The sequence below is a fragment of the Wenyingzhuangia marina genome, assembly GCF_900130035.1.
GTDB lineage: Bacteria > Bacteroidota > Bacteroidia > Flavobacteriales > Flavobacteriaceae > Wenyingzhuangia > Wenyingzhuangia marina.
In genome coordinates, this window is record NZ_FQXQ01000003.1 from 346028 (window position 1) to 461370 (window position 115343).

The 115343-nt window shown below is 30.0% G+C and carries 96 protein-coding genes (2 of these 96 running past the window's edge); 40 read left to right on the forward strand and 56 right to left on the reverse strand.

From position 1 onward, the window contains the following. Positions 1-310: the final stretch of a carboxypeptidase-like regulatory domain-containing protein gene (locus BUB70_RS08440; protein WP_084730230.1), read on the forward strand. It extends 2048 nt beyond the left edge of the window; 310 of the gene's 2358 nt are visible here — the last part of the coding sequence; its start codon lies off the left edge, out of view; the stop codon is at positions 308-310. Then, positions 280-696, forward strand: a complete 417-nt coding sequence (locus tag BUB70_RS14310) for an outer membrane beta-barrel protein (RefSeq protein ID WP_229742985.1) — start codon at positions 280-282, stop codon at positions 694-696. The genes BUB70_RS08440 and BUB70_RS14310 overlap by 31 nt, the downstream gene beginning before the upstream one ends. On the opposite strand, the gene BUB70_RS08445 is transcribed toward BUB70_RS14310, so the two are convergent. Beyond that, positions 693-1118: a nucleoside-diphosphate kinase gene (locus tag BUB70_RS08445; RefSeq protein ID WP_073120492.1), complete on the reverse strand. Its 426-nt coding sequence runs from the start codon at positions 1116-1118 to the stop codon at positions 693-695. The two genes, BUB70_RS14310 and BUB70_RS08445, sit on opposite strands and share 4 nt — an antisense overlap. 88 nt (positions 1119-1206) lie before the next feature. Here BUB70_RS08445 and BUB70_RS08450 point away from each other — a divergent pair, with 88 nt between their 5' ends. The 6 genes from BUB70_RS08450 (at position 1207) to lgt (ending at position 6100) form a co-directional block, all read left to right on the forward strand. Continuing rightward, the gene (locus BUB70_RS08450) at positions 1207-2238 is read left to right on the forward strand and encodes a DHH family phosphoesterase (protein WP_073120494.1); all 1032 of its coding nucleotides are present in this window, start codon (positions 1207-1209) and stop codon (positions 2236-2238) included. Then, positions 2228-2752 (forward strand): FKBP-type peptidyl-prolyl cis-trans isomerase, encoded by a 525-nt coding sequence (locus BUB70_RS08455; RefSeq protein ID WP_073120496.1) that lies wholly within the window; start codon positions 2228-2230, stop codon positions 2750-2752. Before BUB70_RS08450 ends, BUB70_RS08455 begins: the two co-directional genes overlap by 11 nt. A gap of 7 nt (positions 2753-2759) precedes the next feature. Further along, positions 2760-3434 carry an FKBP-type peptidyl-prolyl cis-trans isomerase gene (locus BUB70_RS08460; protein WP_073120498.1) on the forward strand — a complete coding sequence of 225 codons (675 nt, stop codon included), beginning with the start codon at positions 2760-2762 and terminating at the stop codon, positions 3432-3434. Between the two features lie 116 nt (positions 3435-3550). Further along, positions 3551-5029, forward strand: coding sequence for a cysteine--tRNA ligase (cysS, locus tag BUB70_RS08465; protein WP_073120500.1), 1479 nt, complete (start codon positions 3551-3553; stop codon positions 5027-5029). Between the two features lie 7 nt (positions 5030-5036). Then, positions 5037-5285 carry a membrane protein insertion efficiency factor YidD gene (yidD, locus tag BUB70_RS08470; protein ID WP_073120503.1) on the forward strand — a complete coding sequence of 83 codons (249 nt, stop codon included), beginning with the start codon at positions 5037-5039 and terminating at the stop codon, positions 5283-5285. A gap of 2 nt (positions 5286-5287) precedes the next feature. Then, positions 5288-6100, forward strand: a complete 813-nt coding sequence (lgt, locus tag BUB70_RS08475) for a prolipoprotein diacylglyceryl transferase (protein ID WP_073120505.1) — start codon at positions 5288-5290, stop codon at positions 6098-6100. Positions 6101-6150: 50 nt separating this feature from the next. Here lgt and BUB70_RS08480 read toward each other — a convergent pair whose 3' ends face one another. Beyond that, positions 6151-8256, reverse strand: a complete 2106-nt coding sequence (locus BUB70_RS08480) for a TonB-dependent receptor family protein (RefSeq protein ID WP_073120507.1) — start codon at positions 8254-8256, stop codon at positions 6151-6153. A gap of 123 nt (positions 8257-8379) precedes the next feature. Between BUB70_RS08480 and pepE the strand changes: the two genes are divergently transcribed. Continuing rightward, the gene (gene pepE, locus BUB70_RS08485; RefSeq protein ID WP_073120510.1) at positions 8380-9078 is read left to right on the forward strand and encodes a dipeptidase PepE; all 699 of its coding nucleotides are present in this window, start codon (positions 8380-8382) and stop codon (positions 9076-9078) included. Between the two features lie 30 nt (positions 9079-9108). Here pepE and ribB read toward each other — a convergent pair whose 3' ends face one another. The 7 genes from ribB to BUB70_RS08520 all read right to left on the reverse strand — a co-directional run bounded on the left by ribB (position 9109) and on the right by BUB70_RS08520 (position 16139). Continuing rightward, positions 9109-10260, reverse strand: a complete 1152-nt coding sequence (gene ribB, locus BUB70_RS08490; RefSeq protein ID WP_073120512.1) for a 3,4-dihydroxy-2-butanone-4-phosphate synthase — start codon at positions 10258-10260, stop codon at positions 9109-9111. Beyond that, positions 10253-11695 (reverse strand): LptF/LptG family permease, encoded by a 1443-nt coding sequence (locus tag BUB70_RS08495; RefSeq protein ID WP_317039550.1) that lies wholly within the window; start codon positions 11693-11695, stop codon positions 10253-10255. Before BUB70_RS08495 ends, ribB begins: the two co-directional genes overlap by 8 nt. A 9-nt stretch (positions 11696-11704) precedes the next feature. Next, complete coding sequence (locus BUB70_RS08500) at positions 11705-12337, reverse strand: outer membrane lipoprotein periplasmic chaperone LolA1 (RefSeq protein WP_073120516.1); 633 nt, start codon at positions 12335-12337, stop codon at positions 11705-11707. Between the two features lies 1 nt (position 12338). Then, positions 12339-14795, reverse strand: a complete 2457-nt coding sequence (locus BUB70_RS08505) for a DNA translocase FtsK (protein ID WP_073120519.1) — start codon at positions 14793-14795, stop codon at positions 12339-12341. Positions 14796-14829: 34 nt separating this feature from the next. Next, positions 14830-15216: a diacylglycerol kinase gene (locus BUB70_RS08510; protein ID WP_073120521.1), complete on the reverse strand. Its 387-nt coding sequence runs from the start codon at positions 15214-15216 to the stop codon at positions 14830-14832. A 47-nt stretch (positions 15217-15263) separates the two neighbouring features. After that, positions 15264-15758: a thiol peroxidase gene (gene tpx, locus BUB70_RS08515; RefSeq protein ID WP_073120523.1), complete on the reverse strand. Its 495-nt coding sequence runs from the start codon at positions 15756-15758 to the stop codon at positions 15264-15266. Positions 15759-15842: 84 nt separating this feature from the next. After that, the gene (locus BUB70_RS08520; protein WP_073120525.1) at positions 15843-16139 is read right to left on the reverse strand and encodes an isoamylase early set domain-containing protein; all 297 of its coding nucleotides are present in this window, start codon (positions 16137-16139) and stop codon (positions 15843-15845) included. Between the two features lie 250 nt (positions 16140-16389). Between BUB70_RS08520 and BUB70_RS08525 the strand changes: the two genes are divergently transcribed. After that, positions 16390-16890 (forward strand): hypothetical protein, encoded by a 501-nt coding sequence (locus BUB70_RS08525; protein ID WP_073120527.1) that lies wholly within the window; start codon positions 16390-16392, stop codon positions 16888-16890. On the opposite strand, the gene BUB70_RS08530 is transcribed toward BUB70_RS08525, so the two are convergent. The 9 genes from BUB70_RS08530 to BUB70_RS08570 all read right to left on the reverse strand — a co-directional run bounded on the left by BUB70_RS08530 (position 16887) and on the right by BUB70_RS08570 (position 32291). Continuing rightward, positions 16887-17066 carry a DUF6095 family protein gene (locus tag BUB70_RS08530; protein WP_143155272.1) on the reverse strand — a complete coding sequence of 60 codons (180 nt, stop codon included), beginning with the start codon at positions 17064-17066 and terminating at the stop codon, positions 16887-16889. The genes BUB70_RS08525 and BUB70_RS08530 overlap by 4 nt on opposite strands. Positions 17067-17097: 31 nt before the next feature. Beyond that, the gene (murQ, locus tag BUB70_RS08535) at positions 17098-17916 is read right to left on the reverse strand and encodes an N-acetylmuramic acid 6-phosphate etherase (protein WP_073120532.1); all 819 of its coding nucleotides are present in this window, start codon (positions 17914-17916) and stop codon (positions 17098-17100) included. Positions 17917-17919: 3 nt separating this feature from the next. After that, on the reverse strand, positions 17920-20265 hold the full coding sequence (pbpC, locus tag BUB70_RS08540) for a penicillin-binding protein 1C (protein ID WP_073120534.1): 2346 nt from the start codon (positions 20263-20265) through the stop codon (positions 17920-17922). 3 nt (positions 20266-20268) lie between these two features. Then, positions 20269-25767 carry an alpha-2-macroglobulin family protein gene (locus tag BUB70_RS08545; protein WP_073120536.1) on the reverse strand — a complete coding sequence of 1833 codons (5499 nt, stop codon included), beginning with the start codon at positions 25765-25767 and terminating at the stop codon, positions 20269-20271. Between the two features lie 59 nt (positions 25768-25826). Further along, positions 25827-26684 carry a DUF4249 family protein gene (locus tag BUB70_RS08550; protein WP_073120538.1) on the reverse strand — a complete coding sequence of 286 codons (858 nt, stop codon included), beginning with the start codon at positions 26682-26684 and terminating at the stop codon, positions 25827-25829. A 4-nt stretch (positions 26685-26688) separates the two neighbouring features. Then, a complete protein-coding gene (locus tag BUB70_RS08555; RefSeq protein WP_229742975.1) occupies positions 26689-29010 on the reverse strand; it encodes a TonB-dependent receptor in 2322 nt (773 codons plus the stop codon). 182 nt (positions 29011-29192) lie between these two features. Further along, positions 29193-30401 (reverse strand): diaminopimelate decarboxylase, encoded by a 1209-nt coding sequence (gene lysA, locus BUB70_RS08560; protein ID WP_073120543.1) that lies wholly within the window; start codon positions 30399-30401, stop codon positions 29193-29195. A 3-nt stretch (positions 30402-30404) separates the two neighbouring features. Next, positions 30405-31637 carry a peptidase T gene (pepT, locus tag BUB70_RS08565; protein WP_073120545.1) on the reverse strand — a complete coding sequence of 411 codons (1233 nt, stop codon included), beginning with the start codon at positions 31635-31637 and terminating at the stop codon, positions 30405-30407. An 87-nt stretch (positions 31638-31724) separates the two neighbouring features. Then, on the reverse strand, positions 31725-32291 hold the full coding sequence (locus tag BUB70_RS08570; protein WP_143155273.1) for a hypothetical protein: 567 nt from the start codon (positions 32289-32291) through the stop codon (positions 31725-31727). A gap of 68 nt (positions 32292-32359) precedes the next feature. Between BUB70_RS08570 and BUB70_RS08575 the strand changes: the two genes are divergently transcribed. Then, positions 32360-33277 (forward strand): patatin-like phospholipase family protein, encoded by a 918-nt coding sequence (locus BUB70_RS08575; RefSeq protein WP_073120550.1) that lies wholly within the window; start codon positions 32360-32362, stop codon positions 33275-33277. 51 nt (positions 33278-33328) lie between these two features. Here the strand turns inward: BUB70_RS08575 and BUB70_RS08580 are convergent, their stop codons facing one another. Next, on the reverse strand, positions 33329-34453 hold the full coding sequence (locus BUB70_RS08580) for a lactonase family protein (protein ID WP_073120552.1): 1125 nt from the start codon (positions 34451-34453) through the stop codon (positions 33329-33331). Positions 34454-34582: 129 nt separating this feature from the next. On the opposite strand from BUB70_RS08580, the gene BUB70_RS08585 reads away from it, so the two are divergent. Genes BUB70_RS08585 through BUB70_RS08595 form a run of 3 tightly spaced genes read left to right on the forward strand, consistent with a single transcriptional unit; the run spans position 34583 to position 37874 of the window. Continuing rightward, positions 34583-35143, forward strand: a complete 561-nt coding sequence (locus BUB70_RS08585) for a hypothetical protein (RefSeq protein WP_073120555.1) — start codon at positions 34583-34585, stop codon at positions 35141-35143. Then, on the forward strand, positions 35133-37448 hold the full coding sequence (locus BUB70_RS08590) for a TonB-dependent receptor (protein WP_073120557.1): 2316 nt from the start codon (positions 35133-35135) through the stop codon (positions 37446-37448). Before BUB70_RS08585 ends, BUB70_RS08590 begins: the two co-directional genes overlap by 11 nt. A 15-nt stretch (positions 37449-37463) precedes the next feature. Then, positions 37464-37874 carry a Fur family transcriptional regulator gene (locus BUB70_RS08595; RefSeq protein ID WP_229742974.1) on the forward strand — a complete coding sequence of 137 codons (411 nt, stop codon included), beginning with the start codon at positions 37464-37466 and terminating at the stop codon, positions 37872-37874. Between the two features lie 79 nt (positions 37875-37953). On the opposite strand, the gene BUB70_RS08600 is transcribed toward BUB70_RS08595, so the two are convergent. The 8 genes from BUB70_RS08600 to BUB70_RS08635 form a co-directional block, all read right to left on the reverse strand. After that, on the reverse strand, positions 37954-38724 hold the full coding sequence (locus BUB70_RS08600) for a copper resistance protein NlpE N-terminal domain-containing protein (RefSeq protein ID WP_073120562.1): 771 nt from the start codon (positions 38722-38724) through the stop codon (positions 37954-37956). Beyond that, complete coding sequence (locus tag BUB70_RS08605; protein ID WP_073120564.1) at positions 38724-39605, reverse strand: cation diffusion facilitator family transporter; 882 nt, start codon at positions 39603-39605, stop codon at positions 38724-38726. The genes BUB70_RS08600 and BUB70_RS08605 overlap by 1 nt, the downstream gene beginning before the upstream one ends. 149 nt (positions 39606-39754) lie before the next feature. Next, positions 39755-40183 carry an FKBP-type peptidyl-prolyl cis-trans isomerase gene (locus BUB70_RS08610; RefSeq protein WP_073120566.1) on the reverse strand — a complete coding sequence of 143 codons (429 nt, stop codon included), beginning with the start codon at positions 40181-40183 and terminating at the stop codon, positions 39755-39757. A gap of 91 nt (positions 40184-40274) precedes the next feature. Further along, entirely contained in the window at positions 40275-42791 is a 2517-nt protein-coding gene (locus BUB70_RS08615; RefSeq protein WP_073120568.1) for a hypothetical protein, read from the reverse strand. 79 nt (positions 42792-42870) lie between these two features. Then, complete coding sequence (locus tag BUB70_RS08620; RefSeq protein WP_073120570.1) at positions 42871-45357, reverse strand: hypothetical protein; 2487 nt, start codon at positions 45355-45357, stop codon at positions 42871-42873. A gap of 122 nt (positions 45358-45479) precedes the next feature. Then, positions 45480-48215 carry a hypothetical protein gene (locus BUB70_RS08625; RefSeq protein WP_073120573.1) on the reverse strand — a complete coding sequence of 912 codons (2736 nt, stop codon included), beginning with the start codon at positions 48213-48215 and terminating at the stop codon, positions 45480-45482. A 118-nt stretch (positions 48216-48333) separates the two neighbouring features. After that, positions 48334-49722, reverse strand: coding sequence for a dihydrolipoyl dehydrogenase (gene lpdA, locus BUB70_RS08630; RefSeq protein WP_073120575.1), 1389 nt, complete (start codon positions 49720-49722; stop codon positions 48334-48336). Between the two features lie 132 nt (positions 49723-49854). Beyond that, on the reverse strand, positions 49855-50736 hold the full coding sequence (locus tag BUB70_RS08635) for a helix-turn-helix transcriptional regulator (RefSeq protein ID WP_073120577.1): 882 nt from the start codon (positions 50734-50736) through the stop codon (positions 49855-49857). Positions 50737-50848: 112 nt separating this feature from the next. Here BUB70_RS08635 and BUB70_RS08640 point away from each other — a divergent pair, with 112 nt between their 5' ends. Both BUB70_RS08640 and BUB70_RS08645 read left to right on the forward strand, forming a co-directional pair. Continuing rightward, positions 50849-51208 carry a DUF983 domain-containing protein gene (locus tag BUB70_RS08640; protein ID WP_073120581.1) on the forward strand — a complete coding sequence of 120 codons (360 nt, stop codon included), beginning with the start codon at positions 50849-50851 and terminating at the stop codon, positions 51206-51208. A 114-nt stretch (positions 51209-51322) separates the two neighbouring features. Next, positions 51323-51868: an RNA polymerase sigma factor gene (locus BUB70_RS08645; RefSeq protein ID WP_073120583.1), complete on the forward strand. Its 546-nt coding sequence runs from the start codon at positions 51323-51325 to the stop codon at positions 51866-51868. An 81-nt stretch (positions 51869-51949) separates the two neighbouring features. On the opposite strand, the gene BUB70_RS08650 is transcribed toward BUB70_RS08645, so the two are convergent. The 10 genes from BUB70_RS08650 to BUB70_RS08695 form a co-directional block, all read right to left on the reverse strand. After that, complete coding sequence (locus tag BUB70_RS08650; protein WP_073120928.1) at positions 51950-53371, reverse strand: purple acid phosphatase family protein; 1422 nt, start codon at positions 53369-53371, stop codon at positions 51950-51952. Between the two features lie 64 nt (positions 53372-53435). Further along, a complete protein-coding gene (locus tag BUB70_RS08655; protein ID WP_073120585.1) occupies positions 53436-55163 on the reverse strand; it encodes a SusD/RagB family nutrient-binding outer membrane lipoprotein in 1728 nt (575 codons plus the stop codon). A 19-nt stretch (positions 55164-55182) separates the two neighbouring features. Continuing rightward, on the reverse strand, positions 55183-58734 hold the full coding sequence (locus BUB70_RS08660) for a SusC/RagA family TonB-linked outer membrane protein (protein ID WP_084730232.1): 3552 nt from the start codon (positions 58732-58734) through the stop codon (positions 55183-55185). A gap of 125 nt (positions 58735-58859) precedes the next feature. Beyond that, complete coding sequence (locus BUB70_RS08665; RefSeq protein ID WP_073120587.1) at positions 58860-60008, reverse strand: FecR family protein; 1149 nt, start codon at positions 60006-60008, stop codon at positions 58860-58862. A 145-nt stretch (positions 60009-60153) separates the two neighbouring features. After that, positions 60154-61086 carry a magnesium transporter CorA family protein gene (locus BUB70_RS08670; RefSeq protein WP_073120590.1) on the reverse strand — a complete coding sequence of 311 codons (933 nt, stop codon included), beginning with the start codon at positions 61084-61086 and terminating at the stop codon, positions 60154-60156. Between the two features lie 113 nt (positions 61087-61199). Continuing rightward, a complete protein-coding gene (argS, locus tag BUB70_RS08675) occupies positions 61200-62972 on the reverse strand; it encodes an arginine--tRNA ligase (RefSeq protein WP_073120593.1) in 1773 nt (590 codons plus the stop codon). Positions 62973-63163: 191 nt separating this feature from the next. Beyond that, positions 63164-63388 carry a T9SS type A sorting domain-containing protein gene (locus BUB70_RS08680; RefSeq protein WP_073120594.1) on the reverse strand — a complete coding sequence of 75 codons (225 nt, stop codon included), beginning with the start codon at positions 63386-63388 and terminating at the stop codon, positions 63164-63166. Positions 63389-63398: 10 nt separating this feature from the next. Then, on the reverse strand, positions 63399-64082 hold the full coding sequence (locus BUB70_RS08685) for a leucine-rich repeat domain-containing protein (protein WP_073120597.1): 684 nt from the start codon (positions 64080-64082) through the stop codon (positions 63399-63401). Between the two features lie 258 nt (positions 64083-64340). After that, a complete protein-coding gene (locus BUB70_RS08690) occupies positions 64341-65417 on the reverse strand; it encodes a helix-turn-helix domain-containing protein (RefSeq protein ID WP_073120599.1) in 1077 nt (358 codons plus the stop codon). A gap of 265 nt (positions 65418-65682) precedes the next feature. Further along, a complete protein-coding gene (locus BUB70_RS08695) occupies positions 65683-66471 on the reverse strand; it encodes an AraC family transcriptional regulator (RefSeq protein ID WP_073120602.1) in 789 nt (262 codons plus the stop codon). 68 nt (positions 66472-66539) lie between these two features. Between BUB70_RS08695 and BUB70_RS08700 the strand changes: the two genes are divergently transcribed. Continuing rightward, a complete protein-coding gene (locus BUB70_RS08700) occupies positions 66540-67295 on the forward strand; it encodes a class I SAM-dependent methyltransferase (RefSeq protein ID WP_073120604.1) in 756 nt (251 codons plus the stop codon). Positions 67296-67494: 199 nt separating this feature from the next. Here the strand turns inward: BUB70_RS08700 and BUB70_RS08705 are convergent, their stop codons facing one another. Together BUB70_RS08705 and BUB70_RS08710 are read right to left on the reverse strand one after the other, a co-directional pair. After that, the gene (locus BUB70_RS08705) at positions 67495-67749 is read right to left on the reverse strand and encodes a hypothetical protein (RefSeq protein WP_073120606.1); all 255 of its coding nucleotides are present in this window, start codon (positions 67747-67749) and stop codon (positions 67495-67497) included. A gap of 1 nt (position 67750) precedes the next feature. Continuing rightward, positions 67751-68653: an NAD(P)/FAD-dependent oxidoreductase gene (locus tag BUB70_RS08710; RefSeq protein WP_073120608.1), complete on the reverse strand. Its 903-nt coding sequence runs from the start codon at positions 68651-68653 to the stop codon at positions 67751-67753. A gap of 95 nt (positions 68654-68748) precedes the next feature. Here BUB70_RS08710 and BUB70_RS08715 point away from each other — a divergent pair, with 95 nt between their 5' ends. Beyond that, a complete protein-coding gene (locus BUB70_RS08715; protein WP_073120610.1) occupies positions 68749-69126 on the forward strand; it encodes a Fur family transcriptional regulator in 378 nt (125 codons plus the stop codon). A gap of 157 nt (positions 69127-69283) precedes the next feature. On the opposite strand, the gene BUB70_RS08720 is transcribed toward BUB70_RS08715, so the two are convergent. The 6 genes from BUB70_RS08720 to BUB70_RS08745 all read right to left on the reverse strand — a co-directional run bounded on the left by BUB70_RS08720 (position 69284) and on the right by BUB70_RS08745 (position 74856). Further along, entirely contained in the window at positions 69284-70693 is a 1410-nt protein-coding gene (locus tag BUB70_RS08720) for an MltF family protein (RefSeq protein ID WP_229742972.1), read from the reverse strand. Between the two features lie 213 nt (positions 70694-70906). Beyond that, entirely contained in the window at positions 70907-71428 is a 522-nt protein-coding gene (locus BUB70_RS08725; protein WP_159431424.1) for a DUF4440 domain-containing protein, read from the reverse strand. A 4-nt stretch (positions 71429-71432) separates the two neighbouring features. Beyond that, positions 71433-71894, reverse strand: coding sequence for a phage tail protein (locus BUB70_RS08730; protein WP_073120617.1), 462 nt, complete (start codon positions 71892-71894; stop codon positions 71433-71435). 220 nt (positions 71895-72114) lie between these two features. After that, positions 72115-72891, reverse strand: coding sequence for a hypothetical protein (locus tag BUB70_RS08735; protein WP_073120620.1), 777 nt, complete (start codon positions 72889-72891; stop codon positions 72115-72117). Beyond that, complete coding sequence (locus BUB70_RS08740) at positions 72884-73876, reverse strand: SMODS domain-containing nucleotidyltransferase (RefSeq protein ID WP_073120622.1); 993 nt, start codon at positions 73874-73876, stop codon at positions 72884-72886. The genes BUB70_RS08735 and BUB70_RS08740 overlap by 8 nt, the downstream gene beginning before the upstream one ends. 266 nt (positions 73877-74142) lie before the next feature. Next, positions 74143-74856 carry a Crp/Fnr family transcriptional regulator gene (locus BUB70_RS08745; RefSeq protein WP_229742971.1) on the reverse strand — a complete coding sequence of 238 codons (714 nt, stop codon included), beginning with the start codon at positions 74854-74856 and terminating at the stop codon, positions 74143-74145. Positions 74857-74942: 86 nt separating this feature from the next. Here BUB70_RS08745 and BUB70_RS08750 point away from each other — a divergent pair, with 86 nt between their 5' ends. Beyond that, on the forward strand, positions 74943-77300 hold the full coding sequence (locus BUB70_RS08750) for a heavy metal translocating P-type ATPase (protein ID WP_073120625.1): 2358 nt from the start codon (positions 74943-74945) through the stop codon (positions 77298-77300). A 54-nt stretch (positions 77301-77354) separates the two neighbouring features. Here the strand turns inward: BUB70_RS08750 and BUB70_RS08755 are convergent, their stop codons facing one another. Continuing rightward, complete coding sequence (locus BUB70_RS08755; protein WP_073120627.1) at positions 77355-77957, reverse strand: MCP four helix bundle domain-containing protein; 603 nt, start codon at positions 77955-77957, stop codon at positions 77355-77357. Between the two features lie 182 nt (positions 77958-78139). On the opposite strand from BUB70_RS08755, the gene ccoS reads away from it, so the two are divergent. From ccoS to BUB70_RS08825, 14 genes are all read left to right on the forward strand, one after another. Beyond that, positions 78140-78298 (forward strand): cbb3-type cytochrome oxidase assembly protein CcoS, encoded by a 159-nt coding sequence (gene ccoS / locus BUB70_RS08760; protein ID WP_073120934.1) that lies wholly within the window; start codon positions 78140-78142, stop codon positions 78296-78298. A 35-nt stretch (positions 78299-78333) separates the two neighbouring features. Beyond that, positions 78334-80505 carry a cytochrome-c oxidase, cbb3-type subunit I gene (gene ccoN, locus BUB70_RS08765; protein ID WP_073120628.1) on the forward strand — a complete coding sequence of 724 codons (2172 nt, stop codon included), beginning with the start codon at positions 78334-78336 and terminating at the stop codon, positions 80503-80505. A gap of 1 nt (position 80506) precedes the next feature. Then, positions 80507-80671 (forward strand): cytochrome C oxidase subunit IV, encoded by a 165-nt coding sequence (locus tag BUB70_RS08770; RefSeq protein ID WP_073120631.1) that lies wholly within the window; start codon positions 80507-80509, stop codon positions 80669-80671. Positions 80672-80685: 14 nt separating this feature from the next. Next, positions 80686-81552: a cbb3-type cytochrome c oxidase N-terminal domain-containing protein gene (locus BUB70_RS08775; protein ID WP_073120633.1), complete on the forward strand. Its 867-nt coding sequence runs from the start codon at positions 80686-80688 to the stop codon at positions 81550-81552. A gap of 12 nt (positions 81553-81564) precedes the next feature. After that, positions 81565-82986 (forward strand): cytochrome c oxidase accessory protein CcoG, encoded by a 1422-nt coding sequence (gene ccoG / locus BUB70_RS08780; protein WP_073120635.1) that lies wholly within the window; start codon positions 81565-81567, stop codon positions 82984-82986. A 17-nt stretch (positions 82987-83003) separates the two neighbouring features. Continuing rightward, positions 83004-83459: a FixH family protein gene (locus tag BUB70_RS08785; RefSeq protein WP_073120638.1), complete on the forward strand. Its 456-nt coding sequence runs from the start codon at positions 83004-83006 to the stop codon at positions 83457-83459. Continuing rightward, entirely contained in the window at positions 83456-84157 is a 702-nt protein-coding gene (locus BUB70_RS08790) for a sulfite exporter TauE/SafE family protein (RefSeq protein ID WP_073120640.1), read from the forward strand. The genes BUB70_RS08785 and BUB70_RS08790 overlap by 4 nt, the downstream gene beginning before the upstream one ends. Positions 84158-84279: 122 nt before the next feature. Beyond that, positions 84280-85068 (forward strand): LytR/AlgR family response regulator transcription factor, encoded by a 789-nt coding sequence (locus tag BUB70_RS08795; protein WP_229742970.1) that lies wholly within the window; start codon positions 84280-84282, stop codon positions 85066-85068. 1 nt (position 85069) lies between these two features. Then, complete coding sequence (locus BUB70_RS08800; RefSeq protein ID WP_084730233.1) at positions 85070-86713, forward strand: histidine kinase; 1644 nt, start codon at positions 85070-85072, stop codon at positions 86711-86713. Between the two features lie 150 nt (positions 86714-86863). Then, positions 86864-89359, forward strand: coding sequence for a zinc-dependent metalloprotease (locus tag BUB70_RS08805; RefSeq protein ID WP_370456750.1), 2496 nt, complete (start codon positions 86864-86866; stop codon positions 89357-89359). Between the two features lie 3 nt (positions 89360-89362). Beyond that, on the forward strand, positions 89363-92653 hold the full coding sequence (locus tag BUB70_RS08810; protein WP_073120647.1) for a SusC/RagA family TonB-linked outer membrane protein: 3291 nt from the start codon (positions 89363-89365) through the stop codon (positions 92651-92653). 11 nt (positions 92654-92664) lie between these two features. Beyond that, complete coding sequence (locus BUB70_RS08815) at positions 92665-93981, forward strand: RagB/SusD family nutrient uptake outer membrane protein (RefSeq protein ID WP_073120649.1); 1317 nt, start codon at positions 92665-92667, stop codon at positions 93979-93981. Positions 93982-94068: 87 nt separating this feature from the next. Beyond that, positions 94069-95100, forward strand: a complete 1032-nt coding sequence (locus tag BUB70_RS08820; protein WP_143155274.1) for a hypothetical protein — start codon at positions 94069-94071, stop codon at positions 95098-95100. A gap of 77 nt (positions 95101-95177) precedes the next feature. Continuing rightward, the gene (locus BUB70_RS08825; protein WP_073120653.1) at positions 95178-95819 is read left to right on the forward strand and encodes a M48 family metalloprotease; all 642 of its coding nucleotides are present in this window, start codon (positions 95178-95180) and stop codon (positions 95817-95819) included. A 121-nt stretch (positions 95820-95940) separates the two neighbouring features. Here BUB70_RS08825 and BUB70_RS08830 read toward each other — a convergent pair whose 3' ends face one another. The 7 genes from BUB70_RS08830 to BUB70_RS08860 all read right to left on the reverse strand — a co-directional run bounded on the left by BUB70_RS08830 (position 95941) and on the right by BUB70_RS08860 (position 107015). Next, positions 95941-96477: a hypothetical protein gene (locus BUB70_RS08830; RefSeq protein WP_143155275.1), complete on the reverse strand. Its 537-nt coding sequence runs from the start codon at positions 96475-96477 to the stop codon at positions 95941-95943. A 564-nt stretch (positions 96478-97041) separates the two neighbouring features. Then, entirely contained in the window at positions 97042-97713 is a 672-nt protein-coding gene (locus tag BUB70_RS08835) for a lipid-binding protein (protein WP_073120657.1), read from the reverse strand. Between the two features lie 17 nt (positions 97714-97730). Next, positions 97731-98402, reverse strand: a complete 672-nt coding sequence (locus BUB70_RS08840) for an immunoglobulin-like domain-containing protein (RefSeq protein ID WP_159431425.1) — start codon at positions 98400-98402, stop codon at positions 97731-97733. Between the two features lie 23 nt (positions 98403-98425). Next, positions 98426-99949, reverse strand: coding sequence for a SusD/RagB family nutrient-binding outer membrane lipoprotein (locus BUB70_RS08845; RefSeq protein WP_073120659.1), 1524 nt, complete (start codon positions 99947-99949; stop codon positions 98426-98428). Positions 99950-99961: 12 nt separating this feature from the next. Continuing rightward, positions 99962-103153: a SusC/RagA family TonB-linked outer membrane protein gene (locus BUB70_RS08850; protein ID WP_084730235.1), complete on the reverse strand. Its 3192-nt coding sequence runs from the start codon at positions 103151-103153 to the stop codon at positions 99962-99964. A 724-nt stretch (positions 103154-103877) separates the two neighbouring features. Then, positions 103878-105227 carry an oxygen-independent coproporphyrinogen III oxidase gene (gene hemN, locus BUB70_RS08855; RefSeq protein ID WP_073120660.1) on the reverse strand — a complete coding sequence of 450 codons (1350 nt, stop codon included), beginning with the start codon at positions 105225-105227 and terminating at the stop codon, positions 103878-103880. A gap of 12 nt (positions 105228-105239) precedes the next feature. Further along, a complete protein-coding gene (locus BUB70_RS08860) occupies positions 105240-107015 on the reverse strand; it encodes a hypothetical protein (RefSeq protein WP_073120661.1) in 1776 nt (591 codons plus the stop codon). A gap of 140 nt (positions 107016-107155) precedes the next feature. On the opposite strand from BUB70_RS08860, the gene BUB70_RS08865 reads away from it, so the two are divergent. Together BUB70_RS08865 and BUB70_RS08870 are read left to right on the forward strand one after the other, a co-directional pair. Beyond that, positions 107156-107677 (forward strand): YkgJ family cysteine cluster protein, encoded by a 522-nt coding sequence (locus BUB70_RS08865; protein ID WP_073120663.1) that lies wholly within the window; start codon positions 107156-107158, stop codon positions 107675-107677. 4 nt (positions 107678-107681) lie between these two features. Further along, positions 107682-108023, forward strand: a complete 342-nt coding sequence (locus BUB70_RS08870; RefSeq protein WP_073120665.1) for a hypothetical protein — start codon at positions 107682-107684, stop codon at positions 108021-108023. A 61-nt stretch (positions 108024-108084) separates the two neighbouring features. On the opposite strand, the gene BUB70_RS08875 is transcribed toward BUB70_RS08870, so the two are convergent. Together BUB70_RS08875 and BUB70_RS08880 are read right to left on the reverse strand one after the other, a co-directional pair. After that, a complete protein-coding gene (locus BUB70_RS08875) occupies positions 108085-108672 on the reverse strand; it encodes a porin family protein (protein WP_073120668.1) in 588 nt (195 codons plus the stop codon). A gap of 29 nt (positions 108673-108701) precedes the next feature. Continuing rightward, the gene (locus BUB70_RS08880) at positions 108702-109202 is read right to left on the reverse strand and encodes a hypothetical protein (RefSeq protein ID WP_200777490.1); all 501 of its coding nucleotides are present in this window, start codon (positions 109200-109202) and stop codon (positions 108702-108704) included. A 160-nt stretch (positions 109203-109362) separates the two neighbouring features. Here BUB70_RS08880 and BUB70_RS08885 point away from each other — a divergent pair, with 160 nt between their 5' ends. The 5 genes from BUB70_RS08885 (at position 109363) to BUB70_RS08905 (ending at position 114423) form a co-directional block, all read left to right on the forward strand. Beyond that, a complete protein-coding gene (locus tag BUB70_RS08885; RefSeq protein WP_073120673.1) occupies positions 109363-110565 on the forward strand; it encodes a PAS domain-containing sensor histidine kinase in 1203 nt (400 codons plus the stop codon). Positions 110566-110567: 2 nt separating this feature from the next. Then, positions 110568-111605, forward strand: a complete 1038-nt coding sequence (locus tag BUB70_RS08890) for a response regulator (protein ID WP_073120675.1) — start codon at positions 110568-110570, stop codon at positions 111603-111605. Positions 111606-111713: 108 nt separating this feature from the next. After that, positions 111714-112427 carry a hypothetical protein gene (locus BUB70_RS08895; RefSeq protein WP_073120677.1) on the forward strand — a complete coding sequence of 238 codons (714 nt, stop codon included), beginning with the start codon at positions 111714-111716 and terminating at the stop codon, positions 112425-112427. 2 nt (positions 112428-112429) lie between these two features. Beyond that, positions 112430-113362, forward strand: coding sequence for a mechanosensitive ion channel family protein (locus tag BUB70_RS08900; RefSeq protein WP_073120679.1), 933 nt, complete (start codon positions 112430-112432; stop codon positions 113360-113362). 11 nt (positions 113363-113373) lie between these two features. Then, positions 113374-114423, forward strand: coding sequence for an AI-2E family transporter (locus BUB70_RS08905; RefSeq protein WP_073120681.1), 1050 nt, complete (start codon positions 113374-113376; stop codon positions 114421-114423). Here BUB70_RS08905 and BUB70_RS08910 read toward each other — a convergent pair. Further along, positions 114418-115343: the 3' portion of an exo-beta-N-acetylmuramidase NamZ family protein gene (locus tag BUB70_RS08910; protein ID WP_084730245.1), read on the reverse strand. The gene runs 274 nt beyond the window's last position; the window shows 926 of its 1200 coding nt (coding positions 275-1200); its start codon lies beyond the right edge, outside the window; its stop codon occupies positions 114418-114420. The two genes, BUB70_RS08905 and BUB70_RS08910, sit on opposite strands and share 6 nt — an antisense overlap.

A 115343-nucleotide genomic window follows, 5' to 3' on the forward strand; every position in this document is an offset into this window, starting at 1 on the left:
GCGAAGAACTGAAATTGATTCTCTTTCTGGACAAAGAAGAACTACTTATGCTAACGTAGATGGTAATTATAGCATTTCTGGAGGGATTGGAGCTAATAAAAAGTTTAAATTTACAGATATATCTTCTTTAGACATAAGACTAGGTGGTGGTTCAAGTTATAGAAAATCTGTAAACTATAATAACAACGTCTTATATGCAAGTAAGATCATTTCTTTGAATCCCAACATTGGTTTAAGGTATGAATTGAGAGATATTATGGACTTAGAATCAAGATATACCTGTCTTATTCAAATACAAAATACAATCTAACTAATTTACCAGAAAGAACTACCACAGCACATAACGTAAATATAAATACAACTACTATGGTTCCTAAGGGATTAGAATGGAGAAATTCTATCAATTATAATTACAACCCAAATGTAGCAGAGGATTTTCAAAAAAGTTCATGGTTTTGGAATATGACTTTATCTTATGCGGTGTTAAAAGACAAAGGATTGATTTCTTTAAAAGCGTATGATTTATTAAACCAAAACACAAATGCTTCAAGAACGGTAAACGCTGATTATGTTCAAGATTCACAAAGTACAGTGTTAAAACAATACTTTATGCTTGGGTTTAGTTGGAAGTTTAATACTTTAGGTGATAGAGGTCAATCTAGGGGAGGTAGAGGTTATAGAAGGTATAGATTTTAATACGCTATAATTTCATCATCTTTAAAATGGAATGCACTTTCAATAGCTGCATTTTCATCACTGTCAGAACCGTGAATGGCGTTGAAGGTTACATTGGTAGCAAATAAGTTTCTAATGGTGCCTTCAGCTGCCTCTTCAGGATTGGTGGATCCAATTAAAGCTCTAAAATCATCAACTGCATTTTTCTTTTCTAGAACAGCAGCAATAATAGGTCCGCTAGTCATAAACTCTATAAGTTTATCATAAAATGCTTTTTCTTTGTGAATTGCATAAAAATCACCAGCTTGTTCAGCAGAAAGTTTGGTTAGTTTTAAAGCCACAATTTTAAATCCAGAATTGGTTATTTTTTGAATAATAGCCCCGGTATTCCCTTTTGCAAAAGCATCAGGTTTAATCATAGTAAAGGTTCTGTTATTAGCCATGTTGATATGTTTTATAATGCTAAGATACTTTTTTCAAAAAAAAAATAGCTGCTTTGCATACTCATTTTTAATTGTATTTTAGCAGCTTATGAATACAAAAGATATAGACGTTTTAAAAGCGTATTTTAAAGAGCCTAAAAAAATAGTTTTTGTAGCACACAAAAACCCTGATGGTGATGCAGTTGGCTCTACTACAGCCATGGCCATGTTTTATAAAAAATTAGGTCATCAAGTACAAGTTGTTTTACCAAACGGAATTCCAGATTTTATATCATGGATACCGGGTGCAGATGAGGTTTATAGATATGATTTACAAAATATTCAATCTAAAAAAGCAATAGATGAAGCAGATGTTATCTTTTTATTAGATTTTAATGCTTTGCATAGAGTAGGTGATGATATGCAAAATGGATTGGAAGCTTTTAAAGGAGATTTTATCATGATAGACCATCATCAACAACCCGATGATATTGCCATGGTTACTTATTCTGATACTTCTATTTGTTCAACCTGTCAAATGGTTTACCATTATATTGATGCTTTAGGTCAAACAGATTTAATAGATGCTGATATTGCTACAAGTATTTATACGGGAATTATGACCGATACAGGCTCTTTTCGTTTTCCATCAACCACAAGTACCACACATAGAATTATTGCAGAGTTAATAGATAAAGGAGCTAAGAATGCTGATATTCATAACCAAGTATTTAGTAATAACTCTTATAGTAGATTACAGTTGCTAGGAAAAGCCTTAACTAATTTGGTTCTGTTAGAAGATTGTAAAACAGCTTATATTACTTTGTCTCAAGAAGAATTAAAGCAATACAATTATACAAAAGGAGATACAGAGGGAATTGTAAATTATGCATTGTCTTTAAAAGGAATTGTGTTGGCTGGGATTTTTATTGAAGACACGGATCAAGGAATAGTAAAAATGTCATTTAGATCTAAAGGGAAGTTTTCTGTAAATCAATTTGCAAGAAATCATTTTGATGGAGGTGGTCATGACAATGCTGCTGGAGGTAGATCTGTTGATAGTCTGCAAGAAACCGTTGATAAATTTGTATCAATAGTCCCTAATTATAAACAAGAATTATTGGTTTCTTATGAAATTTAAGTGGTTGTTTTTTTTAGGTATAATTTTTGTTTCTTGCAACAACACAAAAGCAAGAAGACCTATTAATAAAAATAATTCATCTTCTACATATGATTATTCTATCGCGTTAAATAAAACAATACAAGCTGAGGAAGAAAATGTTATTAAAAGATATATAGCAAAAGATACTTTGTTTAACTATACTTTTTCTCCTTATGGTTTTGCTTATGCAAGAGTAAAATCTTCAAGTTTATCAACTAACAAGGTACAGTTACATGATATTGTTACTTATGCTAAAACCATTTTTGATATAAAAAATAAGTTGATTTACAGTGAAATAGAAGAAACAATAAAGGTTGATAAATCAAATGAGATAAAAGGAATTGAGGAGGGACTTAAATTAATGCAAGAAGATGAGGAATTTAAATTTATTTTTAGTTCATTTGTATCCCACGGATTTAGTGGAGATGGTAACAAAATAGGTGCAAATACACCCATAATAGTAAAAATTAAACTTTTAAAAATTAATAAATAACAAGAAAATGAATATCATTAAAGGATTAGCTTTAGGATTAGCAGTTACAGGAATGGTGTCTTGTAATCAACAAGCAGCAAAGAAAACAAAATTAGAAACTGAAATGGATTCAGTAAGTTATGCTTTAGGAGCATATATTAACGCTAACTTTAAAGTAAGTGAAGATTTTAAAGATTTAGACTTAGCTGTTTTTAATCAAGCATTACAAGAATCTCAAGATACTGCTACAACTTTGTTAGATCAAAAAGATTTAGCTCCAATTTTAATTGCTTATACTAAGAAAATAGCTGAAGCAAAAAATGCAAAGTATAAGAGAGATCTTGGAGATTTTACAAAAGTAGACGAGTCTATTGCTATAGAAACTACTGAAAGCGGATTAAAATATCAAGTAATTAAAGAAGGTTCAGGAGAAAAGCCTTTAGCTACAAGTACTGTAAAAGTACATTACCATGGAACTACACCTGATGGTGAAGTTTTTGATAGTTCTGTAGAAAGAGGAGCTCCAGCTGAATTTCCATTAAACAGAGTGATTCCAGGATGGACAGAAGGATTACAGTTAATGTCTGTAGGTTCTAAATATAAACTTATTGTACCTGCTGATTTAGCTTATAAAGATCAAAAACCAAGTAATGGTGATGATATTATCTTTATCGTTGAATTATTAGACATTGTGAAAAAGTAATTCACTTTATAAAAATTAATAAAAGCCCAATTAAGAATTTCTTAATTGGGCTTTTTCTTGCTACTATATTCTAAGTAGAAAGTTTATCTTTACGCTTTTAAAATAAATAATATTCCATGAGCTTATTTCAAGATCAGCCTTTAAAAATATATAATTCAATAAGTAAAACAAAAGAAGTATTTTCTCCGGTAACCGAAGGAAATGTAGGAATGTACGTATGTGGACCTACCGTGTATAGTAATGTGCATTTAGGAAACGTAAGAACATTTATGAGTTTTGATTTGGTGTTTAGATACTTACAGCATTTGGGATATAAAGTTCGTTATGTTCGTAATATTACGGATGCCGGACATATGGAAGATGATGCTGATGAAGGTGAAGATAAAATTGCTAAAAAAGCCCGTGTAGAAAAGCTAGAGCCAATGGAGGTCGTACAGCGTTATACGTTAGATTTTCATCATATTTTACAGCAGTTAAATAATTTACCACCTAGTATTGAGCCAACCGCTACAGGACACATTATTGAGCAAATTGAAATTATCAAAGATATTTTAGATAAGGGATTGGCTTATGAGGTAAATGGTTCTGTGTATTTTGATGTATTAAAATATAACGAGAATAAGACTTACGGAGTTTTATCTGGAAGAAAAATTGAAGATGCAGTTCACAACACTCGTGTTTTAGATGGACAATCTGAAAAGAAGAATCCTCAAGATTTTGCTTTGTGGAAAAAAGCAAGTCCACAACATATTATGCGTTGGCCTTCTCCTTGGGGAATAGGGTTTCCGGGTTGGCATTTAGAGTGTACTGCTATGAGTACAAAATATCTGGGAGAAAAGTTTGATATTCACGGAGGTGGAATGGATTTAAAATTCCCTCATCACGAATGTGAAATTGCTCAAGCAGAAGCTTGTAACGGTCACAATCCTGTAAATTATTGGATGCATGCCAATATGTTAACCATGAATGGACAAAAAATGTCTAAATCCACCGGAAATAATATTTTGCCAGGAGAAATTTTTACAGGAGAAAATACCATTTTATCAAAACCATTTTCACCGGCGGTGGTGCGTTTCTTTATGATGCAAGCACACTATCGTAGTATTTTGGACTTCTCTAGTGAAGCTTTAGAAGCATCAGAAAAAGGATATAATAAGTTGATAGAAGCGTTAAAAAATCTATCTAATATTACAGCTTCAAAAACATCAACGATAGAGGTTGAAGCATGGAAACAAGATTGTTATGATGCCATGAATGATGATTTTAATAGTCCTGTATTAATAGCTAATTTGTTTGAGGCTGTTAAATTTATCAACTTATTAAAAGAAGGAAAAGCAAGTTTAACTCAAGAAGATTTATATTTATTTACAAACACTTTACATGCTTTTGTATATGATGTGTTAGGTTTGTTAACAGAAACTACCGAGCAAGGTTCTAACAAGTTAGAAGGAGTTGTAAATATGTTAATTGGTATGCGTAAACAAGCAAGAGATAATAAAGACTGGGCGATGAGTGACCTGATTCGTGATGAATTAAAAGCTTTAGGAATTCAGTTAAAAGACGGAAAAGAAGGGACTACTTTTATTGTAGAATAAATTAAGAATGGATAGCATAAAAAAAATATTAATCTTTCCTTTTATCTTATTGATTAGATTTTATCAAGGTGCTATTTCTCCTTTTACACCAGCTACGTGTAGGTATTTACCAACTTGTTCTAGCTACAGTATAGAAGCTTTGCAAAAGCATGGTATTATTTATGGAGGATGGTTGTCTATTAAAAGAATAGCAAGTTGTCATCCGTGGGGTGGTAGTGGTTACGATCCTGTACCAGAAAAACAAAATAAAAAATAAATATGAATGTATTAGCCATTATTTGGGATCCATCTTTAGGAATAGATCTAGGTTTTTTTGTAATAAGATATTATAGTTTGATGTTTGTCATTGCTTTTGCATTGGGGTATCAAATCATGAAAAGAATTTTTATTCATGAAAAAGTTGAGTTAGAAAAATTAGACAAATTATTAATGTATGTTGTATTTGCTACCATTTTAGGAGCAAGACTAGGACATGTTTTCTTTTACGATTGGGCATATTTTAGTCAACATCCAGAAGAAATATTATTACCATTTAAATTTCAGCCTACGTTTAAATTTACTGGTTTTGCAGGACTAGCAAGTCATGGAGCAGCCATAGGGATTATTGCTTCTTTATGGTATTTTTCTAAAAAAGTAATGCACAAACCTTTGTTGTATATTTTAGATAGGGTAGGTATTACTGTTGCTATTGCAGGATTGTTTATCCGTTTGGGTAATTTAATGAATTCAGAAATTATTGGACATCCAACAGGAACAAATTATGGAGTGATATTTGCCAATTTAGGAGAAGATTTTCCAAGACATCCAACACAACTATATGAAGGGTTGGGTTATTTAATTGTTTTTGCCGTTTTGTTTTACATGTACTGGAAAACAGATGCAGCTCAAAAACAAGGGTTATTATTCGGAACCTTTTTTGCGTTGCTGTGGTCCGTACGTTTTGTGGTTGAGTTTTTTAAAGAAGCCCAAGTTGAAGATAGAGCTAGTTGGGCTTTAAATACAGGTCAACTACTTAGTATACCTTTAATAATTATAGGAATTTACTTTATGGTAAAAGCCAAAAAGAAATAAAAAACGACCACTAATTTTAGTGGTCGTTTTTGTTTGATGATATGTTTAAATTAAAATAGATACTTTATGTTTATTCCAGTGTAATAATTCAGAGGGTTTCCAGGATAATAATACCTAGGGGCACTATTTCCAAATCCAGTAGCATTGATTAATATTTGTGAGGCATATGCTTTGTTAAAAATATTATTTACTCCTACAAAGGTGTCTAACGTTAGTTTTTTTAAGAAGTTAGTAGCATAACCAAATTTAAAATTTGTGAGGGTATAACTATCGGAGTATAAACTATTACTATCTGTCATTGGCATGCTTCCAACGTATTGATAGTTAAGGTTTCCATAGATTCCTATTTTAGTATTCATATCAATTCCTGCATTGAAAATATCAGAGGGAACTCCAGTCACCTTATTTCCTGAATAGTCTTGCCCATCATCTATAAAATCTTTAAACCTAAAATGATTAAGTGTATAGTTGATAAAGGAATTAATAGAGATGTTTTTAGTTTGAATCCAATCATAGTTTAGTGTTAGTTCTAGACCGTTGTGTTGAGTTTTTCCTGCATTTAAACCAATGTATTGATCTTGAGCGGTGCGTCTTGCTACCAAAAGGTTTTTAAGGTTTAAACTATAAATAGCAGTGCTGAATTGTAGTTTTTTTTGAAATAGATAACCACGAGTTCCCATCTCGTAATTCCAACCAGTTTCAGGTTTTAAATTAGTGTTTATTTGTCCGTCAGGCAATAAAGTTTCCGCTAGGGTAATAGGAGAAAATCCGTGATTGATACTAGTGTATAAACTGATGTTTTTTAAAGGAGTGTATAAAACTCCAAACTTTGGAGAAATAATATTTTTAAATTTAAAATTTCCTGACTGATCTGGATCGTTTGAAGAAATTGGAAATAGATCTTTTAAAACATAACTTGTTTTGTTAAAATTTAGTCCTGCAGAAACAGTTATTTTAGAAGAAAGATTATAGCTGCTTTCCCAAAATAAATTGTAGTAATCTCTTTTTTCTTTAAAATTAGATAGCTCGTTTCCTTTAACACTTCCTGTTCCTAATGGATAATTCTGATAGAGATTTTGATAAGTTTGATATTGATAATTATCTTTAAAAAACTCTCCACCTAAGGAATAATTTAAGTTATTGCTACCTAGCTTAATGTTTCCAGTTAATTGTGTTCTAAGACCTATAGCATGAGTGTTTTCTTTTAAAATATCAAAAGGTCTTGGTTCATAAGCTTTTTTAAAAGAAGAAAAAATACTAGTGGTTTGGTTAAGGTTATTATTGTATTTATGTTTCCATGAAATCCCCAACGAGCCTCTTATAGCATCTTCGTATCCTTGGGCTTGTTTCCATGTAAAAGCAGCTTTTTTAGGATTGTTTATATAATCATTTTGATTGATGGAACTTGGAATAAAAGCTTTTAAATCTACATAACTAGACAGGAAATATAGTTCATCACTTTTACCTAAGGAATGTTTTGTGCTTACAGTAAAAGTTTGTCTATTGTATTCATTATTTTCACGGTAACCATCACTATGAGTGTTACTGTAAGTAGCTTGAATGTTATTTTTTTGAGTTCCATGATTTAACTTTATGATTCCTTTTGCCAAACCAAAAGAACCAATGGTTAATTGATTGTAAATACTTGATTCATTGATGTTAGATTGTTGAGGTTTAATTTGAATAGCTCCACCAAGACCAGCACCATATTCAATTGTACTGGCTCCTTTTAAAATATTAATAGTTCCAATGGAAGCCAATTCAAAATCTTCAATATTGGTTTCTCCACTTCCATTGGTTAAAGGAATTTCTTTGTAATAAGCTCTAATTTTAGCAGTACCATATAAGTTTCTAGAGCCAATACCTCTAATGGTAATTCTGTTGGTGTTTAGAGATCCACTTTGCATAAAAACTCCTGGAACTCTATTTAAGATAGGAGCAAAGTTGATATTGTTGGCACGGTTTAATTCTTTTGATGAAATAGTATCAATAGTACTCGTTATTTGTTGATGTTTTTTAGTGTTGTTTTTAGTACTAATAACTACTTCATTTAACTCTGATGTTATTGCTTTTTCGCTATTTTTTGATTGACTGTAACAGACAATAGAAGATAATAAGTAAAAAGTGAAAAGGATTCTTATTTTAAATGAAGTCATTAAATAGATGTTAAAAAATAAAAAAACTAATTTATGATTTTAGTTTTAAGGTTACTCTTTTTTATAAAGAAGATAAGTCTTTAACTTCAAATTAATATCTTAGAGTAATAAAATTAATGAGCTATGAAAAACCTAGTATTAGCGAGTTCGGGAAGTGTACATGGATCTGAGTATTTAGAATATTTAATCCCTACTATAGATAAATTGTATAAGGATATTGAGGAAATTTTATTTATACCTTACGCTCAACCAAGTGGTATTAGTTATGATGATTATACTGATGCAGTACAAGAAGCTTTAAATACTTTAGGGATAGAAGTTAAAGGAATTCATGAATATAAAAATGCTAAAGAAGCAATCAAAAATGCCAAAGGAATTTTTGTAGGTGGAGGAAATACTTTTTTATTAGTAAGCAAGTTATATGAATTTGGTTTATGGGAAGTATTAAAAGAAGCTATTGAACAAGGAACTCCTTATTTAGGAACCAGTGCAGGAACTAATATCACAGGTTTAACTATGAACACTACTAATGATATGCCTATAGTATTACCACCAAGTTTTAGAACCTTAGGAATAGTCCCTTTTAACTTTAACGCACATTTTATTCCTGCTGATGTAAATTCTACCCATAAAGGAGAAACCAGAGAAACTAGAATTAAAGAGTTTCAATCTCTCATTTCTATTCCTGTAATTGGTATAAAAGAAGGAAGTTGGTTAAGAGTAAAAGGAGAAGATGTTTTTTTAAGAGGAGGAGAGCCTGCATTTTGGTTTGAAAATAAAGAGGCAAAATTAATTGAAGCCAATACAAATTTAAAAACATAAAAAAAGCTGAGCATTTGCTCAGCTTTTTGTTTAGTAATTTATTCTTTCTACTACTTCTAACCCATAACCTGTAATTCCTACACGTTTTTTACTAGCAGGAGAGTTGGTTAATAACCTTAGTTTTGTAATATCAATGTTGTGAAGGATTTGTGCTCCAATACCAAAATCTTTTTCGTCCATAGGATTGTTGGTTGGTTGTTCTGGTGCAATTCCTTTTTGAGAATTTTTAAGATCGCTAAGGCGTTGTTTTAAGTTAAAGGTTAGTTGCTCTTGATTAATAAACACAACAGCTCCTTTACCTTCTTTATTAATTTTATCAAATATTCTAGATAATTTATCTTCGGAACCTGTTGTTAAGGTGTTTAAAATATCATTTCCAAAAGCATTTGAAGTAACTTTACATAATACCTCTTCATCTTTTTTCCAAGATCCTTTAGTCAAAGCTAAGTGAATTTGGTTGTTGGTAGTTTGGTTATATGCTCTTAATCTAAAAGTCCCAAAACGAGTATCGATATCAAAATCTTCAATTTTTTTAATTAAAGAATCGTGTTGCATACGGTAAGAAACTAAATCTTCAATAGAAATTAATTTTAAGTTGAATTTATCAGCAACCTCTCTTAAACGTGGCAAACGTGCCATACTACCGTCTTCGTTTAAAATTTCAACTAAGATTCCGGCAGGTTTTAATCCAGCCAAACGAGCTAAATCTACACTTGCTTCTGTATGTCCAGTTCTTCTTAATACACCACCTTCTTTAGCTTTTAAAGGAAAAATATGTCCTGGTCTTCCTAAGTCAGAAGGTTTGGTTTCGTTTTGTGTTAAAGCATAAATGGTTTTAGATCTGTCGTGTGCAGAAATACCAGTGGTACATCCGTGACCAATTAAATCTACAGAAACGGTGAATTGTGTATGATGTAAAACAGTGTTGTTGTTCACCATCATGTTTAAACCTAATTCGTCGCAACGTTCTTCTATCAATGGGGCACATATTAATCCACGACCATGTTGTGCCATGAAATTAATCATTTCTGGAGTTACCTTTTCGGCAGCAGCAATAAAGTCACCTTCGTTTTCTCTATCTTCATCATCTACAACAATAATCATTTTACCATTTCTAATGTCTTCAATGGCTTCTTGTATAGAATCTAACTTTATTTGGGGTGTGTTTTCGGTATTATTCATCTGTTTTTTTAAATCTATTGAATAGTTTTTTAAACGGGGTTAAAATTACATCAAATTTAATGAATCCCATATCTTTAGAAGCACTTATCGTAAAAAGAATAGCCAATGGTAGCATTACTAATGTTCCAGACCATCCTCCTAAAAAAGCACTAATTTTACTTTCTTCAGCAACATTTTTACCAAAGGTATTGATAAAATAATAAGCCACATAAATGATAATAGCTATAATCATAGGCATTCCAAATCCACCTTTTCTAATAATAGAACCTAAAGAAGATCCAACAAAAAACAAAAGTAGACAAGAAAAAGAATTGGTTAAAATATAATGAAATTGATAATCATGATTGTTTAAATTTTTACGTCTTCTTTTGTAAAAGTCTTTATAACCATCAATAGATTTTATTTTATTATCTACAGTACTGGATGCTTGATTTAGAATGTTTATTTTACCTCCATCAGTAAAATTATCTAATATGTTTTTTTGTAATGGTTTGTACTTAGTTGTGTCTAATTTTTTAGACATTTCGGAGACTAAAATGTTAGATTGCATAGATCTAACTTTGGTGTCTATAAACTTATCATAATTGTATTTTAAACTATCGGAACTGGCTTTAAGTTGTCCCATGTTTTTCATGGTATAATGATGTTTATATTTTTCTTCTTCTAAATCATTACTAGTTAAGTCAGAAATGTCAATATTTACGGTGTGTCTGTCAAATTTTGCAATAGAAGAAGGCATTTTTAATTTATTGGCAAGTCTTTTTTGATCATTGGTGTGGTCTTCAAAATAATACCCATCGTCTAAAATTAAGGTCATGTATTTACTTCCTTCTTCGGTGGTAATTTTTCCTTTTTTAGCGGTGATGGTAATTTGATCATCTTTAGATCCTTTAGTTTCTATAATTAAAACATCTTTAAGTAAGTTGTTTTCTTCTCCGTATTTTTTTGAAAACTTAATACTATATCCTGGAATTTCATCATTAAAACTACCTTCTACCAAAGCCAAAGTAGGTTGTGTTTTTTTGATGTTTAACAGTAAGTTTTTTTGTTTTAAACTAGCATAAGGATAGGTGTAATTTATTAAGAAAAAATTAGCTACAGAAATCAATCCTACACAAATGATAAGAGGTCTTAGGAATCTGAAGAATGAAATTCCGGCAGATTTAACGGCAGCAAATTCATAATTTTCTCCTAAATTCCCTAAGGTCATAATAGATGATAAAAGCACAGAAATTGGTAATGCTTGTGGCGTTACAAACATACACATGTACCAAAGAAATTTTAGAATAATAATAACTTCAATTCCCTTACCAGCAATATCGTCAAAGACTAACCAAAGTGCTTGCATTATTAATACAAACATTACGATAGAGAATGAAGCGAAAAAGGGAACTAAAAAGCTCTTAATTAAATATTTATCTAAGGTTTTCAACAAAAAATATGATTATTCATTAATGTAATACCCTAATGATTCATATTTCGCTTTGTTAAAAGCAAAAGTATTAGGAGCTAATTGTTGATTTGTTTTGTATGATATTATGGTAAAATTGGTATTTGTTCCGTTGGTTCCTACTTCTGTTAATGAAGTAATTTGGTTATTTTGGGTATTGATTCCTAACAAAATATGAGAAACCTCTTCCGATTTTTCTGTAGGAGTTAATTTAATGTATTGAACAACACCTTCTTTTTTATCTAATTGATAAGTATATCCTTTTTTGTAAAAACTCAATAATTTTGAAGGCGTGATACTTTCATCACTAATATCACTCGCAGGAGTAATGTTTACTTCTTCATTTTCGGGAGAAATTACATAATTGTTCTTTTTATCAAAAAGAATAATATTGTCTAAATAATTTAATACGTATTTGTCTCCTTCTATAATGGCTGATCCTTTACTAGTTTGTTTAATGTTTACAGCTTTATTCTCTAAAGTATGTGTAAACTCAATAGTAATGTTTTTGTATTGCTCTAGTTCGCTTGAAACTTTGTCTAAAATAGCTTGTGCTTTAGGGGTGTTTTGCGAAAAACCTAAAGAGGTTACTAATAGTGTAAAAGCTACGATGATATTTTTTTTCATGTTAATTGTTTTGTTCGTCGGCCAACAATTGCTCTAAAGATGTTAAATCGGTTACCAAAACTTGTCTGGCTTTACTTCCTTCAAAAGGACCTACTATTCCTGCTGCTTCTAACTGATCTATTAATCTTCCTGCTCTGTTGTATCCTAATTTTAATTTACGTTGTAATAAAGAAGCAGATCCTTGTTGTGCTATCACAATTGTTTCTGCAGCTTCTCTAAATAATTTATCTCTGTCTGCAATGTCAATATCAAGTTCTGTACCACTTCCTTCTTCACCACTATACTCAGGGAGTTGATAAGCTTCAGGGTAGGCTCTCTGTGAACCAATAAAGTCGGTGATTTTTTCAACTTCTGGAGTATCAACAAAGGCACATTGTACACGAATTAAATCGTTTCCGCTAGAAATTAATAAATCTCCACGTCCAATTAATTGATCTGCCCCAGGAGCATCCAAAATCGTTCTAGAATCTATTTTAGAGGTTACTCTAAAGGCAATTCTTAATGGGAAGTTAGCTTTGATAATTCCCGTAATAACGTTTACAGAAGGTCTTTGTGTAGCCACAATTAAGTGAATTCCAATGGCACGAGCCAATTGAGCTAAACGAGCAATAGGCGTTTCTACTTCTTTCCCGGCAGTCATAATTAAATCAGCAAATTCATCTATCACCAAAACAATGTAGGGTAAAAATTTGTGTCCATCATTTGGATTTAATTTACGAGCCTTAAATTTTTCGTTATATTCTTTAATGTTACGAACCATGGCATTTTTAAGCATGTCATAACGATTGTCCATTTCTATACAAAGTGAGTTCAAGGTATGAACTACTTTGGTAGTGTCTGTAATAATAGCTTCTTCTGTATCAGGCAATTTAGCTAAGTAGTGACGTTCAATTTTATTAAATAATGTCAGTTCTACTTTCTTAGGATCAACCAATACAAATTTAATTTCTGCAGGATGTTTTTTATACAATAAAGAAGTTAAAATAGCATTTAAACCTACAGATTTTCCTTGTCCGGTAGCACCAGCCATTAATAGGTGAGGAGCTTTTGCCAAATCGAAAATAAAGGTTTCATTAGCAATGGTTTTTCCTAATGCAATTGGCAATTCCATTTTGGATTGCTGAAATCTGTTTGATGCAATTACAGAGTTCATTGAAACTACCGTTGCTTTTTGGTTTGGAACCTCTATACCAATGGTTCCTTTACCTGGAATTGGAGCAATAATACGAATTCCTAGGGCTGATAAAGACAAAGCAATATCATCTTCTAAGTTTTTTATCTTAGAAATTCTAATTCCGGCCTCTGGTACAATTTCATACAAAGTAATGGTAGGACCAACCGTTGCTTTAATTTGTGCAATTCCTATTTTGTAATTGTTAAGCGTATCAACAATTTTATTTTTATTAGCTTCTAATTCTCCTGCATCTACAGAAATACTATCGTCAAACTCTCTAAGTAAGTTTAATGTTGGGAATTTATAATTTCCTAAATCTAAAGTTGGATCAAATTCACCAAAATCTTTTACTAGTTGATCTGATAAATTAGAAGTGGTAATCTCTTCTTTTTTTACTTGTTCAACATCAATTTTAAGTTCTTCTTTATGTTCGTCTTTTTCTTTAGGACTTTTAATGTTTGAATGATTTTGAATGGTAGGACTTACATTTTTTACAGCCATTTCAAAAGTAGAGGTTGGCTTTATTTTTTCTTCTTTTTCTTCAAACTCATCTAAAGAAATTATTTTTTCTTGAATAGTTTCTTTTTCATCATTGATGTTGTTAAGAGTTTCTTCAGACTCTTCTTTATCATCATTAATGTTTTCATCTGATTCGGTAGCTTTAAAACTATTTTTTAGCTCGCTAATGTCTTCCTTTTTAGGCAACCATCCTTTAATTCTTTCAGGAGTGATTTTAAAACGAATTACAAAGTAAGTAGCATATCCAAAAACAATTAAAATGATCAATCCAAAAGGAGCAAGATAAGGAATTAAGTAGCTATTTAGTTCAACCCCCACAACGCCTGCAATTAAAGCGTTTTGATTCGCAAAGAACCCAAAAGTAGTAGAAGTCCAAATCAATCCTAAGATTCCCCAGTTCCAAGATTTAAATATTTTTTTAATAGGTATTTTTAATAAAATATACAATCCTGTAAAAAATAAAAGAATTGGAATTAGGATGGCTGCAACACCAAAACCTTTGTATATAAAAAAGTAGCTTAAATTAGCCCCTAATTTTCCTAATAGGTTTTGAGCTTCAATAGCTTTATTTCCTAATTGGTTTATAGTAGTTTGATCTGCTTGCCAAGTAAAGAAAAAAGAAATGAAGGCCGTAAATAAGAAAATACCGAAAAGCAGAATGAATAATCCGAAAACGGTTTGAGTTTGTCTGTTGTTTGCAAACTCTTGTAGTTTTTCTTTTCGTTCTGTATTCTTAGTAACTTTTTTGTTGCTTTTTTTGGGCATTTAAAGGCGTTAAATTTTTGGTAAAGATACAGAATTACTGATACAGGAAAAGTATTAATTTGGGGATATAAATAAATCCAATAATGATGGCTCCAAACAAGCCTGCAAATAAAACCGCACCAGCACTTACATCTTTAATAGTTCCTATTTTTTTATCAAAATCAGGTTGAATAAAATCAGCTATTTTTTCTATAGAAGTATTTAAAGCTTCTACACTAATCACTAGTCCAATAGCTAAAAACTGAAACATCCATTCAATTTTGCTAAGTCCTGTAAAATACCCTAAAAGGCTAAGTATTACAGTACTTGTACAGTGTACTTTAATAGCATTTTCAGTTTTAATTAAATACAAAGCACCAACAATGGCGTATTTTAAGCTTTCTATTCTATTTACTACAAAGTTTTGTTTTTTTGTTTCCATGTGATAAGAAAAAGGCTTGCCATAGCAAGCCTTTTATAAGCTTATTATTATAAGGCAGCTAAAGCTGCTTCGTAATTAGGTTCACTAGTGGTTTCACTTACTTGTTCTGTGTAAGTAACTTCTCCTTGTGTATTGATAACTACAATAGATCTTGATAATAATCCTTCTAAAGGTCCATTTGCAAATGTAACCTCGTAATCTTTTCCAAACTTTCCAGAAATATCAGATAAACTTAATACGTTTTCAATTCCTTCTGCTCCACAAAAACGAGCATGAGCAAAAGGTAAATCTCTAGAAATACATAAAACTTTTGTGTTTTCTAGTTCAGATGCTTGTTTGTTAAATGTTCTTACAGACATTGCACAAGTTCCTGTGTCTACACTAGGGAATATATTTAAAATTAAATTTTGACCTTCAAAATCAGACAAACTTACTTCTGATAAATCAGTATTTCTTAATGTAAAATTAGGAGCTTTTGTACCTATAACTGGTAAGTTTCCAATAGTAGTAATAGGGTTACTTTTTAATGTGATATTTGCCATTTTGATTATTTTTTTAGAAAAATAAATATATAAAAAATGCCTTTAACATTGTTAAAGGCATTCAGGTTTATATTATATTATTTTTTATAATGCTAACAAAGAGTTTTCAGCATTTGCAAATTCATTAAATATCAACGCTTCAGGTTCATCATCATTTACATATTCACCATCAATTACGTATTTATATTCGTATGATTTTTCAGTATCTAAATCAATCACAACTTTAAAAGTTCCGTTTTTTAGTTTTTTTAATGGAGTTGATGTTAAATCCCACTCGTTAAAATCACCTACTAACACAGCTTCTGCAGCCTCTGGAGCAGAAATAGCAAATGTTACTTTACATACTGGTTTAGTCTTTAAAAATTTCTTTGTTACAGCCATAGTTTATTCATTTTTATAGTATCAAATTTAACGATAAATACTATATGTAGCATGATTTTTTTTGGAAAGTGTTGATTTTTAATGATTTGTTAAATTTAGTCTATTAACATTAGTTAATCGTTAAATCTACGTATTCATTCTTGTTTTAATGATATTAATTGTTAGGAATTAAAATTTAATTATGATAACACATGTTAATTTTTTATATTTAAACGACATATAAAAAGACATGTTTAAGTAAAATTGATTGATGGTAAACGAAATAGTTGAAAATTTACATAAAGGAAGAAGTTTGTTGGTTAATATTTCACAAGAAAATTATTGTGATAAATCTATAGCTCCATATTATTCTAGTATTGGCGGACACATGAGACACATACTAGATATGTTTAACTGCATTTTTATAGGCTATCCAATGGGTGTAGTAAATTTAACCAATAGAGAAAGAAATATAAATGTAGAGACAATTCCAGATTATGGAATAACTTATTTAGACGCTATAGTTAATCATATACATAATTTAAAAACATCTGATTTAGATTTACCTATACAAATTATAGATGATTTAGGAGGAGGAACTTACTCGGTAACTTCAACTCTAGGAGCTGTATTAGCTCAAGCACAAAGTCATGCTATTCATCATTACGCGACTATTGGTTACATGATGCATCATTTAGGAGTTGTTCTAGATGATGATAGTTTTGGGTTAAATCCTACCACACCAAAAGTAAAAGTTGCAAATAGAGGCTAATCGTTAAATAAGTGACTAAGTAAGGCTCTTATTCCTAGTGCAAACAAGATAATAGTTGTGATGGCTAGGATTATTCCTGCAATTAAAAATCCGTATATGCCATCTTTTTGTAAGGCTTTAAAACCAATATTTATAATTACTGGACTTAATATTAATAGTGGCAAAACTGCTGCCATAATATTTATCCCTTTTTGTAAATGACTTTTTTTATTGTTCATTATTTACATCATTAATTACGTTTCTTACGCTCCCGTGTGTTAATAGTAATTCTTTTGCTTTGGCATATGATATTTGTAGTTCATCTACTAGCATTTGGGTTCCTCGGTCTACTAATTTATCATTAGACAATTGCATGTCTACCATTTTATTTCCTTTTACTTTTCCTAAAAGAATCATACTTGCGGTGCTAATCATGTTTAAGACCATTTTTTGAGCAGATCCTGCTTTCATCCTTGAACTACCTGTAACAAATTCAGGTCCTACCGTTACAACAATGGGATAATGGGAAACTTTTTCTAATGGTGTATCGTTATTCATGGTGATGCATCCAGTAACAATGTTGTTTTTTTGACAAGTTTCTAAAGCACTTACAACATAAGGAGTAGTTCCCGAGGCTGCAATTCCAATCACCACATCTTTTTCATTAATGTGATGATTTAATAAATCTATCCAACCTTGCATATCATCATCTTCTGCATTTTCAACTGCTTTTCTAATGGCAGTATCTCCGCCTGCAATAATTCCAACGACCAATTCGTGAGGAACTCCAAAAGTAGGAGGGCATTCAGAAGCATCTAAAATACCTAAACGACCACTTGTTCCAGCACCCATGTAAAATAATCTTCCACCGTTTTTTAATTTTTCAGCTACCACATCAATCAGTTTTTCAATACTCGGTAAGCTCTTTTTAATAGCCAATGCTACTTTTTGATCTTCTTCGTTGATGTATTGAACCAATTCAGATGTTGACATCTTCTCTAAATTAGTGTAAAGAGAATCTTGTTCTGTGGTTTTATGGTGTTTCATGATTTATTCAATCTGTATTTTTCTAGTGATTTTATTTCCGTTTTCATCAACAATTATGATTTTGTGTTTTCCTTTTGTAGGAATAATTGCAATTTCATGTTGATGTTCTGTAGTTTTTATAAAGCGATCATCTAAATACCAAAATAAAGTTTCTTCACTCCTTTGATGGGTTGCTTTAATTACAATAGGATTTGTTTTTTCATTAAAATCTTTTGTTAAGATAAAAGTAGCATTTTCATTTGGACTTAAGAAATCCATCACTTGACTATTTGCTTCTAAACACTCTTTTTTTATAGGAGGCAATTCCATATAATTAGCGTTTTGTTTTTTGTAATACCAAGCCTGATTTGGAGGTAAAATAAACCATGTTTTAGAAGTAATTTCATTATTGTCAACACAATTTTTAAACACTCTGTATCTTTGGTTTTTATCTAAAAAAATAGTTTGATGATAAGGGCATGGGAGTGTGGTATTTGGTTTTAAAGGAATCCATTCTTTTTGGGTTGGACACAAAGAAGTGGCCTTGTGTCCGCTAATGCTACAAACATCAATGGTTTTTAGTTCATCTAAAGGTTTTATAAACCAGTTGTTTTTTGGTAACTTTTCTAACATTTCAAACATAATAGGAGCTGCATGATTTACTCCAGTCATATTTGCAATTCCTTCTCCATCAGCATTTCCTACCCAAACGCCAATGGCGTAATTTTGATTAACACCAATACTCCAAGCATCTTTATTACCAAAACTGGTTCCTGTTTTCCAAGCAACTTTTTCAGAAGAACTATAATGTTTCCATTCCTTGTCATCTTCGGGTCTGCTTAGTTCTGTCATGGCTTCAAAACCTAAATAAATACTTCCTGCATCAAAAATATTTTGATCGTAAGCCTTTGTTCCTAAATCTGTTTTATGATGTAAATAATAGCTGCTATATTGATGTTCCTTAGTAAAATGTTGACTGTTATTTTCGGTATAATGATTTACGGTACTGGCAAGATTTGCATACATATTGGTCATGTCCCATAGAGAACTTTCAGCACCACCTAAAATCAAAGTCAAGCCATAATAATCTACCGGTTTGTTGATGTTTTTTAAACCTAAATAATTTAAATCATTCTTAAATTTATGCAAACCGTATTGTCTTAACAATCTAACAGCAGGAATATTTAAAGATTTTGCAATGGCTTTTTTTGCAGAAATAGCACCGGCATAAGTCATGTCAAAATTCTGAGGTGTGTATTCTTGTATTTGTGTAGGAATGTCTGGAACAAGCATGTTGGGTAACAATTCTCCATTGTTCAATAATCCCATGTAAAGAATGGGTTTTAAGGTGCTTCCTGTACTTCTTTGGGCTTGAACCATGTCTACAAATTTTTGATTTTCAATATTTGTAGGACTATTACCAACATAAGCAACTACCTTTTTGGTTTTAACGTTTAAGATCAATACTGCAATGTTGTGTATGTTGTTTTTTTGATATTGATGATAGTATTTTTCAACAGTATTTAAGGCACTTTTTTGAAGATTGTAATCAATACTAGTCACAGCTCTTTTGCCTTGAGATTGTTGTTTAATTTCTGATAAAAGGTGAAGGTTGTCTTGCGGAATGGGAACGGGTTTTTGCGGAATGGCTTCCTGTATGGCCAAATCGTAAGTAAGTTGGTTAATGACTCCTTTGTCTTTTAATTTGGCTAGTAAAAAATCTCTTTTCTTTTTTAATAAAACTTTATTTTTTCCAGGAAAAATTAGACTAGGAGCATTGGGCAAAACAGCCAATGTAGCACTTTCTGCCCACGATAATTTGTTGGGTGAGGTTCCAAAATATCTCCAAGAAGCCATTTCTAGTCCAACTACATTTCCTCCGTAAGGAGCATGATGTACATATAAATTTAAAATTTCTTCTTTAGATTTTGAAAACTCTAAACGTGTTGCCCAAATAAGTTCAATTAGTTTTTCTGTATAGGTTCTTCTTTGGTTTCTACTAAGTCTAATTACTTGCTGTGTAATGGTACTAGCTCCTCTTTTTATTCTATCATTTTTAAAATTAATGACCATTGCTTTACCCATAGCCACAGGATTAAATCCAAAATGGTATTCAAAATATTCATCTTCATAAAAAAGAATACACTTTTTAATTTTATCGGGAATTTGTTGGGTAGGAGGGAATCGCCATTGTTCATCACTAGCAATGGTAGCTCCTAATAATTGCTGATCAGATGAAAAGATAACGGTAGAATAATCTTCTTTAAATAAATTTTGGGGTAATAAAAAGACATACCAAATACATAAAATCAAACTTATAGTAAGAATGATTTTATGTTTTTTTAGGTATGAAATAATTTTTTGTTTCAAATTTTAAGGAATCACATTAATCCATTTTCCTTTGGTGTGGCTCATGTAATTTTGATCGTACATGACTTCTACATGTGTACCTGGTAAATAATAACTTCCCAAATAAGTTGTGTTAATTTTTACGTTAAAACTTTTGGTCTCATTGTTTTTTAGATCAAAATAATAATGGATAGCATTGTCTCTAATATCTGCATAATCAATATTACTAGTAGAACTATTGTCATCCATAGCATAGCGAGTATTGATTAATTCCCATCCTGATGGGATTTGATATGTCAATGCAACATCTTTTACTGATTTGTTTACGATATTTTTTACTTCAATTTGCGCTACAAAACTAACTCCTTGACTAAGCTTTGTGATGTCTATCAGTTTTCCATTATTATCCATGTAATTTATTTGAGTAATTAGGTTTTTAGATAGACTTTCTTCATTGTTTATTTCAGGAATCCCCGAATAGTTAATTTTAACGTAAAGAGCTTTTTTACCATTGTTGTTAATGGTAATTTGATAGTCTCCTTGGTTGATTTTTACCTCTTTTTTCCAAATAGATTTTTGGCTATTGATGTCTGTTTTTTTACCGTTTGTATTCAGTTTTGCTAATAAAGGTTGGTTGCTTGTTTGTTGATAATAGTTACATAATGCTAATAAACAATTTGCAGTAGTCTTGGTATTTAAATAGTTGTCGCTATTTAATTCATTGGCAATATCTTGTAACATTTCTCTTGCTTTAGTATCATTATTTAAAGCTTGATAAGCTTCTAAAGCAATTGATTTGTTAATCAAAGTCGATCCATGATTTACTTGAAAAACCTTGGTGTAATCAATTAAAGAAGCATTATTCATCAATTCAATAGCCGCTTCTTTTTGACCAATAATGGCATAAGCCAATGCCAATCTTAGTTTGGCAATATTATCGATTTTTTTATCTTCTCTTATACGGTTCATAATAGATAATTCAGGACTTTGAGCCAAAGCCAAAGTGTAAAGTCTATAAGCTTGTTCTACATAAGAATTGTCTTTTGTTTTTCTCCAAGATCTAGCTACTTGTTTTTGATAAGCAATCCAATTATTTTTGAAGTTATATGGTAAAGCATATCCTTGTTTTTCCGCTTCAATTAAAAAGTGTCCTGCATAATTGCTCACCCATTCATTGGCTTTGTAATTTCCAGGCCAATACGTAAAACCACCAGACGTTAATTGAAAACTATTTAGTTTTTGAATTCCTGCTTTGATGTTTTCGGTGATGGTATTTTTATCAGATTGAGACAGCTCAAATAAATCATGCATATATAGTTGAGGGAAAACTGCAGAAACAGTTTGTTCTAGACATCCATGAGGATAACGAATTAAATATTGTAATCTATCAGTAAAGTTGATTTGTGGGAAGGAAGAAATTTCAATAGTTGCTTGGTTGGTGTTTTCTATTCCAAAACCGTTGATGGTAACTTTTTTGTTGCTGTTGGCTTCAATATAGGCTTCTTCACTTTTTGTTACTCTGTTGATAGGATTGTAAGAATCTAGTTCAATATCATAACTAGCAGTATGAGATTTGTTTTTAGCTGTAATGGTAATTTTACCCACTCCTGTTTTTACTGTTTTGATATCAAAGTAAACAATATCATCTCCTGGTTCCTTAAAGTTTAAGGATTGAATTTTATTTCCTTCAATAGAAAAAATATCATTGGTTTTGATTTCAATTTTTACATTTTGATTGTTTTCTAAGGCATTGAAAACGGTGATAGGGACTTTTATTTTTTCGTTTAAACTCACTTTTCTTGGAGCACTAGCCAACAACATCAAAGGTTTTTTAACCAAAACACTAGCATCTGTTTCTCCGTAAGCTTCATTTTCTGAATGATGAGCTACAATCATGGCTTTTACAGCACCAATATATTTTGGAATGGTGATTTTATGCGTATTGGTTTTGTTATTAGCTAAGGTAAAAGGGCCTTTAAAAATAACCACAGGTTTAAATCTGTTGGCTTTTTGTGTTTTGGCTGCACCTAAATCTTGATCCCCACCAATGCTAAATACCTGATTTAATTTTCCGCCAAAAGCTCCAATTACATCATCATAAATGTCCCACGTTTTAATTCCTAAAGCTTCTTTATTGTTAAAGTATTTCCATGGGCTAGGAGTGGTGTAACGAGTTAAATCTAACAAACCTTCGTCTACAATAGCAATGGTATAGGTAAATGGTTTTCCATTTTTCTCAGCTACTTTTAATTCAAATTCTTTTTCTGGTTCTACTTCTTTAGGAATATTTAAAGTTGGGTTTAAATGTGTATTGGCATCTTCCACAAAAATATTTTTAACACCGTACATTCTAATTGGTAAATCATTTTTGGTGTTGTGATGCGGTTGCAAAGCAGTAATGCTGATGTACACATTTGGGGTCATGTTTTTATCGACCTTGAATGAAAAATTGGTGCTTTCTTTTTGAGTATCAATCGTAAAATGTTGTGCTACTTTTTCGTTGTTTTCAATCGTGATTAACGCATGGCCATTTTCAGCTGAAGGAAAGTTTACATGAACTTCTTCATTTAATTGATAAGTTTCCTTATCGGTTGTAAAAACCAACATAGCAGCTTCTTTTTGATTTCCTTTTTTTGCTTTTCCAGCCCAACCTGGCCAATCAATAAAAACAGTTTCTCCGGTACTATGACCTGAATTTTTATTGGTTACTTGTACAAAATATCTTCCCCATTCAGGATATTTAATTTCAAATTTAAAACTAGCTTTTCCGTTAGAAGTTGTATTCATCGTTTTGTTAAATACAGGAGTTTTAAAAGAAGAAGCGTTAAATTGAGAATAATTATTAGTGTTGTTCCACCACCAACTATTTTCCATTTTATAAATGTTTACTTCTAATTTTTGATTGGCAACAGTTTTTCCATTCTCATCAACACTTACCAACTCAAAAAGATGTTCTTTGTCAGTTAAAAGCATGTTTCTAGCTTTGTCACCTTGTGGTCTTTTTAACCCAATATAAGTGGTAAAAGGAGAATAAGTTTGACTGTAAACATCAGTACTGAAATCTCCACCATTTTCAAAAACCTTAGTAGTTAAATAAGCTTTTAACAAACCAGGAGCATTGTTGTTTATTTTAGGATTTAAAACAAATTTAATTTCTCCAGCGCTGTTTAGTTTATCATTTAACACATTGGTTTCTTCGGTTTCAAAATGTTTGCTAGGATCATCAAAAACAAAACTAGGAAAGTTTTCAAAACTAGTTTTCTGAGGTTTTAACATTAAAGAACTTTCTACTTTTAATTCTTTGGCAATGGCTCCATGTAACCATTTTGCAGTAATATTTACTTCGTTGTTTTTACTCAGTACCTTTGCATCGGTTTTGATGTTTATTTTTAATCTGTTAGGTTTGATGGTTTCAATTTTTAAGCTTTTTTGAAACGTAGCTCCACCTACAGAAATAGTAGCATTCCATTTTCCTGTAAGATCGCTGTCTTTTGTTGGGATTTTAAAAGTGTATAAATGATTAACTCCTTTGGTTTTTACTTTTCGATATTTTAATACATTGTTAGGATCTTTTATATCGATGGTTACGGGATTGTTTTCTAGAATTTTGTTTTTAAGATCATTCAACATAAAACCAACAAAAATGGTGTCTCCCGGTCTCCAAACTCCTCTTTCTGTGTAAATAAATCCTTTAATTCCTTTGATGGGTTGTACACCATTGGTATTAAAATTACTCATAGACAATACATTCCCGTCATTTACTTTTAAATAAGTAGTTTGACCATCTTTTTTAGCGGTGATAAAAAATGGAGTTTTGTCCAAGTCAATCATCGCTATTCCTTGTGCATTGGTTTGGATGTTGGCAATAGGTTGTTGCTGATAATTGTAAAATTCAACTTTTACATCTGACAAAGGAGCAGAAGTAACCGTGTGGTTGGTTGCTATAAAAAAGGAATTATTATTTCCTTTTTTTACTGTTAATCCAATATTGGTCGCAATGATGTTTTTGTAGACGGATTTGTTTCTGTAATATGAATACGTACAAGGATTATCTCTATCACTCCAGTAATAATCTTCATAGTCGTTATAATAATTATCGTTGTCCCAATTACTAGTTTCTATATCTTCTTCATCAAAATTTTGTTCTTGAACCGTTTTGGTAGGATTGGTTGTAGTGTTATTACATTTGTAAGTTGAATAAGCTTGTTTAAAATTTAATTGAACTCTATAAAAAATAGCTCCTTTATCAATATTAATTAACTGATTTAAAGCAATTCCATACGTTTGCCATTTAGAATAATCAGAAGGATTGCTAGTGTGTAATGGGATTATTTTTTTAGCAATGGGTCTGGCCACCATTTTAATGTTTTGATTTCCTTCTAAATTGTTTTGCTGTAAAAATTGTAAAATATTAGATTCAAATATTTTATAAATAGTGACTTCTACAGCATTAAGATTGATGGCTTGAAACTGAATATTTAAATTATCTGAATTAGGTAAGATATTTCCAGATTTAGAAAATTTTATTTCAGGCTTGGGCTCATCAAAAGACAATGTTTTTGAAATGGTTGTTTGATATGAATATCCGTAAGTATTTTTAATTCCTTCATGAATAAATACTTTTAAGTCTCCTTTTAAAGTATTGTCTGGATATACTTTTACTAAGTTTCCAGAAATAATATATTTTAAATCATTTACTCCTTGAATACTAATCAAACCTTTTAAATTTTGATTTTTTTGCAAGGCATCTGTAAAGTTAATTTCTACAAATTGTTCAGCATTGTTTACTACTTTAACATCTACTACTTTAAAATTATTTTTACCAATGATGTTGATTTCTCTAGTTTCATTTTTATCAACATTTAAACTTTTACCATTGTAATTGATGTGAATTTTAGAATCGTCGATTTCTCTATAAATACTATCAATTTTAAAAGGAAATACATCGGTATCTATATTGATTTCATCAAACTTAATGGATAGCTGCTTGTTATTTTGGGTGGCTGTAAGAACTTGTTTTATTTTGTCAATAGAGGTTACATCATTGGTTTTAATTTCCCCCACAATGTATTGCCAATCTTTATTGTAAGATTGTAAAGCTTGGGTATTGATGTCAAAATCTTGTGTTTTTGTTTTAAACTTAAAACTATATGGACTTAATGATTTTGTATGGTTTGGATATAACTTTTCTAAGTTTAGGCTAACTAGATACTCCTGATTGTTTAATAGAGGTGTTTTGGGTTTAAAAACAATTTGTTTGTTGTTTATAATTTCTAGTTTTCCTTCTGTTTCAGGTTTTGTACTAAAAGCGTTTTTTAAATCTTCCTTGGTGACTTCTGATGCTTTTACTAAAAATATTTTGATTTCTTCTTGGGTAGAAACCACTCCAGAAGTATGGTTATAAATGTATTCGCTATAGTTAAAATCTTTGTTGTTTAAAGGCTTTTGTTGTTTTTTACAACTGCTTAAAAATAGTATTGAAGAAATAAATAAAAGACATACTGAACCAATAAACTTTTTCATTGTTTTTTTTCTTCTAAAATAGAGAAATACAATGAAAAAGTCTATATAATTTTAGAGGACTATTTTACAGTATAACTAGTTTTTATAAATTGATTTACAGAAAAATACCCCAAAGCATAATTGTCTTGATTGGTAGTGTTTAAAATATTTCCTCTTACAGAAGCGGGTGCTGTTGAAAAAGGACCGTTAGATCCTTGAGCAATTAAAAATAGTTTGGATAAGTAGTTTTGGTAGTTTTTGCTGATTCCGTAAAGTGAAATATCTATTTCCATATCCTTTTCAAGTTCTTCGTCAATATAGGTAATAACGTCAAAATTGTTTTTTCCAGGTTCTTCGGTGAATTCTTCGTCATTACCAGATCCGTATTCAGAAATAATTCTAAAGGGAGGATCAATTTTAGTTAAATAATAATTATCAACTCCTATTTCATTATCAATATTTACATTAATTTGAATAATATCGTCTCCAAAAGAAATGGTTTGTTGTTTAATTTCATTGATGTCAACAATACTTGTATAACTATCTTGAGCAGTGTATGTTTCTCCATCAACGGTAATACTTAAATAATAGGTACTTCCTACTGTGGGTTTTGTAAAGTCTACAGCTGTGTAAACCCCGTCTTCTTCATCATTAGGAATGGCAGGATTCACATCTAAAAAAGTTCCCATAGAATTTCCGTTTTCATCAGTAACGGAAATAATTGCTCCCTTTACTTGAGGATAATTGTTGTTGTAATAGCCTGTAGTTTTAGATAGTTTAATGGTTTGTTTATTATAACTATTATTGTATTTATGAATGTCTAAACTTGCTTCAATTACAAGTCTAGGGTTTACGTTGTCTAAATTGTCTATTATTACTTCTTTAGTACAAGAAATAAAGCTAAGTGTTATGGTTAGTATATAAATATATTTTTTCATGATTTTAGAATTTGAAGTTAAAGGTAACCGATGGAATAATTCCAAAAATAGAAAGTCTTTCAGTTTTATTGATACCTATTTCTGAATCTTGAGTAAATAATATAGATGACCAATTGTTTCGGTTATAGATATTATAGACACTAAAAACCCACTCTCCTTTAAATTTTTTGGTTTTGTATTTTTTAGGTTTATAAGTAGCCGAAACATCTAATCTGTGATACATTGGTAAGCGAAAAGTATTTCTTAACCCATAATTAGGAATATTGCTGTTAAGATATTCATAACTTCCTGTTGGGTAGGTTATTGGTTGACCCGTTTGTAATGTGAAATTACTATTGAAACTCCAGCTTTTTGAAGCTTTATAACTTGTTAGTAAGCTTATGTCATGTGTTTTGTCATAGCCTGTAGCATACCATTTTCCATTATTAATTCCTATTTCTGATGGTGTTCTTCCTTTGGTTTGTTGTTCGGAACGAGATAAGGTATAACTAATCCAACCAGTAATTTTTCCTGTTTCTTTTTTTAATAATAATTCTAGACCGTAAGCTCTTGATTTTCCCGATAAAACAACAGATTCTATAGCTTCTTGTGCAATTAAATCAGCCCCATCAATATAATCTAATCTATTCTTAACCGTTTTTCCAAAAACTTCTGCAGTTAAGGAATATTTGTTGTTAAAGTCTTTGTTGTATCCAAAAGCAATTTGATCTGACAATTGTGGTTTGATATGTTCACCACTAGGAGTCCAAATATCTAAAGGAGAAGGGGATTGTGTGTTGGAAATTAAGTGTAAATATTGAGCCATTCTCTGATAACTGGCTTTAATAGAGCTATTGTTGTTTAAGCTATAAGCAATAGAAAAACGAGGTTCAAGATTTATATAAGTTTTCATAAACTCACTAATACTGTAGTTTTTTTGACCAATAGGAGTTGATTGTTCATAGATTTTTAAATTTTCATCATAAGCAACAGGACTTCCGTCATAAATATTTTTGTTTTTTTCTCCCATTCTAGAGAATCCAGTAAGACGAAGACCATAGCGTAAATCAATTTTATTGTTTAGTTTTTGATCAACATCAATATAAATTCCAGTTTCAATGGCATATTTTTTTGCAAGCTGATCTTCTTCTATTCCACTATCGTCTCTGTTAGGTTCTATTTTACCTGGATTGAACTCATGAAAAATAGTGTTTAGACCATATTCAATAGAAAGATTATCATTAAAATATTGTTTTAAATCGTACTTAAGATTTACGTTTTGTAAACCAGAGTTCCATTTAAATCCAACAAAATCTAACTCTAAACCATAATAGTATTTGCTGTAGATTAAAGATAAGTTGGAGAATAGCTGATTGTTAAAAACGTGATTCCAACGAATATTTCCAACAGCATTTCCATAATTGTTGATGAATGAATTTGATAAAGAAAAAACATCTTTTCCAAAATATCCTGATAAATACAACTTGTTCTTATCATCAACTTCCCAATTTACTTTGGTATTTAAGTCATAAAAATAAGCGGTATTATCATTGTCTGGCATCACGATAGGAAAAAATAAATCAGCATAAGATCTACGACCACTTAAAAAGAAAGAGACTTTATTTTTAACAATAGGACCTTCTAAAGTTAAACGAGACGAAATACTTCCAATTCCTCCATTTCCATGAAATGAATATTTGTTACCATCTTTTTGATGTATTTCTAAAACAGATGAAATTCTACCTCCATATTTGGCAGGAATTCCACCTTTATATAGTTTTAAACTTTTAATAGCATCTGCATTAATTACAGAAAAGAAACCAAAAAGGTGAGAGGTGTTAAAAAGTGTGGCTTCATCTAATATAACTAAGTTTTGATCTGCAGCCCCACCGCGAACATTAAAACCTGATTGTCCTTCACCGGCAGTGGTTACTCCTGGAAGTGTTGTGATAGATTTTAAAACATCTACTTCTCCTAAAATAGCTGGGATTTCTTTAATGGTTTGAACTTTCATTTTGTTCACACTCATTTCTGCTTTTTGAATGCTTACTTTTTCTGAAGTACTGGTTAAGACTACTTCCTCTAAGCTTTCTACATTTTCAGACAAAGAAAAATTTAAAGTTTTATTTTTATTTATGTCTATTTTCTTAGAGATGGTATTGTAACCTATATAAGAGATTTCAATATTGTGAGTTCCTTTGCTAAGGGTTAAAGAATAAAAACCGTATTCATTAGTTACTGTTCCTTGGTAATTGTCTTTGTCAATGATATTAACGCCAATTAAAGTTTCTCCTGAAGCACTGTCTTTAATAGTTCCACCAATGGTAAACTTGTCTTGTGCAGACATATTTATAAAACAGAGAAGGAATACAAAAAGTATTTTTTTCATCAATTTTCTATTTGAATAATTTTTCGTCAAATATAAAGTTTAAAAAAGGCATTGGCACTTATCTTAAGTTAAGAAGGTGTGAACAGGTGGTTTTTGGGGTGAAAAAAAGCGCTAACCTTCTAAGATTAGCGCTTTGATTTTTATAAAGTATCAATCATTACTTGACCTTTTAAAATATCTTCAAAAGTTTCCCTTTCTCTAATTAAATAGTCTTGACCTTTTATGACCAAAACTTCAGCAGGTCTAAATCTTGAGTTGTAATTTGATGACATAGAAAAGCAATAAGCACCTGCATTGTCCATACAAATAATATCTCCTTCAGATACTTTTCCTAATTGTCTATCACTTGCAAAAGTGTCGGTTTCACAAATATATCCTACTACATTATAAGTTTCCTTTTCTCCATCAGGGTTAGAAATGTTGTGTACTCGATGATAAGCATCATACATCATAGGTCTCATCAAATGATTTAAACCACTATCAACCCCAACAAAATTAATGTTAGGTGTTTGTTTAATGACATTTACTTTGGCTAAGAATTTACCAGATTCAGACACTAAGAATTTACCTGGTTCAAAAATCAATTTTAATTCTTTTCCATATTCTTCACAAAAAGCATTAAAGCTAGCTCCTAAAACTTTTCCTAATTCTTCTAAGTTGGTAGCATGGTCACCATCTTTATAAGGTACTTTAAATCCACTTCCTAAATCGATGAATTCTATGGTCTCAAACTGTCTAGCAATTCCTAGTAAAACTTCCATGGCTTCTACAAACGCACTTGGATCTTTAATATCAGAACCTGTATGCATGTGTACTCCGTTTACAGGTGTTCCATTAGCCGTAACTATTTTTTTGATTTCTTCTATTTGAGTATGAGAAATTCCAAATTTAGAATCTACGTGACCTACAGAAATTTTTGCGTTTCCACCTGCCATAATATGCGGGTTGATACGTAAAGAAACTGGAGCTTTAGGAAATGCTTTTCCAAACTTGTCTAAGCTAGATAAGTTGTCTAAAGTTATTTTGACTCCTAAATTGTAAGCATCTGTAATTTCTTTAAAAGAAACTCCGTTTGGCGTGTAAGAAATATCTTTTACATCAAAACCAGCAGCCAAACATAATTTTATTTCTTGCACAGAAACACAATCTCCTCCAGAACCTAAATTCTTTAAAAATTTAAGAACATTGATGTTGGTGTTAGATTTTACTGCGTAATTTAATTTTACATTTTTTACAGATGAAAATGCATTCATCATTCGGTTGTACTGACGTTCAATTACATCAGCATTATATACATATAACGGAGCTCCGTATTTTTCTGTTAACGAAATTAAAAATTGATTATCCATCTTTTATAGATACTTGTTTGCTGTAATTTCAGCAATGTTTATAATTACTTTTGTTGCTTTTTCTATAGATTCTAAAGGTACATATTCATATTTACCATGAAAATTATGTCCGCCAGCAAAAATGTTTGGACAAGGCAATCCCATATAGGATAATTGAGAACCATCTGTACCACCACGAATGGCTTTGTAAATAGGTTTGATGTTCTCTTTTTTCATAGCTTCTGCAGCAATATCAATAATATGCATTACAGGAGCTATTTTTTCTTTCATGTTAAAATATTGGTCTTTAATTTCTATAGAAAAAATATCCTCTTCAAATTTTTGATTCAGCGAAGATACTAAAGACTTCATGGTTTCTTTACGCTGGTTGAATTTTTCTAAATCGTGATCTCTCACAATGTATTCCAAAGTTGTTTTTTCTACATCACCAATAATGTCATGTAAGTGATAAAAACCTTGGTGACCTGTGGTTAATTCAGGAACCTCGTCAGCGGGTAATCCATTGATGAATTGCTGAGAAACCAAAATAGCATTCACCATTTTGTTTTTAGCATATCCTGGGTGTACACTTTTTCCTTGAACTGTAATAACAGCACGTGCTGCATTAAAGTTTTCGTACTCTAATTCTCCAATTTCACTTCCATCCATGGTGTAAGCCCATTCGGCACCAAAAGCTTCTACATCAAATTTATGAGCACCTTTACCAACTTCTTCATCTGGAGTAAAACAAATTCTTATTTTTCCATGTTTGATATCAGGATTTTTCACCAAATATTCCATAGCCGATACAATTTCTGTCACTCCCGCTTTGTCATCTGCTCCTAAAAGTGTTGTTCCATCAGTAGTAATAATGGTTTGTCCTTTGTATTGCTGAATGTCATCAAAATAAGTAGCATTTAAAATGATGTTTTGTTCTGCATTTAATACAATATTTTCACCATTGTAATTTTTATGAATTTGTGGATTTACATTTTTTCCACTAAAATCGGGACTGGTATCAATATGTGCTACAAAACCAATAGTTGGTACGTGGTGTTCTACATTGCTTGGTAAAGTGGCTGTTAAGTAACAGTTTTCGTCCAACACAACTTCAGACAAACCAATATCTTTTAGTTCTTGTTCTAACATACGAGCTAAGTTCCATTGTTTTTCTGTACTTGGAAAAGCTGGGTTTGTAGGGTCAGACTGAGTGTCTACTGTGATATAACGAACAAATCTATCTAAAATGTATTGCATGGTGTTTGTTAATTTTGGGCAAAAATAGCTAAGTGTTTATAACTGCCCCAATGTTTTAATAAAATAAAACGTTTTGCTTTTTATTGTTTAAGGAATAATTTTTAAAGAATTAAAAATCTGTAAAATTTCGCAGTTGTTTTTGGTGAAGTTTTGACTCCCATTTATTTGTGCAGAAAGTAAATAGTAATGTTCTTGATCAGCTATATAGTATTGAATATTATAGGTTACTTGCTCCTCATTTTTATGAAAATAATAAATAGCATAAGCAGGTTGATCGTTAAATTTGATGATACTATTTTGAATGATATAAGTTTTTGTAGTGGCTAATACTTGTGTTGTTATTTTGTTTTTAAAAGCTTCTTCAATAATAATTTTTCCTTTAAATCGGGTTACATCAATAATAAAAGAAGAAGAGAAGTTTCGAGTCGTATCTGCCGCATAAATCCTAGATTGATAGTCATCAAAATACAATTCTCTTTTCCAATGCTTTCCAAGATTAATTTCAAAATTGTTTTTTGCATCTCTAATGATTTTTGAGTGATGAAAATCCACATCAGAAGTACAAGAAATAACATCATTAATACTCGGTTCATTTTTACATGAAAACAATAGAACCGTACTAAGACAGTATAAGAGGTAATGAAATTTTTTCACTCTATTTGGTAACTATTAAAAATGTATATTTAATGGACTAAATTAAGCCTAAATTTTTAAAAAGAGATATGCGTGCATTGGTAATTTCTGGAGGGGGTAGCAAAGGAGCTTTTGCTGGAGGTGTTGCTGAATACTTAATGAAAGAAGAAAAAAAGGAGTACGATATCTTAGTTGGTACTTCTACAGGTAGTTTAATGATTTCTCATTTGGCTTTGGGCAGAATAGAAATGTTAAAAGACTTATATACCAATGTAGATCAGTCAACTATTTTTAGTGTAAATCCTTTTAAAATAAAAGGGAGAAGAGGTGCCAAAACAGTTTCTATTAATCACGTAAAAGTACTTTGGAATTTTATTAAAAAACGTAAAACATTTGGTGAAAGTTCAAATTTAAGGAAGTTACTTCACAATACGATTACAGAAGATTTCTATAATGAAATACGTGCTACGGAGAAAGATTTGGTCGTAACGGTTTCTAACTTAACTTTAGGAAAAGTAGAGTATAAATCGATTAAAGATTGTGAAAGAAAACAATTTTGTGATTGGATTTGGGCCTCTTGTAATTATGTGCCTTTTATGAGTTTGTACGAAAAAGATAATTACCAATATGCCGATGGTGGCTTTGGAGCTTTGGTACCTATTAAAGAAGCGATTAACAGAGGAGCTACAGAAATTGATGTAATTATTTTAGATACAGAAATGAAACTGGTAGCCAATGTTCATGCAAAAAATCCATTTGCTTTAATTTCTGATGTGATAGATTTTACTTTGGAACAAGTATCTAAGCATAATGTTTCTATAGGGAAGTTGGCTTCGCATTATAACAATGTTCAATTAAATTTATATTACACACCAACTATTTTAACTTCTAATTCATTAATTTTTGATAAAGAATTGATGACAGAATGGTGGGAAGATGGTTATGCTTATGCTAAGAACAAGCATAAAAACACTGAAATGAACGAGATTAAGTTTGCAGATAAATAAAAAATGCGATGCTGTTCAGCATCGCATTTTTTATACGTGTTGTGTTTTTTATTAAAATAAAATACAAACTGGTTTAGGAGCTTTAACATCACTCACAAATGTTAATTTTCCTGTTTTGTGATTTCTTTTAAAAGAACAAATATTGTTGGTATCTCTATTGGCAACTAATAAAAATTTATTGTCAGGACTCAAGGCAAAGTTTCTAGGGTGTTTACCATGGGTGCTAATGGTTTGTATCAGCTCTAGTTTTCCAGAATCTAAAACTTTTAAAACGCCAACACTATCATGACCTCTATTGGTGATGTAAACAAATTTACCATCGTTGGTAATTTCTATATGTGCTGAGGTGTTTCCTGGCTTATCTTCATTAGCCAAGGTTTCTACTGTTTGAACAATTTTATAAGAGTTGTTTGTAACATTCTTTTTAATAAAAGTTACCGTTGCAGCCAACTCATTTACTACATAAATCCATGGTTTAGTAGGGTGAAATGTTAAAATTCTTGGTCCAGCTTCAGCAGGCATTTCTAACTCACTAAATTCATTAGGGACTATTTTATTAAAATCACTGTCAATAGTACCAAATATTAATTTGTTAGCACCTAAATCAATACTGATAACGTTAGTAGAGTTTGGTTCAAAATAACAAGAATGTGTATGGGCTTTTTCTTGTCTAGGGTGTTTACTTGGAGCGTTCATTTTATTTTGTTGAGTATCCAAAGTTTTTGTTAAAACACCATTTTCATCAATTTGATGTAGGTTGGTGGTTCCACTACCATAATTAGCCGTTAAAATATAATTGTTTTTATTAATAGTTACATAACAAGGATCATTATCTACTTTGCTAACACTAATTTCTTTTAATCTATCTTTTTGAATTAAAAAACTAGTAATTGTACCTTCTTTTTTAGAGTTTGAAGCAATGATATATTTTCCATCAAATGATTTTGTTAAAAATGTTGGGCTTTCGGTTTTGGCAACTAAACTTAAAGAATCTATGGTTCCGTTTTTATTTAATTGATATTGATAGATTCCTTCACTATGAGAGTCGGCTGTTTTGTTAGTGTAGGTACCAACATAAAATTTTAATGATTTTGAATCTGTAATATTGTTGTGAATGTTTTTACAACCAATGAAAGCAACGGCAGTAAAAATAAGGATAGTTTTTATAAATTTCATTTGATCTGTTTGAACTTTAAAGATACATAAGTTTTTATTTTAGTGCTTTAAATAGTTAATTTAAAAAAGAACAAGTGCAACATTGTTGCGCATTGTTGTATATTTGCTTCAGAAATAAAAAACATACCCATGAAATTAAAAAAAATAGTACTTACAATGTTAGTAGGATTAGCGTTAACCTCTTGTAAAAAAGATGATCCTATTATTCCTAATGAAGAAGAAGTGATAACAACTGTAATCTATACTTTAACGCCAGAAGAAGGTGCCGAAGAAACAGTGGTTTTAAAATATTATACAGACGGGAGCAATACTACTGATGGTATTTATACTCAAACAGGTGTTGTACAAAAGAATGCAACTTACATAGGAGCTTTAAAAGTTTTGAATGAAACAACTGATCCTGTTGATGATGTAACTTTAGAAATTGAAGAAGAAGCTGTTGATCATCAGTTTTTCTATATAAAACCCCAAGGAGTAAATGTTAATTATCTTGATAAAGATGCTAATAAACATCCAATTGGTTTAAGCACTAAATTTATAACAGATAATGATTTTGTTGGAGGAAATTTAACCATAATATTAAGACATGAACCAAATAAATTTGGAGAGAATGTATCAGATGGAGATATTATGAATGCAGGAGGAGGATCAGATTTGGAAGTTGTATTTAACTTAAATGATGAGGATTAAAAATTATACTTTGTTTGTTATTCTTTTAATTATAAATATAATAACAACAAATGCTCAAAAATGTAATTATTCTTTATCAGGAGTTGTAATAGATAGTAGTAATGACAAACCTATTGTAGGAGCTAGTATTTATTTAGAAGGTTTAAACAAAGGAACCATTAGTGATTTTGATGGGAATTTTAAGATAGACTCCATTTGTGAAGGAAATTATCATTTAGATATTACCCATATTGGTTGCGAAAACAATCAACAATTTTTAGAGATTCATGACAATACAAAACTTCGTATTGTCATGAATCATTTTGTGCAAATGCTAGATGGAGTTCATTTATTAGGACATAAAGCAGAAAACACCACCCAAGCTGCTCAAAACATCAGCTCAACAAACATTCAAAATAACGCCAATGAAAACTTATCTAATTTATTAGGAAGTTTAACTGGCGTAAGTACTTTAAAAAATGGTAGTGGTATAGCCAAACCTGTGATACATGGAATGTATGGGAATAGGGTTACAATTTTAAACAACGGAATTGTACAAAATGGTCAACAATGGGGAAATGATCATAGTCCGGAAATAGATCCTTTAATAGCCAATAACATCAAGGTTATTAAAGGAGTAGGGACTTTAGAATATCAAGGTAGTACTTTAGGAGCTGTGGTTTTAGTTACTCCCAAAGACATTAGTAAAGATCCGCATTTACATGGTGCCACTAATTATTTTTTTGAATCTAATGGTTTAGGGAATGGATTAAATCTTACTTTGGAAAAAGGAGCTAAAAGTATTGCTTGGAAAATAAATGGGACTCTTAAAAAATATGGAGATAGAAAAACAGCTAATTATTATTTAAATAATACAGGAAATAATGAAGCAAATTTAGCTGTCCAGTTAAGAAAGCAGTTCTCTGAAAATTGGGAAACTAAAATCTATGCCAGTACCTTTAATTCAGAATTAGGTGTTTTAAGAGGTTCTCATATTAGTAATTTAACCGATTTAACTGAGGCTTTGCAAAAAGAAGTTCCTTTTTTTACAGAAGATTCTTTTTCTTATAATATTGAATCCCCTAAACAAGAAGTACATCACCATTTGTTAAAATTGTTAAACACCAATAAAATTAGTGATGACGAGTTTTATACTTTTACCTATGCAGGGCAACTAAATATTAGAAAAGAATTTGATATTCGCAGAGGTGGACGTTCTGATATTCCGGCGTTGGGTTTAAATCAACTAACTCATTTTCTAGAAGTAAAACATCAAACTAAAATAGGAGATGATATTGAGTTTAAAAAAGGGATTCAATATACATTTACAGACAATACAAATGATTCTGAAACAGGAGTTTTACCTTTAATTCCAGATTATTTATCTCATCAAGTTGGAGCTTTTGCTTTGTTAAATAAAAGGATTAATAGATGGATGTATGAAGCAGGAGCTAGGTATAATTTTACTTATCAAAATGTTGCAGCTATTTCTAAAACCACTCCAAGAACTATTATTAATTTTAACAATAGATTTCATAATGTAAATGTATCGGCAGGAGTTAGATATAGAACTTTAAAACAATTGCATTGGGCTTTTAATATTGGTTTGGCTTCTAGAAATCCAGCTATTAATGAATTGTATAGTAATGGTTTGCATCAAGGAGTAAGTGGAATAGAAGAAGGGAATGTAAATTTAAAACAAGAAAATGCTATAAAAACAACTTTAGGATTAGAAGGTAATATAGATCAGAAGTGGTTTTTTGAAACCTTGGTATATTATCAATATATTAAAGATTATATTTATTTAAATCCACAAGATGAATTGCGTTTAACCATTAGAGGAGCTTTTCCTGTTTTTACTTACGAGCAAACCAATGCTCAACTTTTTGGACTTGATGTAGGAACTAGTTATGCTTTTTCAGATGCTTTAAAAATGGGAGCAAAGTATAGTTTTTTACAAGGAGATAATTTATCAGAAAATATTCCTTTAATCAATATGGCAGCAAACAATGCTTTATTAACTTTAGATTATCATTTGCCAATTGAGAATACTTTTAAAAACACTTCAGTTGGAATGGAATATCATTATGTTTGGAAACAAAATCATTTATTAACAAATCAAGATTATGCTCCTGCTCCGGATGCTTATCAATTATTAGGATTTAAATTTAGTACAGAAAAACACTTTGATAAAACCAAATTGTATTTTTATGCAAAAGGGAATAATTTATTAAATGTAGCTTATAGAGATTATTTAAATAGGTTAAGATATTTTGCCAATGATACAGGAAGAAGTATTACGGTTGGATTTAGAGTTTCATTTTAAATTTTTATGATGGATATGGAAACAAAATTTGCAGGATTACTAAGAGATAGAAATTTAAAAGCAACCCCAAAAAGATTAGAGTTGCTTTCTGTTGTGGCTAATTATCATACAGCAATTCCATATAGTGAATTACAAAAAGAATTACATCATTTTGATAGAGTTACTTTGTATAGAACTATTAACGCTTTGTTAGATAGTGGAATAATACATAAGGCCTCTGTAAGTAGTGATGAGGTATATTATGCGATGTGTAAGGAATATTGTACTTCAGAATGTCATAATCACAAACATGTACATTTTAAATGTTTAGAATGTTTAGAAGTGTCTTGTGTAGATGTAACAAATCCTATTCAAATCCAAATTCCTAACACTATTGTAAAACAAGTAGAAATTGAGGTGAGTGGTGTTTGTAGTAAGTGTATATAAGTAAAATTTCGATTTTATATCTATAACTAGATATAAAATCGAAATTTCTTAAAATATTTTTTTGAATTACTCTTTTGATTTATTTCTGCACTCTAGCAAATTTTGCCAAAGGTGCCATCCTAGCTTTGTTTAAAGAAAGTGTATCGTTTATAACAGTGTAGTTATCTGCTGTTTCTAAAACCTTTAGTAAGGTAGCTTCATAAGGAGTGTTAAAACATAACTTTTGTGTAGATGCTAATTTTGTGAATGATACTCTGTTTCCATGTTTTATTATAAAGTTTCCATGGAAATTATTACAACCGGCATTTCCTGTAATATCATCACTAGAACTGTTTAAAGTAAAATAAGGAATGGTGTTATTTTCTTTTTCAATTACTTCTCCTTCTAATTCTATTAATTCCCATTGAACATCAGTAAGCATTTTGTCTATAGCCATTTTACCAAGTACATATTGAGTTGCCAAGGCTCCTTTAATGTTTTCGTTTTGTTTGTTTAATTGAATCAAGGTGTTTTCTCCAACCATGTAAGTTTTGTTATCAAGAATAATATTACTTCCTATCTCATCCCAAGTAAAATTTCCTTTTTTGGTAATAAAGTCTTCACCTTTTCCTAGGTATTTAATTTGTTTGGTATAAGTTAAATCATCATTAATGCTTATTTTGGTAACAATACCACTACAATCAGCACAAGGAAGTGTACCTGTATAGGTTCCTGCCCAGTCTAAAGAATTTTTACTACTGTGTTCATCAAGAAAAGCAGCATCAATATGATGTGAGTTGTGTTTTTCAGAGGTTTTGCAACCAGTGATGAAAATGCTTAAAATTGCGAATACTAATAGGTTAGTTTTCATTATAATGTATTTTGATGATATGGTTCTATATGTATTAAAATATGTCCTAAATTAGGAACTTTTTGTTTTAAAGTGTCTTTTAGTAAATGTGATATTTCATGTCCTTTTGTAACTGATATTTTTCCGTTTACTCTTGCATGTAAATCTACATGATGATGCATTCCTGCTTTTCTTATAAAACATTTTTCAGTCCCCATAATTCCTGGAACTGTTTCAGATACTTTTCTAATTTCATCAATTAAATCATCATACCTATGTTCATCCATAATTTCTCCCAAAGCAGGTCTAAAAATATGATAAGCATTGTATATAATAATAACTGATGCAATTAACGCAGCCCAATCGTCGGCTGTTTCGTATCCGTCACCTAAAGTAACAGCAATTAATATACCAATAAATGCTGCAATTGATGTTAAGGCATCACTTCTATGATGCCAAGCATCTGCTTTTAAAGATGAACTGTTGGTTTTGTGACTATTATGGATCACTATTCTGTAAGAAATTTCTTTCCAAATAATTATAACACCTAATATATATAAAGTCCATGTGTGTGGTACTTTATGGGGAGTTTGTATGTTGATGATACTTTTATAAGCAATAATAATAGCAGAGGCTATTAAAAAGACTACCACGATAAATGTCATTAAAGGTTCAATTTTACCATGTCCATATGGATGGTTTTCATCAGCAGGTTTTTTAGCATATTTCAAACCAAGTAAAACCAATAAAGAAGAAAAAATATCAGAAGTAGATTCAATAGCATCTGCTACCAAAGCATAGGAATGTCCTACGATTCCTGTTACCCCTTTAATGATGGCTAAAAGAATATTTCCAATTAAACTAAAGTAGATAGTTTTAATTGCTTTTTGTTGATTAATCATAATGATAATAAGATATTGACATCGATTTTATGATATGCTAAAGGTACAAAATAGTGATTGATAAGTAATTTTACAAGAGTGTGCATAGATAAAAAAACACCTTTTACTTTAGTAAAAGGTGCTTTTAATATTTTAATAATGTTAAAGAATTAGTTTACAGCAACTAATTCAATATCAAAAATTAAGTCTTCACCAGCTAATGGGTGATTTGCATCTAGTACAACTTCTTCTTCTTCAACTCCAACAATTAATAAAGCTTGAGTTTGTCCGTCTTCACGGCTAGCTTGTAATTGCATTCCTACCTGTGGTTCTAAATCTTCAGGTAATTGAGTTTTAGGTAATTTAAAAACTGCTTCTTCATTTCTAGCACCGTAAGCTTCATCTGCAGGAATGGTAACTTGTTTGCTATCACCAATAGTCATCCCATCAACAGCAGTATCAAAACCTGGTATCATTTGTCCGGCTCCAACAGTAAACTCTAAAGGTTCTCTTTCTCTAGAACTGTCAAATACTTGCTCGTTTGTTAATTTTCCTGTGTAGTGTACTTTTACAGTACTTCCTTGTTTTGCTTGAGACATATCTCTCTGTTTTTTAATTTGAACGAGTAAAGTTATGGTTTTCTATAGAGATGACTAAATGATTTAAGGTTTAATTATAAATGAATGTTAATTACTCCACATTAAATGTTTTAATGGCATGAATAGGTTGTCCATTGCTAGAAATTCCTTCTACTTCAATAATATAATCGCTTCTGATATCACTTGTAAAAAATGAAATTCTTACTCCACTTTTTTGAGTTGTAATAATTCTAGGAGCCCAATGTAGTGTTGTTCTTAGGTCTGTGTTATCCATTTCGTTAAAACCTTTGATGTGATCTGGAGCAGAAAATTGTCTGGCAATATAAAAACCAGGGGCATTATAGTCTACAATACCTGGTTTTCTTTCAGCTGCTTTGTTTCCTGGCATACCTTTTCCAGATTTTGAATACATAACAATCATATTAGCTTTGTTATAAAAAAGACGAGCTTGGCTATTTTCAATTAAAAGATCATAAAAAGATATTTGATTTGGATTTATGGCTGCTAAAACGGCAAAATCAATTGGCATTCCGTCTAAGAATACGGCAAGAGGAGCATTGTCTCTTTGAGTCACAAATTCATTACCATTGTCAATTAATCTAGGGTTTAAGCTTAATAATTCCCACATAGAGGTAGGAACGTAGTCTAATCTTGTTACATCAATTCTAGCTTTAGGGTCAAAAGGATCTCCGTATTCTGCACGTCTGTTCATTTCTTTTTTTCTCTTCTGTGCTTCAGACTCTTTTTTAGCTTCTAATTCAACAGTTTGTAGTTGCTCTATTTTTTGGTTGTATTCAAATTTTATTTGCTCAACATATTCTGTTACTTTAATAAAATTAGCTTCTTGTTTTTCTTTATCAGTGGTAAGAATTGTATTTGTGTGTTCAACTACAGGACTTTTATGTTCGTTATCAAGTAGAATCATTACTTCTCTATCCTTAGCATTTTTACTTTCAAAATTCCCTAAACGAGCCTCTAAGAAAACAGACATTGAATTTGGGTAGACATAGGGTCCAAATTGAAATCTTCCTAAAGTATCTGTTTTTATAATAGGGGTTTGTGCTAAAACTTTGTCAAAAAAGGTAAGTCTAATATCTGTTTGAGCAGGACCATAAGGTCTTTTTAATCTATTTGTAACACCAGAAATATATAAACCTTCTTCTGCTTGATATTCTAATTCTTTCTTTTTTCCGTGTAGTAATTCTTGCCATGTAAAACGTTTCCAACCATTAGCCATCATTACCAAATCTAACATATATCTTCTTCTGGCATCATTTTCTTTTTCAAAAAAGTAACCAGGCTCTTCAACTTGACCTCTTAAATCGGAATTTAATAAAAGATATGTTTTAATATTATTGGTTCTGGTACTATATGGAAAAGCTTTTAAATCTCTAACAGCCATCGATAAAAAACTAGTTTGATTTAGTCCATTCATGTTTTTTACCCCTAAATCTAATGTTACTTTTTCTCTAATTTTATAAGTTTCTTTATCTGTTTTTAGAGTTGTTTTTATGTTGTTGGTAGGATTGTCTACAAATACTGTTCTTTCTGCTATAGGATGTCCTTCTTGATCAAATAAAGTAATGCTAACAACACCATCACTTAATGAAGTAGTTGGAATTTGAGTAGCATATGTTTTGGTGTTTTGATCTAAATATTTTTTAAACAAAAGTTCTCCTCTTTGATGTGCAATTAAATAATTGTTTTGCAAACCATTTTCTTTGTTGCTAATAATGTTTATTAAAATGCTTTTCCCTGTGTTTGTGGTACTAAGTACAGATCCTTTAGATAAAGATATTGGTAATGGATAGTTTACTTTTTTACCATTAATATTAGCATTTACATGATATTTTTTTCCTGCAACTGGTAAAATTGAAAAAGTTCCTAAACCAAATTTTAACGTTTTAATTTCAGAAATGATAGTTCCATTTTGGTCTGTTAAAGTTCCAGTAAAATTAATGTCACTGTATTTTTTGTCTTTAATTTTAAAAGCTACTTTAGATTGAATTCCATTGATTAAATATCCTCCTTCGGGATAAAAAGACAATTCTGGAACAGACTCTGAGTTGATTGAGACGTTTGGTTTGTTTGTAGTTTGATTTGTTTTGTTACTGATTATATTATTATTATTATTATTATTATTATTATTATTATTCTCTTTGTTTAAAACATCGTAAATAGAGATTTCTTTTTGGAAAAAATGAGGAACAGATTCGTTTCTCATAAAGTTGGTGTATCCTCGTATGATATATTTTCCTGGTCTCCATTCTTTATTAATTTTGAAATCACCAGCTACACTAATATCTTCAATATATAATTTTTTTTTTGCGACGATACTATCGTTAGAGTTGATAAGTTCTACATATAAAACTTTACTCTTGTTGCTTTTTTGATGAGTTATTCCATTTACTAAATATCCAGTAAACCAAATATCTTCATCAAGAACATACATGGGCTTGTCTGTTTGAAGATATACTTTTTCGGGAGTTCTTTTTTGAGTATATGCATCTAGTTTGTCATCAATAAGTTTTAAAAAATCAGTTTGATTAATAATGGTAAAAGATAATACACTAAATAAAATACAAATTAATATTAATGATTTTTTCATAGTTTTTGTCTGGTTTACTTTTAGACTTGAAATAAGCTAAAATGTTTAATACGTACTTAGTAAAAAGGAATATTGTGATTTACTCCACATTAAACGTTTTAATGGCGTGTATTGGTTGTCCATTAGCTGAAATTCCTTCCACTTCTATAATATAATCACTTTTTAAATCACTGGTGAAAAATGTAATCTCAGAACTTTTATCACTAGTTGTTTTAATTATTGGCTCCCAATGTAAAGTAGTTCTAACATCATTGTTATTCATTTCTTCAAAACCATTTATATGGTCTGGAGCATAAAATTTTCTTGCAGTGTAAAAACCTACAGCATTAAAATTGATAACACCTGGCTCTCTTTTTATGGCTTTACTTCTTTCATTTCCAGATAGGGAAAAAAGTGCAATAGCACCACCTCCTGAAGTTCCCAGTAAGTTTACATCAGCTCCAACAAGAACATCAACAAAAGAAATTTCAAAAGCGTTGATTGATTTAATGAAATCAGAATCTACTTCCATTCTATCTAAAAATATTTTAGCTGGTGCTTGAGTTCTCGTTAAGTATAATTTTCCATTGGAAACATAAACTCCTGATAATCTTGATGCCAATTGATATGCAGTTAAGGAAGATATTCCTTTTAAATCACCTACATCAACACGTTTACTCCCTCCTAAACCAACACCACCGTAGCCTGACTTCCTGTTCATTTCTGCTCTTCTTCTAGATTCTTCCGTTTTTCTTTTAGCTGTTAGTTCAACAGCTTTTAGTTTTTCAACTTTTTGGTTGTACTCAAATTTTATTTGCTCTATGTATTGGGTAACTTTAAGAAAGTTAGCTTCTTTTTTTAGGTCATTACTATTATTAATACTATGTGTGTTGTGGTTTATTTCTGGACTAGCTTCGGGTTGATCAACAAGAATAACAACATTTCTTTCCTTATAATCATCACTAACAAAATTATGTACTCTAGCTTCAATTAAAACAGGTATAGTATCCATAAACCCATAAGGACCAAATGTAAAACGACCTAATGAGTCAGATATTTTTGTAGGCTCTTGAGAGAAAATTTTTCCTAAAAAAGTTAATCTTACTGGGCCTTTATTTTCTGTGTATGGCTTTTTTAATTTTTTAACAACTCCAGAAATAGAAATACTGTTTTCAGGTTCAAATTTTTGTTTCTTATCTTTATTTGATAATAATTCCTGCCAAGTAAAACGTTTCCATCCATGAGTCATCATTACTAAATCTAAAATGTATCTTCTTTTAGGATCGTTTTCCTTTTCAAAAAAATAACCAGGATCTTCTATTTTTCCTCTCAAGTCTGAAGTTAAAAGTAAATAGGTTTTAATATTGGGAGTACGTGTGTTATATGGAAAAGCTTTTAAATCTCTAACACTCATAGATAAAGTGCTAGGTTCTTTAGTACCACTTGTATTAGTTACATCTAGGTTTAAAGTTACTTTTTTACGTGAATTATAAGTTTGTTGATTTGTATTGATTGTTGCTTTAAGATTATTTTTTGAATTATCTACAAATACTGATCTTTCTGCTACAGGATTTCCTTCATTATTAAATAAAGTAAAATTAACTACTCCATCAGCTAAAGAAGTTGTAGGTATTTTTAAAGAACTAGATTTTTTATTTGTTTCTTGATAGTTCTTAAACAGAAGAGTTCCTCTTTCATGCGCAACTAAATAAGTATTTTGTAAACCGTTATCTAAGGTGCTTTTGGCATTTATAATAATCGAGCTTCCTGCATTGGTTACATTAAGAGTGTATCCTTTGTCTAATGCATTAGGTAAAGGATATTTTTCTTCTTTCCCGTTAATAAGCATGCTTAAATAATAAGTGTTATTAGGTTTAGGGTTAATCATAAAATTACCAAGACCAAATTCTAGAGTTTTAATTTCTGTAATTTCTTCCCCATTTTGATTTTTTAAAAAACCTTTAAGACTGATATTTTTATATTTATCATTTTTTACTTTAAAAGCAACTCTATTGGGTAAGTTATTTATTAAATATCCACCTTCAGGATAGAATGATACTATAGGTTTTAAGTTTAAAGTAGCGTCTGAGTTAATTTCATTTTCAATTTCTAAAATACTATCTTTTTGAGTAATACTATCTTTTTGGATAGTGTAAATAGGAATTTCTTTTTTAAAAAAACTTCCATACTTATCATTCTTCATATAATTGGTGTAGCCTCGTAAAATATAATTTCCAGCTTCCCAGTTATTATCTATTTTTATATCTCCAGCGACACTGATATCGTTAACATATAAAGTTCGTTGGGCTACAATACTATCTTTTGGGTTGATGAGTTCTACATGTAAAACTCTACTTTTATCAGTTCGTTGATGTGTAATTCCATTTACTAGATACCCTGTAAACCATATATCTTCATCTAAAGTATAAATAGGTTTGTCTGTCTGAATGTATATTTTTTCGGGATAATGATTGTTACTGTAGTCTTCTAACTTTTCTTGTAGTATTTTTTGAAAATCAATTTGATTGTAGATTGTAAAGGATAGGATGCATAATGAAGTGCAAATTAGTAATAATGATTTTTTCATAATTTTTCTGTATAGCTTTTTTTAGGCCTAAAATAAAAATAAATGTTTTATTTACACTTATGTAAATGACTTTATTTTAGCTTTTTATTAAATGTTTAAAAATATGTATTGGTTATCAAAAATTAATTTACAGTATAGGTAAATTCTTGATAACCAATTTCACCTTTGTCATTAATGGCTTCAATAACAATAATCATTTCACCAGGTTTATCTGCATTGTAAAAAGAAGATGATACTTCTCCTAATTCATTTGTGTTTAATACGGGTTGCCAATGTATTAGACTTCTTAAGTCTGGCTTTTGCCAATCATTTTCATTTATAGAATCATATTTAGGGGAGTAAAATTTAATGGGTTCTGAAAAAACAGAAATAGTGTTTTTAGTGACTCCTTTAGGTTTGACAGCTCCATAGATTCCTTTTTTAGCATGGGTGTAAATAGCAATAACATTTCCCCATGGTGGGGGATAAGGTGATTTGGTTAAATCATAGTATAGGAGGTTAAAGCCATTTGCATATTCAATAATTTCAAAACTACTTACTTCACTTGGGGGGATGTTTGGAATAAGGTGGTAGTCATGAATAGCAACAGGAATTCCATCAATAACAACAAGTGTTGGCATATTATTTACTGTAGCATGCAAGTATTGATCAGGATGTCGTTGTATTCTAACTTTATCAGGAAAGTTGAATAATAAAACACTATACAGACCATAAGACCATTCTTTTTCTTTAGCTAAAATTTCTTTTCCATCAATTACAGTATTAGGTTTACCATATCTATCTGCAACTTTTTTTCTATTAGGTGTCATTTTATAAGCTGTAATATCAACTTCTTCTAAAAGAACACTTCCGTATTGCATTTCAAATTTCTTTTGTGTTTCTTTTTTTTCTATACTTTTTTCTACAAATACTTCTATAATACTATCTATTGATTTGATAGGTTTTTCGTGTAAGAAGGAAATAAGAGGTGTCTCTTTTATATCTAATTCAAGAGGATAATTTTTATTCTTTAACTTTTTTGAGGTTTGAAGAAGTATTTCCATATCATCACCATATTCATCATTTAAATGAAACTTAAATTGACCTAAACTGTCAGTTAATTGTTTGTAAAGAGATTTTTCTTTCCCAGACGTCATCATTGTTACTTCAATATCTTTTATTCCTTTTTTTGATGAAAAAATATGATTTACTTTTCCTGACAACGTTAGTGATGGCTCTGGTTGTATTTTAACACTTTTATATGGTTTAGAATAGTTGTATTTACTCCATCCTTGAGTTAACATAAGAGCTTCCAAGTGATAGTGCATACTTTTGTTTTCACTAAAATAAAACCCTGGATTTTCTATATGTCCCTTTAATTCAGAATCGAGTAAGAAATAGGAAAGTATATTTTGACGGATGCTTTGTATAGTTCCTAATTCTTTTTTATTAATGACAAGTACGGATAGATTTGTTTTTACAGGTTCTTCTTTTGCATTGGTGGTTTGTATTTTTAAATTGGTTAATTCTCGTTTGTGATACTTTTTTTGATTTTTAGTTAAATTAATTTTTATTCGTTTATCATGTTTTTCATTAAAAAAAAGTCTTCTAGCAACGGGTTGATCTAAATGATCGGACATGGTAAATGAAATAATTCCTTCTGGGAGTCCATTGTGTGGAATTAGTAATTTGGCTTTGCCTTTATTCAGTTTAACTCTTTTTTTATAGAGATTTATTCCTCTAAAAGAAAAACTAATAAAAATACTATCATTTAGTATATAATTAGAAGAGGCGTTTATGAATATATTTTTTCCTATTCTATTTATGGCTAAATTATTCCCTAAAGAAGCAACTTTAGGGAGTGGATATAATAATTTTTCATTTTGTAAATGATGGTGTTTTAATCTAGCGAAATAATTTTGAGTACTATCTGTTTTACGAATTATAAAACTCCCCATACCAAGTTCGTTACTTGTAAAAGAAGTAATTATAGAATCTTTATCGTTAAGAATAAAACCTTCAGTAAATTTGCCTTTTCCATTGGCATCAGTTGCTTTAAATCCAATTTTGCTATCTAAGCTATGTACCATTTCTCCACTTTCAGGAAAAAATTGTAGATCTATATAGTTTTTATCGAGTGCAAAGGTTTTGATGTATTTTTTATTGTTTTTTGTTAGTATTTTAAAAGTTGCAAATTGATTTTTGTCTGTTATATTGTAATTTAAATGGTATTTGTTACTGCTATCTTTTTTAATAAATAAAGTATCTGTTTTATCATCTACATTAATGTATACAGTGAGCTTTTTTTTGTGTAAAGTATCTATAACTGTAGGGTTAAAAGTTACTTGTAAATAATTTTTTTTAGACTGTTCTTTGATTAATTTAATGTTGCTAATTGGCTCTTCTTGATAATCATTAGTAAATACCTGAATATATTCTTTAAATAGAAAATCCTTTTCAAAATTTTCATTCCATTTTGTGTAAGCTCTAATAAGATATGTACCTCCTTTTATGTTTTTATCTAAATCAAAATAGTTATGACCAATTCCGTTTTTTATTTTAACTAATTTTTGTTGCCGAATCATCTCATTGGGTCCAATTAATTCAACATATAATACACCACTTAAATGAGAAGGGATGTGGTCAAATGCATTGGATAGAATACACTTAAACCAAATAGTATCTTCGTTGGTATATGTTTTTCTGTCTAATTGAAGATATATTTTTTCAGCCAACGCTGCATTAGATAGAATTGTATCATTATTCTGTGACCATGAATTAAAATGAATAAAAAATGCTAAAAAGAAAAAAATGACATTCTTAATTTTAGGCATAGAAACCGAATAAAAAGAATGAGAAATAAGTAGTTTTTTTTTCATAGAGCTGAGCAATTTTCTTTCTTTTATGACTAAAATAAGTTAAAAAAATTAGAAAATTCTCAAAAAAAAAGGAGAAAGCTTAAACTTTCTCCTTTTTAATATATTTTATTTGTAATTTTTACAAGTGAATCACTTCATCATAAGCAGCAGCAACCGCTTCCATTACAGCCTCAGACATGGTAGGGTGGGGGTGAACTGTTTTTAATACTTCGTGACCAGTAGTTTCTAACTTACGACCTAAAACAGCTTCAGCAATCATATCGGTAACTCCTGCACCAATCATATGACATCCTAACCATTCTCCGTATTTAGCATCAAAAATTACTTTTACAAATCCTTCTTTGTTTCCTGCAGCAGAAGCTTTTCCAGAAGCAGAGAATGGGAATTTTCCAATTTTTAATTCGTAACCAGCTTCTTTAGCTGCTTTTTCAGTCAATCCAACAGAAGCAATTTCTGGAGAGGCATAAGTACATCCAGGAATGTTTCCGTAATCGATAGGTTCTGTGTGTAAACCTGCAATTTTCTCAACACAAGTAATTCCTTCAGCAGATGCTACGTGAGCCAAAGCTTGACCAGGAACTACATCACCAATAGCATAATAACCTGGGATGTTTGTTTGGTAAAAATCGTTTACAATAATTTTATCTCTATCAACTACAATTCCAACATCTTCTAATCCAATGTTCTCAATGTTTGTTTTAATTCCAACCGCAGATAATAAAATATCAGCTTCTAATTTTTCTTCTCCTTTTGCAGTTTTAACAGTAGCAACTACTCCTTTACCAGAAGTATCTACAGATTCTACAGCAGAGTTTAACATTACTTTAATTCCAGATTTTTTTAAAGAATTTAAAAATGCTTTAGAAACATCTTCATCTTCTACAGGAACCACGTTAGGCATAAATTCTACAATGGTTACATCAGTACCCATAGAGTTGTAAAAGTGAGCAAATTCAACACCAATAGCTCCAGAACCTACTACAATCATTTTCTTTGGTTGCTCTGGTAAACTCATTGCCTGACGGTATCCTATAACTTTTTTACCATCTTGTGGTAAGTTTGGTAATTCTCTAGAACGAGCACCTGTTGCGATAATAATATGATCTGCATCGTATTCTGTTACTTTACCATCAGCATCAGTAACATCAACTTTTTTACCAGGCTTTACTTTACCTGTACCCATAATTACATCAATCTTGTTCTTTTTCATTAAGAACTCAATTCCTTTACTCATTCCTTGAGCAACACCACGAGAACGTTTTATTACTGCCTCAAAATCTTTATCAATAGCTTCAGCTTTTAAACCATAGTCATCAACATGTTTTAAGTAATCATATACTTGAGCACTTTTTAATAAAGCTTTGGTTGGAATACATCCCCAGTTTAAACAGATACCTCCTAAAGATTCTTTTTCTATAACAGCAGTTTTAAATCCTAACTGTGAAGCTCTAATTGCGGTAACATATCCTCCAGGTCCACTTCCAATAACAATAACGTCGTATTTCATGTGTATATATTTTAATCTAGTGATTGAATTTTATAATGTATGCAAATGTAAGAATTACAAACTATATTACATAAGTTAAGAAGATAGAAATTCTAAGTATACCTCCCCATAAAACGATATTATTTTATCTGTTTATTTTACTGATGAATCCTTTTTTAAAGATGTTCTAAATTTACTAGGAGTTAATTGTGTGTGTTTTTTAAAAAGTCTTGAAAAGTAAGAGTAGTCTTCATAACCCAATGTTTGTGCAATTTCATTGATAGATGCTGAATCAAAAGTTAACATTCTTTTACTTTCTATAATAATTTTTTCAGCAATTAAACTGGTTACTGTTTTGTTTAACAGTTCTTTACATATTCTGTTTAAATGTTTTAGACTGATGTTCATCTTACTTGCATAAAAAGAAGGTGATTTTTCTGATGTATAATATTGTTCTAACAATTTGTTGAAAACCTGAATTTTATGATGGTAAGTTTGAAAAGAATAATTGTTTTCAGATAAAAATTTTCTAGAAATTTCTATGTGAATGATATCTATAATGTTTAGTAATTTATCTGTTTTTCTAGATTTTTTTTGTTGATTTTCTTGAATCAATAATTTAAAATAATATTCAATATCAACTATTTCCTTTTCATTTAAGATAATTTCAGAGATGTTTTTCTCAGATTGATAAAAAGGATATTCTTCAATTTTTTTATGACCAAAATATAGATTGTAAATTTCACTTGAGTAAAAAATAATATACCCCTCTATATCATTAGACAACTCCCAACCATGAGCTTGCCCTGGTTTTATCATATATAAACTCCCTTTTTTTATATGATAGTTTTCTAAGTCAATTTGATGTGTCCCTGTTCCATGGGTAAATAACACCAAAAGATAAAAATTATGTCGATGAGATTTTTCTATAAAACTATGTTCAATTAAATGATTTTTAAAGGTATTGATGTACAAATGATTCTTGTGAATATTAGTATTAAAATTCTGAATAGTATATACAGGTACTTTTTTCATAATGTCTTTTTTGTGCTATAAATGGAGAAGATAAGAATTATTTACATATCTACATGTATTTAGTTTTGTGGCATAGTTATGATAATAGTGTTTCACTACAAAACAAAGTAAAATGTTAAAAGCAATAAAATCTGTATTTGGTAATAGATGTCCTAAATGTGGTAAAGGAAAAGTGTATAAAGACAAAAATATTTTATTTAGTCTTAAAACTCCAAAAATGAATGATGAGTGTAGTGCTTGTCACAATAAGTTCATCAAAGAACCAGGTTTTTTTATTGGTGCAATGTATGTTAGCTATGGATTAGGAGTTGCAGAAGCATTGATAACTTACTTTATAGCAAGTCAATTTTTTGATAAATCTTTAGATTTAAGAATCATTCCCGTTATTGTAATTGTCATGATTCTTTTAACTTTTTTTAATATCAAGCTTTCTAGACTGATATGGATTTATATGTTTAGAAGTATAAAGTAATAAAAAAGATAATTTTACTTATTGATATAATTATCTTAATGATAAGGTAATTACTCTTCTTCTTTTTTTTAGTTTTTATAGCTGAAATTTACATTTTATATTACTCTTAGTATAATGATGAATGTAGATAAGGATACTGAAAATCTGATAAAAAAACTTATTAAAGGTAATGAGAAAGCATACATGTATTTAATTAAGACTTACTACAAAAAACTATTTCTTTATGCTTATAATCTTTCTAAAAATCAAGTATTAGCAGAAGACATTGTTCAAAATGTTTTTATGCGAATCTGGGAAAATAGAAAACAGCTTAACATAAAAGAATCTTTCAAAAGCTTTTTATACAAATCTGTCTATAATGAATTTATTAATAATTATAGAAAGCAGCAATCCTCATTAGCTTTAGACACTATTTTCTTTGATACTATTAATACTTCATCAGATGATCTAAGTATTGATAATCAAAGATTGGCCTTGGTTTATAATGAAATTGAAAATTTACCAACTAAGTGTAAGCAAGTTTTTTTACTTAGTAAAAAAGAGGGGTTAACCAATCAAGAAATTTCAGAGCATTTAAATATAACGATAAAGGCTGTAGAAAATCATATTACCAATGCATTTAGTATTATTAGAAACAATTTAAAAGAAGATAAAGCATAAAAAAACCGTCTAAATTTTAGACGGTTTTCCGCCGAAATTTACTGCTATAAATAACGGCTGCTTTAAACAAAGTAACAAAACTTATCTTCCTTTTTTAAAATCTTTTTTTAGTCTAATATTTACTTCAGATGCATTGTTAATTAATTCTTTATTACCATTTTCGTCTTTTATCAAACTAAAACTATCATATACATTTCCTTTGGTAGTGTATGAGTTGTAGTGAATCGTATCATTTTCAACAGTAATGATTTGAAAAAGTTGTACATATTCTCCTCTTTTTACCATCCAATCTTGGTCTTGAGATTCATACATTTTTGGTCCACTAACCGATACTGCATAAACAGCTCCAGCATCTTTCACAATTGTTTTTCCTAAACCTTCATTAGAAGCATAACCTCTTGCATAAGTATGGTCATGTCCTTGTAATACTAAATCCACATTGTATTTATCAATCAAAGGTTTTAAAGACTCTCTTAATTCTTTATTATCTCTTCCTTTGGCAGTAGAAAATATTGGGTAGTGCATGGTAAGTGTAATCCATTTTTTATGATTGTTTGCTAATACAGAGTCTAACCATTTTGTTTGTGCTTTTCTAGAACGCTCACTGTTGTTAAAACTTTGTGCATCTATAGATATTAATTTCATGTTTTGATAATCTAAAGTATAGCAAGTTTCTTTGAGCTCATCTAAAGGACCATTTTCTGGCAATGTAAATTGGGGTCTCCATAAAGAGGATAACTTTGTTCTGTTTACACTTTTGTCATATTCATGGTTTCCTGGAGTCATAATACTTGGAACTGTTGCGTGAATAAAACTACCCGCATAAAACCATTCTCCCCATTCTCTGTCAGATTCGCTGTGGTTAATTAAATCTCCTGCGTGTAACATAAAATCCACTTCGGGCATCATTTTGTATGATTTTCGAATCACTCTAGACCACATTGACTTTACATCGTTTTGTGCATCACCAAAGTAAATAAAACTAAAAGGTTCATTTTGGTTTGTTGATGGGGTTGTAAGTTGAAACCATTCACTCCAAGTATCATCATTTTTACCTCCATCACCAACGCGATAAACATAAGTAGTATTTGGTATTAAATTTTTAACAATTGCAGAATGATAGGCTGCATTTACTAGTGGTTCATGATCTCTAATGTTTTCAACTTGGATAAATTCTGTAGTAGCAATAATTTGTTGCATACTGTTATCTAATAAAAAATCAGGACCATGAGTTTCTTTAGCAATTTGAACATAGGCAGTATCTATTTCTTGACTAGTTCTCCAATTGATAGCAAAACTGTGATTTGGATCTTCGGTTAAACTGACAATAATCCTATCGGGTGTTTTAGAAGGGAAAATAAGTTTATGTGCGGGTATGTTAGATTCAGAAGCATAGTGAACATGTTGGTGTGAGTTGTGGTTATGATGATGTGTTGCTTTAATTTTTTTACTACACCCAGAAAGGATGATGAAACCTAAAAGAATACCTCCAATTTTTTTCATTTTTATTGACTTTTGTTTTGTGAAAATAGAGCAGGTACTTTGCATAGCACCTGCTCTAATGAATTTATTGTAACAACCACATATTAGACCATTGGTCATTTGTTGTTGGTTGTAAATTTTGAATAGCTTTTAGCATATTGTTTTCATTATAAGGATCGGTGTAAAAAAATCTGATAGGAGTTTTTTTACCTTTTGTTCCAGAAATGATGTTCTTATTTAAATCTGGATATCCAGTTCTTCTAAAATCAAACCAAGACTCTGTAGTTAACCATAGAGCAATCCATTTTTGATGCATAATAGGAACTAGTTTATTCCCTGCATTGTCAAAAATTTGTTTAGCGTTTGCGATGTATTCATTTTGGTTAAATGCAACTAAAGTGTTATTTGCTTTATCATAAACGGCATTTACATCTCCATCATTAATTTGGTATTGGTTGAATGATAATTCAATTCCAGCTTTGTAATATTCATATGCATTATTATTGATATATCCACGAGTACTGGCTTCTGCTAATAAAAATTTTACTTCTGCTGATGTCATAAAAATAGACTTCACTAATTCATGACTATTTTCGGAGTACATATCTGCTAAATAAGAAGTATGTGGGTTTGCAGCAGCATTTAAGTAAATGTTTTGATTTAGGTTAGAGATATCATTTTTAACATCACTAAGCGTTCCTCCCATATTAAAATCATTTGGAGCACTTAAAGCAATCGGTAAACCAACAAATAAATTAGTATTAATATCATTTTCTAAATTGTCATCATTGTTTAGAGCATTGATATCTATATCAACATAACGTTTTATTCTGTTACTTTCTAATTCAACTTTGTTAGTAGTTCCTTGCGCAAGTTGAGCATCAACAGGTTTTATCCATTTGGTTAAACGAGGATCTTTTAAGTCAGTTAAATCATTAACAATAGTAGCTGATGGTTTTCTACGATAAAATTCAGATCTATTACTCCAGTTTAAAGCACCACCAGGCCAGCTATTTTTACTATCTGTACCAATATAGGCTACTTCTGCATTGTCATTATTGTTTTCTAAAATAGGATATTCATTGGCATTGTTAACAATATTTGCTATTTCTGATGATATGTTGATGTCTGAATTATTTTTCTCAGACAATCTCATTAAAAATCTTAAACGCAAAGAGTTAGCAAGTTTTCTCCATTTTTGTCCGTCACCGTGGTACATCACATCACTATCTATGGCCTCTTTACAAATAGTGGTGTTTTTTAAAAGAGTGTTTGCTTGTTTTAAATTATTAAGAATGTTTGTGAATACTTCTTCTTGCGTATCATATTGAGGTTTAAAAAACTCATCTCCTCCTTTTTCAGCATTTAAAGCTTTGCTATATGGAACATCTCCAAAAGCAGAAGTAATAAATCCATAATGATAAGATTTTATGATGATTGCAACAGCTTGATAGTAGTTTTTTACTTCACCCTGTTTTTCTGTTTCTGCTCTTTTATAAATGTATTCACTGTCTTTTAAAGGCTCATAAAAGTTACCAAAATCAACAGCTCCCCATTGATAATTATTTTCTTCATAACTTGTAAAATCTCTTTGTAAATATTGACAAGCTGCAGAAAGTTCTCCCCAATCATAAGACATTTTACTGTTTAATTTTGCAGATTCTGATAGAATACCTGTAAGAACAAATTTAATATCAACCTCAGTGTCAGGTAGTGCGTTTGGACTGGTATTGATATCGTCTAAAGATTCACTACAAGAGCTTGCCAAAAGCGTAATAATTGAAAGTGAAAATGTGATTATATATTTTTTCATTTTTTTCTGTATTTATTAATTAAAAACTAACATTAAGTCTAAATCCAATAGGGGCAGACCATGGGGCAAGGTTCCATTTTTCAAAACCTTGATTTCCATCGTTAAAAGCCAATTCAGGATCTATACCTATGTCTGCTTTTGTCCATAACATGATGTTTTTTGCGTATATAGAAAGCGAAATGTTTTGTGCAGAAATAAACTTTGCAATGTTTTCGGAAAACTGATAAGTAAGGGTGATGTCTCTTAATTTTATAAAGGAAGCATCATACATAAAAGTATCTCCTGTTCTCCAGAAACTCCCACTAGATTCCACAACTCTATAAGCATCAAAGAATTTAGTACCTGGTGCTCCAAAGTTTTCGGTATAAGTACCATCTCCATTATCTATTACCCCAGGAAAAAAGGCACCGTTGTAGTTTCCGTTATATTCAAATCCTCCAAGATCTTTATTTCTACCACCAACCCAAACATTGTTATCTCTGTAAATTGGGTTAGATTTAATTTCATTTGCTAATGCAGTTCTATCTCCACCATAGGAATTAGCGTTTAAGACTCCTGTAAAAGTACTGGTACTAATTCCATTGTTCCAGCTTTCAATTTTACCAGAACGTGCCATTCTTTTCATAGATTCTGAAAAGAAATCACCACCTTGTCTCCAATCAATACTAGCAGAAAGCGTAAGGTTTTTATATGAAACAGAAGTGTTAAATCCGATGGTAAAATCATTGTTAAAGTTTCCAACTTTTGGTTGATTTTCTTGAGCTCTATCTACGTCCCATCTACCATTAGCATCTAATAAGTTCCATCCTTTATATTTTCCTTCTTGTACTTTTTTAACATAAGGAGCGTATAAATCTCCAATAATACCACCAACTTTGGTAAAAGCCCCCATATCTCTTCCTCCACCAAAAGAAACACGATCAATACCATCTACTAAGGCGACTAATTTACTTTGTTGCTTGGTAAAGTTAAAATTCATATCCCATAAGAAATCTTTTGTTTTGATTGGGATGATATTTAAACCTAATTCAATTCCATAATTTTCAACATTACCTGCGTTAATAGTGGTGCTAGTATAACCAGTTAGAGGAGAAACCGCAACGTTTAAAATTTGGTTTTTGTTTTGAGTTTTGTAATAAGTTGCATCTAATCCTAAACGTCCATGGAATAATTTAATATCTGTTCCTATTTCATAAGAAGTTGCAATTTCTGGTTTTAAATTGGTGTTAGGCATACTGCTTGGGAGCGAGTAAGTAAAATCGTTACCCCAATATCCTTGTGAAAGCGTAGGATTAATTAAGTATGGAGAAGTATCTTTACCTACTTGAGCCCAACTAGATCTTAATTTAAGTAAAGAAATCCATGTAGGCATATTTACAAATTGTGAAACCAAAACACTAGTAGATACTGATGGATAAAAGTAAGATCTATTTTCTTTAGGCAGCGTACTAGACCAATCATTACGAGCTGTTACATCAACAAATGCGTAGTCTTTATAACCTAAAGATAACATTCCGTAAGCACTGTAAATTGCTTTTTTGTAACGACTACTGTTGTACGATAATCCTCCTCTTTCTACATTAGATAAAGTATATAGGCCCGGGAGTACTAAATTATCACCTCCGGCACTGATAGCATTATTATCACTATTCATGATATTTCCTCCAAGAGAAGGATCTATACGAAAATCTCCCAGTTGTTGTTTGTAAGAAAATAATACATCAATGTTTGTTTCGCTAGCACTGTTTTTGGCAATATTGTAAGACCCGTAAGGTTTACTACTTCCAAAACCATCAAAAGACCAAGGTCTAATAATTTCTGTTTTGTTGCTATTGCTACTATTAGAAAATCTAGCCATTGCATTAAAACTAGAAGTAATTTCCCAGTCTAATTTAATGTTTCCAAAAGCTCTTATTTTATCAAAAGTATTTCTTCTTTCGTTTGCAGAAAACCAAGGGTTATTATAACCTTCGGTTATTTTACGTTGTTGTGCATTTTGTACTTCCCAGTAATTATCTTTTAAATCGTTGATATTGATATGAGGAGCAATGTTATAGATATCAAAATATTGATCATTTCCTCCTAAAGATTGAATAGGATAGTTGTCTGAATTTGGATTAGAAAGGTTGATGTTGGTAGATAACGTTACTTTATCTGTTATTTTATAACTAGTGGTTAAATTAACACCAATTTTTTTTAGTTCTGTACCTGGTGTAAAACCTTCTCCTTTTAAGTGAGATAATGATAAACGAAAGTTCCCTTTATCATACGCTCCAGAAACACTTACATCATTTATAGTAGTAACTCCAGTCTTAAAAAAATCTTTTAAACTATTGTCATAAAATTTTAAAGGAGTTTCTTGACCATTGCTATTCCATTGCACAGCTGATGTCCCTTCTTCAGCTCCATACCAATGTTGCCAAGTAGCTTCATCAAATTGTCCTTTTTGACCATTGGTAAATCTGTTTTGTAAGTCAATATATTTGTATGGAGTGTTAAAAGTAGTGGTGGTGTTAAAAGTAACTCCAATTCCTTTTTTAGTGTTTTTACCAGATTTTGTAGTAATTAAAATGACCCCATTTCCAGCTCTAGAACCATAAAGAGCTGCAGCACTAGCACCTTTTAGTACAGATATGTTTTCAATATCCATAGAACTAATATCAGCCATAACATTGGTGTCTCCTATAGGAGAACCATCAATAACTACCAATGGTTGGTCATTACCTGTTAAAGATGTTTTCCCTCTAATAGTAACATAAGTTTCATTGTTTAAATCATTTCCTCCTCTTCTAATATCTAAACCAGAAATTTTACCAGACAAACCTCCTAAAACATTTTCTTGAGGAACAAGGTTAACTTTTTCAGAATTTATTTCACCTACAGAATAACCAAGAGCTTTTTTTTCTCTTTTCATTCCTAATGCAGTTACTACTACTTCATCCATTTTTTCTATAGATGTTTCTAGTGTTACTGTTAAATAGGTATTGTTATTAACAGGAACTTCTTGAGTAGTCATTCCAGCAAATGAAAAGATAAGAACACTTTCTTTGTTTGGAACTAATATGCTAAAGTCACCATCAAAATTAGATAATACACCTTTGTTAGTTCCCTTCACAACTATGTTAACGCCAGGTAAAAGAATTCCATCGGCATCTTTTACAATTCCTTTAATTTCAATAGGAGTAGTTTGAGATATTTTTTGAGATTTTTTAGGCTTAACTTTTATAATTATATGTTTCTCTACTATTTCGTAAGTTTTGTTTGTATTTTTAAAAAGTTGATTTAAAACATTTTCAACATTTTCATTTTTAACATGAATACTTACAACTTTCTTGATATCAACATCTTTAATGTTATATAAGAATTTATATTCGGTACGAGCTTCAATTTCATCAAGTACTTTTTCAATGGTTACTTTTTGAAGATTTAATGTGATTTTTATGTTTTGACCATAGTTATTTGCAAAAGAGCTAAATAAACTAATAAACAAGAAAATGGTTGTTAACTTAGTTTTTAAGTTAAATTTTAAAGAGTGTAAAATGTTACTCTTGATTTGTTTAAATTTTTTCATATTTTTGATAAGATTATTATAGTGGTAATTTTTATATCACTTTTTTCTATAAGAAGATGTTCCCGCATCTTCTTTTTTTTTTGATATATGCCTAGACTTTACTTCATGTTCATGTGATTTCTATTTTAATTAATAATTATTTTTTGGTTGATTGTTTCATAATTAAAAGGATAGCTTTTACTAAAAGTGCTTAATATTTCCTCAACACTTTCTTTTGCATTAAAACTGGCGTTAAAATATTGTTGATCTAGTTTTTTGTTATTATTAACAATGGAAATGTTGTAGTTACGCTCTAACCTTTTGATAATATTTTTAAAAGAAATATCTCTAAAAATTAAAGTTCCTGTTCTCCAGCTAGTATAAATTTTAGTATCTACTTTTTTAGTAGAAAAGGTTTGTTTGTCTGTATTGTAAACACCTTTAACTCCTGGTTTTAATAATGTTGTTGAATTGATATTGTAAACATCATTGTTATACAAGCCTACCAATCCTTCAACTAAAACAGTAGATATGTTTTTTTCTTCGGGGTATGCAGAAACATTAAATTGCGTTCCTAGTACACGAACTTTTAGTTGATTTGCATTTACAACAAATGGATGCAATGTGTCTTTAGCTACATTAAAAAAAGCTTCTCCATTAAGAGATACTTCTCTTTTTTTATTGTTAGAAAATTGACTAGGATATTCTATTGAAGTTCCAGAATTTAAAGTAATTATGGTCCCGTCAGACAATACCAGTTCAAAATGTTTTCCATAAGGAACTGTCAATTTATTGATGATTTCTTTTTCAGATATTTTATTAGAAGTAGTATATACAATTCTATTTGCTTGTTGAAAACCAATGACATTTCCATTGATATCTACAATTTTTTTAGAACCATTTTCTTGAATAATTTCTGTTTTTCCATTTCCTAAATCAAGAATAATTTGGTCTGTATTAGCAATATAATTTTCTTTTCTAGTTAAATTTTGATATACTAAATAAGTAGAACAAATTGCTATTAATAATATAGAAGCATATTTTAGTAATTTAAATGGAAGTAGTTTTCTAACTTTTGTTTTATCCTTAGTTTTAAAGATTTCTTTATTTATAAAATCAGATTTATGATTTTTAACAAGAGCAACACTAGTAATGTAATCTAGTTTTATGTATTCTTTAAAAAGCTCTTTATTGTTAGCTAATTTTATCCAATCTTCTAATTGACGTAGTTCTTTAGTAGAAGCAGTTCCTTTTAGGTAATTAATAATACACTTTTCTATTTCAGATGTAATCATACTTTTCTTTTATATAGCTAAGACATAGCTAAAAGTAAATACCCTAGAAAACGTATGTTATGAGTGTGTTATCAATATGTTAGGTAGTTGTGTTGTTTAATTTAAAAGTGCTTTTTGTTTGGTTAATGTTTTGCTTTACAGTTGGTTATATCCATTGTCTTTTTTTAAATATAAATACACCTATTACAGATAAGATGATTGATATTAAAATCACAAATGGCAAAGCCATGGGAATATTTTCTAGTCCATTAGGAATGTTCATTCCAAAAATACTAGCAATTAAGGTTGGAATCATTAAAATAATAGAAATCAACGTTAGTTTTTTCATCACCACATTTAGGTTGTTAGAAATTACGGAGGTAAAAGTGGCCATCATACCGCTTTGTATGTTGGCATAAATTTTAGACATTTCTAAAGCTTGTCTGTTTTCAATGTAGGCATCATCTATTAGTTCTTTGTTGATGTCTTTTGTGAAATTTTTGTTTTTTCTTAATCTATTTAACACTATTTCATTGGCTTTTAGAGCCGTGATAAAATACACTAAACACTTTTCTAATTTTAACAACTTATTTAACTCTTTGTTTTTGATAGATTTTTCTAAATCTTGTTCAATCAAATTGGTCATTTTGTTGATTTGCTTTAAATGTCTTAAATACAGTTTTCCTGAATTTAAAAACAAATGAAGTACAAAATTAACACTGTCCGAAATTTGATGTGTATATCCTTTAAAGATAGCTGGATGATCCATGGGTAAAACTTCATTATCTTCTAAACAAATTGACACCGTAAAGTTTTCGGTGATAAAAACACCCAAGGGAACTGTGTAAAAAGGCAGGTTATTATTGTTAAGAGATGCTGCAGAAATTCTTAGAATGATTAAAGTCCAATCTTCATCAAATTCAACTCTAGATCTTTCATCAATATCTAAAATGTCATTGACTAAATCTCCAGGAAGATTGTATTTAGTGGTGAGTGTTTTTATTTCGTAGGAATTAGGATTGGTTACATTGATCCAACATCCTTTTTCTGCTTTTTCAATTTCTGTGGACTCTCCAAAGGTTTTAAATATTTTAATCATAACAATAAGGTGTGCTTAGTTCACTTTGTTAAGTTACTTAAATTCTAAAATGAAGTCCTAAAAAAAGCCCATCAATTTAAATTGATGGGCTTTTTAAATAATATGATAAATCTTTACATTCTCTCTGGAACTTCAATTCCTAAAAGTTTAAAGGCAGATTTAATAGTATCTCCAACTTGTGCTGATAATTGTGTTCTAAAAACTTTTAAAGCTTCCTCTTCACAACCTAAAATATATGAACTTTGGTAGAATGAGTTGTATTCTTTAACCAAGTCGTAAGTATAGTTAGCAATTAATGCCGGACTGTGATTTTTTGCAGCCAATTGAACTGTTTCTGGATACAATTGTAAGGTTTTTATTACGGCTAATTCTTTGTCAGAAATTTCAACATTTTGTTTTGCTGTATAATCAAAATCAGCTTTTCTTAAAATAGATTGAATTCTAGCGTAAGTATATTGTATAAAAGGCCCTGTATTTCCGTTAAAATCTATAGATTCTTTAGGATCAAACAAAATACGTTTTTTAGGATCTACTTTTAAAATGTAATATTTTAAAGCACCCATTCCTATAATTTTATACAATTCCTCTTTTTTCTCTTCTGAATATCCTTCTAACTTTCCTAATTCTTGAGAAATTTCACGAGCCGTATTGACCATTTCTTCCATCAAATCATCAGCATCTACAACTGTTCCTTCTCTAGATTTCATTTTACCAGTTGGTAAATCTACCATTCCGTAAGAAAGGTGATACATGTTTTCAGCCCAAGAAAATCCTAATTTCTTTAAAATTAAGAACAACACTTTAAAATGATAATCTTGTTCGTTTCCAACAGTATAAGTTAACGCATTAATATCAAATTCTTGAAAACGTTGAATAGCAGTTCCTAAATCTTGTGTAATGTAAACCGAAGTTCCATCACCACGTAACACTAGTTTTTCATCTAAACCTTCGTCGGTTAAGTCAATCCAAACCGAACCGTCTTCTTTTTTATAAAAAACACCTTTTTCTAAACCGTCTTGTACACAGTCTTTTCCTAAAAGATAGGTTTCACTTTCGTAGTAATTTTTATCAAACTCAACTCCCAGGTTTTTGTAAGAAACAGCAAAACCATCATAGACCCATTGGTTCATAGTTTTCCATAGGTTTACCACTTCTTCATCACCTGCTTCCCATTTACGCAACATTTCTTGAGCTTCTAATAAAATAGGGGCTTGTTTTTTAGCTTCTTCTTCGGTTCTTCCTTGGGCAATTAAGTTGTTTATTTCTTCTTTATAAGCCTTGTCAAACGCTACATAGTAGTTTCCTACTAATTTATCACCTTTTAAACCTGTGTTTTCTGGAGTTTCTCCGTTTCCAAATTTTTGCCATGCCAACATACTTTTACAAATATGAATTCCACGATCGTTGATAATTTGGGTTTTGTAAACTTTTTTACCACTTGCGGCAATAATTTCTGCTACAGAAAAACCTAATAAATTGTTACGTACGTGACCTAAGTGCAAAGGTTTGTTGGTGTTTGGAGAAGAGTATTCTACCATTACCGCTTTTTCAGTTGGAGCAGGGGGAAGGGTTCCGTAATTTTCTGTTTCGTAGATTCCGTAAAAACTATCTACAAAAAAACTAGGGTTGATAGAAATGTTTAAGAATCCTTTTACGACATTAAAATCGGTAACCAAATCAACATTGGTTTTTAGGTATTCTCCAATTTGAGTTCCAATTTGAACAGGATTTCCTTTTACAAATCTTAAAAAAGCAAAAACTACAATGGTAATATCTCCATCAAATTCTTTACGAGTTGCTTGGAATTCTACAGCTGGAATTTCAGTTTCAAAAATTTCTACAAATGCTTTTTTAACAGCAATTTCTAAATGGTTTTGGATACTCATTTTTGTTTATTTCTAATGAACTGCGAAAGTACGGAAATAATTAATTTTTGACTACTTGTTAAATTTAAAATTATTAGGGCTTTATTTAGGTGCGGTTTAACCTAAATATATAGAAGTATAAAAGAATCTTTTTTTTATTATCATCTATAATAAAAAGATTCATGATTATAGATCTCACTTCTATATATAAACTAATTTTTAATAAATTTTTTAGTGATGATTCCTTTGTTGGAGGTAAGTTTAAGCCAATATATTCCTGTAGATAAGTTGTTGGTGTTGATGGTATTTTGTGAGTTGGTTATTGTTTTTTGAATTAATAGTTGTCCATTCTCATTAAAAACTTCAATAGTAGCTTCCTTTGAGTCGTTCAACTCTACAAATAAATTATTTTCTACAGGGTTTGGAGAGATAGGCATGTTGTTTTGTTTATAAATTTGACGTATCCACTGTTTCAGTAGCAATTATTGTTTTAAAACTTTTCCAGACGTTAGCTTTTTGGTATGCTTCTATACTTTTTACAGGAACTTCTAACTTGCATAAGTTAGTATTTGTTTCAAAAAAAACATTTGAATGAATTGCTAAGGGAGATTCAATAGTACAAACTAGATTGGTTAATTGTAAACACCAACTAAAAGAATACTCTTTTATAGTTGTAATGGTATTGGGAATTATAATAGTAATTAATTTTTTACAACCCAGAAATAAATAATTTTCAATTGTGGTAACGGCACTAGGGAAAGTAAAACTAGTTAGTCCAGAAGCACTAAAAGCAGATTCTCCAATGGAGCAAACAGAATTTGGTATAGTTACAGAAGTTAAATTTTTACAATAACTAAATGTAAATGCTTTGATAGTTTTAATATTATCACCTATACTAATTGAATTGATGTTTTCGTTGCCTTTAAAAGCAGTTTCACTAATTTCAGTAACAATATATTTTGTTTTATTGTAAACAATAGCTGCAGGAATTGTTATAGATCCAACATAGTTGTTATCTAAATTTTTAATGACCCTAACTGTTGCTTCCGATGTTTTTTCATAAGCTATTCCCTCGGTATTAAAACGTATAGGTTTTTTAGAGGTTATTGGTGAAGCAGTATTTGTATTCATAAAAATGATTTTTATAAATAACCTAATTTGATAAGCTGCTTTTGTCTTTTAGGAAAAAAAAATAAATGATACATTTTTGTTTCAGAACCAATTCTAAAAACGGATGTATTTTATTTTCATAAACTGAACTACTTATCTATAGTTATTTTTTTATAACAAATCTATTCCACTAATAAATGATTATATAGCCAATTAAGACAAATCAATAGCCCAATAGGACAATTTTGTGTTTTTTATGAAGAAAAATAGAAGAGGTTGCTAATCTAAAGTGTTGTTTATACGTATTTCAGACGGGAGTTTTCCGTGTTTGTTTTTAAAGGCAGCACTAAATTTACTTTGGCTTTCATAACCAACTTCCTGAGCTATGTACTTAATTTGTAAATTGGTGTTAAGTATTAATTGCATAGCTAATTCCATTTTCTTTTGAATGTGATATTGCAATATCGAAGTTCCGTAAACAGACTTAAAATCAGTTTTTAATTTTGAAGGAGATATGTTTAGTTTTTTAGCAATGATATCAATACCGATAAAAGGTAGTCCTAGGTTTGTTGATATTAGACGTTCGCATTCAGAAATTTTTTTATAATCAGCTTTTCCTTTTTCAAGATAGTTTTCTTTTCTTACATCTCTAAAAACATTTTTGAAAAAAGAAGATATCAAACTAAAAGCTTGAGATTTTAAAAGAGTTTCGTTAAAAACATCATCATTAAACGTTTTAACGGTATGTAAAATTTCATTAGAAAATCCTTCTGCATAGGGAACTATATCTTGAAAGGAAATAAAACCTTTATCAGAATTTAGAAATTTTTTAAAAGGAATGCTATCATCTAATTTATCTAAAGGCACATTTTTTTTAATCCAATCTGGACTAATATAATAAATAAAGAATTTTGACTTGGTTCCTTTATAAAAACAAGCACCTACATCTGTACCAGGTTTTTTAAAACCCCAAAATTTATTTTGGAAAGGTATTTTGTCTATAAAAGTATTTTGAAGTTTTACTTCACTTTCAAAAAGAGTAAAAGTGATTGTATAATGATTACTTGGAATATTTTCATCATAAACAGATTTAATAATTGTATTTTGTTTAAACTGTATATCTGTAATTGTTAACCATAAGCCATCTTCAATTTTTCGATAATGAAATGATCCTTTTGTAAAAGGATTGTTTCTATAAACAGCCTGCTCTCTTTTAATATGTTTGCTTCCAGGAGTTTTTATGGTGCTTTCTATCATAAGCTCAGGGCTATTTGCTAGAAAAGGAAATTCAAAAAAACCACTTTGATAAAATTTAATATTAGGTCTTATAAATTGAAACCATCTGGATAAGTTCATTATAGGTTGTTTAATTGTATAGCAATTATTGAATGGTATTGATAAAAATAGGTCTTTAATAATAAATGATATAACCTATAATTATTAGATATAAAAATACCAAAAACTTTAATGAATTCTAGAATTTATTATCTATTTAAAAATAACGGTTGGTATATGAAAAATTAGACGGTTACCAAGTTTTTTTCTACTACTAAAATTAAGAGCATTTACATAGCGATAATTCCTATTGCCAATATAAAATATGATGTTTTGTTTTTTTAACTTATTTTGTTAGGTAATTTGTGGGTGTTTTTCCAAAATGTTTTTTAAAAGTAGTAATGAATGAACTAACATTTTCATAACCTAAATCAAAGGCAATTTGTTTTACACTTTTATTTTCTCCTAGCTGCTTTACTGCTTCCATTAATTTTAAACGCATTTTCCAATCTCCAAAGCTCATGCCTAATTCCTTGTTAAATAATCTAGAAAGTGTTCTCGGACTCACAGATGATTTATTGGCGTAATAATCAATGTTTTTTTTGCTTGAGAAATTATGCATTAAATCATCTACTACTATTTTTACTCTTTTTTCTTGGCTTGTTGGTAAAAAGGTTGTGCTTGCTTTTAAGATAGAAATTTCATCTAAGAATACCTCAATTACTCTACTTTGTGGTATAGTTAATTTGTTGGGATTACCAAAAGAGACTATTTTTTTTAGAAGACTGTTTAAAAAACTTGAATTGTCAAATGCAAAGCTATCTTTTGGAAGATTATTTAATTTTGATTTGTCAATAAATGCTGTAATTACCCTTACATTCTTTGGGAAAAAAACTTGGTGTTCCTCGTTACTGGCAATCCAAACACTTTGTAAAGGATTAATTATCCATATATTGCTTTTTGTTACAACTTTCATTACACCTGAATTACATGATATAATTTGTGCTCTTGGATGCGCGTGTGAATTTGCACATTTGGCATTTTGAATATTTTCAGAATAGGTGCTTACTGGACGGAATTCGTTTATTTCGTATCCTGAATCTATTTTAATATTTGTCTTGTAATCAATATTCATTGTCTAAATATAGTAATAAAGACATTGTTTCTATTCCTGAACTTTGTAAAAATTTAAAATAATAGATTATGGATGTTAAAAATCATAACAAAAACATTGTAAAACAATTTTCAAAGCAGGCTAGTGGATACACTGCAATTACTTCGCATAGTGAGGCTTTAGATAAGTTAATTTCCTTATCATCAGCTTCAAAGAGTGATTCAGTTTTAGATATTGCTTGTGGCTCTGGTATTGTATCATGTGAATTTGCCAAACATACCCATGATGTAACAGGGATTGATATAACACAAGGAATGCTTGATGAGGCACAAAAGTTGCAAACTAAGTGCGATCTTACTAATATGACTTGGCAAATTGGAGATGTTGACAATTTACCTTATGAAGATGATAGCTTTTCAATTGTAATTTCAAGATTTGGTTTTCATCATTTCTTAAACCCATTTAAAGTTTTGTCTGAAATGAAAAGAGTTTGTAAACCAGGAGGAAAGGTTTTAGTGGTTGATGTTTCTTTACCAGATTCTAAAATTAAAAAATATAATGAAATGGAAAAAAACAGGGATGATTCTCATGTTGCAGCACTTTCATTAACTGAATTTTCTAATTTATTTAAAAAGGTCGGTTTTAAAAGTTTAAATACAGATTTTTATTCAATGCAGATTTCATTAAAAGAACAGCTTAAAGCATCTTTTCCAAGAGACAAAAATACTTTAAAAAACATGATTATTACTGATGTGGGAGTAAATGATTTAGGAATAAATGTGTTAAAATTAAATGAAGAATATTTTTTGCAGTATCCAATTCATATTTTTTCATTAAAAAAATAAAAAAGCCCTCTTCATCGGGGGCTTTTTATGTATGGAATGTAATGGTTAGTATATTAAAAATAGGGGGATTTTATCCATATATAATTTTCAGAATTAGAGTATTTTGTACAGGATTTTCTACGAAGAGGTTTTTAATTAATTCAGTATATTTTTAGATCCCATATTTCATATTTATTATTAAATGTTTTTTTTCAAAAATTCAGTGATTATATAAATATATTTCATAGCCTAATAATTCACATTCAATTCCTTTACTTTTTAGTTGTTGAGCTATTGAATTTATATCAATTACTTTAACTTCAATTCTTAAAATAGAGTGACCGTAAGGGTATGGTTTATTAAAATCTTCCAAGTCAAAATTGAATTCTACCTGTGGATAATTCTTTTCCAAAAATTGTAAAATTTCTATTGATAGAATTTCTGATTTTACATTGGTTATAAACACTTCTACCATATTAAAAATTTTCTTGAGTGAGTTCTTGATTTATCATTGTACCCGTTATGTTTCCACTGTTAACAGCCATTGATACAGAACGCATCATTGTACTATTGTCTCCACAGGCAAATATGCCTTCTTCTGTGGTTTTTTGCATAAAATTTACTTCAATGTATCCCTCTTCCGTAAATTCACAACCCAATTCTTTGGGAATATTAGAGTTTTGTTCAAACGGAACAGGAGCATATGCACATTCAAAATTTTCCTTACTTCCATCTTTAAATACAATACTTTTTAATTGCCCATTAGTATGATTGATTGAAGAAACTTCTTTTTCGATGATTTGAATATTATGTTGTTTTAATTTTTCGAGCTGTTTTTCTTCAAACGCTTCTATTTTTGAAGTGATAATTGTTATTTCTTTTGTTAAATTGTTTACTAAAGATGCAAGATGAAGCACTCTTTCTCCATTATAAATTATAGTGGTTTTTTTATTTCGTATTTCGTAACCATGGCAATAAGGACAGTGTACTACGGAAATTCCCCAACATTCCATAAAACCACTTATATCTGGTATTATGTCTTTAATTCCAGTGGCAAAAACCAATTTTTTTGCTGTAAAAACATCTCCATTTGAGGTAGTGATTTGAAAACCTTTTTTAATTTTCTTTCCACCTACAGCAAATCCGTTATAAAATTTTACACTGTCATATTTTGCTACTTGATTCTTTGCAATTTCAGAAATTTCTTTTGGTGTACTTCCATCTTGAGTTAAAAAATTATGTGAATGTGGCGTTTGTCGATTACACGGTTTTCCAGCATCAATTACCAATGTTTTGCGAAGGGAACGACCTAAAGTCATTGCTGCTGAAAGTCCTGCATAACTTCCACCAATTATAATTACTTCAAAGACCTTGTTCATATTATTGATTTATGTTTTAAATGCGAAAATGTCGCATTAGTTTTTTAGACAAAAATACATTTTTTTTGTATTATTGCAATAAAATCGCAATAAACATGATTAGAAGGAATACGCCCACAAAAGAGGCAGTACTGAATTTACTACTAAATTCAAGAAAAGCATTAAGTCATGACGCTATTGAAAAGCAGTTAAATATTGAAATCAATAGAGCTACAATTTATAGAGTATTAAACAGATTTTGTGAAGATGGGATAGTACACAAAATAGTTGCTGAAGACGGAAAACAGTATTTTGCTATTTGTAAAAAATGTGAAAATCCACAAGAAGTTATTCAACATCATTTCCATTTTCGGTGTTTGTCGTGTGATACGATTGAATGTTTGCAAGTTCCTGTTGAATATTCAGTTCCCAATGGTTATGAAGTTCAAAATACAAATTGTGTTCTGACCGGGGTTTGTAATGACTGTTCGTAGGTTTGTTTACATTGCCCACAGGTTCCCAATAACCCAACCATATTAAAGAGCGATCAAAATAATTGATAACTCTTTAATATAGTTGTCTCTTGTATGTTTGTTATTTAAATACCTTCTGCAAGGTGTTTTAAGTTTCTGTTTTTTTTATTTAAAACAGCTATTTATTAATAAATTGGGTATAGTGAGCATAGCGTTCAAAAATCTGATTGACGTAATTATAGGGCTCAATTCCTCTAACATAACCGTACTTTATGATAGGATTGTTGTAGTTTTTGGGATGGCTCAAAGCCAAGATCATATTTTCAACATTGTCATCCCAAACAAAGGCATCCAAACCTTTTTTGGTAGCTAACTTTTGAGCATCTTTAACATGATACAATCCACAATTATAAGAGGCCATCGTAAATTTAGTTCGCTGTATAGAGTCTTTAATTTTGTCGAAATTATTCCAAATCTGTCTAAGATATTTGATTCCCCCACTAATACTTTGTTTTGGGTTACTGCGATCTTGGACTCCCAGTTCTTCGGCAGTTTTAGGCATCAATTGCATCAGACCTTTCGCATTGGCCCAAGAACTATTGTTTGGATCAAATCTTGATTCTTGATAAATTAGGGAAGCTACTAAACGCCAATCCCAATTAATTTTTTCGGCATGTTTTTGAATAAGTGCATCGTAAGGGCTAATTTCCTCTTTGTTTAAACTATAGAAGTCACTTTTTACACGTCGTCTAAAGTTCTTTTTATTTTTAAAGTACTTATTATAAATAACATTATAATCAACCTCTTTTCTGAAATCTTCTAGCCATAAATTTATAGCATTTAGTAATTTGGGTGAGTTTATACGTGTGGCCCATCCAATTCTTTGTGAAAAACTAACAGGTACCTCAATGTCTAAAATAGGATAATAAGAAGCCATAATTTTGGCGATATTATTATCTGAAATCGTGTATTTAATATTCCCTTTGGCTACTTGTTTAATGATTTCATCTGTAGCCATTTCACCTGATAATTTATTAATATAAATGTTACCACCAAGCTCATCGCTAAGATTCTCAATACGCTCGCTGTAAGATGAACCTTCACGAATGGATACTGTGTCTTGTAGTAATTCTATGGCATCCTGTATCAACGCATTTTCCAATTTGTGCCAATGCATGGTACGCCAATTGTCTGGTTTTTTTTGAACTAATACCTGTTTGGTTAGGTACAAATAGTTTGTAAATGATACAGATGCTTTACGGTCTCCTGTAATCGCGAGTCCGTGTGCCAAAATATCACCTTCACCTTGATTGAGTTTGATAATAAGTTCATCAAGATCTTTAACCACAACCATTTCAAGTTCAAGATTTAGATGTTTGGCTAATCTTTTAAGTAATTCATACTCGTAGCCCATGGGTTGTCCCTTGTATAAAAAATAGCTTGTTCCGCTATAGACTGTAAGCGCTTTAAGTATGCCATCTTTTTTAATGGACTCTAAATCACGTTTCAAAATAGGCTGTTTGTTAATTGCATCCTTTTTTTTTGGTTGCTCACAATTAATTAAAAACAGACATAATATTAATGCCAAATAGTGCTTTTTAAACAAGGAAGATTGCAGCTGCATACGGAATGTATCTTTAAGGTTTCCTTGTAAAATACAAAAAATATATCGGACAGAATTTAACTCTTACTTAGCTTAAAGAAATATTAGGTTACTCAAAATTATCATTCAAACAAATATCAAATGAATTTATTATCAGTGTTTTAGATTTTATATATCGTTATTAGGTATGTAAGAAAACTATTCTAATGCTTTCCATTCTTCTTTGGTAGCTTCAGATTTTTGATTTTCCATTAACGCATACCACTTGTCATTACGTTTTACAAGCAGCATTTCAAAATGTATATAATCTTCAGTAGGGTTACCGTGGCTATCTGTTGAGGTAAAATAGAAAATTCCTGTTTCAAACGCAGTAGTTTTACTCCCAATTCTTTTTGATAAACGAAATTCTACCTTATCATTTTTCTTTCCCAACTTGGTGTCAATAAACCCTTGTTTCCAGTTGTCTAGCGCTTCTGTAATTGATATTGACTTATTTTGTTTAATAACAAGAACAGCATCAGGATGGTAAGCAGCTTGGTAACCCTCAAAATCACCTTCTCGAACGGTGCGAGATAGTTCTGTCCAGAATTTATCAAGTTCTGACAATCTTGCAGAATCTTTTTGAATTTCTTGGTAAATATTGTTGTTAAAAGAATTTGCTTTGGTTGTTCCAATACTTACAATGATGATGATTGCGGTAAGAAAAAGATTTTTTTTCATGTTGTTATCCATTTGTAATTATTAATTCTTCATGTGCTATTTCTAAGATATCTACAGCCACCTCATTCTCATCAGACTCAAGATTGGTACTTGTTATTTTTGTTGGCCAGGCATTGTTTAATTGCCATTGTATGGTTACCTCATTGTTCTCATTTAGCAATTGAATAATAATTGTTCGGCGTTCGATGGTATTCATGGCTATTTGTGAATGAAAATCCCAAAAAGCATTGTTGTTTAAAAACACGCCTCTTTTCATCACAACATTTCCGTTTTTTACTATTCCTGGTGTTTTAATGGTAGAAAAAAGCTTGCTGTTACTTTTTCGATATTCAATTATTTGACTTTCAACGTCCATTCCTGATACTTCTTGAAAGGAAATTTTTTTAAGTTCAATACCAAGGTCTACTTTAAACCTAAACTTAGGCATAGGCCAATTTGATCCTTCTTTACTTCCGTCGTCTGCCATAATATTTTTTTAGTGTTATTTGTTGTCTATGGTTAGTATATGGCAAGTAGAATAGTAGAAAGCGAAAAACTTTCGGATTTGCACTGAGCCAAAGCGTTGTATTTTGTTTTTATCTTATTCATTTTAAAAGCCAAATCAACGATTTGGTGGAGTTTGTAAATAGCACTAATTTTATTAAATCACTTAACGCCCTATTTGATATATACCGTGTTAGCAGAGGTTATTTTAGGGTGTACTGTTCTTTCAATTTCTCCCATTGCTCTGATAAGTATGGGTTGAATTTTTTATACAGTGATTCACTAATCAATAAGTTAAATGTCGAAAGTGTTGTTTCGTAATTTAAAACTGTCAGGATAATTTCAGGCTCTTTTTTAGAAGTAATCTCTTCTTCTTTCAAATCATTATAAAGTCGGCAAAAGCTGTCGAGAATATTTTTTACTCTTAGACAAAAAACGGAATGGTTAACAGCATCTGAAATTAGGTAAATTGGCAAAGTCAGTTGTAGAACCATAGTTAACACAGTATTATAACCTTGAACAGCAAGAGTTAAAATTATTACTGCAACAATTAGATTTATTATCCATTTCTCCTTTAGACACTTAATTGCCAAATTATAGGTGAAATAACAACTCTCAAAACTGTTAGCTCCCATTCTTAAAATACCATTTTCAATAGTATCATTATTATAATATTTGTTTGATTTATTTGAAGAATAGTTTGTGCCAAATGAATTATCTACAAAGTCTGAGCGTTTGTCAAACGAAGTATGGAAAATTATGTAATTAACTACAAACTTTAGAAGAGTAAATAAAACAATTACAACAGTGTTTACATTGCTTAGAATTTCCGCCCACTCTTTGAGGTTATCAATATATTTACTAAATATAAAATTGAGTAGAGTTAAGCCTGCTGACAAAATCAGAATTTTGAATGCTATAGAATCAATTTTCTTTGCAAGATTAAATGATTCTCTTAATGGGTTGTAGTATTCATTCATAGGAAGGATATTTATCTCCAAAAATTATTTGCCAATTTTCAATAGCCTTTTCTTGATTCTTTTTTTCAATTTCAAAATCAAGAGCAATATTAGCAGTGTCATAACAAGACTTGGCTTTGCTTGAAATTCTATCCTTTTGTTCGCTAGTGAGATTGTTTATATTGCCTTGTATTCCTTTTGGGTCTTGAACATCATAACGAATGTTAGAATACAAATAGTAAAAAAAGTTTTTGATATTAATGTCATTAAAATCATTCTGACTCCCCGTTGATTTAACGAAGTTCAAAACAAGGACTTCAAATAAGTATGAGCCAATTTTAGGACTTGTAAAATTTGCATTCCAATATTTTAAAGTCCTTACTAGTTGATATACTTTCCCGCCGTAATTCTGATTTGTATTTTTAATATTGTCTTGGTCTGTGGTTGGATTTGAAGCCTTCCAATTTCCACTTCCGTCTGGAATAAGATAAAAGTTATTTACTGTGTAGAAGCAAGGTACAATGTCATAACTCCAAGTATATGAAACCAAATTGAGTACAGTCGCTTCTTGATTTCTTTTGATGTCTGCGTTTGAATATTGAGGAACGGTTTCTAACGCTTTTACTAACTTATTAACTACTTTTATTGAATTAAGAGTATAATCGTCATTTGAAAGTTTCTTTAAGCTGTCAATTGCGTTCTCTGTATGAATGTAATATTTTTTATTGTCATAAGTGTCAATTTGATAATAAGCATTTCCTGCTCCAATACAGTACATAAGGTCAATGTCGTCAAGGGGTTTTATTTTGGTGTTTCTAGCGAATGAACCAAATTTTATATGCTTTTCGGGGTAGTCATTTGGGAAGTCTTCAACATTTTCAGGAAAAGCCAATAATTGTGTAATTAACCAATCTCGACTGCTTCTTGCATTGTCAGTGTTATCCTTGATAAGGTTTACCACATCTTTATTAAATTCTTCGAATGCTTGATTTACACTTTTTGCCATATTGTTCTTATGTGTGTTAGTTTTTCAAAAATCTCTGCCAACCCCAAATAACCAAACTTTCTTTAGGAATTGGCTTTTTCGAGAAGTCAATCTTTTTTATAAAGTTAGCTATAAAAATCAGTGAGTTACAGAAATACTTTTGCACAAAACTTAAAAGTTCTTAACAAATAACAATATTTATAGTATTTTTATAAAGTCACTAAATAAAAAAAGAGCTATCAAAATAATTGATAACTCTTAAATATAGTTGTCTCTATGTTTATTATTTAAATACCTTCTGCAAGGTGTTTTAATTCCTCTTCATCTAGAATTACAATGGCTTTTCCATCTAAATCTATCAAACCATCTTTTTTAAATCCAGATAATATTCTAATAGCCGATTCTGTTGCCGTTCCCACAGAACTTGCAATCTCTTTTCTACTTAGCTGAATATTAATAGTGTTGTTATTGTCTACACCATAAGTTTCCTTTAAAAACAAAATCAAATCAGCCATACGTTGGTGTACCGTATTGGTAGAAATATTGGTTATTGCGTTGTTAGCTTCTTTTAAATCGCTACAAACGGTTTTAAACATGGCCCCAGCAAACTTTGGGTTTTCTTCTAAAGGTTTCTTAATTAAGTCTTGCGGAATGTAACAAGCAGCTACATCATTTAAAGCGGTAACCTTAATGGTACTAGGTTCATGAGTAATGGCAGAGTGGTAGCCAATTAAATCTCCTTTTTTACTAAATTTTACAATTTGTTCTTTTCCATTTGCATTTAATTGAGAGAGTTTACAAACCCCATCTTTAATACAGTATACACCAGAAGAAAATTTACCTTCATCAAAAATAACTTCTCCTTTTTTAAAGATATGTACATCTTTAGAGTCAGAAATTCGTGATAATTCTTCCTTACTTAAAGCATTTAAGTTGTTAAATTGTTTAATTAAACATTGTTCACATCTACCCACAGTAAAAGATTTTTTTGTTCTTTTCAAAAATACGGAAAGTTTGTATGATATTAGTCATTGTATAAGATTTCTTATATCATCAATTTTACATTTTATAAATATTTACGTTTAAAATGGAAGAAAAATCCTGTTATCATTGTGGAGATGTGGCTGATCAAGATATTGTTGTATTTGATGAGAAAATTTTCTGTTGCCATGGTTGTAAAACTGTATATGAAATATTTAAGGATAATGATTTAACTGCATATTATGATTTTGAAAAAAATCCTGGGTTAACGCCTGATGGAATTAAAGGAAAATATGCTTTTTTAAATAATGCTACGGTTGTAAGTAAGTTGTTAGATTTTCAGGAAGATGGAATTGAAATTGTAACTCTTTACATTCCTAAAATACATTGTAGCTCATGTGTTTGGGTGTTAGAACACTTACAGAAGTTAAATGATGGAATTGTAAATTCAAGAGTTCATTTTTCTAAAAAAACAGTACAAGTAACCTATAATAATAAGATTACTTTACAACAATTGGTAGAATTACTAGCCATGATTGGTTACGATCCTTATATCAGTTTAGAGGATGGAGAAAAAACTAAAAACAAAAGTAAAAGCAGTACTTATAAACTAGCCATTGCAGGATTTGCTTTTGGTAATAGTATGTTTTTATCTTTTCCAGATTATTTTGGAAAACCAGATGTTTGGTTGGCTCATTACCAACCTTTATTTGTGTTGTTGATGTTTTTATTTTCTTTACCAGTGGTTTTTTATGCTGCTAACGATTATTTTATTTCTGCTTATAAAGGTCTAAGAAAAAGAATTTTAAATATCGATGTTCCTATTAGTATTGGGGTATTGGTCTTGTTTTTAAGAAGTAGTTACGAATTTTTTTCAGGAACTGGACAAGGTTATTTTGATAGCTTAACAGGTTTGATTTTCTTTTTGTTATTAGGAAAATTGTTTCAACAAAAAACCTATGATTTTTTATCGTTCGAAAGAGATTTTAAATCTTATTTCCCCATAGCTATTTCTACTTTGGTTAAAGGAAAAGAAGTGGTTGTTCCTGTTAATGAAATTCAAATAAACGATGTTATTGTTATCAGAAATGAAGAAGTTATTCCTACCGATGGAGTAGTGGTGAGTGGGCATCCAACGTTAGATTATAGTTTTGTAACTGGAGAAGCCAATTTAATTGAAAAGCAAATAGGAGATAAGGTTTTTGCAGGTGGAAAACAACAAGGAGAATCTATTAGCCTTAAAGTAACAAAAACTGTAGATCAAAGTTATTTGACTAAATTATGGAGTCAGAATTCTTATGAAAAACCTTCAAAATTAACCAATCTTACCGATGCCGTTAGTCAATATTTTACTTGGGGATTATTATTAATTACGCTGGTTTCTGCTGTTTATTGGTTTCAGGTTGATAAAAGTCAAATTGTGAATGTGGTGACTTCTATTTTAATAGTGGCTTGTCCTTGTGCTTTGGCTTTATCAGCTCCTTTTGCATTTGGGAATGTACTGCGTATTTTAGGAAAAAAAGGGTTTTATTTAAAAGACAGTACTGTTATAGAAAAGATTGCTCATGTTCAAACCATTTTTTTTGACAAAACAGGAACTTTAACCACTAGAAATAAGCAAGAGTTTACTTATGAAGGAGAGGTTATGTCAGATGAAGAATTGTCTATGGTTAAATCATTGGTTAGAAATTCTAATCATCCTTTAAGTAGAACTTTATTTAAAAAAATTAAAGCAAACTTACTAGAAGTTCTTGATTTTAATGAAGTTGAAGGAAATGGAATTAGAGGAATTTTTAATCAAAAAATGGTTAAAGTAGGTTCTGCCAACTTTATAGGGATTTCTAAAAATGAAATAGAAACCGAAAGTAGGGTATATGTAAGTATTGATGGTTATTTAAAAGGTTATTTTAAGTTTGGTAATCAATACAGGGAAGATGTTTTTAATACTTTAAAGGAATTGTCAAAACATCATCAAATCAATGTTTTATCGGGAGATAATGATGCTTCAAAAAACTATTTAGAAAATCAGCTGCCTAGTACAACTCAGTTTTATTTCAATCAATCACCACAAGATAAGTTAGAGCAAGTAAAAGCGTGTCAGCAAAAAAATCAATCCGTAATGATGGTTGGAGATGGTTTAAATGATGCTGGAGCTTTATTACAATCAGAAGTAGGAATAGCGGTAGCAGAAGATGTAAATGTTTTTTCTCCTGCTAGCGATGCTATTATTGATGCTAGTAAAATAAATATCATACCAGCTTATTTTAAATTTTGTAAGGCAAGTTTAAACGTTGTAAAAGTTAGTTTTTTACTCTCTATTTTATACAATGTTATAGGTTTGTATTTTGCAACATCAGGAGCTTTAACTCCTTTAATTGCAGCTATTTTAATGCCTCTAAGTTCTATTACTATTGTGGTGTTTGTAACTGTAGTAACAAATCTTTTAGCTAAAAACATCAAATAAAATAGAGGATAGCTATAAGTTAATATTTGTTATAAATGTTTACCAAACCGGTTTTTATTTTTTACTTTTTTTAGGATCGTAAAAAATAATTACCTGTATAATAATAGCCATCATAATTAAGAATATAATTTCTACTTGTGTAAATAAATCAATAGCTTTTATTGCTTTATTACTCATAAACATTTGCTGTTTACCTTCGTCAAGTTGAATTTTTGATAAACTTTGTAAGGTGTGAGTAATGTTATCAATGCTTTTTAATAATTCAGCTTTATTATCTCTGTTAGAATCAACATAACGTTCTTCTAGTTTATTTAGATGATTAAATTCGTTCTTAAAGTTGTTAAAAAGTGTTTGTTCTTTAAGAGTTAGTTTTGTTTGCTCATAAGTTTCTATGTAGTTTTTTATTTGCTGATTGGTTTGTTCATTTCTTTTTTGATAAAAAATAGAATCTGAAGAGACCAATGCCATTTCTTTTTCATGAATTAATAATAATGATTCAAATAATAAATCACTAGCAACAATTCTATCTTTATAAATAGTGGTTACTGATTTTTTAAGTCTATTAAAGTTTTTATTGTCCACTATGTTGGTACTTAGTACAATAAGGAAAATTAATAAGATGCTTGCTACTTTTTTAATTTTAGGAATATTAATCATGTCTCTTTAATTTATAGTACAGAAATTAACTTTCAATATATGTAAATTTTTATTTATTAAAAATGAATAAGCCTTTATTTTACTCACAAATTCAGTTCTCATTATAAAATTATCTAAACCATGATAATAATCATTTTTTGCCATCTATGATGCCAATACTTTTGTTACAAATAAAAGTAAACATGAGTGTTATTTACATTTTAATTATCGTGAGTCTTTGCGTAGCTGTGGTTTTCTTGGCAGTATTCTTTTTAGCTGTTAGAAATGGTCAGTTTGAAGATGATGAAACACCAGCTATTAGAATGCTTTTTAATGATAATGTAAAGAATAAAGAAGAATAAATAAAAACCAAAACAATTAATCGAATTACTATTTTATGGAAAAAGAACAATTTTATTATGACAACAAAGTCGTAAAGAAATTTATTTACGCAACTATGTTTTGGGGACTCATAGGAATGTCAGTAGGTTTACTGTTGGCATTAATGTTTGTGTTTCCAAACATCACCAAAGGAGTTTCATGGCTAAGTTTTGGTAGATTAAGACCTTTACATACCAATGCAGTTATTTTTGCCTTCATTGGAAATGCAATGTTTGCAGGTGTTTATTATTCATTGCAAAGACTTTTAAAGGCTAGAATGTTTAGTGATTTACTTAGTAAAATTAATTTTTGGGGATGGCAAGCAATTATTGTAGCAGCAGCCATTACTTTACCATTGGGTATTACTTCAAGTAAAGAATATGCAGAACTAGAGTGGCCAATTGATATTGCCATAGCTCTTATTTGGGTGGTATTTGGTATCAACATGATTGGAACTATCTTAAAAAGAAGAGAACGTCATTTATATGTTGCTATTTGGTTTTATTTAGGAACGTTTGTTACTGTAGCAGTTCTACATATTTTTAACAGTTTGGCATTGCCAGTTTCTTTCTTAAAGAGTTATTCAGTGTACGCAGGGGTACAAGATGCCTTAGTACAATGGTGGTATGGACACAATGCAGTGGCTTTTTTCTTAACCACACCATTTTTAGGGTTGATGTACTATTTTGTGCCTAAAGCAGCTAACAGACCTGTGTATTCGTACCGATTGTCTATTGTGCACTTTTGGTCATTAATATTTATCTACATTTGGGCTGGACCTCACCACTTATTATATACAGCTTTGCCAGATTGGGCACAAAATTTAGGGGTTGCATTTTCTGTAATGTTAATTGCTCCATCTTGGGGAGGAATGATCAACGGATTGTTAACCTTAAGAGGAGCTTGGGATAAAGTGAGAGTTGATCCTGTTTTAAAGTTTATGGTTGTAGCTATTACAGGATACGGTATGGCAACCTTTGAAGGACCTATGTTGTCTTTAAAAAATGTAAATGCCATTGCACACTTTTCAGATTGGATTATAGCCCATGTACATGTTGGAGCATTAGCTTGGAATGGATTTTTAACTTTTGGGATGATCTATTGGTTGGTTCCAGTATTGTTTAAAACCAAATTACAGTCTATTAAATTAGCAAATATTCACTTTTGGTTAGGTACTTTAGGAATTATTATTTATGCTTTCCCAATGTATATTGCAGGGTTTGTGCAAGCTTCTATGTGGAAACAATTTAATCCTGATGGAACTTTAGTTTATGGTAACTTTTTAGAAACAGTTACTCAAATTATTCCAATGTATTGGATGCGTGCAGTAGGAGGAACTATGTATATTGTTGGGGCGGTAGTTATGTTGTTTAACATTTCTGCAACTATTAAAAGAGGTTCAGAAGTAGAAGATGATTTAAGCGAAGCAGCTCCTTTACAAAGATTGAAAAAAGGAAGAATATTAGGAGAATCTTGGCATCAACAATTAGAAAGAAGACCAGTTCAATTAACCATTTTTGCAACAATTGCTATATTAATAGGTGGGATTGTTCAAATTATTCCAACCATTATGGTGGAGTCTAACATTCCAACGATTAGTAGTGTAAAGCCTTATACTCCTTTAGAATTAGAAGGTAGAGATTTATATATACGAGAAGGTTGTGTGGGTTGTCACTCTCAAATGATTCGTCCTTTCCGTTCAGAAGTAGAGCGTTATGGTGAATATTCTAAAGCTGGAGAATTTGTGTACGACCATCCTTTCTTATGGGGATCAAAACGTACAGGACCAGATTTGCATAGAGTTGGACAAAAATACTCTGATAGCTGGCACTTTAATCATATGATTGATCCACAAAGTACTTCACCAGGTTCTATCATGCCTTCTTATTCTTGGTTGTTAAAGAATACTTTAGATACTAGTAATACTAAAGGAAAAATGGAAGTAATGGTAACTTTAGGAGTTCCATATTCTGCAGAAGAAATTAAGAATGCTGAGGAAAATATGAAAGCTCAAGCAGATGTGATTGCAGAGAATTTAACCCAAGATCCATCTTTTGTAGATAGTTATGAAGCAGCTCAAGCAGAAGCAAAAGCAAAAGGAGAAGCATTTGTGCCAATTCAACAAAGAGAAATTGTAGCCTTGATTGCTTATTTACAAAGATTAGGAACTGATATAAAAACAAAATAAGATGTTAAAGTTTGTAAAAAATTATATGACAAGCATTGAGGGAATAGAAATTTACCCAATGATCTCTTTATCTATCTTCTTTGTCTTTTTTGCCCTTTTGTTTTTCTGGGTAATTAAAGCGAAAAAAGAATATATAGAAAAAGTGAGTAATCTTCCTTTTGAATAAAAAAAGACTGAACTATGAGTGTTAAAAAACAAAATAAACAAATTGTAGGCTTTGTAATCATCAGTGTATTGGTAGGCCTATTGTTAGAATGGATGTTGCCATCAGAAAATGGATATTCATCTTTAATAGCTTTAAAAATTACCTTGTACTTAATTTTGATGGCAGCCATATTTAGTGCCCGTTTTGTGGTTACTAAAATGAATAATCTTTATTTGTCTTTATCTTCTGAAGAAGAGAAAAAAGCATTTAAGGAAGCACAAGAGGCTAAAAAAATAGATTGGTCAGACTGGCGTGCTATTATGAAACGTATGACTGCTGCAAAACCAATTGAGGAAGAAGGTGAGATTATCTTAAATCATGATTTTGATGGAATTAGGGAGTTAGATAATAATTTACCACCATGGTGGATTTATGGATTTTATATGACAATTGTATTTGCTGTTAGTTACATGGTTTATTATGAAGTTTTAGATGGAAAAGATCAAAAACAAGAATATTTAGCAGAAGTTGCACTAGCCAAAAAACAAATTGCAGCTTATGAAGCTACTCAAGAAAAAGTAGATATGAGTGCTTTGGCAGAAGGAGATAATGCTCAAGGTAAAAAACTATTTAAACGTAATTGTGCTGTTTGTCATGCTATTGATGGAGGAGGTAAAATAGGACCTAACTTAACTGATGACTACTGGATTTTAGGAGGTAGTATGGAAGATATTTACAATACTATTTCAGAAGGAGGTAGAGCAGGAAAAGGAATGATTGCTTGGAAAAACAGTTTTAGTTCTCAAGATCGCCAAATGTTAGCGGCTTATGTAAAAAGTTTAAAAGGAACAACTCCAGCGGAACCAAAAGAACCACAAGGAGATTTATACAAAGAAGAATAAGTTTATTAAAAAATGGAAACAGATAACAAGGAAGTTTTTAGAGATTCTATTGCCACGATTGATAATGAGGGTAAGAGATCGTGGATTTATCCAAAAAAACCAAAAGGGAAATATTATTCCTTAAGGACATGGGTTAGTGTCTTTTTACTAACTACCTTGTTATCTTCACCATTTATAAAAATAAATGGAAACCAATTATTTCTGTTTAATGTAATAGATAGAAAGTTTAATATTTTAGGGTTTCCTTTTTGGCCACAAGATTTTTATTTATTGGTTATTTCCATGCTAATAGGTGTGGTATTTATTATTCTTTTTACGGTTATTTATGGACGTGTTTTTTGTGGATGGATTTGTCCACAAACCATTTTTTTAGAAATGGTATTCCGTAAAATAGAATACTGGATAGATGGTGATAAAGGTGCCCAAAAAAGATTGGCTAAACAAGAGTGGAATGCTGAAAAAATAAGAAAGAGAGTTTTAAAACATAGTATTTACATACTTATTTCTTTTGTAATATCTAATGTGTTTTTAGCTTATATTATTAGTAGTGATCAGCTTATTAAAATCATCACTTCTCCAGTATCAGAACACGTAGGAGGGTTTATAAGTATTTGGATTTTTACTGGAGTTTTTTATTTTGTTTTTTCATGGTTTAGAGAGCAAGTATGTATTATTGCTTGTCCTTATGGAAGATTACAAGGCGTTTTATTAGATAACAAATCTATTATTGTTGCTTATGATTATATCAGAGGAGAAAGAACCCAAGGAAGATCTAAATTTAAAAAGAATGAGAATAGAAAAGAGTTAGGAAAGGGAGCTTGTATAGATTGTGATCAATGTGTAGAAGTTTGTCCAACAGGAATTGATATCAGAAATGGAACGCAGTTAGAATGTGTAAACTGTACTGCCTGTATGGATGCTTGTGATTTTATAATGGAAAAAACAAATCAACCTAAAGGATTGATTAGGTATGCTTCCGAAGAAAATATAGAAAAAAACAAACCCTTTGAATTTACACTAAGAATAAAAGCCTATACCATTATTTTAGGAGTACTAATGGTGGTGTTAATAGCTCTTTTGTCTGTAAGAAGTAATGTACAAGCAAACTTTTTTAGAGTACCAGGGGAGTTATATCAAGTAAAAGAAGGTAGAGTTATAAGTAATGTTTATACCTATAAATTGGTAAATAAAACTACGCAAGATATAGATTCTTTATCTTTTAAAATGATATCCCACAAAGGAAGTATTCAAATAGTTGGAACCACACATTTGTTACTTAAAAAGCAAGGCATTTATGAAGGAACTGTTTTTATTGAAATTCCTGAGGGAGCATTAGAAGATAGTAATGAGAAGATTAAGATTGGGGTTTATAAAGGAGGGAAGGAAATTACCACAACTTCTACTAATTTTTTAAGTCCTCAAAATAAATGGTAAACATAAAAAAATAAATAATGAAAATTAATTGGGGTACAAGTATTGTGTTGGCATTTGGTTGTTTTATTGTGTTCATTTTGTTTTTTGTGATTAAAACATTTACACAAAAAGAATACGAATATGATTTAGTGTCTAGTCACTATTATGAAGATGAATTGGCTTTTCAAAAAACGATTAACAATGCTGAAAATAGGGATAAATTAATAGATAAAGTTTTGTTTGAAAACGCTTCAAATCAGTTAAAAATAATCATTCCTAATCCAGAGAAAGATATGATTGTTGGACAAATACAATTTTATAGACCTTCTAATGATAAGTTAGATTTTACAGAGAGTATCAATTCCAACGAACACGAGTTTATTTACAAAGATGATAAATTGGTAAAAGGAAGATGGAATGTTGCCGTTACTTGGCATTATAAAAAAGATAAGACAAAAGTTTTTTACAAAAAACAAGAATTATATTTCGAATGATTTTTTCTGCTTTTATTTTTGGTTTATTAAGTAGTTTTCACTGTGTAGGAATGTGTGGGCCTATTGCTTTTGCATTACCTGTTCACAAGGGATCTGCCATAGAAAAATGGTCAAAAATATTAGGATATCATTTTGGAAGGTTAATTACTTATGCAAGTATAGGAGCTGTTTTTGGAGTGTTTGGTAAAGCTTTTGAATTGGCAGGTTTACAACAAATACTTTCTATTGTTGCTGGAGTTGTGTTGATAACCATTGCGTTGTTTCAGAAAAAAATATTGAATTATATAGAAAAAAAATCATCTTCTAAAATTATAGGGTTGATTAAAAATACCTATCAAAACATCGCAAAATCTAACTCAGTTCTTAATTTTATGAGTTTAGGAATGCTAAACGGATTGTTGCCTTGTGGAACCGTTTACATTGCTTTAATAGGAGCCATTGCCATTGGGAACGTGGCTTATAGTAGTTTTTATATGTTTGTTTTTGGTTTGGGTACTTTGCCATTAATGTTTTTGTTAATGGGAGCAAAGTTATTAAGTACTCAACGTTTTAGAACTGTGTTTAGAAAAGCTGTCCCGGTAATGTTATTAGTAGTTGGTGCTTTATTTGTGTTAAGAGGTTTGGGCTTAGGAATTGCTTTTGTGTCTCCAACAGGTATGAGTTTACAAGTACAGTTAATGCCTGTAGGTTGTCATTAGAATTTTTAGGTTTTCTTCTTTCCTATTATTTTATCTGTTAATTAATCTTTTCTAATTAACATGATTTAGTTTACTTTGTTGGTGGTATATTTTTGATGTTTATATGCAAGTATATCAAAACAATGAGTAATATTAATAAGATGGATATTGTTATTATAGAAGATGAAGACTTAGCAGCAGAATCTTTAGAGAAGTTGTTGTTAAAAAGTGAACATAAAATCAATATTAAAAAAAGACTAGAAAGCGTAGCTCAATCTATCGCTTGGTTTAAAGAAAATACTTGTGATTTAATTTTTAGTGATATTCATTTAGGGGATGGGGAAAGTTTTGAAATATTTGAAACTTTAAAAATTACTACACCCATTATTTTTACAACAGCATTCGATCAGTATGCGATACAATCCTTTCAATTTTTTGCCATAGATTATTTACTAAAGCCCTATGATAAGGTTAAGCTAAATAATGCTATTGAAAAGTACGTAAAATCCTCTTCAAACGCTGTAAATGATTTTAGTCAGTTAGAGGATTTAATTTCTAAATTGAATACTTCAAGTGAACAAAAAACAGAACAAGAAAGATTTTTAGTAACAAGAGGAGAAAAGTTAATTTCTATAACTAGTAATGAAATTGCTTACTTTATGGCAGAAAATAAAACACTTTTTTTATTTACTACCAATGGTGATAGTTACTTGTACGATGATACCATTTCTAATTTAGAACATAAATTATCAAAAAAGGATTTTTTTAAAATCAATAGAAAATATATTGTTAGGCATAATGCTATAAAAAACATCATAAAATATAGTCAAAATAGACTTAAAGTAGAATTACAGCCCTCACCAAGTACAAATGATTTTATTTTAATTAGTTCTAAAAACATCAATACTTTTAAAGATTGGTTAAATAATTAATATGCAATCAAATAAGTTTATCCTTAGATTTAAAAAACATCAGCAATACTTATATATAAGTGTTTTGTTGATTGCATTGTTCTTTATGGGAAGTGCTTTAATCAATCCCAAAATAACCTCTGTTACCAAAGATTTGGTAGAAGATAATATTCAAGGAAATTTAAAGTCTAAAGAGAATATTGTAATGTTTGAGTTTAATCAACTTAATAGTTATATCCTAGGTTTTAAAAGAATTATTAATAACTCTTTAGAGTTATCTACTCAACAGGTAAATGATAGATTACTTTTTAATTCAGATTTGGCAATGTCAAATCAAGTTATCAGTAATAGTTTTGTGGGGTTTAAAAACGAGGGGAATAGCCAAATAAATTTCTCAAATAAAAAAGACTCACTGTATATTATAGACATTAATAATACTATTAAAAATATTGCTAATAATTACAAGGAGGAGTTTTTATTAGACACTATTATTAAAAAAGAGAATAAAGTATTTAACAGAAAAATATACACAAAAAAAAGAAGTGATAATACTATTTTTGTTGTAGGTTATGATGTGGATTTATTGGCTTTTTGGGAATATTTTTCTGAAATGTATAGAGGAGATGGTGGTTATACAGTAGTAACCAATAAAGATGGTATTTGTATTTTACATCCAGAACCTAACTATATTGGAACTAAATTAACCAGGTATTTTAAAAATATTTCTATAGATAAAGTTTTACAAAGTTCCATTAAAATAAATGGCTATTATGTACTTGATAATACAAATTCACTAAAAACAAAAGCAACTTCTGAATTTTTAGGATTAGAGGTTTTGCGATATTTTGATACGGTTAAGGTTGGAGAAAATTCGTTAATTGTAATTGTAAGTTTTCCTTTAGACATTCATTTAGATAAAATTTCAAAAGACCTTCATCGTTATTTTTCATGGATTAGCTTTTTAGCTTTTATTACGTTTATGTTAATATTGGCAGTATCTAGATTTCAATTAAAAAAAGAATATTTTGATAATTTAAAAGTAGTAGAGGAGAAAGAGCATTTGGTAAATACGAATGAAAAATATCAAAAAGAAAACGCCTTACTTCAATTAAATCAATTAAAGAAAAAAATGAATCCTCATTTTTTATTCAATAGCTTAAATTCATTACACGTTTTAATTGATTTAAATCCAGATTTATCACAGCAGTTTGTGTTAAAATTAGCTGAGGTTTACAGGTATCTTTTAGAAGAAAGACAAGGGAATTTAATTTCGGTAAAAAAAGAAATTACCTTTTTAGAACAATATGTTTTTTTACAAGAAATAAGATTTAATAATAGTTTAAGAGTTTCTATTGTAAATAATTATGATGATATAATTTTACACGAAAAAATTCCGTTTTTATCTTTAGAAACTTTGGTAGAAAATGCTGTAAAGCACAACGAAATAACCAAAGAAAACCCTTTAACTATAGAGGTAATTGTAAATAAAGAAAACATTACCGTTATTAATAATTATACTCCTAGAAAAAAGAAAGATAAAAATAGTCATCACATTGGATTGAGTTATTTAGAGAATACCTATAAATTTTATCAAATAAACACCTTTAAAACGGCAGTGATAGATGATAAATACATCTGTATACTTCCATATATTACTTTAAAATAAGATTTCACTCCTTGTTTTGATGAGTTCACTCTATTTGGTTTTGCTAAACAATTGATTTCATGCAAATTTGATGTTTTAATAATATCATTTATGAAAATCTCCTCTTTAATAGGTAATTTTAGAAATCAAGTTTTAATCATTTTTATATTAATGATGACCAGCACTGTTGGTTTTTCTCAGGATAATAAAGAAGATAAAGACAAGGATACTAAGGTTGAAAAAGATTCTGTAAAACCTGTTGATGATAAAAAACTTACTTATCAAAAGTTTTTAAAAGAAGGAAACGTTAAAAAAGGATTGTTTAATGTATATAATCTTAAAGAAGATTATTATTTTGAAGTGCCAGATTCTTTACTTTCAAGAGATTTATTAATTGTAAATAAAGTGTCTAGTGTTCCTTATGCATTAAACGGTCATGGCTTAAACAAAGGAATGACTTTTGAAACCAAACTGGTTAGGTTTTATAAAGACACTATTTTAGGTAAAGTTTGGGTTAAAACTGTCAACCCAAGAGTCCAGTCTCCAAAAGGAGATGCTATTACATTGTCTGTAAAAGATAATTTTGGAGAATCTATTATAGAAGAATTTAAAATAGAAGCAAAAAATACAGATTCTACTTCTGTATTTATCAAGGTTAATAAAATATTTAATGGTAAAGAAAAAAGTTTTAGTGATTTACTAACCAATATAGGTTTGGGAGGAAGTGTAAGAACCAATTTGTCTATTTTAGAAGCTATTAAATCATTTCCTAAAAATATTGTAGTAAAATCATTATTAACAACTTCTGTAAGTGAAGGGAATGGTCCTGCCTTACCATTGTCTATTGGAGTGACAACCAATATAGTTTTATTACCAACTGATGTAATGCAACCTCGTTTTTCAGACAAAAGAATAGGATATTTTACAAAACCCATGGATTATTTCTCAGATGCTCAGCATGAAGTTGAATCTAGAGAAATGATTACCAGATGGAGATTAGAACCTAAAGAAGAAGATATAGAAAAATACAATCAAGGAGAATTAGTAGAACCTAAGGAACAAATTGTTTATTATTTAGATCCTGCTACACCAAAACAATGGAGACCATATATTGAACAAGGAGTGTATGATTGGAATGTTGCTTTTGAAGCTGCTGGATTTAAAAACGTGTTAAAAGTTAAATTTCCATCAGAAGAGGATAAAGATTTTGATGCAGATGATGTTAGATATTCAGTAATTACTTATGCTGCATCAGAAAAACAAAATGCTATGGGGCCTTCTATTGTAGATCCTAGAAGTGGACAAATATTAGAGTCTGATATTGTTTGGTGGCATAATTTAATGAAAGGCTTGCATTCTTGGATTCGTGTACAAACAGGACCAATAGATCCTAAAGCTAGAGCTAATAAGTTTTCGGATGAACATATGGGAGAAGCCATACGTTTTGTGTCTTCTCACGAAGTAGGTCACACTTTTGGGTTAAAGCACAATATGGGGGCATCATTTAGTTATCCGGTTGATTCTTTAAGATCAAAAACTTTTACGGCTACTATGGGTGGAACCGCTCCATCTATTATGGATTATGCTCGTTTTAATTACGTAGCACAACCAGAAGATAGTGTTACAGAAATTACACCTAAAATTGGAGTATATGATAAATATGCCATTAATTGGGGATATAGATGGATACAAAAGAAATCTGCTCATGAAGAAATTTCAGTATTAAATAACTGGATTAGGAAACATGAAAATGATCCTTTATATTTTTATGGTCCTCAACAAAGTGATGTGATAGATCCAAGATCTCAAAGTGAAGATTTGGGAGATAATGCAGTTAAGGCAAGCGAATATGGTCTTAAAAATTTAAAAAGAATTATTCCTAATATTTTAGATTGGACAGAAGAAGAAGGACAAGATTATTACAAAGCATCAAAATTATATAAAGCAGTTATAGATCAATGGGAGACATATAACAATCATGTAATGGCAAATATTGGTGGTGTTTATGTAAATAATACTGTTTATGGAGATGGAAAAAACACTTTTGATCCTGTGTCTAATAAAATGCAAAAAGAAGCATTAGATTATTTAATCAACAATGCTATTTTACCACAAAAATGGTTGTTTACTCCAGAAATTATAAACAAAGTTTTTGCTGTAAGAGATGCTCCAGATGGAGAACGTTATTACTCGCCAGTTTCTATGTTACGTATTTATCAAACCAACGTTATTTATGCTCTGTTAAAAACAGATAGATTGATGAGGATTACAGAAAATGAAGTGTTGGTAAAAGATGGAGAAGATGCTTTTACAGAAGAATATTTATTTGATGAGTTGTTTGATGCCATTTTTAAGAAAACCAAGAGAGGGAAATCGTTAGATATGTTTGACCGTATTACTCAAAAAAACTATATAGATGTTTTAACAGTTGATAGAAACAAATTGTTAGAAAAAACCAAGGATAAAAAATTATCAGGTAATTTTAACAACTTTAAAAACATCCACTTTTCTTACTTGCCAAGAGTAGCAGATATTGGAACTAATAAAAGAGCTGCTTTAGAAAATGCGTTGGTGCTTTTAAAGAAAAAGCAAAATAAAGGAGACAGAGCTACAAAGGCACATTATAGAGACTTGATTGCTAGAATAGAATATAATTTGAAAAATTAAATCATGAAAAAATTAATATACATATTAATTTTTATTCCAACATTGTTACTTGCTCAAAAGCAAAAGGTAATTACCGGAAATGTTACGGATAAAACAAAAATGCCAATAATTGGTGCTTCTGTTTATGTTTCCTCTGCAATGATTGGAAATGAAACAAAAACAGAGGGAGTTATAGAAAGTTCTATGTTAGGAACTACTACAGATTTTGATGGAAATTTTACTTTAAAAGTCTCAGACAACATCAAATCTATCCTGATTTCTTATATAGGTTACGAAACTGAAAAAGTTGATATTTCAACAAAAACTAAAAATATATTCATTGTATTAAAGCAAAGCTCACAAGCTTTAGAAGAAGTAGTGTTGACTGGGTATCAAAAAATTGAGAAACGGAAAATGACCTCTGCTTACGCAAAAGTAGAAATGTCAGACATCAATCAAGCAGGAGTCGCTAATGTTGATCAAATGTTGGCAGGTCAAATATCTGGAGTACTTGTTCAACCAACCAATGGAGCTCCAGGTGCACCATCAAAAATTTCTATCAGAGGAACAGCTACGTTAAATGGATCGTCAGACCCTTTATGGGTGCTAGATGGAATTCCCTTAGAAGGAAACGAAATTCCTAAAGATTTTAGAGATAAAGACAATATAGATAATTTACAGTCGTATCCAATTGCAGGTTTAAATCCAGATGATATAGAAAGTATTACAGTCCTAAAAGATGCATCTGCTACTTCCATTTACGGAGCAAGAGCTGCCAATGGAGTTATTGTGATTACCAGTAAAAAAGGTAAAAAAGGATCTATGCGAGTTAATGCCAATGCCAATGTTTTTATCACTCAAAAACCAGATTTTAGCAAGTTGAATTTAATGGATTCTTCTCAAAAAGTAGATTTTGAATTGTTACTAGCTAGTCGTTCAGATTTAAAATATAAACAAGATAGAGGAGATGTCGCTAGAATTTTAAATAATTATGGCGAGTATAATAATTTTAGAGATAATGGTTTTTCTAGTATTTCTACAGATGCTCAAAATGAAATCAATAATTTAAAAAACACTAATACCACTTGGGGAGACGAGTTGTATCAAATGGCATTAAACCAACAATACAGTGTAGGTATTTCAGGAGGAAGTGAGAATAATAATTACTATTTTTCTACAGGTATATTTGATGAAAAAGGAAGTACCAAGGGGACTGGTCAAAAAAGATACAATATTACCTTAAAAGACAATATAAGTATAAATAACAAACTAAATGTAGGGATAGCATTATTTGGTAGTCAAAACAGAACTTCTTCTTATATTACTGGTGCAGATTCTTATACCAATCCATCATACTATTCTAGAAATGCCAATCCATATTTAAAAATTAAAGATGAAAACGGAGCTTTTGTTTACGATCCTGATTTGTTAGAAAGAGATGGTTTAAATCTGAATTATAATATTTTAGAAGAAAGACAAAATACCAATTATGAGTTGGTATCAAACTCTTTAAAATCCATATTTGATGTTGATTACAAACTAAATAAAGACATTTATTTTACCACACAGCTTGGTTTACAATTAGATTTTGATAATACTGAAAAATTTAGTGATGAACAAAGCTTTTATACCCGTAAATACGAACAGAAATCTCAGTATAGCACTTCTAATGGTTATGACTATTTTATGCCTAAAGGAGGAATTATTCAGAATTGGAATGCCGATGGTTTTCAATATAACTGGAAAACGATGGCTAATTATAATACTAAGTTTAATAGGGTTCATGAACTAGATATTATGTTAGGGACTGAATTTAGAAGAAATAAAAGAACTGAAATTCATACCAAAGGTTTTGGATTTAATCCTAATACATTAACAACTATTCTTATAGCTAACGAACTAGCATTAAAAAATCCTTTGTTTAATACCTACGGTAAAACATATAGTGAAAATGCGTATGCTTCTTTTTTTGGTACAGCATCTTATACCTACGATAAAAAATATACAGTATTTACAAGTTTAAGATATGATGGGTCTAACTTATTTGGAGTAAATCCTAAATATAGATATTTACCAATATGGTCTTTTGCAGGATCTTGGAACGTATACAATGAAGATTTTATGTTTGATGTGGATGCTGTGAGTGATTTAAAATTAAGAGCCTCCTATGGTGTTCAGGGAAATATAGATAAGTCAACATCACCTTTTGTTTTGGGAACTTATGATACTGCAAGTATTTTACCAGAAGTTAATGAAGAAGTAATTAGAGCTTTAAGCGCACCTAACGGTAATTTAAGATGGGAAAAAACAGTATCATCAAACGTTGGGGTAGATTTAGGATTGTTAAAAAATAGAATTTACATAACTGGAGATTATTATACTAGAAAAAGTACAGACTTAATAGGTTTAAGAGCAGTACCATTAGAAAGCGGTTATAATTTTATCAATACAAACTGGGCTACCGTTACTAACAAAGGATTTGAATTGTCTGTTAATACAACAAATATCAACACACCAAATTTTAAATGGACAAGTGGTTTAAATATTTCTCATAATAAAAGTATTGTTAATGATATTGAAATTAGAGAAAACGACTTTAAACCATCATTAAAAGGATACAGCGTAAATGCCATTTTTGCCATTAAAACAGCTGGTTTAGATAGTAATGGTTTGCCTTTGTTTTGGAAAAATGGGAAAAAAGTATCAGCGGTAGATTTTTATAATTTAGAAGAAGGAACAGATGGAACTCAATTAACCAGACAAGAACATAGAAATCTATACTCTTATGTAGGTGATGGTACTCCAAAATTTAGTGGAGGATTTAGAAATAGCTTTAAATACAAACAATTTGATTTAAGAGTATTAACCAATTTTAACATCAAACAAACAGTTAAAAGTGCTCCAACTTATATGTTTACACAGGCACAACCAGGAAAAAATTATAATACAGATATTTTAAAAGCTGGAACAGGAAATTATCCTGCTTTAATAGGTTTTAATTCTCCAGGTTTTGATACAGATTTGGTGTACAATTGGTTTAATTCTTTTGATGATGGGAAAACCTATAATGACTTAGATATATGGGTAAAAGACATTTCTTACATCCGTGTAAGTAGCGTTAAACTTAGTTATGCTTTGCCTAAAAAACAATTAGAAAAATTACATCTATCAAGTTTAAATTTTAATATAGAAGGAAGAAATTTATTTGTTTTAGGAACTGATCATGATGGTTTTTTTGATCCAGAAACTTATGGAAGTTTATATGCTCAACCTATTCCTAGAATTATTTCTGCTGGATTTAATATTTCTTTCTAAACCAAGAACTCATGAAAAATATTATATATATCATCGTATTTAGTCTAAGTTTTATCTCTTGTGAAAATTACTTAGATGTAGAGCCTATAGGTCAGGTAATTCCAAAAACGGTAGAAGATTATAGAAGTTTTTTAACCTCAGCATATTCAATTTCTAAAAGTCATAAATTGTTAACTACTTATAGAACTGATGAACTGTCTTTAAAAGCAAATACATCAGGAATAGAGCAGTATGAAGATATTTTTATCTGGAATGATTTAAACCCTGGTCCTTTAAGATTAGATTTTCCTTACGCGAGTATATACAATACTATTTTTTACACCAACCATGTAATCAATAGTCAAAGTACAATGGAAGGTAAGTTACTAGAAAAAGAACAATTGGTTGGAGAAGCTCATGCCTTAAGAGCCATGCAATATTTTGAGCTGATTAATTTATATGCAAAGCCTTATAATAAATTAACAGCAATTAATGATGCGGGTGTTCCCATAACTACTGAGTACGATTCAGAAAAGGAATATCCTGTTAAAACTATTGAAGAGGTTTATACATTAATCTTAAGTGACCTTAATAAAGCAGAAGCTTTAATTAACATTAACCAACAAACTTTAGGGTATAATTACAGATTTTCAATATTAGCAGTAAAAGCTTTTAAGGCAAGAGTGTATTTGTATCAACAAGAATGGCAAAAATCGATTGATGCAGCCAATGAAGCTTTAGCTATTAATAATCAATTACAGGATTTAAATTCTGATACATCTATCATGCCATCAGAATACAATTCAGTTGAATCTATTTTGGCTTTAGAAACAATTGCCAATTTTGACTTGGTAAACAAAGCAACTATTTCCGATGATTTAATTGCTGCTTATAACCAAACAGAAGATTTACGTTTCTCACTTTACTTTAATCAAAATCCAAATGGAAGTTATCAATCTAAAAAAAGTGCAGAAAATAAATTTAAAGTTTCACTTAGAACTGCCGATTTGTATTTAACTATAGTAGAATGTTTGGCCAATTTAGATAAAGAAATTTTAGCCAAGGAAAAGTTAATAGAATTTACTAAAAATAGATATACCGCTACAGGTTGGAATGACTACAAAACAACCGTGAACACACTAAATTTAGCCGATTTAAAGCAAGAGATTTTAGAGGAGCGTAGAAGAGAGTTTGCTATTGAAGGACATAGATGGAACGACTTGAGAAGAACCACACAGCCTGAAATTACTAAAATATACAATGGAACTATCTACACTTTGCAAAAAAATGATGAAAGATATACAATTCTATTTCCGAATGATGCGAGGATAAATAATCCTAATTTATAAAGACTAACCTGTTGTAATTCGTTGTTATCTTGCGGATTACGATTAAAAACAATAAGATAAAAACAAAACATTTTAAATATTTTAATTATGAAGAAATTTTTTTCTATGCTAAGTATGTTTATAGCTGTTGCTATAACTACTATTTCGTGTTCAAGTGATGATGAAGTGATTCCACCATCAACCTTAGCAACAATTACAGATTTTACCCTATCAATTGATGGTTTAAGTGCTGATGATATTGTTTATGATTTAGGAACTAATATTACTGTTGCTGTGCCTTATGGAACTAGCTTAATAGGAGTAGTGCCTAATATTACACTTTCAAACGGTGCCACTATTTCTCCTGCTTCTGGAGAAGAAATTACTTTTGTAGATGGTGAACCGACAACTTTTACAGTAACAGCAGAAGATGGAACAACTACTAAAGAATATACTGTAACAGTAAATGTTAGCAATGTTGATACTACATCTAGTGGTACAAAATTAAAAACATATGAGATTGCAGATTTATATGGAGAAAACTCTATAACAACTTATATTTATAATGACTTTAATCTTGTAAGTGAATATACCAAAAAACAAGATGATTGGGGAGATATTACAACAACTGTTTACACCTTAGTTTATAACGATAATAATCAGGTAATTGAGAAAAAATCTACTACACAGAGTACCATTTATACCTATGAAAATGATAAAATAATAAAAGCGGTATATAAAGTTGATGATGTTTTAACTTATACTTATGATTATAGTTATAATGAAGCAGGAGATTTAACCAAAGAAAAAAGAACAGATCATACTGATGAAGACTCAGTTACTGAAGTGCTATTTACCTTAGTTGATGGAAACGTTACAGTAGAAAATAGATTTGGATCTGATTACACTGCTAGTTATGATGATAAAAACAATCCTTTTAAAGGAATGTATCCAGCTGCTTATGCTGCAATTAATGTAGGTATCCAATCTGTAAGCACAAACAATCCTGTGTCAGGAACTTTAGCTGATGATACAGTTACTTATGTATATAATTCAGATAGTTACCCTCTAGGAGCATCATACACTTATTTTGAAGGTGCAGCTACTGTTAAAAAAACATATACTTACTACGCAGAGTAATTATATACTACCCTTGTTTTATTTATGCAAACACTCTTTACTAAAAGGGTGTTTGTTTTTTAAAATTGTTACGAAAAATGAAAAAATATGTATTGTTGGTTTTTACAGGACTAATGTTTGCTTGTCATTCAAGTAATTCAACTGATGAAAACAATGAACAAAAAGAGGATGTTGTTCTTACAAAAGAAGAAAAAATAATTAAATTATATCATGAATCTGTACTACCGATATTTAAAAATTATCAAGAAGCAGGAATTCCATCTGAATTTACCATTGATAAAAAAGATTTAGGAATCGATGGAGGTGCAGCAGAAGGATATTTAGTCGTTAGTCAAGGTTTGGTAAATTTATCAAAAGAAAATATTCAACTATTTGCCTTGTCTCACGAAGTTGGTCATATTGTAACTATTAAGCAAGCAATATTATTTGGCTTAATAGGAGATATTTCAAGTGGAAATATGACCAATGATTATAAAAAAGCAGAATATTTTGCAGATTTAATAGCCATACATTTGATAAAAACAAAATTACCTGAAAGTTTTATTTTATTAGCAGAAGATTTTCCATACTTACAAAATTTGTTAGGCACTGCTGATAGTATGCATCCTTCAGGAAAAGATAGAATAGCTTCTATGAATACATATATTCAAAACAGTAAAGAAAATGGTGATGAAGAAGCATTTAAAAATAGGTTTATAGCTATTTGGAAAATGGATTAACAATCTCATGTATTCTAAAACACACAAAAGCCCGAAAATTTTAATTTCGGGCTTTTGTGTGTTTTAATGATTCTAGTTAATTGGTTTTGGAGGATATTCTAGCATCTTAGCAATTCTATTTTTAATGTCTCATTTTTAAATTAACAGCATTTTTAATTCTATTATTAGCTTCATCTGACACATCTGACCATATAATGTTTAGCATATAAGAGGATACGTCATCAATATTATTAGGTAAGTTATGTCTTAGCTTATATTTGTTTACTATTGATTCATCAAATACATCTCTTTTAAGATTATTTATGTATAAACTTTCTTTGTGAGATGAAATATCTGGCATTTGATAATCAAAAACATGAGCTAAAATAATATAAGCAGCTAAGTTTTTATCAGTAGTATTGAAATAAGGATAAATAGCTTCAGGATTTAGTTTTAAAAGTGTAGTTATTGATTCTAGCCAACTAGAACTCACATTTATTATTTTAATATTTCGATGAAATATAGGGACAGGCAAGAAGTAATTCTCTTCTATTGTTTGTTTAGAATACAACTCTGTGTGTTCTAATGCGTATTTGTTATCGAAATTAGTCATTAAACTATTTATATCTTTGGCATTCATTTGCATTACACAAAGTAATATTAGCATATATTTTTTCATAACTATTTCTATTTATTACAATTATATAATTCTTTTATTTTATCGTCTGAAAGTTTATGCTCTTTTCTTTCATAAACAATACGATTTTGCCATAAGTCGTAATATTCTTTTCAACATATTTTTTACTACTGCTAGTAACCCAGCCACTAGCAAGTTGGTTCGCGTAATTATCTTGTCTTAATAAAGATTTAATTTCCTTTAAAAATTTATCTGAGTAATCATTATCTAAGGAAACGGAGTCAATATATGCTTTCTCTCAATCATTTAAAATTTTAGATTGTTCATTTATAATAATGTTTGATAATATAGCACCTTCAGCTTCAAATTTAGCTGATTCTAGCAAAAACTGATCTCTCGATAATGTAAATATTTGATTTCTCATTATATTTTTATATAAATTAATGTTTATAATGTGAGACAATTCAAATCCAATGGTTGAGTTTGCTACAATTATATTATTTTCTTTTCCTAAATGGATTTCTCAACAAATAACAAGCCATAAAAAACGTCCACTTTCTACTATTGAAAGTGGACGTTTTAAATATAAACTTACTTAATCATTTTTTAGTGATCATCTTCTGCAAAACCGGTTTTTCGGTGACCAGAAATTACATAGATTTCATCCAGTGTGTTATCATAGGTAGCACTGTCGTAAATCCAGTCATATTCTGCTTTTTCAGGATCTGCTCTTAGTGCTTCAGGAACTTCGTAGCTAGTAAACTTAACTGTACCACTTAATAGTTTTATTTTAATGTAAATACTATCTACAGGATTTCCACTAACTGTTGTTCCTGCATTTGGTAATATTTTACCATCTAGTACTAAATTTCTGATGTAATATCTATCTTCGGTTACCTCTTCATTTAATCCAGCAGGTTTAGTTGTTGGTGTTTCAATTGCGATGATATCATTGTCTAAATTATCGAACTCTGTTTCATCGCTCATAAAAGACTCAGAAGTTCCAGTAAAAGAGAATTTACTTTTTAAAGGAAATACATGATCTGTATCTTCAATCCATACTTTATTAGGTACGTTTTCAGCAGTGTTGTAAATCCATAATTGAACATCATGATCATATCCAACATATTTAGCTGTCATATCCTCATCATACAATTCCCAAAAGAAGCTTCCGGAATAATCTAAAGTTTCACTGTCCCAAACTTCAACATCTTCATTACATGAATTCATTGTAAATGCAATGATTAATAGCGATATATATCTTATACTTTTTTTCATATTATTCTATGTTTAAATTATTGTTTTATCAATTTTACAGGAGTAGAAAAAGTTCCTTGTTTTAAATTATGAGAAAAAGTAGTTCCAGTTAATGTAGGACTTACCACTTCCCAAGGTCCCCAAGGAGAATCTGTTAACAAAGCTGCATAGCTTAATCCATCACCTGTTACATAGAAATAAGCAGGAATCATATAAGCAGCCCCATAACCAGAACCAATTCTATATCTAGCTCCAATAAAATCATCAGCATAATACAATCCATCGCCTAGGTGAGTAATAATCGTAGCATCTGGAAAAGTTCCATTAGAAACTTCACCTGTATAGGTACCTGCATAAACATCAGATTTAGATCTGTCTCCTGGAAGTACATATACATTTCTTGTAATGGTTTTACCAAAACCGTCTACATTCTCTATATAGTAACTTACAGGGTAATAACCAGGAGTGTTTACATCAATTGATTCTTTAATAACTACTTGATCTGAAACATCAGTTTCTCCTTCGTAAGCCAAAGCTCCAGGTTCTGTATAGGCAGTACCTTGATCTACAATGTAATTTTCATCTCCGACCAATTCTATTTCATTGTAAGTAGTTATTCTAGAAATTCCTTCTGTATCTAAATCTTGGGTACAAGACCAAAGAAGAGAGATGGCTATCACAGGAATTATTTTATATATAAATTTTTTCATGATTTTATGTTTTAATAAGTTCATTATTTTCCTATTTTTTTATTCCACCAAACTTTTTGTAATAAATCAGGTTTTTGACTAGGAGCATTTGTGTTTTTTCCTAAAACATCTGCTGAATATACAGGTGATGCAGGTAGATTTCCGTTGGTTTTATCTCTACCAGCAACTGAAATAGTAAGACTACCTACAGGGAAATTCATATCAGCATCATTTCTGTCTGCTTCGATGTCAATATCATTCACAGATGGATATTTGGTTCTATTTCTCTCTAAAAATGACTCTAAGTGTTGGTAGTTAGCATTGGCAACCCACTTTTGCATGGCTATTTGTTTGATGTTTTCTTCTGTAGTTCCATCTACCCAAGTAGCATATCCTGTAGTAATAATATCTGTTGATGCAATTTTATTTTGAGATAATGAAGCTGTAACTCCTAAATCATAATACATTTTTGCGTTTACCAAGTCATTAGCTCTGGCATAAGCTTCTGCTAAAAAGAAGTTTACTTCCCAACTAGACATAATCATTAAATCTGCATCTTTAGCAAAGAATGCTTCGCTATAATCTTCATCTTCGTCATCAATTCCATCGTTGTCTGAATCTGTTTTTGAATCAAAATCTCCAAAGAAAGCACCTTCGTGACCATCATCAGGAGCTGTGAATAAAGCATCAATTCTAGGATCTGTATTGTCTAATAAATAATCAATAAAACTCTTACATCCTATTACGTTACCAGATACATAGTTTGCACCAGCAGTTTCAAATTCACGCATTGGATGTTTTTTCCCTTCTTGACTATCGTCCCAAATACTACCAGATATTTTTGCAGATTCATCTAAGAAAGTAGCACTGTTGATAAAAGTGATAACATCAGCATTGCTATAACCAGTTGTTTCTGATTGACGCATCATTAATTTTAATTTTAATGAGTTGGCAAACTTTTCCCAGTTTGTGAAATCTCCGGCAAAAACAAAGTCAAAATCTTCATCAATTGCATTTAAAGTTGTGATGTCTATTTGTAATAGCGCATCAATTCTAGCTTCAAGATCAGCATAGATGTCTTCGTCGTTATCAAATACAGGAGAAGTAATACCTTCATTACCTTTTAAGGCTTCAGTGTAGGGAACATTACCCCACACATCTGTAGTTACTTGCCAGGTGAAAATAGACAAGGCTTCGGCAATGTAGTAATATCCGTTATTGCTCTCATCAGTAGATAATAACTTAATTCTTTTTGTATCGTTTAAAATTCCAGCTGTTAATTTTTCATAAGCATCATCAAAGCTAGTTCCTTCGTATTGACAAAGTGTTTTGAATTGTGATGAAGTATATCCTTGAGTCCAGTATTGTGACCAAAATCCTCCTCCAAATCCAAAATCCCAACCCATTAGCGTGTTTGCTAATCCAACTTGAGCAGATGGTAAAAGTATTTTAGGTTCATCTGTATCTTCCAAAACAGTAGGGTCGTGGTTCACGTCTAAATAATCATCACAGCTAATGGTGAAAATTAATAGGAATATGTATATAAATGGTATGGTATATTTTTTCATTGTCTTATCGTTTTATAGTTGAATGTTTAATCCAAAAGTGAATACTTCATTTGTTGGATTAGCATTATATTCTCCAAACTTAGCATTGATGTTGTTTCCAAACGTAGTAGTTTCTGGATCTATATATGGATTTTCTTTAGGTGTCCATAACAAGAAGTTACTAGCAGTAAAAGATAAATTAACAGCAGAAACCTTTATTTTTTCACAGTAAACTTTAGGAATGCTATAAGCTAAAGTCACATTTCTTAATTTTAAGTAAGATCTATCAATAACAGCGTATGAAGCTCCTTCCATTCCTCCTTCACTATAAAAAGTATGAAGTGCAGTTGGGTTTACAGGGATTGAGTTTTCAGAGTAAGTACCATCACCATTGTCTACGACAGAATTAGGAATTAAAAAAGCATTACGATCATTTAAAACACTCTCTGGAGAACTACCTGTCCAATGTAAATAATCTTTTGTTCCAGAATAAATATAACCTCCGTATCTAAAATCTAAAGTACCGGTTAGGCTTAACCCTTTATAAATAAGAGTGTTGGTAAGTCCCATTCTATACTTTTCGTTTACATCTTTACCAAGTAGTTCCATGTCTGTAGTTTGTTGTGGATTTCCGTTACCATCAACAACAATACTTTCTACACCATCTACTTCTACTGTTTTGGCCTTTGTAAATTTAAATTGACCTAATGGCATTCCCTCTAAAGCATAAAGACCTCCATTAGTACCTCCAAAACCAGTTAGTTGAATTTCTCCAACATCTAAATGTTCAACCATGTTTTTATTTTTGGTATACGCCCAATTTACATCCCATCTAAAGTCTGTTGTTTTGATAGGTGTTAAGTTTACGTTTAATTCAATTCCACTATTCCTAATGTCTCCTAGATTGGCTGTAACAGTAGTATATCCTGTTGATGGATCTAAATCTAAATTTTCTATAACACCTTTAGTAAGTCGGTTGTAATAAGAAAGTTCAAAACCTACACGTTTTCCAAAAAACATATTTTCAAATCCAACCTCAAATTCATCGGTAAGCTGAGGTTTTAACTTTTTATTACCTAGTTTATTAGAGGCAGTGTATGAGTTTACCCCTCCCAAAGGAAATGTTAAATTATCAATGTTAGGATATCCTGGATATTTAGATTGTCCACCAACATATCTATCATAAACATTATAAGAACCCGCATCATCACCAGTAGAACCGAAAGCAACTCTTATTTTAGAGTAATCTAATGAATCTATATCAATATCTTTAGTTAATAAAAATTTACTAAGAATAAAACTTGCTGTTAGTCCACCATATAAAAAACTTTTGTTTTCAGGAGGTAAGGTTGATGACCAGTCGTTTCTTAAGGTTCCGTTCAAGAATAAATAATCGTTATAACCTATGTCTGCACTAATATAGGTACCAATTAATCTTCTTTTTGTTTGATCTTGTACTGAAGTAGAGGGACTTAAGCTATTTCCTAAGTAATAGAATCCAGGAACATCAATAGAGGTAATAGATCCAGAAAGTGAGCTGTAACTTCTTTCATTTGTATTTAAACCTATAATAGTACTAAAGTTTAAATCATCAGTAAAATCTTTCTGATAAGTTAACATCAAATCATTACTAAACTGTGCTCTTGATCTTTTGGTTTGAGTATAACTACCAGGATTTGCCGCTTGTGAACCCGCATTGAAAGAATCTTCTGGAAAAGCAAGAATTCCAATATGCTCGTCAATAGTAGCCGTTTCATAATCTCCAGAAAAACGATAGGTAAGTTTTAAATTATCTACGATATTATAATCAATTTCAAATTTACCGAAAAATTTATATTTACTTTGTTCCGCCCCATCATTATTTAAAATAAAGTAAGGGTTGACTCCATAAGGAGTAAAATAATTTTCGATAGTATTAAAAGGATTGTTTAAATCTCTAAAATCTACAATTGATAATTCACTTGGAATTTCACGCAAAGATCTACTTAAAGAAGTTCCCTGTCCTGATGGAACAGATTTTGTTTTTTCTCTACTAAAATTAATAGCACTACCAAATTTGAATTTTTTAGAAGTATGAGTTGCTTTGGTAGATAAGGTATATCTCTTGTAAGAATCATTATCTGTTGGAATGACACCATCTACAGTATTTTGTGAAGCAGATAAAAAGAAAGTATTTTTTTCATCACCACCAGAAACAGATAATGAGTTTTTAATGTTTTGTCCATAATCGTAGAAATCACGAATGTTATCTTTTAAAGCAATATATGGTTTTAACTGTTGAGTATTGTTTATTACATTACCCCAAACTCTGTCAACACCATCAAAGGCAGCACCCCAGTTACCGTTTTCTTCTAAAGCCCTGTCACCACTCCAACCTTGACCGAATTGGTTTTGGGTGTCAGCAAGAAAACCTACACGACTAATAGCTACAGAACTGTTAAAGTTTACTTTTAACTTTCCGTTTTTTCCACTTTTTGTGGTAATTAATACTACTCCGTTAGCAGCTCTAGAACCATAAAGTGCGGTTGCTGCAGCACCTTTTAATATGGTCATGTTTTCAATATCATCAGGGTTAACAGCATTGATACCAGAACCAAAATCTACTTGAGAGTTTAAGCTATCTCCTGATGGGTTTGCACGGGTTTCTCCAGTACGACTTTGTTCGTTTGTAATTACAATACCATCTACTATGTATAAAGGTTGTACATTTCCAAATGAAGAAGCTCCACGAATGATAACGTTTTGTGTACCTCCTGGAGATGGAGCCGAACTCACTTCTAAACCAGTTACTTTACCTTGTAAAGCTGTCATGGGGTTAATAGCCTGGGTTTTGGTTATTTCATCACCTTTAATTTCGGTTATCGCATATCCAATAGTTTTTTTCTGTTTGGAAACTCCAAGAGCGGTTACCACTACTTCATCTAAAGCTTCAATATTACCTTTTAGCTTCGTGTCGATAGTATTGCTTGCTCCAACAATTTTTTCAACAGTTTCCATACCTACATAACTAAATTGTAGAATATCTCCTTCTTTGGCATTAATATTGTATAATCCATCAAAGTCAGTTAAGGTTCCTGTTGAAGATCCTTTTATCAGAACAGTTGCTCCTGGTAATGGTCCAGAATCATCGGAAACTGTTCCGCTAATTATTTTCGTTTGCGCAAACGAAAACTGAGTTGTTAATGCTAATAAAAGCATTAAGATTTTTGGGGTTTTTAACTTCATAGTTTATAGATATTTAATTAAGTTACTTTTTAAGTATCAAACACCAAACTTTATGGGTAAGGTGGAGATTATTTAATGCATATTCTTGTCATATCCCAAAGAAAGAGGAATATGTTGTGTACGGTTTTATGATTTAACAGCTGACAAGATGATTTTTGATTTAAATATTTAGGGTAATTATCATATATAGTTATGATTTATGACAGTTATTTTTTAAGCATAAAAATGTTTTTTAAAAAAAGAGAATAATAAACTATGAATCAATAGTTTATCTTTTTTTTATACAAATGTTAATCCTCTGTTTTTTATCTTCTGTATAAGAAAATGATTAGTTGTTTTTTTATAGATATTAATTAGTTTAATAATTCCTATTTGTTATTTAATGTATAGTAATTGTTGACTTAACAATTATTTAACACTACCAGTCTACAGGTTAACATAGTTTTGTTTAATAATCATATGTTTATATTTTAATTTTTTAAGCATCTTTTGTTTGTTATGCATGAATAGTAATTTGGTGGATTTTTTTTAAAAAAAAGGGAAAAATAAGCGAGTAGGCCAGTATAACCAATCAAAAGTGGTCATAAATAAGACGGAGAATTAGGTTAGTATTTAAAAACCTAAAAACGTCAGATCTATTAAAAATGTATTCTAAAATTGATTATATTTTTTAGAAATATGTAACAAAAAAAACGCTCTAAATAAATAGAGCGTTTTTTATTTTTTAAACAGTTTTAGAAAACTGTAATTGAGAATTATTACCTAAGTATTGATCAATGGCCATACAGATGTTTCGTATGAAAGGTTTTCCTTTTTCTGTAACTATTATTTTACCTTTTTTAATAGTTACTAAACCATCATGAACTAAAGGGAACATTTTTAAGGGAGCTTTTTCAAGTATTTTATTTTCGATTGTCCAGGTGGTTTCATAATGACACATAAGATTGAGAATATGTTGTCTTATAATAAGATCTTCGTCAGAAGAAATATGTCCTTTTGCAATTGGAAATATCTGATTATTGACCAAGTCTTGATATTCTTCAATGTTTTTTACATTTTGATAAAAACTATTCCAGCTATCTCCAATAGAAGAAACTCCTAGACCAATCATTAAATCTGTTTTTGCATGAGTATATCCCATAAAGTTTCTATGTAGAGTATGATTTATTAGGGCTTTATATAGAGAATCTGTAGGTAATGCAAAATGATCCATACCTATATTATGATATCCAAAATCTTGTAGTAGTTTTTTACCTTCCTCATACATCATTAATTTTTCTTTTCCGTTAGGAAGGTTTTCTTCATTATAACCTCTTTGTCCGTTTCCTTTTAGCCAAGGTACATGTGCATAGCTATAAAAAGCAATTCTATCGGGACCTAGTTCTTTTGTTTTTTCTATGGTGTTGATAACATCATCTATAGTTTGAAATGGTAATCCGTAAATAATATCATGTCCTATAGAAGTATAACCTATTAACCTAGCTAAATCGGTTACATGTTTTACTTTTTCAAAAGGTTGAATTCTATGAATGGCTTTTTGAACAGTTTCATTATAATCTTGAACTCCAAAAGATACTCTTCTAAAACCTAAATCATATAAAGTTTGTAAATGCTCTCTTGTTGTGTTGTTAGGATGTCCTTCAAAGCTAAATTCGTAATTTTCTGCTAAACGTGATGTATTAATGATACAAGTAAGTAGATAATTTAAGTTTTCAGGATTAAAAAAAGTAGGAGTACCACCACCGATATGTAATTCTTTAATCACTGGTTTTTCATCAAACAAGTTTAAATACATAGACCATTCTTTTAACACCGCATTTATATAAGGTGTTTCAACATCGTGTTTTTTTGTAATTCTTTTGTTACAACCACAAAAAGTACACATGCTTTCACAAAAAGGCAAATGGATATAAACACTAATTCCTTCTGTTTTATTGGTTTTCGTAAAAGTGTCAATCATTTTACTTTTCCAAGTTTTTAGTCTAAAGTCTTGTACGTTCCAGTGTGGTACTGTTGGGTAACTGGTATATCTTGGTCCAGGAACGTTGTATTTGTTAATTAGGTTTGTATCCATGACTTTATGTTATTAGGTTCTTTGTAACTGTAATTGTAGATCAATTACTTTTTGATATTTATCTGATAAATTTTCTAAAGCTTGTTTGTTTTGTTCCACTATTGCACTATAATTGTTTTGAAACAATTCTTGATAATAATTAATCCCTTCCAATAAATTATTGGTAAACTTTATCAACGTTTTGTTTTGCTTAGGATTAAATTGTTCATTTATTTGAGTAGATAAATAAGTAACATACATATCTAATTCTTTTATAAACATGTTAGGTCTATCATTACGTTTGATGATATTTATTTTTCCGTAAATATGATCTATCATATTAGTTAGACTTACTTTTTCGGTAAAATAGGCTAGGTTAGGACCTGGACATACAGAAACACCTTTTCCTTCAGTTTTGGTTTCTATGTTATATGCTAACAATGCCGTGGTTCCTAAGCCCACGCAAATACATGATTTTTCTGTTACTTTATCTATTTCTTTTTGTTGCTCAATCGGACTCAAAGTATCATCTGCTTTTAATTGTTTAATTTTTAGATATTGATATTCTCTAGAAGCTGTACACTGTCCTTCTTTTTTAAATTCTTGATTTAAGGCAACATGTTTTTTAGGACAGGCACTACCAGGTCTGTTTTTAGTAATGTATATTTGTTTTTGCTCATCTTTAGTATTTCCTCTTAAGTTGTTAAAAGGAATTCCTAAAGGAGATATGTTACTTAAATACAAATCTTTTTCTTGAGCATTGGCTAATTTATCTATAGTATCAACATCAACAGTAGTGGCTTCTGGAACTAATAAAAATGGAGATCCCCAACCAATAGAATCTAATTCATAATGTTTTAATAAAAACTGATGTTCTTCTGCAGTACCTACACCTCCTTGTGCAGATATTTTTAAATCAGGATAACAGAAAGAACGCTCTTTGTTTTTACTTTCTAAAGCATTTATAAACAAAGAATGAGTGATGTTGTATAATTCTTTTTTGTTTTTTTTAAATTCCTCTAATACAGGTCCTAATAAATATCCTTCTGTAGCAAAAGCATGACCACCACAGTTTAAACCAGATTCTATTCTATATTCAGAAACCCATAAACCTTTTTTAGCTAAATATTTTCCTTGAATAAGTGCAGAACGATAATCACTTACTTTAAGAATGATTTTCTTTTTAATAAACCCGCTTGCATCAGGATAAAAATCTTCAAAGTTTTCTAAGTAATTGTATAATCTAGGATTCATTCCAGCGGAAAAAACAATAGAAGAAGTGATGTTAGCATTTGCATAGCCTCTTAAAGCAGCATGCGCATCATTATATTCAACAGGTAAAGCTTCGTGATCTATATAATTTGTCTTGTCAATTTTGGTCATAATGTTTACATCAATACGACCAGGTCTTAAATTGTATTTAATAAGAGATCTTACTTCCTCAATATCTTCACTTTGTAACAAGCGTTTTTTTAATTCAGAATTGGTAGGTAAATGTTTAATGTAATCAATTAAAATATCTTCTTTTAAATTAGATATGTTTTTTAGTTTCTCAATTTTTGCTTCAATTAAATCTTGCATCAAATTAAGATAAGCTGTAATTCTTAAAGCTCTATAATCAATGGTCTTATCACTAATTTCTATGTATTTCAGTTTGTTTATTTCTGAATAATATTTGCGTAGTTTTTCTAGTAGAATGTCATCTACTAATGATATTACTGAATTTATTCCATAAGCAGCCACCTTTAAAGGGCTGTCTGCAGTGTAACCAATTCCCATTACAGGAATATGAAAGGTGTGTTTTTCCATTACGTTTGTATTGGTAGTTATTGAGCAAATTTATAGAGATGATTATTTCATTAAAATGATAATTATCATTAGTACAGAATTATTACACAACCATACATTATTAAAAGTTGATTAAGTACTTTTGTGGCATGAGTACATCTATGGAAGAATTTTTACAGGAACTACCTAAAAAAGCCCAAGCGGTTAAAAAAGAAAATGTTTCTTATTTTAAAAGGTTAAAGAAAAGAACTCCGAAAGATTTAGATTATGTAATGCAAGATTTACATGATAAGGAGTTTGAACGTACAGATTGTTTAACCTGTGCCAATTGTTGTAAAACAACAAGTCCTATGTTTTTTGCTAAAGATATAGAACGTATTGCAAAGCATTTACGTATGAAAGAGCAAAAGTTTATGGATACTTATTTGGAAAGAGATGAGGATGATTGTTATGTGTTAAAATCGGCTCCTTGTACTTTTTTAGATGAAAGTGATAATACTTGTCTTATTTATGATGTTCGCCCAAGAGCATGTGCAGAATACCCGCATACTAATAGAAAAAAGTTTATCCAGTTAACAGATTTAACCATCACCAATTCCGAAATTTGTCCTGCTGCCTATAATATTGTAGAAGCTTTAAAAAAAGCTATTCCCTTAGATAGTACTCCTAAAAAACACAGATAAATACATGAGGATTCTTAGGACTTCTAAAGTTTTTGGATTTTGCTATGCTGATGAACTTCAAGAAAGTGAATTTTTTGCCAAGAATTTTAGTGTTTCTATTCAAGAAAATAATTTGATTTTTTCTTTTGATTTTATGAGAGGTTTAGATTTACAAAAAATTAAATCAAATATAAAAGACTATCGTTTTTTTGAAATAGAAGATGTTTATTTGAGAAATAAATTAATAGAGGTTGTTAAAGAAAACAATCATATAAAAAAAATGAAACTTACTATTGGGGAGTATAGTAGTTATATAAAAGAATTAAAATTTAATCATAAAGGTTTTGTTATAAAACTAATTGCATAAAAAAAAGCCACACAATTTGTATGGCTTTTAGTTTTCTTTAATAGGTTTTTATGGGTAAGTATTAAAAATCGTATCCTAAAGAAATTTGTAAAACTCTGTTTTTTTGATTTTCTTCATCATATACTTTTCCTAATCCAAAGTAATATCTGGCACCAATATTTATACCTGAATCAAATTTAAAACCAGTACCTATATTGGCTCCCCAATCAAAATCGTTTGGTGAAATATCATTAGTAACATCAAAAAAATCAAAATCAGCATCTATTTCTTCTTTATGAGAAACTGCAACTCCTATTTGTGGTCCAGCTTCAATGTAAAAATTATCCGTAAAATATCCCTTTAACGAAATAGGAAGATTTAAATAATCTATTTTTTGTGTAAAATCTCCGTTGTCAGTTTCAATTTTATATCCTTGTTGAGAATATAAAAGTTCAGTTTGTACAGAAAAACGTTCTTTTAAAAATATTTCATTGTAAAAACCTACATGGAATCCATGTCTTTGATCTACGTTGGAGTCTCCATCAAACTGAGCGCTAGCCAAGTTGTAACCACCTTTAATACCAACGCTAGATTTTTTGTACAAATCTTGTGCATGAGTAGTTATTGATATAATAGACATTACTATGGTTGATAAAATTAACTTTTTCATGGTCTTTTAATTTTTTTAGGGGTTATTTATTAAAATTGATATCTAATACCTAAAGCGGCATCTAAATCTAATCCATCAGAATAATCGTTGTTAAAACTTACCTCTGGTCTTAAATCTAAAGAGATTAACAATGGAATTTTAAAATTGTACTCAATACCAATATCACCACTAGCTACTACAAAAACTTCATCATTAGCATTGATATTATTGTTGTCAAAAAAACCAACTCCACCACCAGCACCTACATACCAGTTAAATCTGTTTTCAATAGGATATACCCACTGGTGTAAGGCTGTAAATTTCATAGCATCAAAATTTTCGGTATCTCTCCAACCCAAGTCTAACTCTAAACGTGTAGCGTTACCTAAAGCTCTTTGATATGAAATTTCAGAACCAAACCCATCGTTGTCTCCAGCTCTAATACCAATAGCATTTTTAGAAATAATTTGTGCATTTGCTGTAAAAACTCCTAAACCTAGTAATAATAACAAGGTTGTGTATTGTTTTTTTCTTTTTAAAGATACTTTCATCATAATTGTTTTATTGTTTATACCTGCAAAGTTAATGGAGAAGCTAGATGTATTTGTTGATGAAGATTTGACTAAAAATTGATCTTGGTCAATTTATGGATGTAAAGTGTAGTAATTACAAGGCTTATAGTTATATTTGAGAGTAGATATAAAAAATGTTATGCCCAAAAATCATGTTTATAGTGAAAAATTCACTTCTATATTAAACAACTTGTTTCACGGAGTAATACTTATTAATCAAAAAGGAGTTGTTATAGAATTTAATAAATCCAGTTTGGTGTTATTAGGAATATCAAGTAAAAAATTTGAAAATAAAAAGTTAAGTGATGTTTTACCCAAAGAATATAGAAGAGCGTTTGAAAAATATTTTAAAAACTGTTTTGATGTAGAAACTAGGAATTATGGTAAATACGAAGTTGCTTTAAAAAGAAAAAAAGAAATTAAAATTTTAGAGATAGATTGTAATCAAAATTTTTATTCAGAGGAAGATCATGAGTTATATACTATTGGATTGATTAACGATGTTACCAAAAGAAAGAAATTAGAAAAAGAACTAGACAGGCAAACAAAGACCAAAGATTTAATTATTGAAAAACTTGAAAGAGAGCAGGAGTTAAACGATATGAAATCTAGATTTATATCTATAGCTTCTCATGAGTTTAGAACTCCTTTGGCAGGAATATTATCATCAGTAGATTTAATAGAACGTTACTTAAAAAATGATGATCAACTGTGGCAAAAATTTATTCATCAAACAAAAGTGGACTCTCATGTTGTAAAAATAAAAACATCTATAAAAACTTTAACAGCTACTTTAAATCAATTTTTATCATTAGGGCAATTAGAAGAGGGGAAAATAGAATATCAAGAAGAAGTTTTTGATTTAAAAGAAATGTTAGAAAATCACATAGATGAGTTTTCTACTTTAACCAAAGAGAATCAAATCATTCATTATAAGCACAAATGTAAAAAGACAATTGTTTGTTTAGATAGAAATATTTTAAGGCATGTAATGAACAACTTATTGTCTAATGCTGTAAAATATACTCCAAAAAATAAGAATGTATACATTACCTCTAATATTCAAAAAAATAACATTTCTATTACTGTTAAAGATGAAGGAATGGGAATTCCTATAGAGGATCAGAAAAACTTATTCAGAAGATTTTTTAGAGCTAAAAATGTAACCAATTTACAAGGAACCGGTTTGGGATTAAATATTGTAAAAAAATATGTAGAGTTAATGAATGGTACCATATCATTTAAAAGTAAAGAAAATATAGGAACTACATTTACGTTGTCTTTTACAATAGATAAGCTTAATGAACACAATACCAATTTAAATATTTTATTAAAGGATTAGATATGAAAAAGATATTAATTATTGAGGATGATGTTATTATGAGAGAAAATATTTCAGAATTGGTTGCATTAACCGGTTATGAAGTTGAAACAGCTGAGAATGGTAAAGATGGAATTGAAAAGGTTGCTAATTTTTTTCCAGATTTAATTGTTTGCGATGTAATGATGCCAGAATTAGATGGTTATGGAGTTTTATATATTTTAAGTCAGAAACCCGAAACAGCCTCTATCCCTTTTATTTTCTTAACAGCAAAATCTGAAAAAGAAGATTTTAGAAAAGGAATGGAACTAGGTGCTGATGATTATTTATTTAAACCTTTTGAAAGTACTGAATTAATTAGAGCTATAGAAAGTAGGTTAAAAAAAATGGAGTTGTTAAAAGAGCAATACAATCCTAAAAGTATGCATGCTTTTTTAGAAACGGCTCAACAAGTAGTTTCTTTAAAAGATATTAAAGAGAAATCTAACATTTTTAAATACGCATCAAAAGAGAATATATATAAAGAAGGGGAGCATGTACATTATGTTTATTATATAGAAAAAGGAAAAATTAAAACCTATAGATATAATGATGACGGAAAAGAATACATAACAGCGGTGTATCAAGAAGGTGATTTTTTTGGATTTCAACCTGTTTTTGAAGAAAGAACCTATGATGAAATGGCCGATACTTTGGCCGATACTGAACTAACTAAAATATCTAAAGATGATTTTTTAACGCTTATTTATGAAAATAGAGTCGTGGCCAAACAATTTATGATGTTAATCTCTAAAAATTTAAGTTCTAAAGAAGAAGATTTAATGTTAATGGCATATAGTTCGGTAAGAAAAAGAGTTTCTAAAAAATTGCAAGAATTGTTAATAGAAAAAGATGAAATCACTTTACAAAGGTCTGATTTGGCTAAATTAACGGGAACAACGAAAGAAAGTTTAACAAGAACATTAACAGAGTTTAAGAATAGTAATATTATCAAAACAGATGGTAAACGTATTATTTTACTAGATAGAAATAAACTTCAACAAATGGACTTAATTTGGTAAGCGCTGTTAGAAAGTTGATGTAAATCAACATTAGTAATGACTAGAGTCAATCTATATACTTTTATTAGTGTTTAATTTTGTTATTAAACAATAGAAGCTAATAAAACAATGTTAAGAACAAAAACTATTCTTTCTGAAAATGATTTTAGAATCCTAGCAGGAACTATAGATTTTAATTGTGTTTCTTTTTATTGTTCCTTGAGTAATAATATATCAAACACAAAAAATATTTTCTTAGAACTGTTAGAAAGATTAAAAGTAAAGTTAAAGGTTAAACGTGTTACGGGAGAATCTTATTACAACATTATTAAACCATTAGAACAGGTTTACCACGATGTTGCTTTTTGGGAACAAAAATTAGTGGCTAATAATAAAATATTAGTCATTTTTTTAAATGAAAATAATATGACTTCTTTTTTATTAGAAAAAGAATTAAAATCTAGCGTACACTTAACTTCAAACTATTATTTATTACCACTTTTTAAAAGCGTAACAAATCAACAATTACAACAAGATTCTTCAAGAATTAAAGAAGTATTATTTGATGAAGAAAAAACAACAAATAGATTAGAAAAAATTATTCCATTAGCATACGATGGTAAAATAGAAACCTTGTATGTATCTTCTAAAAATGGTGTTTATGGTGTTTACGATGATGTAAATAAAACCACCATGATAGATAATGAAAAAAATAGTGGAAACATGTCTCTAATTAATTTAGCAGCAATTACTACTTATTTGCATAGAGGCAAAGTCTTTTTGCTAGATCCTATAGATATGCCAACAAGTGGAGTTTCTATTCAAGCAATTTTAAAATCATAAACATGGACAATTTTAACTTAAACGAATCATATCATCTAATAGTTGATAAACTAGTCTCTTGGTATAAAGTCCTTATAACCATGTTGCCAAACATGTTGTTAAGTATAATATTGTTAATTATTTTTTACTTTATATCAAAACTAGTTAGGTCTCTAGTTAAAAAAGGAGTACAAAGTTTTATACATAATTTGGCTTTGGTAAAATTAATAGGTACTCTATCTTTCTTTATCATTTTTAGTATCGGTATTTTTATTAGTTTAAGTGTGTTAAAGTTAGACAAAGCTGTTACTTCTCTTTTAGCAGGTGCTGGGGTTGTTGGTTTGGCATTAAGTTTTGCTTTTCAAGATTCTGCTACTAATTTTATTTCAGGAGTTTTTATGGCGGTAAGAAAACCATTTAAAATTGATGATGTAATAGAAACAGCTGATGAAATGGGAATTGTAAAACATATCAATTTAAGAAATGTAATTATGTATTCTTTTAATGGGCAAGAAGTAATTATTCCCAATAAAGATGTTTATCAAAATAAAGTTAGAAACTATTCGGCATTAGCACATAGAAGAATAGAATTAAATTGTGGAGTTACTTATGATGCTGATTTAGAAAAAGTAATAAAAGTAGGAGAAGAGGCTATAAAAAGTTTAGATTTTGTAAGTAAAAGCAAAGAAACTAACATTTTCTTTAATGAGTATGGAGGAAGTTCTATTAATTTTACTCTTTATTTTTGGATAGAAACCAATGATCAGCCAGGTTTTTTAAAAGCAAGAAACGATGCACTTATAGCACTTAAAAAAGCTTTTGATAAAAATGATATTGGAATTCCATTTCCTATTAGGACTCTTGAGTTTAAGCCCAATCAATTTAATAAAGCGCTTAAGAGTATTTCAATAGAAAATAGTAGTACTAAAGAAAACAATAATAACGATACCAAATAAAACCAAAATAATTGAAACTATTAAAAATTAATTATATAAGATATGGAGCCTATTCAATTTTTTTATTGTTGGCCTGTGTATTTATTTTAAAAGAAGCTAAAATTGTATTAGCTCCTTTAGTTGTTTCAATTTTATTAAGTTTTGTTTTAAATCCTGCACTTGAAAAAATAAATCATTTTGTAAAAAACAGACTTGCCTCTACCATTATATTATTATTGGTTTTATTTTCGCTTATAAGTGGTGTACTTTCCCTTTTAACAATACAAATATTAAGCTTTTACGAAGATTTCCCTGATATTAGTGAGCAAATGGTTATTGTAACCAAATCAGTAGAAGAATTATTAGAAGATAATTTAGGGATTAGAAATGTAAAAGTAAATGAAAAATTAGACAATGCTACAGAAACATTTTTAAATTCAGGAACTAATTTTTTTGGAACAGTATTAGATAATATTGGTGATTTTTTAGTTTATTTATCAATAGTACCTATTTATGTTTTTTTTCTGTTGTATTACAAAACCAACATTATAAACTACGTTAAAAAGATTTTAACACCTTTAAAAATAAAAGCATCTCCGGTTATTAAAGAAGTTTCAATTATTATTCAGGATTATTTGAAAGGAATGATGATTGTAATGTTAATATTAGCCGTTTTAAACTCCTTAAGCTTATTAATTTTAGGGGTTCCATACGCAATTGTTTTAGGAGTTATAACAGCTCTATTTACCATTGTTCCATATATAGGAGTTATTGTAGGTGGTTTATTAGTGTTATCAGTTTCTTTATTTACACAAGGAGATCCAGAAACTTTGTATTATATATTGGTAATGTTTGGAGTTATTCAATTTATAGAAGGTAATTTTTTAACACCAAAAATAGTTGGAGATAAAATAAACATCAATCCAATGTTAGCTATTTTGGCTTTATTAATAGGAGAACAATTATGGGGTATTGTAGGAATGGTTATTGCACTTCCTATTACGGCAGTTATTTTGATAATAATTAAAAATATTAATAAAGAAACTTTTTATCCTAAAGGAGAAGAATTGTTAAAATTATAAAGGGTAGAGTAAATATTTAGTTCTAATTAGTTTGAATTTTTCAATTTCAGATTGCCAGCTTTCCTCAATCTTCTTAGCCGTAAAACCTTTTTTTAATTGATGTTCTAAAATAGTATCTCCGGCATGAATGGTAAAAGTAGCTCCAAAGAATTTTTCTTTATTTTGATATTTTTGATAAGCATCTACTAACCATTCTATATTTACTTTATTTAAATATAATGTGGTTTTTAAATCAACACCATAGCATAACTTGTTTTCATCTTTAGGGTGTTTACTTCCCTCATTTGGATGAGGTGTGTAGCTAAAATCTGTTTTAGGAAACAAAGCACTTCCGTATTGTTGAAATTGATATTCCGTTCCTCTACCAGCATTAATAGGAGTTCCTTCAAAAAAACCAAGACTAGGGTATAAGTTTATTGCTTTATCGTTAGGCAAGTTAGGAGATGGTTTTATAGGAAGATGATACGTACTTTGATGCGTGTAATTTTCTAACTCAATGACTTTTAAATCACACTGAATACCATTCTTTAACCATTTTTCACCATTAATCATTTTAGCATATTCCCCAATAGTCATTCCGTAAACCAATGGAACAGGATGTTTCCCTACAAAAGAACTATGTTTTGGATTTAACATTGGCCCATCAACATAATGTCCGTTTGGATTAGGTCTATCAAAAACAATTAGCGGAATGTTATTTTCTGCACAAGCCTCCATTACATAATGTAAGGTTGATATGTATGTATAAAATCTTACACCTACATCTTGAATGTCAAAAATCATCAATTCTAAATTTTGTAAATCCTCAGTGGTTGGTTTTTTGTGTTTTCCGTATAGAGATATAATAGGTAAACCAGTTTTAGAATCTAAACCGCTAGCTACATGTTCTGCTGCATCAGCTTTTCCTCTAAACCCGTGTT

Excerpts from the sequence above, each read along its gene's own strand:
- BUB70_RS08445 (WP_073120492.1), bottom strand. The coding sequence starts at position 1,118 with ATGGCTAATAACAGAACCTTTACTATGATTAAACCTGATGCTTTTGCA.
- BUB70_RS08450 (WP_073120494.1), top strand. The coding sequence starts at position 1,207 with ATGAATACAAAAGATATAGACGTTTTAAAAGCGTATTTTAAAGAGCCT.
- BUB70_RS08455 (WP_073120496.1), top strand. The coding sequence starts at position 2,228 with ATGAAATTTAAGTGGTTGTTTTTTTTAGGTATAATTTTTGTTTCTTGC.
- BUB70_RS08460 (WP_073120498.1), top strand. The coding sequence starts at position 2,760 with ATGAATATCATTAAAGGATTAGCTTTAGGATTAGCAGTTACAGGAATG.
- cysS (WP_073120500.1), top strand. The coding sequence starts at position 3,551 with ATGAGCTTATTTCAAGATCAGCCTTTAAAAATATATAATTCAATAAGT.
- yidD (WP_073120503.1), top strand. The coding sequence starts at position 5,037 with ATGGATAGCATAAAAAAAATATTAATCTTTCCTTTTATCTTATTGATT.
- lgt (WP_073120505.1), top strand. The coding sequence starts at position 5,288 with ATGAATGTATTAGCCATTATTTGGGATCCATCTTTAGGAATAGATCTA.
- BUB70_RS08480 (WP_073120507.1), bottom strand. The coding sequence starts at position 8,256 with ATGACTTCATTTAAAATAAGAATCCTTTTCACTTTTTACTTATTATCT.
- pepE (WP_073120510.1), top strand. The coding sequence starts at position 8,380 with ATGAAAAACCTAGTATTAGCGAGTTCGGGAAGTGTACATGGATCTGAG.
- ribB (WP_073120512.1), bottom strand. The coding sequence starts at position 10,260 with ATGAATAATACCGAAAACACACCCCAAATAAAGTTAGATTCTATACAA.
- BUB70_RS08500 (WP_073120516.1), bottom strand. The coding sequence starts at position 12,337 with ATGAAAAAAAATATCATCGTAGCTTTTACACTATTAGTAACCTCTTTA.
- BUB70_RS08505 (WP_073120519.1), bottom strand. The coding sequence starts at position 14,795 with ATGCCCAAAAAAAGCAACAAAAAAGTTACTAAGAATACAGAACGAAAA.
- BUB70_RS08510 (WP_073120521.1), bottom strand. The coding sequence starts at position 15,216 with ATGGAAACAAAAAAACAAAACTTTGTAGTAAATAGAATAGAAAGCTTA.
- tpx (WP_073120523.1), bottom strand. The coding sequence starts at position 15,758 with ATGGCAAATATCACATTAAAAAGTAACCCTATTACTACTATTGGAAAC.
- BUB70_RS08520 (WP_073120525.1), bottom strand. The coding sequence starts at position 16,139 with ATGGCTGTAACAAAGAAATTTTTAAAGACTAAACCAGTATGTAAAGTA.
- BUB70_RS08525 (WP_073120527.1), top strand. The coding sequence starts at position 16,390 with ATGGTAAACGAAATAGTTGAAAATTTACATAAAGGAAGAAGTTTGTTG.
- BUB70_RS08530 (WP_143155272.1), bottom strand. The coding sequence starts at position 17,066 with ATGGCAGCAGTTTTGCCACTATTAATATTAAGTCCAGTAATTATAAAT.
- murQ (WP_073120532.1), bottom strand. The coding sequence starts at position 17,916 with ATGAAACACCATAAAACCACAGAACAAGATTCTCTTTACACTAATTTA.
- BUB70_RS08545 (WP_073120536.1), bottom strand. The coding sequence starts at position 25,767 with ATGAAAAAGTTTATTGGTTCAGTATGTCTTTTATTTATTTCTTCAATA.
- BUB70_RS08550 (WP_073120538.1), bottom strand. The coding sequence starts at position 26,684 with ATGAAAAAATATATTTATATACTAACCATAACACTTAGCTTTATTTCT.
- BUB70_RS08555 (WP_229742975.1), bottom strand. The coding sequence starts at position 29,010 with ATGTCTGCACAAGACAAGTTTACCATTGGTGGAACTATTAAAGACAGT.
- lysA (WP_073120543.1), bottom strand. The coding sequence starts at position 30,401 with ATGGATAATCAATTTTTAATTTCGTTAACAGAAAAATACGGAGCTCCG.
- pepT (WP_073120545.1), bottom strand. The coding sequence starts at position 31,637 with ATGCAATACATTTTAGATAGATTTGTTCGTTATATCACAGTAGACACT.
- BUB70_RS08575 (WP_073120550.1), top strand. The coding sequence starts at position 32,360 with ATGCGTGCATTGGTAATTTCTGGAGGGGGTAGCAAAGGAGCTTTTGCT.
- BUB70_RS08580 (WP_073120552.1), bottom strand. The coding sequence starts at position 34,453 with ATGAAATTTATAAAAACTATCCTTATTTTTACTGCCGTTGCTTTCATT.
- BUB70_RS08585 (WP_073120555.1), top strand. The coding sequence starts at position 34,583 with ATGAAATTAAAAAAAATAGTACTTACAATGTTAGTAGGATTAGCGTTA.
- BUB70_RS08590 (WP_073120557.1), top strand. The coding sequence starts at position 35,133 with ATGAGGATTAAAAATTATACTTTGTTTGTTATTCTTTTAATTATAAAT.
- BUB70_RS08595 (WP_229742974.1), top strand. The coding sequence starts at position 37,464 with ATGGAAACAAAATTTGCAGGATTACTAAGAGATAGAAATTTAAAAGCA.
- BUB70_RS08600 (WP_073120562.1), bottom strand. The coding sequence starts at position 38,724 with ATGAAAACTAACCTATTAGTATTCGCAATTTTAAGCATTTTCATCACT.
- BUB70_RS08605 (WP_073120564.1), bottom strand. The coding sequence starts at position 39,605 with ATGATTAATCAACAAAAAGCAATTAAAACTATCTACTTTAGTTTAATT.
- BUB70_RS08610 (WP_073120566.1), bottom strand. The coding sequence starts at position 40,183 with ATGTCTCAAGCAAAACAAGGAAGTACTGTAAAAGTACACTACACAGGA.
- BUB70_RS08615 (WP_073120568.1), bottom strand. The coding sequence starts at position 42,791 with ATGAAAAAATCATTAATATTAATTTGTATTTTATTTAGTGTATTATCT.
- BUB70_RS08620 (WP_073120570.1), bottom strand. The coding sequence starts at position 45,357 with ATGAAAAAATCATTATTACTAATTTGCACTTCATTATGCATCCTATCC.
- BUB70_RS08625 (WP_073120573.1), bottom strand. The coding sequence starts at position 48,215 with ATGAAAAAAAAACTACTTATTTCTCATTCTTTTTATTCGGTTTCTATG.
- lpdA (WP_073120575.1), bottom strand. The coding sequence starts at position 49,722 with ATGAAATACGACGTTATTGTTATTGGAAGTGGACCTGGAGGATATGTT.
- BUB70_RS08635 (WP_073120577.1), bottom strand. The coding sequence starts at position 50,736 with ATGAAAAAAGTACCTGTATATACTATTCAGAATTTTAATACTAATATT.
- BUB70_RS08640 (WP_073120581.1), top strand. The coding sequence starts at position 50,849 with ATGTTAAAAGCAATAAAATCTGTATTTGGTAATAGATGTCCTAAATGT.
- BUB70_RS08645 (WP_073120583.1), top strand. The coding sequence starts at position 51,323 with ATGATGAATGTAGATAAGGATACTGAAAATCTGATAAAAAAACTTATT.
- BUB70_RS08650 (WP_073120928.1), bottom strand. The coding sequence starts at position 53,371 with ATGAAAAAAATTGGAGGTATTCTTTTAGGTTTCATCATCCTTTCTGGG.
- BUB70_RS08655 (WP_073120585.1), bottom strand. The coding sequence starts at position 55,163 with ATGAAAAAATATATAATCACATTTTCACTTTCAATTATTACGCTTTTG.
- BUB70_RS08660 (WP_084730232.1), bottom strand. The coding sequence starts at position 58,734 with ATGAAAAAATTTAAACAAATCAAGAGTAACATTTTACACTCTTTAAAA.
- BUB70_RS08665 (WP_073120587.1), bottom strand. The coding sequence starts at position 60,008 with ATGATTACATCTGAAATAGAAAAGTGTATTATTAATTACCTAAAAGGA.
- BUB70_RS08670 (WP_073120590.1), bottom strand. The coding sequence starts at position 61,086 with ATGATTAAAATATTTAAAACCTTTGGAGAGTCCACAGAAATTGAAAAA.
- argS (WP_073120593.1), bottom strand. The coding sequence starts at position 62,972 with ATGAGTATCCAAAACCATTTAGAAATTGCTGTTAAAAAAGCATTTGTA.
- BUB70_RS08680 (WP_073120594.1), bottom strand. The coding sequence starts at position 63,388 with ATGCCTATCTCTCCAAACCCTGTAGAAAATAATTTATTTGTAGAGTTG.
- BUB70_RS08685 (WP_073120597.1), bottom strand. The coding sequence starts at position 64,082 with ATGAATACAAATACTGCTTCACCAATAACCTCTAAAAAACCTATACGT.
- BUB70_RS08690 (WP_073120599.1), bottom strand. The coding sequence starts at position 65,417 with ATGAACTTATCCAGATGGTTTCAATTTATAAGACCTAATATTAAATTT.
- BUB70_RS08695 (WP_073120602.1), bottom strand. The coding sequence starts at position 66,471 with ATGAATATTGATTACAAGACAAATATTAAAATAGATTCAGGATACGAA.
- BUB70_RS08700 (WP_073120604.1), top strand. The coding sequence starts at position 66,540 with ATGGATGTTAAAAATCATAACAAAAACATTGTAAAACAATTTTCAAAG.
- BUB70_RS08705 (WP_073120606.1), bottom strand. The coding sequence starts at position 67,749 with ATGGTAGAAGTGTTTATAACCAATGTAAAATCAGAAATTCTATCAATA.
- BUB70_RS08710 (WP_073120608.1), bottom strand. The coding sequence starts at position 68,653 with ATGAACAAGGTCTTTGAAGTAATTATAATTGGTGGAAGTTATGCAGGA.
- BUB70_RS08715 (WP_073120610.1), top strand. The coding sequence starts at position 68,749 with ATGATTAGAAGGAATACGCCCACAAAAGAGGCAGTACTGAATTTACTA.
- BUB70_RS08725 (WP_159431424.1), bottom strand. The coding sequence starts at position 71,428 with ATGAAAAAAAATCTTTTTCTTACCGCAATCATCATCATTGTAAGTATT.
- BUB70_RS08730 (WP_073120617.1), bottom strand. The coding sequence starts at position 71,894 with ATGGCAGACGACGGAAGTAAAGAAGGATCAAATTGGCCTATGCCTAAG.
- BUB70_RS08735 (WP_073120620.1), bottom strand. The coding sequence starts at position 72,891 with ATGAATGAATACTACAACCCATTAAGAGAATCATTTAATCTTGCAAAG.
- BUB70_RS08740 (WP_073120622.1), bottom strand. The coding sequence starts at position 73,876 with ATGGCAAAAAGTGTAAATCAAGCATTCGAAGAATTTAATAAAGATGTG.
- BUB70_RS08750 (WP_073120625.1), top strand. The coding sequence starts at position 74,943 with ATGGAAGAAAAATCCTGTTATCATTGTGGAGATGTGGCTGATCAAGAT.
- BUB70_RS08755 (WP_073120627.1), bottom strand. The coding sequence starts at position 77,957 with ATGATTAATATTCCTAAAATTAAAAAAGTAGCAAGCATCTTATTAATT.
- ccoS (WP_073120934.1), top strand. The coding sequence starts at position 78,140 with ATGAGTGTTATTTACATTTTAATTATCGTGAGTCTTTGCGTAGCTGTG.
- ccoN (WP_073120628.1), top strand. The coding sequence starts at position 78,334 with ATGGAAAAAGAACAATTTTATTATGACAACAAAGTCGTAAAGAAATTT.
- BUB70_RS08770 (WP_073120631.1), top strand. The coding sequence starts at position 80,507 with ATGTTAAAGTTTGTAAAAAATTATATGACAAGCATTGAGGGAATAGAA.
- BUB70_RS08775 (WP_073120633.1), top strand. The coding sequence starts at position 80,686 with ATGAGTGTTAAAAAACAAAATAAACAAATTGTAGGCTTTGTAATCATC.
- ccoG (WP_073120635.1), top strand. The coding sequence starts at position 81,565 with ATGGAAACAGATAACAAGGAAGTTTTTAGAGATTCTATTGCCACGATT.
- BUB70_RS08785 (WP_073120638.1), top strand. The coding sequence starts at position 83,004 with ATGAAAATTAATTGGGGTACAAGTATTGTGTTGGCATTTGGTTGTTTT.
- BUB70_RS08790 (WP_073120640.1), top strand. The coding sequence starts at position 83,456 with ATGATTTTTTCTGCTTTTATTTTTGGTTTATTAAGTAGTTTTCACTGT.
- BUB70_RS08795 (WP_229742970.1), top strand. The coding sequence starts at position 84,280 with ATGAGTAATATTAATAAGATGGATATTGTTATTATAGAAGATGAAGAC.
- BUB70_RS08800 (WP_084730233.1), top strand. The coding sequence starts at position 85,070 with ATGCAATCAAATAAGTTTATCCTTAGATTTAAAAAACATCAGCAATAC.
- BUB70_RS08805 (WP_370456750.1), top strand. The coding sequence starts at position 86,864 with ATGATGACCAGCACTGTTGGTTTTTCTCAGGATAATAAAGAAGATAAA.
- BUB70_RS08810 (WP_073120647.1), top strand. The coding sequence starts at position 89,363 with ATGAAAAAATTAATATACATATTAATTTTTATTCCAACATTGTTACTT.
- BUB70_RS08815 (WP_073120649.1), top strand. The coding sequence starts at position 92,665 with ATGAAAAATATTATATATATCATCGTATTTAGTCTAAGTTTTATCTCT.
- BUB70_RS08820 (WP_143155274.1), top strand. The coding sequence starts at position 94,069 with ATGAAGAAATTTTTTTCTATGCTAAGTATGTTTATAGCTGTTGCTATA.
- BUB70_RS08825 (WP_073120653.1), top strand. The coding sequence starts at position 95,178 with ATGAAAAAATATGTATTGTTGGTTTTTACAGGACTAATGTTTGCTTGT.
- BUB70_RS08830 (WP_143155275.1), bottom strand. The coding sequence starts at position 96,477 with ATGAAAAAATATATGCTAATATTACTTTGTGTAATGCAAATGAATGCC.
- BUB70_RS08835 (WP_073120657.1), bottom strand. The coding sequence starts at position 97,713 with ATGAAAAAAAGTATAAGATATATATCGCTATTAATCATTGCATTTACA.
- BUB70_RS08840 (WP_159431425.1), bottom strand. The coding sequence starts at position 98,402 with ATGAAAAAATTTATATATAAAATAATTCCTGTGATAGCCATCTCTCTT.
- BUB70_RS08845 (WP_073120659.1), bottom strand. The coding sequence starts at position 99,949 with ATGAAAAAATATACCATACCATTTATATACATATTCCTATTAATTTTC.
- BUB70_RS08850 (WP_084730235.1), bottom strand. The coding sequence starts at position 103,153 with ATGAAGTTAAAAACCCCAAAAATCTTAATGCTTTTATTAGCATTAACA.
- hemN (WP_073120660.1), bottom strand. The coding sequence starts at position 105,227 with ATGGATACAAACCTAATTAACAAATACAACGTTCCTGGACCAAGATAT.
- BUB70_RS08860 (WP_073120661.1), bottom strand. The coding sequence starts at position 107,015 with ATGGAAAAACACACCTTTCATATTCCTGTAATGGGAATTGGTTACACT.
- BUB70_RS08865 (WP_073120663.1), top strand. The coding sequence starts at position 107,156 with ATGGAAGAATTTTTACAGGAACTACCTAAAAAAGCCCAAGCGGTTAAA.
- BUB70_RS08870 (WP_073120665.1), top strand. The coding sequence starts at position 107,682 with ATGAGGATTCTTAGGACTTCTAAAGTTTTTGGATTTTGCTATGCTGAT.
- BUB70_RS08875 (WP_073120668.1), bottom strand. The coding sequence starts at position 108,672 with ATGAAAAAGTTAATTTTATCAACCATAGTAATGTCTATTATATCAATA.
- BUB70_RS08880 (WP_200777490.1), bottom strand. The coding sequence starts at position 109,202 with ATGAAAGTATCTTTAAAAAGAAAAAAACAATACACAACCTTGTTATTA.
- BUB70_RS08885 (WP_073120673.1), top strand. The coding sequence starts at position 109,363 with ATGCCCAAAAATCATGTTTATAGTGAAAAATTCACTTCTATATTAAAC.
- BUB70_RS08890 (WP_073120675.1), top strand. The coding sequence starts at position 110,568 with ATGAAAAAGATATTAATTATTGAGGATGATGTTATTATGAGAGAAAAT.
- BUB70_RS08895 (WP_073120677.1), top strand. The coding sequence starts at position 111,714 with ATGTTAAGAACAAAAACTATTCTTTCTGAAAATGATTTTAGAATCCTA.
- BUB70_RS08900 (WP_073120679.1), top strand. The coding sequence starts at position 112,430 with ATGGACAATTTTAACTTAAACGAATCATATCATCTAATAGTTGATAAA.